This window comes from Sphaerochaeta globosa str. Buddy (genome assembly GCF_000190435.1).
In the GTDB taxonomy this organism is placed as follows: Bacteria; Spirochaetota; Spirochaetia; order Sphaerochaetales; family Sphaerochaetaceae; genus Sphaerochaeta; species Sphaerochaeta globosa.
The window spans coordinates 748289-863304 of record NC_015152.1 but is presented as its reverse complement, the minus strand read 5'-3'; the positions used below and the strand labels follow the sequence as shown (position 1 = coordinate 863304).

At 49.2% G+C, this 115016-nt stretch carries 112 protein-coding genes and 2 tRNA genes (2 of these 114 running past the window's edge); 51 read left to right on the top strand and 63 right to left on the bottom strand.

Annotated features, from left to right (window positions below; genetic code table 11):
* The 14 genes from SPIBUDDY_RS04085 to SPIBUDDY_RS04020 all read right to left on the bottom strand — a co-directional run.
* On the bottom strand, positions 1–391 hold the 5' portion of the coding sequence (locus SPIBUDDY_RS04085) for an MBL fold metallo-hydrolase (protein ID WP_013606494.1). The gene continues 383 nt to the left of window position 1, outside the view; 391 of the gene's 774 nt are visible here — the first part of the coding sequence; it begins with the start codon at positions 389–391; its stop codon lies beyond the left edge, outside the window.
* Positions 388–714 (bottom strand): hypothetical protein, encoded by a 327-nt coding sequence (locus tag SPIBUDDY_RS04080; protein ID WP_013606493.1) that lies wholly within the window; start codon positions 712–714, stop codon positions 388–390. The genes SPIBUDDY_RS04085 and SPIBUDDY_RS04080 overlap by 4 nt, the downstream gene beginning before the upstream one ends.
* Before the next feature lie 96 nt (positions 715–810).
* A complete protein-coding gene (locus SPIBUDDY_RS04075; protein WP_155816050.1) occupies positions 811–1446 on the bottom strand; it encodes a hypothetical protein in 636 nt (211 codons plus the stop codon).
* A gap of 54 nt (positions 1447–1500) precedes the next feature.
* Positions 1501–2121 carry a hypothetical protein gene (locus SPIBUDDY_RS04070; protein ID WP_013606491.1) on the bottom strand — a complete coding sequence of 207 codons (621 nt, stop codon included), beginning with the start codon at positions 2119–2121 and terminating at the stop codon, positions 1501–1503.
* A 102-nt stretch (positions 2122–2223) separates the two neighbouring features.
* Positions 2224–4131 (bottom strand): NAD(+) synthase, encoded by a 1908-nt coding sequence (locus SPIBUDDY_RS04065; RefSeq protein ID WP_013606490.1) that lies wholly within the window; start codon positions 4129–4131, stop codon positions 2224–2226.
* 2 nt (positions 4132–4133) lie between these two features.
* Positions 4134–5285, bottom strand: a complete 1152-nt coding sequence (locus tag SPIBUDDY_RS04060; RefSeq protein WP_013606489.1) for a class I SAM-dependent RNA methyltransferase — start codon at positions 5283–5285, stop codon at positions 4134–4136.
* Positions 5269–7014 (bottom strand): M3 family oligoendopeptidase, encoded by a 1746-nt coding sequence (locus SPIBUDDY_RS04055; protein ID WP_013606488.1) that lies wholly within the window; start codon positions 7012–7014, stop codon positions 5269–5271. The genes SPIBUDDY_RS04060 and SPIBUDDY_RS04055 overlap by 17 nt, the downstream gene beginning before the upstream one ends.
* A gap of 12 nt (positions 7015–7026) precedes the next feature.
* Entirely contained in the window at positions 7027–8382 is a 1356-nt protein-coding gene (locus tag SPIBUDDY_RS04050) for a sigma-54-dependent transcriptional regulator (RefSeq protein WP_013606487.1), read from the bottom strand.
* A complete protein-coding gene (locus tag SPIBUDDY_RS04045; protein WP_155816049.1) occupies positions 8379–9707 on the bottom strand; it encodes a sensor histidine kinase in 1329 nt (442 codons plus the stop codon). Before SPIBUDDY_RS04045 ends, SPIBUDDY_RS04050 begins: the two co-directional genes overlap by 4 nt.
* Before the next feature lie 20 nt (positions 9708–9727).
* The gene (locus tag SPIBUDDY_RS04040; RefSeq protein ID WP_013606485.1) at positions 9728–10909 is read right to left on the bottom strand and encodes an ABC transporter permease; all 1182 of its coding nucleotides are present in this window, start codon (positions 10907–10909) and stop codon (positions 9728–9730) included.
* Position 10910: 1 nt separating this feature from the next.
* Positions 10911–11585, bottom strand: a complete 675-nt coding sequence (locus tag SPIBUDDY_RS04035) for an ABC transporter ATP-binding protein (protein ID WP_013606484.1) — start codon at positions 11583–11585, stop codon at positions 10911–10913.
* Between the two features lies 1 nt (position 11586).
* Positions 11587–12708: an efflux RND transporter periplasmic adaptor subunit gene (locus SPIBUDDY_RS04030; protein WP_013606483.1), complete on the bottom strand. Its 1122-nt coding sequence runs from the start codon at positions 12706–12708 to the stop codon at positions 11587–11589.
* Positions 12709–12723: 15 nt separating this feature from the next.
* Entirely contained in the window at positions 12724–14142 is a 1419-nt protein-coding gene (locus SPIBUDDY_RS04025) for a hypothetical protein (protein ID WP_013606482.1), read from the bottom strand.
* A 93-nt stretch (positions 14143–14235) separates the two neighbouring features.
* Positions 14236–14961, bottom strand: coding sequence for an SDR family NAD(P)-dependent oxidoreductase (locus SPIBUDDY_RS04020; protein ID WP_013606481.1), 726 nt, complete (start codon positions 14959–14961; stop codon positions 14236–14238).
* Between the two features lie 100 nt (positions 14962–15061).
* On the opposite strand from SPIBUDDY_RS04020, the gene ftsH reads away from it, so the two are divergent.
* The 4 genes from ftsH (at position 15062) to SPIBUDDY_RS04000 (ending at position 20886) form a co-directional block, all read left to right on the top strand.
* On the top strand, positions 15062–17017 hold the full coding sequence (gene ftsH, locus SPIBUDDY_RS04015; protein WP_013606480.1) for an ATP-dependent zinc metalloprotease FtsH: 1956 nt from the start codon (positions 15062–15064) through the stop codon (positions 17015–17017).
* A gap of 11 nt (positions 17018–17028) precedes the next feature.
* Positions 17029–17973: an Hsp33 family molecular chaperone HslO gene (locus SPIBUDDY_RS04010; protein WP_013606479.1), complete on the top strand. Its 945-nt coding sequence runs from the start codon at positions 17029–17031 to the stop codon at positions 17971–17973.
* Complete coding sequence (gene rlmKL / locus SPIBUDDY_RS04005; RefSeq protein WP_013606478.1) at positions 17970–20201, top strand: bifunctional 23S rRNA (guanine(2069)-N(7))-methyltransferase RlmK/23S rRNA (guanine(2445)-N(2))-methyltransferase RlmL; 2232 nt, start codon at positions 17970–17972, stop codon at positions 20199–20201. The genes SPIBUDDY_RS04010 and rlmKL overlap by 4 nt, the downstream gene beginning before the upstream one ends.
* 61 nt (positions 20202–20262) lie before the next feature.
* The gene (locus tag SPIBUDDY_RS04000; protein WP_013606477.1) at positions 20263–20886 is read left to right on the top strand and encodes a CpXC domain-containing protein; all 624 of its coding nucleotides are present in this window, start codon (positions 20263–20265) and stop codon (positions 20884–20886) included.
* On the opposite strand, the gene SPIBUDDY_RS03995 is transcribed toward SPIBUDDY_RS04000, so the two are convergent.
* The 3 genes from SPIBUDDY_RS03995 to SPIBUDDY_RS03985 all read right to left on the bottom strand — a co-directional run bounded on the left by SPIBUDDY_RS03995 (position 20864) and on the right by SPIBUDDY_RS03985 (position 24072).
* Positions 20864–21889: a 2-hydroxyacid dehydrogenase gene (locus tag SPIBUDDY_RS03995; protein WP_013606476.1), complete on the bottom strand. Its 1026-nt coding sequence runs from the start codon at positions 21887–21889 to the stop codon at positions 20864–20866. The two genes, SPIBUDDY_RS04000 and SPIBUDDY_RS03995, sit on opposite strands and share 23 nt — an antisense overlap.
* A gap of 47 nt (positions 21890–21936) precedes the next feature.
* Positions 21937–22689: a Fic/DOC family protein gene (locus SPIBUDDY_RS03990; RefSeq protein WP_245523808.1), complete on the bottom strand. Its 753-nt coding sequence runs from the start codon at positions 22687–22689 to the stop codon at positions 21937–21939.
* A gap of 195 nt (positions 22690–22884) precedes the next feature.
* Positions 22885–24072 (bottom strand): hypothetical protein, encoded by a 1188-nt coding sequence (locus SPIBUDDY_RS03985; RefSeq protein WP_013606474.1) that lies wholly within the window; start codon positions 24070–24072, stop codon positions 22885–22887.
* A 171-nt stretch (positions 24073–24243) separates the two neighbouring features.
* Here SPIBUDDY_RS03985 and SPIBUDDY_RS03980 point away from each other — a divergent pair, with 171 nt between their 5' ends.
* The gene (locus SPIBUDDY_RS03980) at positions 24244–24825 is read left to right on the top strand and encodes an LOG family protein (RefSeq protein ID WP_013606473.1); all 582 of its coding nucleotides are present in this window, start codon (positions 24244–24246) and stop codon (positions 24823–24825) included.
* A gap of 39 nt (positions 24826–24864) precedes the next feature.
* Positions 24865–25794, top strand: coding sequence for a YitT family protein (locus SPIBUDDY_RS03975; RefSeq protein WP_013606472.1), 930 nt, complete (start codon positions 24865–24867; stop codon positions 25792–25794).
* On the opposite strand, the gene SPIBUDDY_RS03970 is transcribed toward SPIBUDDY_RS03975, so the two are convergent.
* A complete protein-coding gene (locus SPIBUDDY_RS03970; protein WP_013606471.1) occupies positions 25795–26703 on the bottom strand; it encodes a nucleotidyltransferase family protein in 909 nt (302 codons plus the stop codon).
* Between the two features lie 112 nt (positions 26704–26815).
* Between SPIBUDDY_RS03970 and SPIBUDDY_RS03965 the strand changes: the two genes are divergently transcribed.
* Positions 26816–27121, top strand: a complete 306-nt coding sequence (locus SPIBUDDY_RS03965; protein WP_155816048.1) for a hypothetical protein — start codon at positions 26816–26818, stop codon at positions 27119–27121.
* Here the strand turns inward: SPIBUDDY_RS03965 and SPIBUDDY_RS03960 are convergent.
* Positions 27118–27693, bottom strand: coding sequence for a hypothetical protein (locus SPIBUDDY_RS03960; RefSeq protein ID WP_013606469.1), 576 nt, complete (start codon positions 27691–27693; stop codon positions 27118–27120). The genes SPIBUDDY_RS03965 and SPIBUDDY_RS03960 overlap by 4 nt on opposite strands.
* A 215-nt stretch (positions 27694–27908) precedes the next feature.
* On the opposite strand from SPIBUDDY_RS03960, the gene SPIBUDDY_RS03955 reads away from it, so the two are divergent.
* Positions 27909–27982: transfer RNA gene (locus SPIBUDDY_RS03955), tRNA-Arg, on the top strand.
* Positions 27983–28004: 22 nt separating this feature from the next.
* Here the strand turns inward: SPIBUDDY_RS03955 and SPIBUDDY_RS03950 are convergent.
* A complete protein-coding gene (locus SPIBUDDY_RS03950) occupies positions 28005–30140 on the bottom strand; it encodes a beta-glucosidase (RefSeq protein ID WP_013606468.1) in 2136 nt (711 codons plus the stop codon).
* A 73-nt stretch (positions 30141–30213) separates the two neighbouring features.
* On the opposite strand from SPIBUDDY_RS03950, the gene SPIBUDDY_RS03945 reads away from it, so the two are divergent.
* Genes SPIBUDDY_RS03945 through rpoN form a run of 6 tightly spaced genes read left to right on the top strand, consistent with a single transcriptional unit; the run spans position 30214 to position 34766 of the window.
* Positions 30214–31014 (top strand): TIGR00282 family metallophosphoesterase, encoded by an 801-nt coding sequence (locus SPIBUDDY_RS03945; RefSeq protein WP_013606467.1) that lies wholly within the window; start codon positions 30214–30216, stop codon positions 31012–31014.
* Positions 31015–31016: 2 nt separating this feature from the next.
* Positions 31017–31433: a SoxR reducing system RseC family protein gene (locus SPIBUDDY_RS03940; RefSeq protein ID WP_013606466.1), complete on the top strand. Its 417-nt coding sequence runs from the start codon at positions 31017–31019 to the stop codon at positions 31431–31433.
* Positions 31434–31470: 37 nt separating this feature from the next.
* On the top strand, positions 31471–32007 hold the full coding sequence (gene lptC, locus SPIBUDDY_RS03935) for an LPS export ABC transporter periplasmic protein LptC (RefSeq protein WP_013606465.1): 537 nt from the start codon (positions 31471–31473) through the stop codon (positions 32005–32007).
* Positions 32004–32624 carry a hypothetical protein gene (locus SPIBUDDY_RS03930; RefSeq protein WP_013606464.1) on the top strand — a complete coding sequence of 207 codons (621 nt, stop codon included), beginning with the start codon at positions 32004–32006 and terminating at the stop codon, positions 32622–32624. The genes lptC and SPIBUDDY_RS03930 overlap by 4 nt, the downstream gene beginning before the upstream one ends.
* Positions 32617–33363: an LPS export ABC transporter ATP-binding protein gene (gene lptB / locus SPIBUDDY_RS03925; protein WP_013606463.1), complete on the top strand. Its 747-nt coding sequence runs from the start codon at positions 32617–32619 to the stop codon at positions 33361–33363. The genes SPIBUDDY_RS03930 and lptB overlap by 8 nt, the downstream gene beginning before the upstream one ends.
* Positions 33363–34766, top strand: a complete 1404-nt coding sequence (gene rpoN / locus SPIBUDDY_RS03920) for an RNA polymerase factor sigma-54 (RefSeq protein ID WP_013606462.1) — start codon at positions 33363–33365, stop codon at positions 34764–34766. Before lptB ends, rpoN begins: the two co-directional genes overlap by 1 nt.
* A gap of 53 nt (positions 34767–34819) precedes the next feature.
* Here rpoN and SPIBUDDY_RS03915 read toward each other — a convergent pair whose 3' ends face one another.
* Positions 34820–35140, bottom strand: a complete 321-nt coding sequence (locus SPIBUDDY_RS03915) for an HPF/RaiA family ribosome-associated protein (RefSeq protein WP_245523807.1) — start codon at positions 35138–35140, stop codon at positions 34820–34822.
* Between the two features lie 230 nt (positions 35141–35370).
* Between SPIBUDDY_RS03915 and hprK the strand changes: the two genes are divergently transcribed.
* Genes hprK through holA form a run of 4 tightly spaced genes read left to right on the top strand, consistent with a single transcriptional unit; the run spans position 35371 to position 38269 of the window.
* The gene (gene hprK, locus SPIBUDDY_RS03910; RefSeq protein WP_013606460.1) at positions 35371–36354 is read left to right on the top strand and encodes an HPr(Ser) kinase/phosphatase; all 984 of its coding nucleotides are present in this window, start codon (positions 35371–35373) and stop codon (positions 36352–36354) included.
* Positions 36354–36617 carry an HPr family phosphocarrier protein gene (locus tag SPIBUDDY_RS03905; protein WP_013606459.1) on the top strand — a complete coding sequence of 88 codons (264 nt, stop codon included), beginning with the start codon at positions 36354–36356 and terminating at the stop codon, positions 36615–36617. The genes hprK and SPIBUDDY_RS03905 overlap by 1 nt, the downstream gene beginning before the upstream one ends.
* A 3-nt stretch (positions 36618–36620) precedes the next feature.
* Positions 36621–37241 (top strand): transcriptional repressor LexA, encoded by a 621-nt coding sequence (lexA, locus tag SPIBUDDY_RS03900; RefSeq protein ID WP_013606458.1) that lies wholly within the window; start codon positions 36621–36623, stop codon positions 37239–37241.
* Complete coding sequence (gene holA / locus SPIBUDDY_RS03895) at positions 37238–38269, top strand: DNA polymerase III subunit delta (RefSeq protein WP_013606457.1); 1032 nt, start codon at positions 37238–37240, stop codon at positions 38267–38269. Before lexA ends, holA begins: the two co-directional genes overlap by 4 nt.
* Here the strand turns inward: holA and uvrC are convergent.
* Complete coding sequence (uvrC, locus tag SPIBUDDY_RS03890) at positions 38266–40119, bottom strand: excinuclease ABC subunit UvrC (RefSeq protein ID WP_013606456.1); 1854 nt, start codon at positions 40117–40119, stop codon at positions 38266–38268. The genes holA and uvrC overlap by 4 nt on opposite strands.
* A gap of 62 nt (positions 40120–40181) precedes the next feature.
* Here uvrC and SPIBUDDY_RS03885 point away from each other — a divergent pair, with 62 nt between their 5' ends.
* Complete coding sequence (locus tag SPIBUDDY_RS03885; protein ID WP_013606455.1) at positions 40182–41432, top strand: SPL family radical SAM protein; 1251 nt, start codon at positions 40182–40184, stop codon at positions 41430–41432.
* Positions 41433–41516: 84 nt separating this feature from the next.
* The gene (locus tag SPIBUDDY_RS03880; RefSeq protein WP_013606454.1) at positions 41517–42413 is read left to right on the top strand and encodes a 2-oxo acid dehydrogenase subunit E2; all 897 of its coding nucleotides are present in this window, start codon (positions 41517–41519) and stop codon (positions 42411–42413) included.
* Here SPIBUDDY_RS03880 and thyX read toward each other — a convergent pair.
* Complete coding sequence (thyX, locus tag SPIBUDDY_RS03875) at positions 42406–43227, bottom strand: FAD-dependent thymidylate synthase (protein ID WP_013606453.1); 822 nt, start codon at positions 43225–43227, stop codon at positions 42406–42408. The genes SPIBUDDY_RS03880 and thyX overlap by 8 nt on opposite strands.
* A 52-nt stretch (positions 43228–43279) precedes the next feature.
* Entirely contained in the window at positions 43280–43999 is a 720-nt protein-coding gene (locus SPIBUDDY_RS03870; protein WP_013606452.1) for an RsmE family RNA methyltransferase, read from the bottom strand.
* A gap of 47 nt (positions 44000–44046) precedes the next feature.
* Here SPIBUDDY_RS03870 and lplA point away from each other — a divergent pair, with 47 nt between their 5' ends.
* Positions 44047–45009: a lipoate--protein ligase gene (gene lplA / locus SPIBUDDY_RS03865; protein WP_013606451.1), complete on the top strand. Its 963-nt coding sequence runs from the start codon at positions 44047–44049 to the stop codon at positions 45007–45009.
* Here lplA and malQ read toward each other — a convergent pair.
* Positions 45006–46520 carry a 4-alpha-glucanotransferase gene (malQ, locus tag SPIBUDDY_RS03860; protein WP_013606450.1) on the bottom strand — a complete coding sequence of 505 codons (1515 nt, stop codon included), beginning with the start codon at positions 46518–46520 and terminating at the stop codon, positions 45006–45008. The genes lplA and malQ overlap by 4 nt on opposite strands.
* Positions 46521–46625: 105 nt before the next feature.
* Between malQ and SPIBUDDY_RS03855 the strand changes: the two genes are divergently transcribed.
* From SPIBUDDY_RS03855 to SPIBUDDY_RS03835, 5 genes are all read left to right on the top strand, one after another.
* Positions 46626–47129 (top strand): CarD family transcriptional regulator, encoded by a 504-nt coding sequence (locus tag SPIBUDDY_RS03855; RefSeq protein ID WP_013606449.1) that lies wholly within the window; start codon positions 46626–46628, stop codon positions 47127–47129.
* A gap of 1 nt (position 47130) precedes the next feature.
* Entirely contained in the window at positions 47131–47943 is an 813-nt protein-coding gene (locus SPIBUDDY_RS03850; RefSeq protein ID WP_013606448.1) for an IspD/TarI family cytidylyltransferase, read from the top strand.
* Complete coding sequence (gene ispF, locus SPIBUDDY_RS03845) at positions 47940–48419, top strand: 2-C-methyl-D-erythritol 2,4-cyclodiphosphate synthase (protein WP_013606447.1); 480 nt, start codon at positions 47940–47942, stop codon at positions 48417–48419. The genes SPIBUDDY_RS03850 and ispF overlap by 4 nt, the downstream gene beginning before the upstream one ends.
* Positions 48420–48454: 35 nt before the next feature.
* Positions 48455–48538, top strand: a tRNA-Leu gene (locus SPIBUDDY_RS03840).
* 492 nt (positions 48539–49030) lie between these two features.
* The gene (locus SPIBUDDY_RS03835) at positions 49031–50323 is read left to right on the top strand and encodes an ATP-binding protein (protein ID WP_013606445.1); all 1293 of its coding nucleotides are present in this window, start codon (positions 49031–49033) and stop codon (positions 50321–50323) included.
* A gap of 563 nt (positions 50324–50886) precedes the next feature.
* Here the strand turns inward: SPIBUDDY_RS03835 and SPIBUDDY_RS03830 are convergent.
* Together SPIBUDDY_RS03830 and SPIBUDDY_RS03825 are read right to left on the bottom strand one after the other, a co-directional pair.
* Positions 50887–51777, bottom strand: coding sequence for a Fic family protein (locus tag SPIBUDDY_RS03830; protein WP_013606444.1), 891 nt, complete (start codon positions 51775–51777; stop codon positions 50887–50889).
* A 269-nt stretch (positions 51778–52046) separates the two neighbouring features.
* The gene (locus SPIBUDDY_RS03825; RefSeq protein WP_013606443.1) at positions 52047–52937 is read right to left on the bottom strand and encodes a helix-turn-helix domain-containing protein; all 891 of its coding nucleotides are present in this window, start codon (positions 52935–52937) and stop codon (positions 52047–52049) included.
* Between the two features lie 108 nt (positions 52938–53045).
* On the opposite strand from SPIBUDDY_RS03825, the gene SPIBUDDY_RS03820 reads away from it, so the two are divergent.
* The 5 genes from SPIBUDDY_RS03820 to SPIBUDDY_RS03800 all read left to right on the top strand — a co-directional run bounded on the left by SPIBUDDY_RS03820 (position 53046) and on the right by SPIBUDDY_RS03800 (position 59270).
* Positions 53046–54395: an ABC transporter substrate-binding protein gene (locus SPIBUDDY_RS03820; RefSeq protein ID WP_013606442.1), complete on the top strand. Its 1350-nt coding sequence runs from the start codon at positions 53046–53048 to the stop codon at positions 54393–54395.
* Between the two features lie 56 nt (positions 54396–54451).
* On the top strand, positions 54452–55354 hold the full coding sequence (locus SPIBUDDY_RS03815) for a carbohydrate ABC transporter permease (RefSeq protein ID WP_013606441.1): 903 nt from the start codon (positions 54452–54454) through the stop codon (positions 55352–55354).
* The gene (locus tag SPIBUDDY_RS03810; protein WP_013606440.1) at positions 55351–56184 is read left to right on the top strand and encodes a carbohydrate ABC transporter permease; all 834 of its coding nucleotides are present in this window, start codon (positions 55351–55353) and stop codon (positions 56182–56184) included. The genes SPIBUDDY_RS03815 and SPIBUDDY_RS03810 overlap by 4 nt, the downstream gene beginning before the upstream one ends.
* Positions 56185–56211: 27 nt before the next feature.
* On the top strand, positions 56212–58125 hold the full coding sequence (locus SPIBUDDY_RS03805) for a glycoside hydrolase family 127 protein (RefSeq protein WP_172634183.1): 1914 nt from the start codon (positions 56212–56214) through the stop codon (positions 58123–58125).
* A gap of 161 nt (positions 58126–58286) precedes the next feature.
* Positions 58287–59270 carry an aldo/keto reductase gene (locus tag SPIBUDDY_RS03800; RefSeq protein WP_013606438.1) on the top strand — a complete coding sequence of 328 codons (984 nt, stop codon included), beginning with the start codon at positions 58287–58289 and terminating at the stop codon, positions 59268–59270.
* 85 nt (positions 59271–59355) lie between these two features.
* Here the strand turns inward: SPIBUDDY_RS03800 and SPIBUDDY_RS03795 are convergent, their stop codons facing one another.
* The 8 genes from SPIBUDDY_RS03795 to SPIBUDDY_RS03760 form a co-directional block, all read right to left on the bottom strand.
* Positions 59356–59823: a hypothetical protein gene (locus SPIBUDDY_RS03795; RefSeq protein ID WP_013606437.1), complete on the bottom strand. Its 468-nt coding sequence runs from the start codon at positions 59821–59823 to the stop codon at positions 59356–59358.
* 46 nt (positions 59824–59869) lie between these two features.
* The gene (locus SPIBUDDY_RS03790; RefSeq protein WP_013606436.1) at positions 59870–60580 is read right to left on the bottom strand and encodes a hypothetical protein; all 711 of its coding nucleotides are present in this window, start codon (positions 60578–60580) and stop codon (positions 59870–59872) included.
* A gap of 373 nt (positions 60581–60953) precedes the next feature.
* A complete protein-coding gene (locus tag SPIBUDDY_RS03785) occupies positions 60954–63242 on the bottom strand; it encodes a glycoside hydrolase family 31 protein (protein ID WP_013606435.1) in 2289 nt (762 codons plus the stop codon).
* A 38-nt stretch (positions 63243–63280) separates the two neighbouring features.
* Positions 63281–64114 (bottom strand): carbohydrate ABC transporter permease, encoded by an 834-nt coding sequence (locus SPIBUDDY_RS03780; protein ID WP_013606434.1) that lies wholly within the window; start codon positions 64112–64114, stop codon positions 63281–63283.
* The gene (locus tag SPIBUDDY_RS03775; RefSeq protein WP_041380560.1) at positions 64104–64997 is read right to left on the bottom strand and encodes a carbohydrate ABC transporter permease; all 894 of its coding nucleotides are present in this window, start codon (positions 64995–64997) and stop codon (positions 64104–64106) included. Before SPIBUDDY_RS03775 ends, SPIBUDDY_RS03780 begins: the two co-directional genes overlap by 11 nt.
* 73 nt (positions 64998–65070) lie before the next feature.
* On the bottom strand, positions 65071–66387 hold the full coding sequence (locus tag SPIBUDDY_RS03770) for an ABC transporter substrate-binding protein (protein WP_013606432.1): 1317 nt from the start codon (positions 66385–66387) through the stop codon (positions 65071–65073).
* 283 nt (positions 66388–66670) lie between these two features.
* Positions 66671–67675 (bottom strand): LacI family DNA-binding transcriptional regulator, encoded by a 1005-nt coding sequence (locus tag SPIBUDDY_RS03765; protein ID WP_013606431.1) that lies wholly within the window; start codon positions 67673–67675, stop codon positions 66671–66673.
* 123 nt (positions 67676–67798) lie between these two features.
* On the bottom strand, positions 67799–68434 hold the full coding sequence (locus SPIBUDDY_RS03760) for a LysE/ArgO family amino acid transporter (RefSeq protein ID WP_013606430.1): 636 nt from the start codon (positions 68432–68434) through the stop codon (positions 67799–67801).
* A gap of 158 nt (positions 68435–68592) precedes the next feature.
* On the opposite strand from SPIBUDDY_RS03760, the gene SPIBUDDY_RS03755 reads away from it, so the two are divergent.
* On the top strand, positions 68593–68982 hold the full coding sequence (locus SPIBUDDY_RS03755; protein ID WP_013606429.1) for a VOC family protein: 390 nt from the start codon (positions 68593–68595) through the stop codon (positions 68980–68982).
* On the opposite strand, the gene SPIBUDDY_RS03750 is transcribed toward SPIBUDDY_RS03755, so the two are convergent.
* From SPIBUDDY_RS03750 to SPIBUDDY_RS03740, 3 genes are all read right to left on the bottom strand, one after another.
* Complete coding sequence (locus tag SPIBUDDY_RS03750) at positions 68936–69688, bottom strand: alpha/beta hydrolase (protein WP_013606428.1); 753 nt, start codon at positions 69686–69688, stop codon at positions 68936–68938. The two genes, SPIBUDDY_RS03755 and SPIBUDDY_RS03750, sit on opposite strands and share 47 nt — an antisense overlap.
* A gap of 23 nt (positions 69689–69711) precedes the next feature.
* On the bottom strand, positions 69712–70344 hold the full coding sequence (locus SPIBUDDY_RS03745) for a GyrI-like domain-containing protein (protein ID WP_013606427.1): 633 nt from the start codon (positions 70342–70344) through the stop codon (positions 69712–69714).
* Between the two features lie 69 nt (positions 70345–70413).
* Positions 70414–71406, bottom strand: a complete 993-nt coding sequence (locus SPIBUDDY_RS03740; protein ID WP_049787857.1) for a helix-turn-helix transcriptional regulator — start codon at positions 71404–71406, stop codon at positions 70414–70416.
* Here SPIBUDDY_RS03740 and SPIBUDDY_RS03735 point away from each other — a divergent pair.
* Positions 71405–72160 carry a GNAT family N-acetyltransferase gene (locus SPIBUDDY_RS03735; protein WP_013606425.1) on the top strand — a complete coding sequence of 252 codons (756 nt, stop codon included), beginning with the start codon at positions 71405–71407 and terminating at the stop codon, positions 72158–72160. The two genes, SPIBUDDY_RS03740 and SPIBUDDY_RS03735, sit on opposite strands and share 2 nt — an antisense overlap.
* Positions 72161–72166: 6 nt before the next feature.
* On the opposite strand, the gene SPIBUDDY_RS03730 is transcribed toward SPIBUDDY_RS03735, so the two are convergent.
* Complete coding sequence (locus SPIBUDDY_RS03730) at positions 72167–72859, bottom strand: MBL fold metallo-hydrolase (RefSeq protein ID WP_013606424.1); 693 nt, start codon at positions 72857–72859, stop codon at positions 72167–72169.
* A 121-nt stretch (positions 72860–72980) separates the two neighbouring features.
* Between SPIBUDDY_RS03730 and SPIBUDDY_RS03725 the strand changes: the two genes are divergently transcribed.
* Positions 72981–73784 carry a hypothetical protein gene (locus SPIBUDDY_RS03725; protein ID WP_013606423.1) on the top strand — a complete coding sequence of 268 codons (804 nt, stop codon included), beginning with the start codon at positions 72981–72983 and terminating at the stop codon, positions 73782–73784.
* 7 nt (positions 73785–73791) lie between these two features.
* Here SPIBUDDY_RS03725 and SPIBUDDY_RS03720 read toward each other — a convergent pair whose 3' ends face one another.
* Positions 73792–74832 carry a PTS sugar transporter subunit IIC gene (locus tag SPIBUDDY_RS03720; RefSeq protein WP_013606422.1) on the bottom strand — a complete coding sequence of 347 codons (1041 nt, stop codon included), beginning with the start codon at positions 74830–74832 and terminating at the stop codon, positions 73792–73794.
* A gap of 228 nt (positions 74833–75060) precedes the next feature.
* Here SPIBUDDY_RS03720 and SPIBUDDY_RS03715 point away from each other — a divergent pair, with 228 nt between their 5' ends.
* On the top strand, positions 75061–76407 hold the full coding sequence (locus SPIBUDDY_RS03715; RefSeq protein WP_013606421.1) for a dicarboxylate/amino acid:cation symporter: 1347 nt from the start codon (positions 75061–75063) through the stop codon (positions 76405–76407).
* A gap of 22 nt (positions 76408–76429) precedes the next feature.
* Here the strand turns inward: SPIBUDDY_RS03715 and SPIBUDDY_RS03710 are convergent, their stop codons facing one another.
* Together SPIBUDDY_RS03710 and SPIBUDDY_RS03705 are read right to left on the bottom strand one after the other, a co-directional pair.
* On the bottom strand, positions 76430–76768 hold the full coding sequence (locus tag SPIBUDDY_RS03710; protein ID WP_215904726.1) for an MGMT family protein: 339 nt from the start codon (positions 76766–76768) through the stop codon (positions 76430–76432).
* Positions 76769–76802: 34 nt separating this feature from the next.
* On the bottom strand, positions 76803–77369 hold the full coding sequence (locus SPIBUDDY_RS03705; RefSeq protein ID WP_013606419.1) for a DUF4256 domain-containing protein: 567 nt from the start codon (positions 77367–77369) through the stop codon (positions 76803–76805).
* Between the two features lie 189 nt (positions 77370–77558).
* Here SPIBUDDY_RS03705 and arsB point away from each other — a divergent pair, with 189 nt between their 5' ends.
* Positions 77559–78608: an ACR3 family arsenite efflux transporter gene (gene arsB, locus SPIBUDDY_RS03700; protein ID WP_013606418.1), complete on the top strand. Its 1050-nt coding sequence runs from the start codon at positions 77559–77561 to the stop codon at positions 78606–78608.
* A 6-nt stretch (positions 78609–78614) separates the two neighbouring features.
* Here arsB and SPIBUDDY_RS03695 read toward each other — a convergent pair whose 3' ends face one another.
* From SPIBUDDY_RS03695 to SPIBUDDY_RS03605, 19 genes are all read right to left on the bottom strand, one after another.
* Positions 78615–79151: a DUF2179 domain-containing protein gene (locus SPIBUDDY_RS03695; RefSeq protein WP_013606417.1), complete on the bottom strand. Its 537-nt coding sequence runs from the start codon at positions 79149–79151 to the stop codon at positions 78615–78617.
* A gap of 121 nt (positions 79152–79272) precedes the next feature.
* Positions 79273–80289 (bottom strand): nitrogenase subunit NifH (ATPase)-like protein, encoded by a 1017-nt coding sequence (locus tag SPIBUDDY_RS03690; protein ID WP_013606416.1) that lies wholly within the window; start codon positions 80287–80289, stop codon positions 79273–79275.
* A gap of 8 nt (positions 80290–80297) precedes the next feature.
* Positions 80298–80729 carry a DUF3788 domain-containing protein gene (locus SPIBUDDY_RS03685; protein ID WP_013606415.1) on the bottom strand — a complete coding sequence of 144 codons (432 nt, stop codon included), beginning with the start codon at positions 80727–80729 and terminating at the stop codon, positions 80298–80300.
* Positions 80730–80830: 101 nt separating this feature from the next.
* Complete coding sequence (locus SPIBUDDY_RS03680) at positions 80831–81766, bottom strand: ArsR/SmtB family transcription factor (RefSeq protein WP_013606414.1); 936 nt, start codon at positions 81764–81766, stop codon at positions 80831–80833.
* A gap of 70 nt (positions 81767–81836) precedes the next feature.
* Complete coding sequence (arfA, locus tag SPIBUDDY_RS03675; RefSeq protein ID WP_013606413.1) at positions 81837–83333, bottom strand: arabinosylfuranosidase ArfA; 1497 nt, start codon at positions 83331–83333, stop codon at positions 81837–81839.
* A gap of 27 nt (positions 83334–83360) precedes the next feature.
* Entirely contained in the window at positions 83361–84209 is an 849-nt protein-coding gene (locus tag SPIBUDDY_RS03670; protein WP_013606412.1) for a carbohydrate ABC transporter permease, read from the bottom strand.
* Positions 84209–85081: a carbohydrate ABC transporter permease gene (locus tag SPIBUDDY_RS03665; RefSeq protein WP_245523832.1), complete on the bottom strand. Its 873-nt coding sequence runs from the start codon at positions 85079–85081 to the stop codon at positions 84209–84211. Before SPIBUDDY_RS03665 ends, SPIBUDDY_RS03670 begins: the two co-directional genes overlap by 1 nt.
* Before the next feature lie 86 nt (positions 85082–85167).
* A complete protein-coding gene (locus SPIBUDDY_RS03660) occupies positions 85168–86457 on the bottom strand; it encodes an ABC transporter substrate-binding protein (RefSeq protein WP_013606410.1) in 1290 nt (429 codons plus the stop codon).
* A 282-nt stretch (positions 86458–86739) separates the two neighbouring features.
* Positions 86740–87090 (bottom strand): hypothetical protein, encoded by a 351-nt coding sequence (locus SPIBUDDY_RS03655; protein WP_013606409.1) that lies wholly within the window; start codon positions 87088–87090, stop codon positions 86740–86742.
* On the bottom strand, positions 87087–87347 hold the full coding sequence (locus SPIBUDDY_RS03650) for a hypothetical protein (RefSeq protein WP_013606408.1): 261 nt from the start codon (positions 87345–87347) through the stop codon (positions 87087–87089). The genes SPIBUDDY_RS03655 and SPIBUDDY_RS03650 overlap by 4 nt, the downstream gene beginning before the upstream one ends.
* Positions 87348–87572: 225 nt before the next feature.
* On the bottom strand, positions 87573–88475 hold the full coding sequence (locus SPIBUDDY_RS03645) for a dihydrodipicolinate synthase family protein (protein WP_013606407.1): 903 nt from the start codon (positions 88473–88475) through the stop codon (positions 87573–87575).
* 2 nt (positions 88476–88477) lie between these two features.
* Positions 88478–89362, bottom strand: coding sequence for a 2-hydroxy-3-oxopropionate reductase (garR, locus tag SPIBUDDY_RS03640; RefSeq protein ID WP_013606406.1), 885 nt, complete (start codon positions 89360–89362; stop codon positions 88478–88480).
* Between the two features lie 23 nt (positions 89363–89385).
* Positions 89386–90096, bottom strand: a complete 711-nt coding sequence (locus tag SPIBUDDY_RS03635) for an RraA family protein (protein ID WP_013606405.1) — start codon at positions 90094–90096, stop codon at positions 89386–89388.
* Complete coding sequence (locus tag SPIBUDDY_RS03630; RefSeq protein WP_013606404.1) at positions 90093–91073, bottom strand: NAD(P)-dependent oxidoreductase; 981 nt, start codon at positions 91071–91073, stop codon at positions 90093–90095. Before SPIBUDDY_RS03630 ends, SPIBUDDY_RS03635 begins: the two co-directional genes overlap by 4 nt.
* An 11-nt stretch (positions 91074–91084) precedes the next feature.
* The gene (locus SPIBUDDY_RS03625; RefSeq protein WP_013606403.1) at positions 91085–91864 is read right to left on the bottom strand and encodes an HpcH/HpaI aldolase family protein; all 780 of its coding nucleotides are present in this window, start codon (positions 91862–91864) and stop codon (positions 91085–91087) included.
* Entirely contained in the window at positions 91861–93405 is a 1545-nt protein-coding gene (locus tag SPIBUDDY_RS03620) for a tripartite tricarboxylate transporter permease (RefSeq protein WP_013606402.1), read from the bottom strand. The genes SPIBUDDY_RS03625 and SPIBUDDY_RS03620 overlap by 4 nt, the downstream gene beginning before the upstream one ends.
* Positions 93406–93408: 3 nt before the next feature.
* On the bottom strand, positions 93409–93897 hold the full coding sequence (locus SPIBUDDY_RS03615) for a tripartite tricarboxylate transporter TctB family protein (protein ID WP_013606401.1): 489 nt from the start codon (positions 93895–93897) through the stop codon (positions 93409–93411).
* A 126-nt stretch (positions 93898–94023) separates the two neighbouring features.
* Complete coding sequence (locus tag SPIBUDDY_RS03610) at positions 94024–95010, bottom strand: tripartite tricarboxylate transporter substrate binding protein (protein WP_013606400.1); 987 nt, start codon at positions 95008–95010, stop codon at positions 94024–94026.
* Positions 95011–95304: 294 nt separating this feature from the next.
* Positions 95305–96009, bottom strand: a complete 705-nt coding sequence (locus SPIBUDDY_RS03605; RefSeq protein WP_081454608.1) for a FadR/GntR family transcriptional regulator — start codon at positions 96007–96009, stop codon at positions 95305–95307.
* A gap of 163 nt (positions 96010–96172) precedes the next feature.
* On the opposite strand from SPIBUDDY_RS03605, the gene SPIBUDDY_RS03600 reads away from it, so the two are divergent.
* The 8 genes from SPIBUDDY_RS03600 to SPIBUDDY_RS03565 all read left to right on the top strand — a co-directional run bounded on the left by SPIBUDDY_RS03600 (position 96173) and on the right by SPIBUDDY_RS03565 (position 104610).
* Positions 96173–97096: a sugar phosphate isomerase/epimerase family protein gene (locus SPIBUDDY_RS03600; protein WP_013606398.1), complete on the top strand. Its 924-nt coding sequence runs from the start codon at positions 96173–96175 to the stop codon at positions 97094–97096.
* A gap of 17 nt (positions 97097–97113) precedes the next feature.
* Positions 97114–97827 (top strand): GntR family transcriptional regulator, encoded by a 714-nt coding sequence (locus SPIBUDDY_RS03595; RefSeq protein ID WP_081454607.1) that lies wholly within the window; start codon positions 97114–97116, stop codon positions 97825–97827.
* Positions 97828–97996: 169 nt separating this feature from the next.
* Positions 97997–99004 carry a tripartite tricarboxylate transporter substrate binding protein gene (locus tag SPIBUDDY_RS03590; protein ID WP_013606396.1) on the top strand — a complete coding sequence of 336 codons (1008 nt, stop codon included), beginning with the start codon at positions 97997–97999 and terminating at the stop codon, positions 99002–99004.
* A 69-nt stretch (positions 99005–99073) separates the two neighbouring features.
* A complete protein-coding gene (locus SPIBUDDY_RS03585) occupies positions 99074–99535 on the top strand; it encodes a tripartite tricarboxylate transporter TctB family protein (RefSeq protein ID WP_013606395.1) in 462 nt (153 codons plus the stop codon).
* A 14-nt stretch (positions 99536–99549) separates the two neighbouring features.
* A complete protein-coding gene (locus tag SPIBUDDY_RS03580; protein WP_013606394.1) occupies positions 99550–101034 on the top strand; it encodes a tripartite tricarboxylate transporter permease in 1485 nt (494 codons plus the stop codon).
* Between the two features lie 14 nt (positions 101035–101048).
* Positions 101049–103373: a transketolase-like TK C-terminal-containing protein gene (locus SPIBUDDY_RS03575; RefSeq protein ID WP_013606393.1), complete on the top strand. Its 2325-nt coding sequence runs from the start codon at positions 101049–101051 to the stop codon at positions 103371–103373.
* Between the two features lie 18 nt (positions 103374–103391).
* The gene (locus SPIBUDDY_RS03570; RefSeq protein WP_013606392.1) at positions 103392–104147 is read left to right on the top strand and encodes an HpcH/HpaI aldolase family protein; all 756 of its coding nucleotides are present in this window, start codon (positions 103392–103394) and stop codon (positions 104145–104147) included.
* A 139-nt stretch (positions 104148–104286) separates the two neighbouring features.
* Positions 104287–104610, top strand: coding sequence for a P-II family nitrogen regulator (locus tag SPIBUDDY_RS03565; protein WP_013606391.1), 324 nt, complete (start codon positions 104287–104289; stop codon positions 104608–104610).
* Here SPIBUDDY_RS03565 and SPIBUDDY_RS03560 read toward each other — a convergent pair.
* The gene (locus tag SPIBUDDY_RS03560; RefSeq protein WP_013606390.1) at positions 104579–105853 is read right to left on the bottom strand and encodes an MFS transporter; all 1275 of its coding nucleotides are present in this window, start codon (positions 105851–105853) and stop codon (positions 104579–104581) included. The genes SPIBUDDY_RS03565 and SPIBUDDY_RS03560 overlap by 32 nt on opposite strands.
* A 55-nt stretch (positions 105854–105908) precedes the next feature.
* Positions 105909–106970 (bottom strand): LacI family DNA-binding transcriptional regulator, encoded by a 1062-nt coding sequence (locus tag SPIBUDDY_RS03555; protein ID WP_013606389.1) that lies wholly within the window; start codon positions 106968–106970, stop codon positions 105909–105911.
* Positions 106971–107222: 252 nt separating this feature from the next.
* Between SPIBUDDY_RS03555 and SPIBUDDY_RS03550 the strand changes: the two genes are divergently transcribed.
* The 7 genes from SPIBUDDY_RS03550 to SPIBUDDY_RS03520 form a co-directional block, all read left to right on the top strand.
* Positions 107223–108236 carry a C4-dicarboxylate TRAP transporter substrate-binding protein gene (locus SPIBUDDY_RS03550; RefSeq protein ID WP_013606388.1) on the top strand — a complete coding sequence of 338 codons (1014 nt, stop codon included), beginning with the start codon at positions 107223–107225 and terminating at the stop codon, positions 108234–108236.
* A 67-nt stretch (positions 108237–108303) separates the two neighbouring features.
* Positions 108304–108789: a TRAP transporter small permease gene (locus SPIBUDDY_RS03545; protein WP_013606387.1), complete on the top strand. Its 486-nt coding sequence runs from the start codon at positions 108304–108306 to the stop codon at positions 108787–108789.
* Positions 108786–110081: a TRAP transporter large permease gene (locus SPIBUDDY_RS03540; protein WP_013606386.1), complete on the top strand. Its 1296-nt coding sequence runs from the start codon at positions 108786–108788 to the stop codon at positions 110079–110081. Before SPIBUDDY_RS03545 ends, SPIBUDDY_RS03540 begins: the two co-directional genes overlap by 4 nt.
* A 12-nt stretch (positions 110082–110093) precedes the next feature.
* Positions 110094–110816 carry a glycerophosphodiester phosphodiesterase gene (locus SPIBUDDY_RS03535; RefSeq protein WP_013606385.1) on the top strand — a complete coding sequence of 241 codons (723 nt, stop codon included), beginning with the start codon at positions 110094–110096 and terminating at the stop codon, positions 110814–110816.
* Between the two features lie 158 nt (positions 110817–110974).
* Positions 110975–112165: a lysophospholipid acyltransferase family protein gene (locus SPIBUDDY_RS03530; RefSeq protein WP_013606384.1), complete on the top strand. Its 1191-nt coding sequence runs from the start codon at positions 110975–110977 to the stop codon at positions 112163–112165.
* Positions 112162–113580, top strand: a complete 1419-nt coding sequence (locus SPIBUDDY_RS03525) for a sodium/glutamate symporter family protein (protein ID WP_013606383.1) — start codon at positions 112162–112164, stop codon at positions 113578–113580. The genes SPIBUDDY_RS03530 and SPIBUDDY_RS03525 overlap by 4 nt, the downstream gene beginning before the upstream one ends.
* Positions 113581–113733: 153 nt before the next feature.
* Positions 113734–115016, top strand: partial view of a hypothetical protein gene (locus SPIBUDDY_RS03520; protein WP_013606382.1) — the 5' portion only. It continues 403 nt past the right edge of the window; the window shows 1283 of its 1686 coding nt (coding positions 1–1283); the start codon lies at positions 113734–113736; its stop codon lies beyond the right edge, outside the window.

Below are 115016 nucleotides of genomic sequence, written 5' to 3'. Positions count from 1 at the left end.
CCAAATGGGGGATTCCTCCGGCAATGTCTTCTCCATGGAGTACATAACTGAATCGGCTTTGGATAGCTTGGGCTACATCCTCCTTGCAGTATACCGGCAGGCATCGATCCTTGCAGAATACCCTGAGGTCATCGATGCCGTTGAAATGATCGGCGTGGTCATGGGTGTAAAGCACTGCATCCAGGCCCTTGATGCCGGCTCTCAAGGCCTGCAACCTAAACTCTGGCGAAGTGTCCACCAGAATGGTGCTTTCGTCCTGATGAAGCAAAATACTGGCACGGTAGCGTGAGTCGCGGGGATCGGTAGAGGTGCAAACCGGGCAGGAACAACCAATGACAGGGATGCCATGGCTGGTTCCGGTACCGAGAAAGGTAACTTCCAATTGGCTCATTTTGCCATATCCGCTACGTTCTTCACTGCATCCTCAAGAGACTGCTGTCCCTGTTTTGCTGCATCCTTGAGCCGCTGCTGCACTTCAGGACTGGAAAGAAGCGTCTGAAGCCTATCAAAGGCTTCCTGGGTAAACTCAGGATTAACCTTCACCGACTCCAAAGCCGTAAGGACCTGGGCGTTCACTGAACCTTTACGCAAAGCAAAACTCACCCCGAGAAATTGCATGCTCATACTGGGAATAAAGAAGTACATAATAAAAAACGAGAGTATTGCAACTGCAATGGATGACAGGAATGCATGAAAGAAACCTTTCTTGGCCATGTTCGACTCCTCTAGGCAAATGTACCATACTTGCGCAATGGCGAAAAGCAACTCAGGCCCGGATTTCTCCGGGCCTGAGGGAATTGTCATGAAAGTTTAGAAAAGGGAGAAGAGAAGTGATACACCAAACTTGCCGCCATTGGTATCGGACTTGAACAGCTTGTCCACTTCCTGATAGTTCTTGAAGGTATACTGGGTGTCGAGGGTGTAGTTCAAACCGAGCATGAGACTGCCAAGGTTGAAATCGACCGTTGCACGATAGGCAACCGGGGAGTTGATGAATGTTTCACCAAAATTTTCCCATGAAGTAACACCAGTACCGGTATCGTCAAGAATCTGGGCTTCCCCATTCTCGTCAATCAATACCTGATAGCGGGGTCCCATGCCAAAACCAAGGCGGGCAAAGCCGAGCAGATCCAAGGAGATGCCGGCAGTGGTCAAAGCGGAAATCTCGGTGTAGGTATCGCTGCCAACCACTCTTTCTCCAAAAGTCCCGACTACGTCCACTTCTGCAATGAGCAGCTTGACGCGTACATCGGCACCGATGGTGTAGTTTTTGAAATCCCCAAGCTTGTCACCCATTACGTCCGCATCAATGTCATCCTGAATTTCTCCGAGAGTCCTATTGTATTGGGCGGTAGCTCCAAGACTCAAATCAACAATTGCAGCACTCAGGGCTGCAGGTAGCAAAACACACACAACAAGTAACGTTACCAAGAATTTTCTCTTCATATTGTACCCCTTTTTTGCCAGTTTTCCTGTCATATTCGCGATTATGCTCTAAATCTAGAACATTTTTAATGCCAACGCAAGGGAGAGAGTCCCCTTTTCAATATCAAAAGCCCCCCACCATGCATCGTGGGTGAGCACAGAACCCAAGGTAGTCTTGCTTTCCATCAAGTACCTCAGTTTAATTCCAATAGGACCAATTTCGGTTCCCAATCCTGCTTGCAGGTATACGGGACTGTCCCATACAGCTTCACTAAACGTTTTATCCTCTGCATCAGCCATGTTCCCACCAGGGAGCGCATAGTAGGCTTTGGAGTCGGAATCGTTGGAAGGAATGTAGGTAACCCCCACTCCGCCACCCAACTCAAGAGCGATCAAGGAGCCAACAACCGGCAGGCTCAACGAGCCCATTCCAATCATTAAAACGCCCGTTTCACGTTCACCGCACTCAATCGGAAATATCATTGCCTGAGCCTGGAGAAACGCCAATCTGGCGCTGAGTTCTCCACCAAACAACCAATTGTCCGGATTCTGCATTCCCAAAGAAAACTCTGTTGTTTCATCGGGTGAATAGGCAGCTCCGAATCCAAGGCTTACATTCAACAAGCTCCTCGCGCCAACAGCGGCAGGCAGCAACAGACATAGGATGACCAGTAAGATCAGAGACTTGTTTCGCATGTAGTGTAATTACTCCTCATCTCTATAACAGCGCCGGGAGAGATGTTACTACAAATGAGGTGTAAATTTTTTGTTGAATTCTCGTACGACTTTGCTATGACTTCACAATAGATCAAGTTCTTGCTTCCAAAGAGCATATGAAGCATCGCTGGGCATACGCCAATCCCCTCGGGGAGAGAGGGAAAGAGAACCGATCTTTGGTCCGTCCGGCATGCACGAACGCTTGAACTGCTGATTGAAAAATCGTCTATAGAATGTTTTGAGCCAAACCAGAATAAAAGAGTCCTCATACTCCTCGGCAAAGGCAATACAGGCCAAGCGATAGACTTTAGACGGCCCAAAGCCCCATCGGACTATCTGGTAGAGGAAGAAATCATGCAACTCATAGGGTCCGACAATATCTTCGGTAACCTGCTTAATCGTTCCATCGCTGTTGGCTGGCAGCAATTCAGGGCTTACCGGAGTTGCAACAACATCGAGCAACACCTTCTTCAGGGTTTGCTCGCTTTTTGAAGCTACATGCTTGACGAGGTGGCGGACCAACGTTTTGGGAACGGAGGCGTTCACCCCGTACATTGACATGTGATCGCCATTATAGGTCGCCCATCCCAAGGCAAGCTCGGAAAGGTCGCCGGTTCCCACCACCAAGGCATTGAGCTTGTTGGCTAAGTCCATCAATACTTGGGTCCGCTCTCGTGCTTGACTGTTTTCATAGGTGACATCCAACACAGCTGAATCATGGCCGATGTCCTTGAAGTGTTGCCCGACCGCCTTGGCAATCGAGATGGTTCGCAGTGCAACACCCAGTGCATTGGCAAGCTTGACCGCATTGCCTTTGGTACGTTTGGTTGTTCCGAACCCGGGCATGGTCACGGCTGTAATGTTTGAGCGATCCAAACCCAACAGGTCGAAAGCCCTGACACAGACCAATAAAGCCAAGGTCGAATCAAGACCACCGGAAAGCCCCACCACTACCGATTGAATATGGGTCTGTTCCAACCGCTGTTTCAGGCCGAGGGCCTGCAGCATGAGAATCTTCTCACAGCGCTCGCTGCGATTTGCTTCATCAGAGGGAACAAAGGGAGCCTTGTCGATAGGACGGGTCAGATCACAAGCGGCTACCTTCCACGAGAAGGAAATCGTTTGGTAAGCCTTTCGATCCGGTTTGAAGGTCTGCATCCTGATGCGTTCCAAGGCAAGCTTTTGCACATCGATTTCCGTACTTACAAGCGTATCGGAAATACCAAACGCAGAAGCAAGCGGCAAGCCGTTCTCATAGATAAGGTTGTGAGGGGTGAACACCAAATCCGTTGAGGATTCTCCTTGACCTGCATCGCTGTATACATACGCACATACAAGTTTCGCACTCTGCATGGCAATCAGATTGCGGCGATACTCCTCTTTGCCTACCAGCTCATCGCTTGCCGAGCAGTTGGTAATGACCGTAGCACCGGCTAGTGCATGCCCAATACTGGGCGAATTGGGAACCCACAAATCCTCACAAATTTCGCAAGCCAAAATAAATTCACGGATTTCTTTGTTTTGGAAAAGCAAACGGGTACCAAACCACGTAGACTGCCCAAGAAGGGTAATTTCGCGATTTGCATCCTCTGGTGTGCAGAACCACCGCTTCTCATAGAATTCCTGATAATTGGGCAGATGTTGCTTGGGTACAATCCCCAGAATTACACCGCTGTGAACAACGACTGCGCAGTTGTAGAGATTTCCCTCCACAACCAAAAGAGAACCGAATACCAAGAGGACATCCAACTTTTTACTCTCGTTGACAATTGCCTCTATTGCTTCAAGACAGCCCTCTTGCAAGGTTTTCTGCAGGAATAGGTCTGCACAAGTATAAGCGCTGGTAACCAATTCGGGAAGAACAAGCAGGCGCACCTGCTTCTGCTGTGCCTGGTGCATGAGCTGTATCACCGATTGGGTATTGAAATGGCAATCGGCAATTTTGACACGAGCGGAGGCAACAGCACACTTGATAAACCCGTCTTTCATTCTCAGTTCTCCCTGCGGTCGAGGACTACCACCACCTCATGGTGGAAGGTTTGGGGGTAGAGGTCAAACATCTTGACCGTAGTGGTAGTGTAGCCCTCAGAGGCAAACCGTTGCAAGTCTCGAGCCAGCGTAACACTGTTGCAGGACACATAGATGACCCGTTTCGGAGCCCAGGACGCAATCAGGGACGGGACTGTTTCTTCCAATCCGGTACGAGGAGGATCCACAACAACGGTATCCACCGCAATGGCCTGTCGCTTTGCCCACAATTCTACTGCATCGGTGAAAAACTCACACCCCGTAAGGTGTTTCTTTGCCAGTGCAATGCACTGTTTCTGCTTTTCTACTGCAATGAGGCGTCTGAGCGGCTGTGCAAGAAAAGCGCTGAACGTTCCCACTCCGCTATACAGATCCATGACAGTCTGACCTATGGCTTGGCTTGCTACATAGTCACCGAGGGAGGCTGTGAGAAAGTGATTCGACTGGAAGAACACCTCACTGGTCACAAAGAAACGCTTGCTTCCCACCGTGATGGATATTTCCTTGTCCAAGAGGGAAATCTCGTCCTCGGAGGCGAAGGCAGGAACTTCCAGGTAATCGGTTTTGCCCCCGTGGTTTGCAAACATCAGCCTTCGAGCTGCTTCAAACAAGGGTTTGGGATCTGAAAGCAAGGCATTGAGCCGCCCGGTAAGGATGGGACAGCTTTCGATGCGCACCAGATCTGAGGACTTTCGACGTAGAAACCCAACGGTTTTATGAGTCAGATCCACATGAAAGCGTACCCGGTTTCGGTAGTTCCAAGCGGGTCCGGTCACACTAGGTTCAACGGAAAAGGCATCCCTTTGCAGACCGCCCAATCGACTCAGATTGTCCAAAACGATTGCTTCCTTGCAAGCAGCCTGATAGGGGGCATCGGCATATTGGAAGTCACAGCCGCCGCAGACACCCCAGTATGGACAAGGTGGCTGGATGCGATGCTCGCTTGCCTTAAGCAGTGAATCGACAGTGGCAATATTGTAACCGCCCTTCTTCTGGACAATGGAGGCCTCGACCTCTTCTCCCGGCAGCGTCTCAGCGACAAAAACCTTCTTGCCATCATCCCCGATGGCAAGACCTTCTCCACCGCTGATTAGTTTTTCAATGCACAGGTGCATCACACAACTCTCCAATATAGGAAGCGATTACGTCCATTCCTTGCTGCCAGAATTTCCGGTCGGCAAGGTCGATATCCATCAAGGAGGCTACTTCCCGTGCGCTAAGGCTGCCGGTGGCCGAGAGCAGTGTCTTGTACTGTTCAGGGAACGAGGAGCCGGCATGCCTGCTCTTTTCGTATAAACCCAAGGCAAAAAGCTGTCCAAAAGCATACGGATAGTTGTAGAAGGAGAAATCGGATGAGTAGTAGTGGCCTTTTGCAGCCCACATGTACGGATGGTACTCGACCAAGCCGTCGCCGTAGGTCTTCTTCTGTGCCTCTTCCATGATCGAGCAGAGCTCACCGGCAGACAAGTCACCCTCATTGCGTCTGGTAAAAACCTCAGATTCAAAATAATATCGGCTCAGGATATCGACGCAAACCTGTGTTGCATCTTGCACAAACTGTTCCACCAGTGCCAATCTCTGGTCTGCCGTACTGTTCGCAAGGGCACCCTGGAACACGAGGAATTCACTGAAAATGGAAGCTGTCTCGGCCAAGGTCATGGGATAGGTTCTCAGCAAATTGCTTTTCGGCAATACGATTGAGTCATGCCATGCATGGCCGAGTTCATGAGCAAGCGTCGAGACTCCGCTATAGGTATAGTCAAAGTTTGAGAGTATCCGACTTTGCTTGGCCAAGGGGAACGAAGTATCGTACGCTCCCCCAACCTTCCCATTTCTGCTTTCGGCGTCTATCCAACGCGCCTTGAAGGCATGGTCGGCAAAATCTCCCATTTCTTTTGAGAACACGGAGAATTGTTTGACGATGAACTCTTGTGCCTCTTCATACGTAAAGTGACTACCCTTTTTTCCCACCGGAGCAAACAAGTCATAAAACGCACAGCCGGTAAGACCAAGCAATTCTGCTTTCTTTTTCAGGTACTTGCGAAAGAGAGGAAGACTAGCCTCCAACGTGGCGATCAAGGCATCGAGTATAGGCCTGTCTATGCGTGACTGGAATAAGGAACGATCGAGAGGGGAAGTAAAAAGACGCATCTTATCCAGCGTCAATGTCGTTCCTTTCACCCCGTTCAGCGCTGCTGCAAACGGCACTTCATAGGCCTTCCATAGTGCCAGTTCCTTTTCAAAGGCCCGTTTCCGGATTGAGCGGTCGGCATTGGTAGCCTCACTACGGAGTTGGACCACAGTCTTAATCGTCTTTTCATCCCATTGGGTATGGATACTCGAACCCATGGCTTCCTGCTGCCGGGAGAACGCATCTGTTCCCGAGCGAGCAAGGTCGCTGGCCAAATCTTCGAGTTCAGGGGGCATTTGGTGCTTTTGATCTTCCAAGAGCTCATGCAAAGGAAAGCGGTAGGCTTCAAGGTCTCCACCTTCACGCGTTCGCAGCTCAACTTCTTCCCGTTTCTTGGCTAAGTAATTGAGAAAGAGCACCTCCAAATGCTGAACAACCAGGGAGACCTCTTCCACTTGGCTCATTGCCTTGAGATACAATGGATTGGATGTATCGGTGGTCAGACAGGCAGAACTGTAGGCATGCAGGTTTTCCATATAATCGAGCACGAGCTCGTAGTGCTGGATGCATTGCTTCAGGTCGCTTCCAACAACTTGCAGGTTAACTTCCAAGGCTTTTGACTCGGTTGCAACGGTTTCAAGGTCACACGAAAACTCCTTGCTGTCACAGCTAGGATAAATGGGAGTCAGGTCCCATGCAGGTAACGTTGTCATTCCATGCTCCTTCTAGAGATTCAGATCATATTCAGCGATTTTGTTGATGAGGGTACGCCGACTGATGCCCAATTCCTCGGCAGCCCGGGTACGGTTTCCCTCCCAACGGTGCAGGGCCCGGATGATGGCATCAATCTCCACATCTTTCAAGCTCTTTGCCTCGGCATCGGAAATCTTCGGCTCATCCTTTGACAGGGTATGCAACGAGACGGACCCGCGCAAATCGAGGTCATCGCTTTGAATTTCATCACCACTGGTGAAAATAACCGCCCGTTCCAAAATATTCTCAAGTTCCCGTACGTTGCCGTAGAACTCATGACTGCATAGCAGGGCCAAGGCGTCTGCTGAGAATCCGGTAACCTTGTGTCCCATCTGTCGATTGAACCGCTTAAGGATTCCGGCAGCCAACAAAGGAATATCTTCCCTGCGTTCACGCAGCGGGGGAATGACGATGCGTACCACATTGAGGCGGTAGAACAGGTCCTCACGGAAAATTCCTTCGCGCACGCGCTGTTCCAAATCCTTGTTCGTTGCAGCAATGATGCGGGCATTGATCGGCATGGCTGCCGTACCGCCGAGTCTGGTAATTTTTCGATCCTGCAGCACGCGTAGGATCTTCACCTGCAACGAAAGCGGCATATCGCCAATCTCATCGAGAAAAAGAGTTCCTCCGCTGGCCAGCTCAAACATACCGGTTTTGCGTGAGACCGCCCCCGTAAAAGCCCCTTTCTCATAGCCAAAGAGCTCACTTTCGAGCAGGTTCTCAGGAACCCCGCCAATATTGATGGCAACAAAAGGACCTTCCTTCACGGGACTTGAGGCATGGATCTCACGAGCTACCACCTCTTTTCCGGTTCCACTTTCCCCGGTGATGAGAACGGTGGAATTGGTATCGGAAATCTTGTTGATAACATCCTTGATACGCTTGATCGAAGCACTCTCACCGACAAAAATCTGCTTGTCTTCTTCGCTGTTGTTCCGTGTTTCACTCTCCACCAAGTTACGCAGGTGCTGGGCCTCCACCAGTTTCTTAAGACGGATGACCAACTCCTCAGGATCGAAAGGCTTCACAATGTAATCTTGTGCACCCTCTTTCAGAGCAGAGACTGCATCGCTGATCTCTCCATGGGCGCTGATCATAATAATCGGCATGCGAAAGCCTTCGCTGCGAACCCAGCTGATCAGTGAAAGACCATCCATGCCGGGCATTTTCAAATCAACAAGGCATGCATCGTAAGCAACCTCTGAGAGCATACGCTGAGCGGACAGGCCATTCTCGGCACAGTCGCTGTCAATGCCGTCCAGACTCAGATAGCGATGCATAAGGTCGCGGATATTTGGTTCATCATCGACGATCAGTATCTTCATTTCTCTTCCTCTTCGACCAATTTCACCGGATGGATGGACTGTGGAAGAATTACCTCAGCCACCGTCCCTCCTCCTTCACGAGCATACAAACGAATATTGCCGCCCCGGGCTTTTACAAATTGACGGCTTATGGAAAGGCCAATGCCCGAACCATGAATTTTCGTTGTAAAGAAGGGATCAAAAATCTTCTTTGCATCGCCGAGACGGATACCCTCCCCCCTGTCCATGACAAAAACATGCACAAAGTTTTTCTTATCGGTAGTGATTCGTACTTCCACCTCGGGATCCCGCTCTGTGCTGCTCTCCACAGCATTCTTGAGCAAGTTTTCAAAAATGGAACGAGCACGGTCTCCATCTATCACAATCTGTACGCGTTGCGTGCTGATAAAACGAATCGGTTTGTCAAAGCACTTGATCAGAGCGGTAAACAACTCCGTAAGGTCTACCGCTACCGGGGTTCCCAGCGGATTGCGCAAAAAATCACTGACCTTGTTGGTGAGCTGCGTGAGGCGATTCACTTCCTGTTCGATAAGCACCAGGTCACTGGTATACTGCTTGGGAAGGGTCTTCTTCAGCAAGGCAAGCTGGATGGTGATGGCACTGAGTGGATTCTTGATCTCATGTGTCAACGTTCTGGCAGCCTGCCCCAGGTTGACCAGACTTTCCTGCTTGGCCAAGGCTTCCCGGTACCTGCGGTTGTTTCGATAGATGCTGAGCACCAGCAGAAACAAGCTGATGAGGGTGAAGGTGGAAATAATGCCGATGACCAGTATCACCACGAGCCGATGGTGATACCGCTGTCCATCGAAATGAAGGTACAATACATCAGGAAAATCTATGGGGGTGGGCAAGAGTCCGCTTTCAGTAAGCGTTAATTCACCGGTGTCGAGCAGGATTGTCAAACGACTGAAACGAATATACTCGATCATCCCGGTTTCACGATTGTAGGTTGCAATGCCTGTATTGGGATTGCTCTTGGTCAGGGCATCGAGTGACGTTGAGAAACGGTCGAGGGGTATGGTCATCGGGACATTGCCTAGGCTGAGAACCTTGCGGCCCATTGAGCTGTAGACGCCGATGCCTGAAATATTCTCATCCTGCATGGTTTTAAGCGCTTTGGTGGTACTATCCTGCAACGCAAGAAATACTGAATTGAAGGCGCGTTCAGCCTCGCTCTGCATTCTCAGCTGCTCGCGCTCCAGAATGGCAGTGGTCAAGAAAATTACGAGTGCAATAAGTACGATAAAAGCGAATGCAAGACTGGTTATGACGATGAAAGGTTCCTTTGCATCGCCGATCATCCATCGAGTTCGTTTAGCGTTCAACCGAATATCCCCCGCGCATCCTATTCATAATTGAGGGCATCGATCGGGTCAAGCCGGGAGGCTTTCATCGCTGGATACCACCCGAAAAAGACACCGACAAACATAGAAAAGCCCATTGCAAGTATGAACGAGGCGTAGGATAAATGCAACGACCAATCCATGAGGTTGGTAACCGCAAAGCTGAGCAGCGAGCCCAATGCAACACCAAGCAAACCACCGAGAATGGTCAAGGTAAGCGCTTCAACAATAAACTGGCCCCGAATAACATTCGGACTGGCTCCCATAGCCTTGCGGATGCCGATTTCCTTGGTGCGTTCCGCCACGGAGACAAGCATGATATTCATAATACCGATACCTCCAACCAAGAGGCTGATCGCGGCAATGGCAGCCAGGAATGCACTGAAGGTTCCCGTAATCTGATTGGCCATTTCAGCAAGCGAGGCCGGACTGAAGAGGTTGTACCCATCGGTTCCGACTATATCGTCCAGATATGCCGTAACCCTGTCGGAAACCTCGATGGTGTCATAGCCATCCGTTACCTTGATTACATACGCTCCTACCCCGCTGGTTCGCGAGAATCGCTGACCATAGGTGTTGTAGGGAATGAATACAGTATTGTCATACGAGAGATTGAAGGTTGCATCCTTGGCTTCAAGCACCCCGACAACCAAATAACTTTTAGCCTGGTTTCGGAATAGACTCACATACTGGCCTACAGCCGCTTGATCGGGAAACAGCGTTTCTGCCACTGTCGATCCCAATACCACAACCTGACGGCGGTTGATGTTATCCAAAGCACTGAAGAACGAGCCGTCGGCGTATTCGAGTTTCAGTACCGTTCCATAGTCGGAAAGAACACCGGCAACCGAAGCACTCATGGACTCCTGCCCATAACGGACTTGTGCATTGCTATTGTTCTGGGGCAGGACAGTCTGAATTCCCTCAATATCCCGAATGAGCATATCAGAAAACTCTTCGGTGAAGGTGCCGGTAGTACGTTGACCATAGGAGGGATAGACGGTAATCATGTCCAAACCACCGACGGCAATACTTTCGGTAATACTCTGGGAGGCACTTTGACCGATGGTAAGGATGGCAACCACCGAGGCGACACCTATGACAATGCCCAACAAGGAGAGAGCGGTGCGCATCTTGCTTCCGCGCATTGCACTAAAGGCTAGTTTTATGTTTTCAAACAGCATATCACTCCTCCAACTTTCCGTCTCTGATACGGATCTGTCGATGGCAGCGCATGCCTAGTTCACGATCGTGGGTGACAAATATGACGGTCCGGCCCTCGCTGTTCAGTTCCTCAAAAAGTTCCATAATCTGGTTTCCTGTCTTACTGTCCAAAGCACCGGTCGGTTCATCAGCCAAAAGGATGGTAGGGTCATTCACCAAAGCCCGGGCAATGGCAACCCGCTGTTTCTGGCCACCGGAGAGTTCATTCGGCCGATGGTACAGCCGGTCAGTCAAGCCAACCCGCTCCAGGGCCTGTATAGCCTTTGCTTTGCGTTCATGTACTGAAAGCCCTGCATAGAGCAACGGTACAATGACATTATCCAACGCGGTGAGTTTTCCCAATAAATTGAATTGCTGGAAAATAAACCCAACCTTTCGATTCCTGATGTAGGCAAGCTCGGTTTCGTTAAGTCCAGCGGTGTTTTCTCCATCGATGTCGATCAAACCACTGGTGGGGGTGTCCAGACATCCGATGAGATTCATCATCGTCGATTTGCCGCTTCCCGAAGGACCCATGATCGAGGTGAACTCCCCCCGCTTGATGTCAACAGTCACGCCATCGAGAGCTTTGACTACAAAATCCCCCATGACATAGTACCGTCTGACATCCGCCAGCCGTATTACACTCTCAGCCATATTAGAATACCCTCATGCCGGGACCACCGCCGGCACCACCACTCATGGCAGCGAAGGCACCTGCAGTAGTGTCGGTACGTCTGATGACAACGGTATCACCTACCTTCAAGTCCCCACTGAGCAGCTGGCTGATGCCTTCACCCAAATATTTGACGGCCACGGTAACTTTGACAGTGCTTCCATCTGCAAGCTTCTTTGTTACCGAACTGCTGCCTCGGGAAGTAGTCACCGCACTTTGGGGAAGCAGAACCAGCTTTGTCTCACCTTCGCTGGTGATCGAGCCTTCGAATGTATACCCTGGGGCGATGGAGGTGGGGGGATCGGAGATGGTAAGCTCTACATCCATGACCCCGATGCCTTGGTTGGTGTAACGGCCGAGCATGGGAATATACGTTAACTCCCCTTCCAGGGAGGAGTCGGGATAAGAGTCGAAATACAAGGTGGCTTTCTGCCCGAGCTTGACATATTGCATGTCGATCTCATCGATTTCCACGGTTGCCTTCAGCCTGGAGCGGTCGATGATTGTCATTGCGGAGGAACCTGCGTCAAAGTAATCGCCCACACTCACATTCACCTCAGCGACCACTCCGTCGAAGTTGGCAATAGCTTTGGTGTAGTCGAGACGGTTCATCGCCGACTTAAGCCGAAGCTCAGTCAATTCCAGCTCTCGTTCACTACCGGTAAGTTGGATGCGTTCCAATTCAGCCTGCAAATTGGCAACTTCATACAGCTGGCTGGTGTTGTCCAGAGCAATAAGCACATCACCTTTCTTAACTTGATCGCCTTCCTTCACGAAGACGTCAGTCACAGCCCCGGCTGCACGGAGGATGACCTTCTGGATTTCGATCGGTTCCACATACCCTGACAAGTCGATGGTTGTGGAAAATACATTTTCATATACTTTGGCTTCCACTTCCTTCACAGAGGATACCTGCTCTTTCACTTCGGCCCAAGGGAATCGGTTGTTCTCCTTGTAGAAGGTATACACATAGAGACCGAACACGATGAGAGCAAGAATAACAAAGGTGGTAATGAGGCGCTTGGTGCGCTGACGGCGAAGCTTTTTGCGTAGTTGGTTTCTTACTTGGTGTTCGGTGTTGAGTTCGTTCGGAATATCGTTCATGGAATCAATTCTCCCTTAGATTTGCAATGCGCGGATTTGGTTTTGAAGCTTCAGTCCATCCAGCAAGGTAGTCGATAGCGTATAGGTATCGATTTCAACAGCAAATGCTGCGTCATCGACGTCCGCCTTGGTAGCAAGTCCCTTTTCAAACAGGGTTTGCTGTTGTTTCAACAGTGCCAGATTATACTCCATCGACTGGCTCTGCAAGGCATAGGTCATGTTCCATCCTGCAATATTGCTCTCCAATGTTGCAGCACTCTGCAAATAGTCATTCAATGCTGTTTGGTAGGCAAGCTCGGCAATGAGGACTTCATTTTCCAATTTCTGCAACGTCAAGGAATCGGTGGCGAGCGTAGTATTGTTGTTCCAGGAGCCGGAGAGTGACAAGGAAGGGGAAAAGCCATTGGTTGAATAGTTGTAGGTTCCCTGCAATCCTGCCTTTGCTGAGAAATTATTTGCCTTGAGGGTAGCCGAAGCGGAGGCTGTAAGCTTTTCTGCCGCAGTCGACGAGTTCTGGGTGGATATTCCACCATTCAACACTACTTGCTTATTGGTAAATTCAGCCTTCTTCAGGGCAAGATCTTCCTTTGCCAAATCCAAATCAAGGGCTTTCAGTGAAACATTGCTGTTTCCCATGGGGTTGGAAGCAAAGGTGAGATCGGGTTCCCCGATTTCCTCAACACCCTCCCAAGCCAAGCCCGAAAGCAGGGTGAATTGCTTCTTTAGCAGCTCCCTGGTCGACTGAAGGTTGTTCAGGGTTGCCTCTTTCAACGTAATCGCCTGCTCCTGTGCCTGATAGACAAGACTCTCCTGACGAATCAACTTCAACGAAAGATTCTGCTCCAAACTTGTTTTCAAATCGGCCAAATCTTTCTCAGTCTGCTTGATCGACTTCTCATTCTCCAACAAGGAATCGATCTGAGTGTACAGATTTGTCGTAAAGGTCAACTTGTTTGATTCATAGGAGCTGAGAGCCAACACCTCGGTCTGCCGATTGAGCAGACTCTTCCTGTTGTCGGCAGTATAGCCATAGGTAAGGGTATGACTGGCAGATACCGATGGAGAAATTGAGTAATACGAATACGGTGCATCAATGCCGATAGCTCCCGATGAGACATTGATGGTTGTATTGCCGTCATTAGGGAGCGAAAATGCAGCATTCAAGCCTGTTGTATTGAAGATATAGGAACTCGTGGCATCACTATACGTGGCGGTTACTTCCCCACTGCTTAGTGCAATTCCCAGCTCATCCTCGACTTGGTTGAGCCCTACGGTAAGCAAGGCCTTCTGCTTGGAGTATTCCAAGTTCTGCATGCTGGTGCTCTTTGCCAAAGCTTGCGCCAGTAAGTCCTCAAGAGGAAGAGCCATTAAAGGTATAGTTGTGGACAGCACCAAGCAAAGGACTGCCAAACGTCTATGATTGTGCATATGCATCTCGATACGCTCCTCAAAATATCCGAATAACTACCCTACTATCGTATATTAGGATGGCAAACGGCAACGCTTGCAGGGCCAACTACACATAAACTACAAAAGTCTTTGTCCGCCGTCGACACAAAGCTCCATGCCAGTAACAAATGAGGCTTCAAGAAGATACGAAACAGCCTGACAAATATCGAGTGCACTACCCGTTTTCTTGAGCGCAATCTGCTGGCCCACCTTGGCAAAATAGGCATCGTCCCCATTACTGAGTACCAGACCTGGTGAGACAGCGTTGACACGAAGCGTGGGACCAAGTGCCACCGCAAGGGCTTTTGTTTGGTAGGCAAGCGAACCCTTGGCACAGTAATAGGCTGGTCGGGAGGCTGTGGGAGAGGAGAGTTTGGTATCCAGCATGTTGATCACCGACCCCTTCGCCGACCGAGCTTTCAAATGTTGATACAACTCTTTAGCCAGAAAGAATGGTGCTGTGCTATGCACCGCCATCACCTGCTCAAACAAGGCAAAATCAGTCTCATCCATGGTTTTGGAAGGGAACAGGGAGGCGTTGTTGATCAAATGGTCAACTTGACCGAAGGCTTGCAAAGCCTGAGAAAACAATTGCGGGATATGTTCTGTTTTACAGAGGTCACCTTGGATGGAAAACGCTTCACAGCCTTGTGCGGCAAGCTCCTCGACAAGAATCTCTGCTTGTTCCGTGCTCTGGTTGCAATGCACAATAATCCTGTATCCGGACATAGCCAAATACTGAGCAATCTCTCTGCCAAGGCGCTTGGCCCCTCCGGTGATAAGCACCACCTCTTTGGTATTCATAGGTCTATTACTATACCGACCTTGTTGCCGATTGACAATTCCAAGAGTATATTCAGTCCATTGGAGCCATACGAGAGGCTCCCTACAAGGAACCATACGCATGAGCAAAGACAATAAGAATGAAAAAGATTGGAAAGAGACTTTCAAGAAAAAGTTCAATATAGAACCTGGGGTACACCTGAATGAATCGGGAGGTAAGGATAAGAAAAAGTTTACCTTCTCCTTCTGGTATTTCTTCATCATCCTCCTGCTTTTTCTTGCCCTGAACACGTTTATGGTGACCAGGCAGTCGAACGTATACTCGGTTGACTACACCCAATTCAAAACGCTTATCGAGAACGGGACCATCAAGCGGGTCGCCATCGAGGAGGGGCGTTACATCGGGTACCCCTTTGCAAAGGATCAGGTATTCACCGACCTTCGCTCAATAACCAGTGACTCCAATGCTGCAAGTCTGCTGCAGTCTTTCAGCACCTACAAGGTGGAGGACCCGACCTTCATCCCCTTCCTTGAGGAGCAGGGCATCGAGTTTTATGCAGTACCTCCTGCAAAGCCAAGCATTTTATCCACCTTGCTCAGCTATGCACTTCCCTTTGTCTTCATTATGCTCATCTGGCGTTTCCTTTTCTCAAAGATGGGAGGACAAGGCGGTCAAGGGGTGCTCTCCTTCAACCAAAATAAGGCAAAGATTGTCGCAGAAGGCGATACCGGAGTACGTTTTGACGACGTAGCCGGTGCCGATGAAAGTAAATATGAGCTTGAGGAAGTTGTCGACTTTCTCAAACATCCTGACAAGTATACGGAAATCGGGGGCAAGATTCCCAAGGGCGTCCTGCTGGTCGGTCCCCCGGGAACAGGAAAAACCCTTCTGGCAAAAGCTGTTGCAGGCGAAGCCGGGGTTCCTTTCTTCAAAATGAGCGGTGCCGACTTCGTCGAGATGTTCGTTGGTGTTGGTGCTGCTCGTGTGAGAGACCTCTTCCGCCAGGCTCGCGAGAACTCGCCGTGTATCATTTTCATCGACGAAATCGATGCCATCGGACGGTCGAGGGTTTCGGCAGGAATGGGCGGCAACGATGAACGCGAACAAACGCTGAACCAACTGTTGGTAGAGATGGATGGGTTTGATTCCCGTACCGGTGTCATTATTCTGGCTGCAACCAACCGACCTGAAATTCTTGACCCTGCCCTGCTCAGACCCGGTCGTTTCGACCGTCAGGTCCTGATCGACAAACCTGATTTGGAAGGTAGATTCGCCATTCTTAAAATCCATACCCGCAACATCAAGCTCGGCGACGATATCGATCTTCGTAAAATTGCCCAAAGTGCTGCAGGCTTGGCAGGTGCAGACCTTGCCAATATTGCCAACGAAGCAGCCCTGATGGCCGTCAGGCAGAACCGCAAGCAGGTAATCCAAGCCGATTTTGAGGAAGCGATTGAGAAATCAGTGGCAGGTCTTGAACGCAAGAGCAGGCTGCTCAACGCAAAAGAACGCGAACGGGTCGCCTACCACGAGACAGGCCATGCCCTTACCGCCTTCATGACCGAGGGGGCAGAACCGGTAAGCAAAATATCCATCATTCCCCGAGGCCTCGGGGCACTGGGGTATACGTTGCAATACCCGACTGAGGACCGGTTCCTGCTCAGCCAAAGCGAGCTCTTGGGCAATATCGACACCCTCCTTGGTGGACGTGCCGCCGAGGAAGTCATATTCCAAGAGATTTCCACCGGAGCGGGCAACGATATTTCCCGAGCCAGTGACTTGGTCCGCCGCATGATTACCGAATTCGGCATGAGCGAACGGTATCGGAATATCACCCTGCCCACCACCCAAAGCGGATTTGCTGGAGTTGCGGGTGCTCGTGAATACTCTGAGAAGGCTCAGGAATACATCGATGATGAAACGGCACGGATTGTAAACGAGCGCTACCAGATTGTACGGACCAACCTTGAGAAAAACCGCAAGGCTCTTGAGGTAATCACAGCAAAATTGCTGGAGAATGAAGTAATTAATGGAACCGAGTTCCAAGCTCTTGCAAAAAGTGAGGTCATTGTCTAATCTGCTCTCGTATGATAAAGAAAAAGATAGAAGATAGAGACTTACAAGAACACCTGGCCGCCCTGCCTGACGATGGGCGCGAGGTGTTTCTTTTGCATAACGACCAAATACGCGTTACTGCAATTTCGGCAACAAAACTCATCAATCAAATGCGAGTGAATCATGAGCTGGGTTTGCTGGAAACGTACGTATTAGGGCAGGCTTACCTTGCCGGGGGCCTTCTCAGCGCCACCGTGAAAGGAAATGACCGCATCCAGCTGAGCATTGATTGCGGAGGCCCCATCGGAGGGGTGTTCGTAGAATCCTGGGCGGTGGGAGCTGTGCGTGGATACCTCAAGCACAATCCCATCCCGCTGAAGGAGAGCCTGAAAAGCCTCGACCTCAATGAATTGTATGGACCGGGCTTCATTTCCGTGTCAAAAATCCTGGAAGGGCATAAGAGCCCGTTCACCGGCCAGACCATGATGGCCTACGGGGACCTCGCAAAAGACTTGGCCTTGCACTATCAGCAGTCCGAACAGACTCCCTCGATGTTCATGCTTTCCCTGAATTTCAATAAAAGTGGGCAAGTAAGTGGAAGTGGTGCCCTCTTTTTGCAAGCAATGCCGGGTTGCGATGAGGGAGTGTTGGAAGAATTGGAGAACCTTTCTACCAAGCTGCCGTCCATCGGTGCCTATCTGGCAGAAGGAAAGACCATCCGATCGTATGTCGAAAAGCAGTTTGAAACCTATCAGGTTCGCCATTTAGCCAGCCAGTTCATGGCTTTCTCCTGTCCTTGCTCACGCGAGCAGTACACCCGGTATTTACAGCATTTGAACAAGGAGGAACAGAAGGACATTCTTGTGAACGGTCCCTTCCCCTTGGAGTTGGTTTGCGTAAACTGCAACACCCACTACCATTACGAACGTTTCGAGTTGGAACACCTGTTATCAGAGGCAGGAGGAGATACTGTATGATTTTTTTCGCCACATCCGCCCTCTACATGAACGACATCATCGAGGAAGAAGCAAAAGCAGCAGGGGCTACCGACATCAAGACAATCAGCGGGGGGGTTGAATTTTCAGCCGACCTGGCCAGCGCCTACCGTTTTTGTCTCTGGTCGCGGACTGCGACCAGAGTCCTGCTCGGTCTCTTCGAGGACGAAGACATCCTCGATGCCGACGAACTGTATGAAGCATCCAAGCAGATCCCTTGGGAGGATTGGGTCAACCCGGATATCACCTTCTCGGTAACCGAGACAGTGAAGAATTGTCCGTACATGAAGAATTCCCACTTCGCAGCCATCCGTCTCAAGGATGCCATCGTCGACCGTATTCGTGAGAAATTTGAAGGGGAAAGACCTTTGGTGGATACCGAGAACAGCGACGTGGTCTTTCATTTGCACATTGACGGGGACAAAGTCGCCTGGTATGTGGATTTCTCCGGTCGCGGGCTTCACCGCAGGGGCTACCGCGTAGCGCAGACTGATGCCGTGCTCAGTGAGTACCTTACCTGTTCGGTAATCTACCGCAGTGAATGGCGCAAAGAGCTGGAAAAGGGTGAAGAAGTGCCGATGTTGCTCGATCCCTTCTGTGGTTCGGGAACCATTCCCATTGAAGCAGCCCTCTGGGCAGCCGATAGGGCACCGGGGTTGGTGACCGCAAGGCGCTTCAACTTCTTCAATCTGCCCATCCACGACCCTGACATCTATGAGGAAATAGTGGACGAGGCAACGGAGCGAGCAGAGAAGGCAAAATCCCGCAAGATTGTCATCCATGCATGGGACAGCGACCCAAAAGCGGTAGCCATCAGCAAAAGGCATGCTGAACTCGCCCAGGTCGACCACCTTATCGATTTCCAAATCAAGGACTTCAGGACCATCAAGAAAGAAGATGTTCCCCAGGGTATCGGGTATATCATCACCGACCCCCCGTATGGTCTGAGAATGGAGAGCGATACCGATTTGGAAGTGCTCTATCGCCAAATGGGAAACAAGATCAGTACGCTGTTCGGAGGCTGGAATGTCGCCATTCTTTGCGGCCGGCAGGAACTGCTCAGCCACGTCGACATGAAGCCCGACCGTACCAATACCGTCAACAATGGTGGAGTGACCTGTCAGATCGCACACTATTACGTCTTCACGGATGAGCAACGAGCACAAATGATCGAGCGAGCCATAGAACGCAAGAAGGAACGTCTTGCCCTGCCGCTCAGCGACGGAGCCCAGATGGCGTATAATCGTCTGGTCAAGAACTTGGCAAACCTCAAACCGATCATGGAAAAGCAAGGCGTTACTTGCTATCGCATTTACGATGCGGACATGCCTGAGTACAGTGCTGCAATCGACCTGTATGAAAATCGATATATCAGCCTGCAGGAGTATGCACCACCTGAGACCATCGATCCCGAAGACGCTCTGAGGCGCCTGGGTGAACTTATCGATGCAACGGAGCGGGCAACCGGCCTCGACCGTGAACAGATTTACGTCAGACAGCGCACCCAGCAGAAGGGTGAGAAGCAGTACGAGAAAATGGCCAGTACCGACAAGTTCTACATCATCAATGAGAACGGGGTGAAGTATCTGGTTAACTTTACCGACTACATCGACACCGGCATTTTCCTCGACCACCGGCCCATCCGCAATCAGATTGCCTCGATGGCTGAAGGCAAGCGCTTCCTCAACCTCTTCTGTTACACGGGAACTGCCACCGTACAGGCGGCGAAAGGTGGGGCGTTGAGCACCGTAAGTGTTGATGCCTCTTCAACCTATCTCGATTGGGCGGTCAAGAACATGCAGCTCAACGGCTACACTGACATGAATCATTTCTTCTATCGCAGTGATTGTCTTGAGTTCCTTTTCGACACCTACGACCGCTACGATTTGATTTTCTGCGATCCCCCAACCTTCTCCAACGGCAAGGGACGGCAGAACTTCGATGTGGACCGGGACCAGATGCGCCTGATCAAGGCATGCATGATGCACCTCGATCCGAAGGGTACGTTGATCTTCAGCAACAATTTCCGCAAATTCCGTCTCGATGAACGGTTGCTCGATGAGTATGATGTCCAGGACATCACCGCCAGCACCATCGCCGAAGATTTTGCGAGAGACCAGAAGATTCACTACACCTTCTTGATCAAGCATAGGACCGTAGTTACGGCCAAGGACGCAAAGCCTGTCATTCGGGCGGTACGTAAGAAATAACAAAGAGAAGCTCCCGCGAGGGAGCTTCCTTTTCATTGTCCACCTATGATAGAGTCTCGCTATGCAAGAAGCAAAGCTGACCTGCCCTCATTGCCATCAGGAACTGAAGCACACGTTGCATCCGTTTGTAGACTTGGCCAAGCAACCAAAACAGAAATTGGCCATTCTCACCGATTCACTTTTTTCGGTGACCTGCCCATCGTGCGCCAAACAGTTCACCGTGCTGCATGAGTTGCTGGTTGTCGATGAGAAGCAACAGATTGCACTGCTGCTCGCCCCTCAGTCGGAAGTGCGCGAACTCGATGGATCTGTTACCGGCAAGCAGGGACTTGAATCCTACACACTGCGTCTGGTCACGACTGCAGCCGGTTTGAAAGAAAAAATCCTTCTGCTCGATAGCAATCTGGACGACCGGACCATCGAGCTGTGCAAACTCTACTTGACCATGTATCTGGAAAAACCAGCATGCCAGCTCTATTTTGCTGAGCATCAGGAACATGCGAACAAGCTCCTCTTCACGGTTATCAACGATGAAGGGGCTTTGGAAGGATCGATTGAGTGTGAGGATGCATTGTATGAGCAGCTTTGCGAGACGACAGATCAGTTCCTCCTCAAACAGGGGTTCTTCACTGCCGTCGACCAAATCTGGGCGTATGAGCGAATCAAAAACAACGCTGACCAATAACCTTCTTACACGTATCGCACTGATAACAAATCTCGTGCTCCATTACCTGTCCTGAAACAAAGGAATCGATGCTTCCAAGGGTGGTCTGGGCGATATTATGGAGAGCTTCCTTGGTCAGGAATGCTTGGTGACTGGTTACCAGAACATTGGGCATGGAGATGAGCAGCATCAGCACATCATCATCGAGTATGGTAGTACTTCTATCCTCATAAAAGACTTCCGCTTCCTCTTCATAGACATCCAAAGCGGCAGCCCCAATCTTTTTGCTCTTGATGCCGTCCAACAAAGCCTGGCTTTCCACCAATGCACCGCGCGAGGTATTGATCAAGACAACCTGGTCCTTCATAAGGGCTATGGACGTACGATTGATCAGGTGGAATGTCTGTTCGGTAAGCGGGCAATGCAGGCTGATAATATCCGACTGCCGGCAAAGTTCCTCGAAGGTGCAATAGGTCACGCTGAGGTTCGGATCCGGATAGGGATCATAGGCAAGCACTTTCATGCCAAACCCTTTGCAGATGTCGATGAAAACCTTGCCTATCTTGCCTGTGCCCACCACTCCGATGGTTTTACCATGGAGGTCAAACCCTACCAATCCGTTGAGACTGAAATTGAATTCACGGGTTCTTACGTAGCTGTGATGGGTTTGTCGTACCACGCTCAAAAGCAGGGCCATGGCATGCTCCGCCACTGCATAGGGCGAGTAGGCAGGAACTCGTACGATATGAATCTTAGCGAAGGCTGCCTTGAAGTCGATGTTGTTGTACCCGGCACAACGCATGGCCAACAGGCGTACTCCCCCATCGTACAATTCGTCGATGACGGCCTTTGTAATGGTATCGTTGACAAATGCACATACGACTTCATACCCTTTGGCCAAAGCCGCAGTGCGTTCGTTCAATTTCGATTCAAAATAGGTAATTTGAACTGTATGGTCACCAGACAACTGGTCAAACCAAACCTTGTCATAGGGTTTGGTATCGAAAAATGCAATTCTTGTCATGTACAGTACTCCTTGCAGAAAAGCGAAGGCGGCACTGCCGCCTTTCACTAAATGACGACTTCTTCCAAGACGTCGATCAGAAGTTGATAATCTCCGTCAATGGCGCTGATGTCAGCTTCCAGCAGACGGTCGGCATCAATGAGAGACCAATCGATGTCGTAGCCTGCATTCATTGAGAGTTGATAGAAAAATAGTCGGGCAGCCCTTCCGTTCCCATCCCTGAAGGGATGCAACGCCTCAACTTCACCCATATAGAAAGCAAGGTCGTTGATGAAGGTCTCGCGGTCGAGGTTGGCTAGGTACCGGTCTTTTCTCAGTCGGGTGAAAATGTCCTCTGCTGCACTATCGATATATTCAGGACTGCAGAATACCGTGCGTTTGGCGGCAACGGTGGTACGGATCATTCCCGCAGAGGGATATACATCACCAAACATTCTTTCATGAATGGACTTGAGATATTCGAAATCATAGGTATTTTGTACCGTTTCGGTCAGTATTTCGGCTGAACGGATGTTTGCCATAAAAGCTTCCACTCTTCTGAGCTTCGAGCGTTCCTTGATCGAAAAGTAATTGACCAAGGAGGAAGTGTGGGGATAGAAGGAAAATTCGTCAGCTGGAGGTACATACTCTATTGAGAGTGCATGGCTGTCAATATACGATTGAATCAACTCGTCGGCGTTCTCATCGCCTTCGAGGACGCCTCGTATCGATTGCTCCTCCTCCTGGGGAAATTCGAAACCTTCTGCTTCATGATTGAACTTGATATAGTCGATGCATGCTTGCACTCGGCCTGCTTTCATAAAAACGCTAACCATCCTTTTACCTAGTACAGGCAAGTGATACAGGTGAACAATACATACTCACACCTGCAACGAGGAAGAAACCTTTACACTATCTTGTTCTATGATAGCCATACCAAAGAAGTGAGGTCAAGGCACTGTGTGAAAAAAAGAGCCCATTGCTGGGCTCTTTTCTATAATGAATGGGCAACCTTGTTACAAGGAGAAGCCCATGTAGACCGTTCCTTCAGCAAATTGTGGCATCGGAGTACCTTCGCTGAGAATAAATCCATACTTGCCTGCAACACCCATGCTGAAGACCTTGTTGAATTTGTACTCGAACGCTGCCTTGGCAAAAGCACCGTAGAGCATCTTGTCGGCAGTCACGGACGGACCGTAGGTGAAGAAGCCACCGACACCAAGGTCGAAGGCAACCTTGCCGAACTCCATGTTCAACATCGGAGCAATCGAGAGAGTAACTGCATGATCAAGATTGCTGAATGCTGTAGCAAAATCAAACTTGAAGACATCCCCTACAGCGGCAGGCCAACCATACGTGGATACTTTATACGGGGAGTACATCAGCTCAATATCAACACCCAAGCCAAGATTATCATTGAAGGTCATCAGGTTATTCATTTGAAGACCAACACCTGCTTGCAGATTCAAAGTTCCATACCCTGTCAAGGCCGGACTCTGGAAGTTTGCCGTTCCACCCAAGGTGAGGGTGGTGTACTTTCTGCTTTCAGCTTTTTCCTTGGTCGGCTCAACAGGAGCAGCAACAGGCTCAGCGGCAACGACAGGCTCAACTGCAGGTTCGGGTTCTACTGCAATGAATTCTACAGGGGCAGCAACTTCCTCTGCTACGACCACCGGCTCTTCAGCAACAGGAGCTACTTCCTCAGCTACCACTACTTCCTCAGCAACCGGGACGATTTCTTCTGCAACAACCACTTCCTCGGCAACAGGAACAACCTCTTCTACAGCAATTACCTCGGCTTCTTCAGCTGCCGCAACTACCGGCATCTCTTCAGCTACGGGGGCAATCACTTCGGGTTCAGCAACAACAGCCGGTTCTTCGGCAATGACCGGCAACTCTTCAACCACCGGGAACATCGGCTCAGCTACAGAGATTGCACTGCCGCTGAAATTGACGCCATCATAGGACTGTTGCAAGTAAAGGGTGTGTGCCAGAGCCCCATCCAAACCACGTTCGGTATAGCTTGTGACAGAAGAATCAACGACGTTCCATTTGTCGTCAGCCTCTCCATCAACCTGATACCGGAAAGTTGTGACCATCGGATCTTCAAGCAGCCACTCCCAGGTCACAACGACCGGGACAGCAAACAATACGGCTGGTAACAAGACCAGGGCTGTCAATAAAGCGATGAATTTCGTTCTCATAGTGCATAACTCCTATTCATAACCCCTAACGGGGTCAACGACGTTTTCAAGCCTGCGTTCGTTACACCCATCATACACATCTCACCTCATTATAACAAGCAAATGAGCGTAATGTAACCCCACTTTACCGCCCTGTTGTCATACCTTTTATATAGCAGTACGCTAGCTACCATGAATACGATAAAAACATTAGCCGTTTTTTGTGGAAGCAGCGAGGGAGCCAATCCACTCTACAAAGAAACAGCCCAGGAACTGGGAAAACAGATGCATCACCAGCATGTTACGCTGGTGTATGGGGGTGGAAACCGTGGACTCATGGGCATTGTAGCAGAAAGCCTGTATTCACTGGGAGGAAGAGTGATCGGAGTATTGCCCCAAGCTCTCAACCGAAGTGATGTCCGTCTGCATCAGGTTGAAGAACGCTTGATAGTCGTACCTACCATGCATGAACGCAAGGCGACCATGTATGAACTTGCCGATGCTTTTGTGGCACTGCCCGGAGGCATCGGTACATTCGAGGAGATATTGGAAGTCTACACCTGGTTGCAGCTGGGCTACCATACCAAACCGGTAGCCTTGCTCAATATTGCCGGCTTCTACGACTCCCTGTTGGCTTTTCTTGAGCACAGCGTACAAGAAGGCTTTCTCAAAGCCGATCATTTTGCAGCACTCATTGTTGAATCGGACATCGGGAAACTGTTTGAGCATCTGCAGTGCTGGGAAGGCAAACTCAGTGACAAGCTTGGTCGCTGAACAGTAGAAAAATCAGAACACAAGGACTATGCTAAGAGCATGACCAAACGCCATTATCATCTGTTGGAACTCTTCTATATTACGACAGGGTCGTTCCTTACCGCCCTCGGCATCGCCCTTTTCTCTTCACCGGCCAAAATTGCCAGCGGAGGGGTGAGCGGTATTGCCATCATCATGTACCATACCTTCAAACTGGATACCGGCTTGTCCATTTTCATTCTCTCAGTACCTCTCTTTCTGCTCGGAGTTGCAATCTTCGGCAAGCAATACGGCATCAAATCCTTGGCGGGGACGGTGTTGCTTTCCCTCTTCACTTCACTCATCAATGCTTTGGCAGGGTACAACGGGGTTCTTGATTACACAAATCCGCTCTCCATTCTGCTTTCGGCGATTTCAGGCGGAGTCTTGATGGGACTGGGAGTGGGACTTGTACTTCGCAGCGGGGCAAACACCGGGGGGACTGACATCCTTGCCCAGATTCTGGCGCGGTATACTCCGCTCTCCACCGGGACGGCCCTCTTCCTGGTAGACGCCGTCATCATTGCTGCAAGTGCCTTTATTTTTTCATTGGAAATGGCATTGTACGCCACCATCACCGTGTATATCGTGGGTGTTACCATCGACAAGGTTGTACTCTCTTTTGGTACCAGATCGGCAAAAACAGTGTTCATCATCAGCGAAAAACGTAAGGAGATCGAACAGGAAATCCTCAAGGAACTGGGACACGGGGGCACTATTCTCTACGGCAGCGGCATGTACACCGGCTTTGATCGTCCTGTCATCATGACCGTGGTTTCCAACAACAAACTCGGAGCACTTACCAATATTGTCCATCGCCACGACACATTTGCATTCATGGTTGTGCAAGAGGCATACAAAGTCCTCGGTGAGGGATTCACCCCCATCGAGGAAGCTGCTTGGGCCGGACTATCGGATGTAACGCAAAAACAACAAAAGAAACATCCCTAATTAGTACTTCCAGAGCTTTTCAGGATAATAGCCGCTTCTGACTTTCTTGGCTAACTGCTCCTTAACATTCTCCCTGTCTTCGCTGTAGGTCATACCGAACCAGCTCTCTTGGGTGTTGTAGAACCGAATCTTGCCTTCATGGTTCGTAACGATTCGGCTTGCACCGTTCGGTAGATAACATTCAGCTTTTTCGTGGGTACTATTCTTCTGGATGAACTCACCCCAATAGGATGAGAAACTCTCGAAAGCAGAGGGTGCAAACCCAAAGAAATTCATGGAAACCCATTCCTTACCGGTCAATTGGAGATCCCCGGTCTCTCGATGGCTCACCACATTCTCACCTGCAAACCCGATTTTCGTGTGCTCTTCCATGTCGACCAAGTACCCATCCTGTACATTGCAGATGGCCCGACTCACCGTACCGCTACGGCTCATGGTGTGATCCAGCACATAGCCTACCATTGCATGCTCGGTACTGCCTCTCTCCAAGGAACCTAGATGTTCTGCCAAAATGGAGAATGATTCCCGTCCGTAATAGTCATCGGCGTTTATGACGGCAAAGGGTTCCTTGATGGTATCCTTGGCACAGAGAACTGCATGAATGGTGCCCCAAGGCTTTTTGCGGTTGCCCGCAAGTTGCTTCTGCTCTTCAGAAAGCAGTGAATCCTGACTCTGGAAGAGATAGGAAGCATCCATATTCTTTGCAATGCGGTCGAACAGCCGCTCACGAAAATCCTTTTCAATATCCTTGCGAATCATGAAGATTACTTTTTCAAAACCGCTTTTCTGAGCGTCATAAACACCAAAGTCGAGCAATGTCTCCCCATGATCTCCAACGCTGTCAATCTGCTTGATCCCGCCATAGCGGCTTCCCATCCCGGCGGCTAATACCAAAAGTGTCGGTTTCATCTACTACTCCTCTTCTAGCTCTACAGACATTCTAATCCCCGGTGGTAGGCTAGTCAAACAACAACGCACGAAGAGAGTGGAAAAAGAGCGGGGCATGGAGTATGCTACGCTCATGAATAATCAAGAATGGTATTCCCAGGTTATGCATTTCTGTCAATTGTCAGCACATTGCCGTCAGTGTCCCTTCTTCCTCTTGAACGGGATGGCCGAGCCCTTCGGCTCTTCGGAGCGTTCCTGTTTTGCAAGCAAGGAAGCCCTGGTTGCCTTGGAAACCTGGCTTGCACAAAGCCACGAGGAAGAAAGCCACGAAGAAATTGAACAGGATGACGACCATCAATGGTTGCGGGACTTATTGAAAGTGCAGTTTCATGAGGATGACGACGAAGACGAATTCTTTACTGATGAGCAGTTTATCTAGAGGACTTCAATACTGAGTTGGATGGCCGCAGAATACCATCCTGTTGCGTAGAGGTCGGGATCGAAATCGGGAATCTCGGCGAGAATCTCACCGGTTTCGTAGAGGATCGTCTCATTATTGGCATAGACACCACGCACTCCAAGGTCCTTTTGCATAGACTGGCTGCCTGAAATACTCACAGCCCTGGAAATATCACTGGTTACCCGTACGCTGAAGGGTATTACTGAAAGCTGGCCGTCCAGCAACGGTTCATTCTGATCCAGCATAAAAGCAAACTGATCCTGGTCGCCAAACTCGCCCGGACGGATGGCCATCCTGAATTGCGAAATGGCATTGTTGGAAACCAAGGTGTATGATCCTACCTGGACGATACTGTTCCGGCTATCTGCAAGGTTGAAATTCAAAGCGTTTTGGTTCTGCTCTACCCGAAAAATCTCTTGGACAGGCATCTGACCCCTGACTTCGATGTTGGTCAACGATAAGGGAGAAGCGAACAGGGTGGACACACCAAAGGAAAGTAACCCAAAAAGGAGCAATGCTCGCTGTCCTACTTTCTTCACTGTGTGTTTCATGGTAATCATTCCCTTATAGTTGAGAGTGTAATTAGAGAAGAAACAAGTGTCAAGAGTTGTCTATATTGATTTTCAATAGAGGACTATATCAATCAATAAAATGTTTATATATATTTATATTATATCATGTTATAAACTTTCTTTCTCCTGTCATAGGATTTCCCACATGTCCCCTTGACACGGCCAAGCCCTCTGCCGTACGATGACAGAGCTTTGGGCCCGTAGCTCAGCTGGATAGAGCGTCTCCCTCCGGAGGAGAAGGTCGTGAGTTCGAACCCCGCCGGGCTCAATTGAATAGGAAGTCATGGTTTTCATGGCTTCCTGTTTTTATATTCCACTACTGCCGTAAGCCGGATATCCCTGCTGCTCGACCCAAGCCGAAGTTCGTACTGCCCCTCGTCGGAAACAAACTTCCACGCATTCAAATCCCAACGCTCAAAAGCCTTTGCATCCACCATGAATTGTACTTCTTTCTCAGCATTTGGTTCCAGAAACACTTTTTGGTATCCCTTCAGTTCCTGGAAAGGACGGAAAATAACAGGCTCCAGAGCATGAACATAGAGCTGTACCACCTCAGAAGCAGGGAAACTGCCGGTATTGGTAACCGTCAACGAGAGTTGCCACTTACCTGGTGATAGCTCATCCACCATAAGATGCCCATAGCAGAAGGTACTATAGCTCAGCCCATGCCCGAAACAATACAAGGGTTCGGTGACTTCGGTATCAAATTGGCGATAGCCTACCATCAGAGCCTCGGTGTAGCACAGCTTCTCTACAGCTCGTACTGCCGGATCACCCTGCCCCTTCTTGAGTCTTGCAACGGTAACGGCCTCAAAATCCTTGGGGTAGGCACGCATCGAACGGTAGTCATGCACATGGCGGGCCTGGGTATAGGGCAGCTTCCCACTAGGACTCACCTCGCCCAGTAAAAGAGACTGGAGGGCTTGGGCAGTGCAGGAGCCAAGGAACGAAGTGGCAAGCATTGCCGCTACCCCATCCTGCCAACTCTCCATCTCCAACGCACAGCCGCTTTGCACCACCACTATCGTTCGCTTGTTCAGTTTAACAGCCATATCGATGGCTTTTCTGTCACTTTCACCGAGCGTCCAAGGTCGGTCGTACGCCTCACTCTCCTCGATATGGTCAAACCCCACCACCAGCACCACGGCATCACATGCACGTACTCGCTGTTTCTCCTTGGCATGGGCGTACCAACGTGCAGGAAGCAGCGTTGCCCCGCTGCCTTGCATTCTGTAAGCGAAAGTCTCCGGCTCTGATTCATGCTGAATCATCGAAGAACCACCACCTTGGGCTACCCTGAAGGCATTGCTCCCCCCAATGCAGAGCTTCATCGAGGCAGAGAGAGGAAGAGCCTGCCGTTCATTCTTCAGAAGCACCGGTGCCGCCAAGGCCGCCTTCAAAGCGATGGTTCGGCTCTCTGGGGACCCTACCTTGCAGCAAGGGTCCGCCATCGGTGCAGTAAACAATCCCGCCTTCTCATAGGAAGTAAGCAGATGAAGAACCTTTGCATCAAGGTCCTCTTCGACAACAACATTTCGTCTGAGGGCATCGAGCACCCGTTCTTTGGTAAAATATTTGGCTTGGGGCATTTCCAAGTCCACTCCGTGTTTCAATGCCCCATCGGTGCTGTACAACGAATTCCAGTCACTGACCACCAAACCATCGAAGCCCCACTCCCCCCTCAGAATACCCTCGATCAAATAGGGGTGTTCGCTGGTATAGGAGCCATTGACCTGATTGTAGCTGGTCATAATGCCCAGCGAGCCAGCTTCAATGGCTCGTTTGAATGCCGGCAGGTAGAGTTCCCTGAGACTTCGCTCATCCACTTCCGAATTGGACTTGTGCCGGTCATACTCACTGTTGTTGCACGCAAAGTGCTTGACGGTTGTAATCACCGGATACTGTTTCACACCAGCGATATAGTGCACAGCCATCTCGGAAGCAAGGTAGGGGTCTTCTCCGAAATACTCGAAGTTTCTCCCATTCACCGGAACCCGGGCAATATTCACTCCCGGTCCAAGAAGCACACCCACACCAAGGGCCCTGCACTCATACCCCATTACACTGCCCACCTGCTTGAGCAGCTCATTGTCAAAAGTGGCGGCAAGTGCAACGGAGGCAGGAAAATCGGTTACCGTTGCCTTCCACCCCCGTAAGCCGAGTGTGGCGTCACTGGTCCACACTGGTTTCAATCCAAGACGTTCAACACCGGGAATACAGAATTCTTCAAAGCCCGACAGCAGGGAGATTTTTTCCTCGAGGGTCATCTCTGCAACAAGGCGCTTCGCCACCGAACGCTCATCGCTTTCGCTCAAGAGCAAATGCATCGGTTCATGGTTCAAGGTATAGGACCTGCTTGCCAGCATTTCCACCATGCGTTTCTGGATAATCCGCTTGAAGGCTCTCTGAAACCAACGTACTGCCACTGCTTTCCCCCTAGGGATAATTGTAGCACGACAAGCCTTGCCTTCCCATGGAAAAACTCGGTACTGTAGGAACATGAGCATACGAGTACTCTTTTTAGGTGAAATTGTCGGCAGGGCGGGCATCAAGACAGTCAAGGATGCGCTTCGGCCCCTGCGACAGGAACGCGAGATAGATTTGGTAATCGCCAACGGTGAGGGGGCAACCAGCGGGTTCGGCTTGGGCCGGGCGCACAGCATGCAGCTGCTCAAACTGGGCATTGATGTAATCACCGGTGGTGAGAAAATGTATTATAAGTTGGACATGGTGGAGTTTATCACCAAGAACCCATCCATTCTGAGACCTGCAAACTATCCACAGCAGAATCCTGGACGGGGGGTTCGCTATCTGACGGTCAAGGACCAGAAAGTCTGTGTCATCAACATTCTGGGAAATGCCGATTTCCCCAGGACCCACCTCTCCAATGCCTTCAGCCTTGCCCAGATTTTGGTAGACAAGGCAAAAGAAGACCAAGCCATATCTTTGGTTCAGTTCCATGCTTCCCCGACTGCTGAAAAGCTGTCGATGGGCTTTATGCTCGATGGAAAAGCGAGTGCGGTAATCGGCACACACACCAAAGTCCTCAGCGCCGATGCGGCTATCCTAAAGGGTGGCACTGCCTATATCTCGGACAATGGCCGATGCGGAAGCCAGCTCAGCGTCGGAGGGTTTGATAGCAAAGTGGAAATAGAGAAGTACATCACCCAGATTCCCACCCGCAGTCAAGAGTGCTGGGATGACTTGGCTTTGGTCGGCGTTCTGGTGGATATAGCCGATGACGGCAAAGCCACTGCAATCGAAACCATACGAATCCCGGTAGAGGGTAAGGAGGAATAAGCATGTATGAGATTGTAACCGTAACTAAAATTCTTTCACCAGATATACTGGAAGTCTCCTGTACCAGTTCAGCCTGCAATGGCTGCAAGGGAGAAGCTTTCTGCAATACCAAGGGCAAGCGATTTGAAGCATGGAACAAAAATGAGCTGTCTGTACAGTCAGGCCAATCAATCCAGATTTATCTCAAACCCTCAAGAACCATTATCGGGACGCTCATCACACTCATAGCTCCCCTCGCCCTGTTTCCTATCGGGTACTACCTTGCCCAGATGCTGAATTTCTCGGAAGGAAGTTCTTTCCTTTTGGCACTGTCTTTCATAGGTCTGGGATTTGTCGGTGTCTGGCTGTATTTCAGACGTTCACAAAAGCAATACCTGCCGGTAGTGGAACGAATCCTCTCAGAAGAGAGCCAAGATTGAGATTGCCCAAAGCCGATAGCGCTTGTATACTCACTGTATGAGCAAAAAGCTTCTTGGCATGGTTCTTGCATCCTTATTCTTTGTTGCCTGTTCACTCTCCCCCGAGCAGGCCGCATTGGTGCGCTCGGTGGAACTGCCGGACCTTGTCTTGACCAACGCAACCTACGTTCTTGACAGAGGAGAAGATACTCCCCTCACGGTCGTTGCGGGCCAGATTGCCCTCTACGACCAGTCCCATACAGGGGTTGTCTCCGACCTGACATTTTCTCAGAAGGATGCTCAAGGAACTCTTGTGTTGCAAGGCTCTGCCGATGCAGCAACCGTTGACTTGCAGAGCTACGATGCACAGTTGCAAGGAGCGGTGAGCGTCGAGAAAATCGACCAGAACTTCCTCATCGAGGCTGAACATCTGCGATGGCTCCACGACTCAGAAATGCTGGTCAGTGAAGAGCAAACAGAAGTCACGGTCACCTACGAGGGAAACAAACGCGTGCGGGGCATCGGGCTTAGGGCGGATCTTGCTACTTCCATCGTTACCTTCGAGCAGGTACTTGAGGGGGTGGTGCTCCTATGAAGCGACTATGCCTTTTGATGTGCGTCCTATCGGTGTGTTCCCTGCTTTTTGCGAATGAGATCAGCTTTTCCGGCGGGAGCACCCGCATGAGCATGCAACAGGGTTTCCAAACCATCACACTCGGCGGCGGTGCCCAGATCAAAAGCGGCTCGATCGAACTCAAAGCCGACCAAATCGTTCTCTCAGGCAGCGACTTTCGCTATGTCACCTGCACCAAGGCTGTCAGACTCATCGACAACGAGCGTGGCATTCAGGTTTTGGCTCAGAATCTGTTCTATGACAGGGAGGAGGAGTTAATCCTCATTGATGGCTTTGTGGAGTTGGATGACAGCATCAACCAGGTCCATGCCACGGCTTTCGTCCTGCAGTTCGCCCTACAGAAGGGGGAAGTACTCCTGCAGGTGGAAGTCCGTCTCTTTAAACATACCGACAGCGGGGCCATGGTCTGCAAATCCGATGCACTGCGCTTTGACCGCGTCGGGCAGGAACTTGAACTCAAAGGCAAGGCAACCATCGACTGGTCCGGTGACCGATATGAAGCAGAACGCATCACGGTGGACCTCGAGACTGAGGAGATTTCCATGGATGGCGCCATTAAGGGGGTCATTAATGGCTGAACTCTTCACCAGCGTCCTGGAAGTACGAAACCTTGCTAAAGCCTATGGGAAAAAGGAAGTTGTCAAGGATGTTTCCTTCTCAATGCAATCCGGCCAAATCATCGGCCTTCTCGGTCCCAATGGAGCAGGAAAAACGACAACCTTCTATATGATTGTTGGATTTTTGAAGGCAAAGATGGGAACCATCCTCCTTAATGGGGAGGATATTACCGAATTGCCGATGTATCAGCGATCCAAGCGGGGGCTCTCCTACCTGCCGCAAGAACCTTCGATATTCCGCAAGCTCAGCGTGGAGGACAACATCCGTCTGGTTGCCCAAACTCGACGAGATCTTTCCCATGCGCAACAGGAAGATCGTGTCAATGAACTGCTTAGTGAATTCGGTATCGATCAAGTGCGAAAACAAAAGGGATACACCCTAAGCGGGGGGGAGCGTCGGAGAACTGAAATCGCCCGTGCATTGGCTTCCAATCCCCAGTTCCTCCTGCTGGACGAACCCTTTGCCGGTATCGATCCGAAAGCAGTGTATGAGATCAAGGCCATCATCAGAATTCTTGCAGCTCGGGGCATCGGGGTACTGCTTACCGACCACAATGTACGCGATACCCTTTCAATAACCAGCTGCAGCTATATTATCAACGCTGGCACCATTCTTGTGTCGGGAGGCCGTGAAGAATTGCTTTCCAACCAAATCGCACGAGATATCTACTTTGGACAAGAATTTGGGGAGGAATCTTGATGGAACTTTCACCAAACCTTTCGCTCTCCCAGAAACAGCAACTCAAACTCAGCCCCCAACTGCTCCAATCATTCGAGCTGATGGCCCTACCCTTGGCTGAACTGCAACAGAAAATCAAGAGCGAAATAGAATCGAACCCAGCACTCGAGTTGCCTTCCAGCTGGGAAGTCTCATATGAACGCTTTGCGCAGCAAAAGCAGAAAAAGGAGTCCAGCGGCAGCGACGACACCTATTCCGACTCTTCCAGCTACGGCAGCGATTATGGCGGATACGACAATGAAGCAAGTGATCGCCAGCAGATGTTCATGGAAAATGCCCTCTCTGAAGAGGAAACCTTGCAGGAACACCTACTCAGTCAATTGGGCTGTGAATCACTCACCGATGAGGAGTACACCGTAGGCGAAATCCTGATCACCAATATTGATTCCAACGGATTCTTCATTGAAGACCCATCGGATTTTTTAACCTCAGCGCAAGCGGTACATCTGCAAAAGCTTTTGAAAATCATTCATCAGTTTGAGCCGGCAGGCGTTGGAGTGAAGGATTGGAGACAATCGCTCATTCTGCAAGCTACGCTCAAAGGGCTGAAGGATGCAGATATGGAGCATTTCAAGGCATTGGTCAATGACAACCTTGAATTGATGCGTGCGAACAAGCAGAGTCAAGTGGCGAAGAATTTGGGTATCGATGAAGAAGAGCTCGATGCCCTGTACTCTTTCCTAAAAACCCTAACACCGTTTCCCGGCCAAGGGTTTGCCAGTGGACCGCAGCAGTTTGTAATCCCCGACCTCAGCATCAAGGCTGAGGATGGGGAACTGGTGCTGAGCATGAACAACTCATCACTTCCCGACCTCAGGGTCAATACGGAGTTTGAGTCATTGGCAGAGGATTTGGGCAACACCGATGAGGCAAAAAAAGCACAGCAATACATTCAAAACCAACTCAAGAGCGCCAATTCTCTGATTTTTCAAATTCAGGTTCGCAACCAGACATTATATCGTTTGGCCCAAGTGTTGCTGACTTGGCAGCAGGATTTCTTCCTCTTCGGTCCTCAATATATAAAGCCGTTGACGCAAAAAGAAGTTGCTGCACAGATTGGAGTGCACGAGACGACGGTAAGCAGAATTTCTACCGCTAAATGGATTGATACCGACTGGGGCATCATCCCCGTCAAGAAACTGTTCAGCAACGCGGTAGGGGAAGAAGGTGCGGAGCTGTCCAAACAGGCAGCAAAGGAAACCATCCGCCAAATACTTGAGGAGCATCAGGGAGAAAAGGCTCTTTCAGACCAGAAGATCTCGGACATTCTCAAGGAACGGGGCATTTCGGTGGCACGTCGGACCGTTGCCAAGTATCGCAATGAACTGAATATCGATCCCTCGTTCATCAGAGGGACCAACTAAGACTGAAGGGGCGCTTTCGCGCCCCTTCCCTATTCAATGATTGATACATCGTTCTAATGTTCCTTGATTTTGCTTTTCTCCTTTCGAGCTGTGGCCTCGATCTTGTCTGTCAACAATTCGATTCCCTCATACAGCTCGTAGCAATCATAGCTGACCATCTTGATGGTACCCCAAGAGAAATGGAGCTTTGCGTCCAAATGGAACCCTTGACCTTCTGTTTCTCGTGTCATCACGATGTCCAGATCATGCAGGTACCCTTCGGCAAATAGCAGCTTTTGGAGTTTCTTGTCCAAAAACGCACGGGTCTCATCACTTGGGTTGTAACGGATGCCTCTGACAGTCAAATTCATAAGCCCTCCTTTGACTATGGTCATACTCTAAGGATAAGGCTTGGCAGACCAATCGTCAATGGACAAATGTAACGAACAAAGCTACTCTTGAATTACCAAATTTTATCTATATTTATTATAAGTAGTTAATTATTTCTGGAAGAGCTATTTAAATCCTAGTATATTACTACCTCCCTCCTTTTGCACTTGCGAAAGAGCATCAACAATTGTATAGTAAATGCGTACTTGTACAAGGTACGGATGAGGAGTACGGCATGCCTGATTTTACCGTTCTGGACCTATTGGATCTGGACTTGAAAGAACATAACCACCTACGGCTCAGCTGCATGGCTGGCAGGACCGGCCTTTCCAAGAAAATCACCACAAGTAAGATAAGCCGGCCCGGTCTGCCTCTTTCAGGATTCTTTGAGGAGTTCAGCAACAACTCCATCCAAGTATTCGGCCGAGGAGAACAGGTATATTTGGAAAAACTGGAGAGTGAGTTGCACTTTGAGAGTGTGGAAAAGCTTTTCAGCTATGATATTCCCTGCTGCGTATTTTGTGATGACGGACATCCCAGCGCCAAAATCATCGAACTTGCAGAAGAGACCGGTACGGCAATCCTGAAGACAAATCTCATCTCATCAGACTTTTCAAGACGCCTGTACCAGACCCTCGACGAGGTTTTTGCCCCGACCCAAACCATTCACGGGGTGTTTGTTGAGGTCTACGGCATAGGGGTCCTCATTACCGGTGAAAGCGGAGTCGGCAAAAGCGAGACCGCCTTGGAACTTATTGAACGTGGACACCGACTCATCAGCGATGATACGGTAAAACTGCGAAACATCAGTGACAACTACCTCATCGGTATGGGAGAGAATCCTCTGCTCGCCCACCATATGGAAATACGGGGACTGGGTATCATCAATCTTGCCAATCTCTATGGTGTCGGGGCAATCCGCGACCGCAAGCAGGTCCAGCTAGCCATTCACCTTGAACCATGGGATGCAAAGAAGAACTACGACCGGGTCGGAGAGGCTACGCTTGAGGATACCTATCTGGGAATTTCCATTCCCAAGGTGGAAATTCCTGTGAAGCCGGGAAGAAACATTCCGGTCATTATTGAAACTGCAGCACGAAACGAGCGACTGAAAAAGCTCGGGTATTACTCTGCCAAGGAATTCGACCAAAGTGTTCTCAAATGGCTGGAGAGTGAATCAGCACGCAAGATGTATTATATCAATGAGGAGACATTTTGATGGTCACCAGGGAACTAAAGGTCTTCAACAGGGCAGGCATCCATGCCAGGCCCGCTGCATCGATTGTCAAGTTGGCAAATAAATATGCTAGCGAGCTTTACCTGGAGAAGGAAAATATGAAAATCAATGGGAAGTCCATCATGGGCATCATCACCCTGGGGGCAACTCATCAGAGTACCATCGTCATGACCTGTGAAGGTCCGGATGAACAGCAAATGGCCGATGCCATACAGACGCTGTTCGAGAACAGGTTTGAGGAGTAAGAGATGCGCGAGCTAACCGAACGGCAGAAGGATGTTGCTACATTCATCAGCACATTCATCAAACAGAATAATTACGCCCCGTCCGTCAGGGATATCGCCGACCACTTCAAATTCTCGGTCAAGGCAGCCCACGACCATCTGAAGGCTCTTGAGGCTAAACAAGTCATCAAGACCACCGGTGGGATTTCCCGCTCGATCGAGGTCATCGGTCAGGAGTTCTTTCCCCGGGAGGAGATGATTCAAGTTCCCCTCATCGGCTCCATTGCAGCCGGAAAGCCGCTGATGAGCGAGGAGAATACCGAGTATGTGCTCAGCTTGCCTGCAACCATGCTCAGGAACACCCGCAATACCTATTTTGCCTTGAAAGTCCGCGGCGAGAGCATGATAGATGAAGGTATTTTCGATGGTGATATAGCCATTATCAAGAAGTGCGAAGTTGCCGAAACGGGAGAAATCATTGCTGCAACGGTAGGAGAGGACGAACCGGGCATTACGCTCAAGGGCTACTATCCTTCAAACGGCTATATTGAGTTGCGGCCGGCCAATGCATCCATGGGGCCGATCATCACCCGCTCCTGCAAGATTCACGGCAAGCTTCACTTGTTGATCCGTACGTACGCATGAGTGAACGGGCTTACCTACTCCTCGGCCCTGAGGCCGGGGCAAAAGAACAAGAACTGAAGGATATCCGCACCCGCCTCAGAACCGAGTACGGCAATGAAATCGAGCTCTCCCGCTTCTACCCTTTCGAGACGGAGAATGGGGAGATTTTTACCGTCCTGAACAACAACTCGCTGTTCAGTGACTATCGCTTAGTCATGCTCAGCCAAGCCGACAGTATGAGTTCTTCCCTTGTCCAGGCTCTTGCTGACTATTTGGCACATCCGGTTGATACAGCTACCTTGGTCATTCTCTCCAGCGAACTATCGGTATCGCAAAAAATCATGAAATTGGTGCCAAAGCAGAACACCAAAATTTTCTACGACCTCCTGGAAACCCAGAAAGCGGATTGGATTCGCAATCATTTCCGACGTATGGGGCTTTCGATCACCGCTGACGCAGTAGACTTGTTGATGGACATGACCGAAGACAATACCCAGGAATTGAGGACCATATGCAATCAGCTGGGACTCTTTTGGCAGATCGGGGAGAAAGGTCGTCCAATTAGTGACGAGGATGTACAGACGTATATCCATCACAGCCGCCAGGAGGATGCTTTCACTCTTTTCCCCCTCATTGCCCGTTGCGACTTGAAACAGAGCCTGAAATCTCTCTCGGCCATGCTAGGAAGCGGGGACAGCCAAACACCGATACTTCTCGTCAGTGGCTTGCTTTGGCAATTCAGGCGCCTGCTTTCCATCGCAGAGGAGCTAAGCCTCGGCAGCTCTGAGTCAGAGGCCTTTTCCAAGGCGAATGTACAGGGCAAAGTATCCGCCATTCGCAAGCCCAAGGATAGAACCACCTACCATGACGCCACCTTGGCCTACGACCTTGCCTCGATCCGCCTGATCATCACAGCCTTGGCCGAGGCAGATATCCAAGTCAAGGAAGCAAGCAGTGAGCTCACTCCCTTGGTTCTGGAACGGCTGCTCTATCGCATTATCAAGGGTAAGGGGAAAGCACTCAGCCAGGCGACGTTTGCCTCGTTTTAGAGCGTAAGCTGCTTGAGTAGCCGCTGGGCAACCGGCAGGGGAAGCGAGGTTTCCTTTGCCAGTTCCTCGGCAGTCTTTGCAAGCAAAGCCTCCAAGCTTCCGTACTGTTTCATCAGCTGCTCGCTGCGCTTCTTCCCGATGCCCTGTACCGATTCCAGGACGCGGAAGGAGGCTTCCTTGCTGCGTGCGGCCTGATTGGCACTGGTGGCAAATCGGTGACATTCATCCCGCACTGCCATTACCAGGCGCAGGGCCTCATGGTCCTCGGGAAGCTGCAGATCCTTTCGCTCGTCATCGAACACGATGGTCTCATTTTCTTTGGCAAGACCGATGATGGGAATTTCAAACATTCCCAAATCGTCCAAGACCTGACGTGCCGCATTGACCTGCCCCAAACCGCCATCGATGATCAGAAGGTCGGGACGCTCCAAATTCTCATTGAGAATCTTGGTGTATCTGCGGGCAACCGCCTCCCTGATGGATTCGTAATCGTCAATCTTCCCTTCCAGGCTCTTGATGTTGTACCTGCGATAGTTCGGCTTGTCAGGATTGCCATCGCGGAAGGATATGAGGGAGGCGACGGTATACTTGCCCGCAAGTTGAGCAATGTCAAAGCCTTCGATCAATGAGGGAGGGGATGTCAATCCCAAGACCTCGGCCAGATCATCCAAGGCTTTGGTATTATCCCTGCTCTTCAGGCGTTTCTCTACATCCCTGATGGCATTCTCCCTGGCCATTCTCAAAATACGGAAGTGCTTTCCATCCAAAGGAAGAGAAACTTCCAGCCTTCCGCCCAGTTGTTCAAAAAAGTATCGCCTGATGAGATTCACATCAATCTCGTGGGAGACATACAGGAACTGCGGCAATTTCAGGCCATCGGCATAATATTGCACCAAGAAGTTGAGCAGCGTCTCTGTCTCATCACCGAAGGTTTCGGCACGGTACAATGCCCGTCCGATCAGCTGGCCGCTGCGCATCTGCATGAGACTGATCGTGCACAACGGATATCGCATCTCAATTGCAGCATAATCGCGGCTCTCTTGGGAGAAGTCTTGGACCTGCTGGCCTGACTCAATCGCCTTGATGGCAGCAATCTGATCACGCTTTATCACTGCCTCCTCGAAATTCAGGGCCTTGCTCGCATGTTGCATCTCTTCTTCCAAGCGTGCAATGAGGGCATCGGTTTTCCCTTCCAACAGGTTCTTAACTGCGGTAATGGATTTGTTGTACTCTTCCACGGTTACCAAGCCTGCACAAGGGCCCAGACACAAACCGATATGGTAATACAGGCAAGGCTTGTCCCTCTTTTTCAGCGGAGTCCCGCAGCGTCTGAGGGGAAAGAGCTTGGCGATCAGGTCAAGGTAGAGCTCGAGTTTGCCTGCATCGGGATACGGCCCGTAGTAGGTTGATCCATCGTCGATGAATCGTCTGGTTTTGAATACCTTGGGAAACGGTTCGTTGGTGATGCGGATGATCGGATAGCTTTTACCATCCTTGAGCGAGATATTGTACCGCGGGGAGTACTTCTTGATCAGGTTGTTTTCGAGAACCAGGGCCTCGTACTCGTTTCCTGTAATAATATGGTCGATACGTGCAATTTTCGAAACCAATGCAGCTGTCTTGGGACTTCTATTGGCAAGGAAGTAGCTGGTGACACGCTTACGCAGGTCTTTGGCTTTGCCTACATAAATGATGGTGTCCTTGCTATCCTTCATCAGATAGACACCGCTTTGGTGTGGCAGTTCCTTGGCCTGCTTGGAGGGTTCCAGCCCCTCGGCAACAATACTTCCGAAATTCTCAATTTCGGACTCACTGTGGTAGACTGTCTGCTCTTCTGGTTTCTTCTTCATACGAGTATGAGCATAGCCAGCTCCCCTTGTTTTGGCAATCCACACCCGCTACAATACCTGCCATGAATCATCCCCTTTTTGCCACGCTTCCATTATCCGAGCAACACTACCTTTCAGACCTACAAAGCCGGTATCATTTCACCTTCCAGCAGCAACGCCAGCTAGTTGAAAACTGCGCCGACTTGGCCATGTGGAAGCTTGGGCCGCTGGAGCGTTGGATCGATGAGGGAGCTTGCGATCATCTCAGTGACAAGCAACGCACAAATGCCTTGCTCGCAAACCATCAAAACAGGATGCAGACAGAGCGGGCAAAGCCCACGTCCTACCAGGATTTCTTCCCCCTACAACGGTTGCCGGACAAATACAAAAGCCTCTTTGTCTCCTCAAGCACCCTGATGGGCCGCTGTCCCTGTCCGGTAGAGGGAGAGAAAACTCGTTGCTGCAACCTCAAGACCCTCGATGTCGTACAGCAATGTGCATACGGCTGCAGCTACTGCTCCATCCAATCGTTCTACAACAGCCACGAGATCAAGGTAGTTCAAAACCTGAAGCAGAGGTTGGGCGAGTTGGTTTTGGATGAGGATTGCTGGCATATAGGGACCGGGCAGAGCAGCGATTCACTTCTTTGGGGAAACGACTACGGCACACTCGAAGCGTTGGCAATCCTTGCCAGGCGCTATCCCTCCTTGATCATCGAGCTGAAGACCAAGAGCCACCGCAGCGACTATTTACAGCTCGAGATACCAAGCAATATCATCTCGACTTGGTCGCTCAATGCTGTGACCATCATCGAGAAGGAGGAACACCTCACCTCTACACTAAAGCAACGCCTGGAGGCTGCAAAGCGTGCACGCGACAAGGGAAGGATCATCGGCTTCCACCTGCATCCAATGGTTTACTTTGAAGGCTGGCAGGAAGAGTATGGCGCTTTGATCGAGCAAGTGGTCGCTTCCTTCCGGCCCGAAGAGCTGATGATGTTCTCCCTGGGTACGCTTACCTTTACCAAGGCTGTACTGCGCAGTCTGCGCACCGGCTTGCTTGAGACACGGGTGACTGACATGGACCTTACCTTGAGTGCCGGCAAGTACTCCTATCCGTTGGAGATCAAACAACAGATGTTCAGCTTCGCCTATAATCAGTTCCCCGACTCATGGAAGCAAGGCTCTCCCTTTTTCTATCTGTGTATGGAAGACCCTAGCTTGTGGGAGCCGACGTTCGGCTTCAGTCATGCAAATGACAAAACATTTGAGCTTGCCATGAAGGCTTCCTACCAACATTGCCTGACTCAGCATGCCATCCATGCAAATGTCTGATAGGATTTGCATTTGTCCTTGAGCCTACAGCATAAGGGTAGTACACTCAAACCCGACAAATAACCCAATTTGTTGGAGATGGTAATGAATAAACGCAACGATGCCGTGCGGGTGCATGATGTGCCCGCCTATAAACAACTGTTCCCTTTCATCATGCCCAAGCGCTCAGAGGCGTTGGTCTATCAGAATATGGTGCTCGACTTGACTCAGACGGTGCAGTTCGTCAAGCAAAACAAAGCAAGCGATGGTCGCTCATACCGGATTTTTGAGGTGTTTCTTGCAGCAATCCTTCGCACCATCGCTCTGAGGCCTGAACTCAATCGGTTTGTGGCCAATTATCGGTATTGGCAACGCAACGAGCTTTCGCTGAACTTTGTGGTGAAGGAGTCGTATAGCGATGAGGCTCCCGAGCACAGCATGCCCTTAACCTTTCGCGCCGATATGACCCTTGATGAGATTGCAGCCATCATCAACAACGCAATCATTGAGCAACGGGAAATTGCTTCAACAAACTTCACCGATAAAGCCATCCTGTTTTTCCTCAAGTTCCCCCGCCCTATTATCCGCCTTTTGGTATCGACGGCACGGCGACTCGACATCCACGGCAAAGCACCAAAAGCCTTGCGAGAAGCCGACGGCCTGCATACCAGCCTGTTTGTCAGCAATATGGGTAGTATCGGGCTTGGCGGAGGAAGTCCTCACCACCATCTCTACGAGTGGGGAACAACCAGCATTTTTGTGACTATGGGAGTTTTGAAGCGAGTCAGACATACAGAAAATGGCAGGACCGTAAGCCGTGATACCATGGAGGTGGGGTTCACCGTCGATGAACGGGTCACCGACGGTTTTTATTTCACCAAGTCGATCAAGCTATTCCAGGAATTGCTTTCCGACCCTTCCCAGCTGATGCAAAAGCCTGCACTTCCTCCACCTCCCCTCAGCAAGGCAGAGTACAAGCAAAAATTGAAAGCTCTTAGCTGAGTTTCTGCTCAAAGAGCTCAAGGGCCCGTCCCTTCAGGGGATTATCCTCACCCTTGAGCATGCTTTTCATCGCATCCAGTTCGCTCTGGCTGAACGTTTTTGCCCCCAACTTGTGCTCTTCGAAGGCTTCGGTTGCCATGGGGCATACCAAACGCACCATATCCAGGATTGTCTGGGCATAGACTCTGATTTCATACTGGGCGTGGCTGTCGAGCCTGAGTTGGAGGAAGTGGAAAAGGTTGTGCAGGTCCATCTGCCAGTACCACTCGGTATACAGGCTCAGCGGCAGATCAACCCGTGCAAGCTCGCGGGCGATGCCGAGGTCGAGCAACTTCTGGTAGGTCTCGTAGCTTCGCTTCTGATCTTCACTGAGCAAGGCAAGCACTTCAGCGGCCAATGCATCAGAGACTGCCTCATCGGTACGTCCCTGCTTGTTGTCCTCACTTTGGAAGTTGATGTGCTCCTTGTCCGGCAGATAACACTCGTCGCTCATGACGCTGTAGCGGCCGCTGATCTCATTCACCCTTCCGGTTCGGTGACGGATCCACTGCCGAGCTACAAAAATGGGCATTTTCACATGAAAGGTGAAGTTTACCTGTTCAAAGGGAGAGGTATGGTCGTTGCGTAGAAGGTAGCTGATAAGACCTTTGTCCTGGCGGTAGGTTTTTGTTCCACTGCCATAGGAGACGCGTGCACTTTGCACGATTCGTTCATCACTTCCCAAATAGTCGACAAGTCGGACAAATCCATGGTCGAGAACGGGAAACTCCTTGTCCAGAATCTCTTCAGCTGCTGCTACGATGCAATGCGCCATGTCACTCTCTCCTTAACTATGCAAGTTTGTGTATTATGCCTGCTCATTCCATCTAGAGCAAGCCCATCCGACCAAGCAGGACGGCAAGGCCGGCACTACAGGCAGTTTCGGTGCGGAGGATTCTGCTCCCAAGGCTGGCAAATGAGAAGCCGTTCAAGTCGAACAGGGTGCGCTCGTTATCTGTGAAACCCCGCTCGCCGCCGATGGCTAGTACAACCGAGGAGGCGTGTAGTGCATACCGGGCAAGGCTGGTGCTCTCACGTACATTATCCAGGACAATGCGCTGGCTGTCCTGTTCAAGCAAATGCATGGCCGATGCAACCGAAGGTGCAAATTGCACCGCGCTTACTCCACACTTTCCACTCTGCATAGCTCCGTCCAGCAAAATGGAATGATATTCTCCGCTTGTGTAGAGAGTTGCCTGGGCGTAAGATTTTTCCCCGGTTTCCGTCGTACAGAGGATGATCCTTTCCACCCCAAGACTTACCGATTCTCGCAAAATCCTGCGCATGCAGATGGGCCTCACCTGGGAGACCAGCAGGGTCACCGGATACAGCTTTGCACTCTCGGTTTCTTCCAACACGAACCTGAAGGTAATGCGTTCCTTCTCAAGAGCGGTAAGCGTCGCCGTTCCCTTGCCTACGTTGATGATGCCGGCTTGGAAGCTTTCACCTTCCTTGAGCCTGAGGATTTTGCAGATATGTTGAGCCCGAGGATCCTGCATGGGAAGTTCATTCTGTGCAGAAAGGGCCTCAAAAAGGATAATATTCATGTAAGTAAGTATAGCATAGTGGTTGGTTTCGAAGGTAGAGTAAGGATATGAAGAATGCAATATACCTTGCTACATCGCACGACTGTGCAGCAAATCTGGCAGGGGAAGCATATCTGCTTACCCTTGCATTCGACCACATCCTCTTTTTGTGGGTGAACGATCCTTGCATCGTCATCGGGAGGTATCAGAATCCATTTGCCGAATGCAACCTGAAGAACATGGAACACATGCAGGTTCAGCTGGTTCGCCGACAAAGCGGCGGGGGGGCTGTATATCACGACCAAGGGAATCTCTGCTTCACCCTCATCGGGAACAAGGAGACTGCCACCAAGGAAGAAAATTTCTCCTTGGTGCTCAAAGCCCTCGCATCCCTCGGCCTTAGCTGCGAACTTTCGGGACGCAACGACATACTGCTTGATGGGAAAAAAATCTCGGGCAATGCGTTCCAGACCACCCCTACAAAGTTCTGTCACCATGGGACACTTCTGGTCAGCAGCGATCTGTCGGTAATGAGCAACTATCTTACTCCCAGTTCGACCAAGCTCGCCTCCAAAGCGGTAAAATCCGTCTCCTCGAGGGTGGGAAACCTGAAGGAAGGACGAGAGGACATTACCAATGAGATGGTCCAGCAGGCCCTTATCGATGCCTTCATTGCCGAGTACGGCCAGACTGAGGTTACACCGATAGACTGTGTCACCCTCGCTGAAGCGCAGGCAAACTATAGACGATTTGGGGATTTGTCGGTCATTTTGGAAAAAACTCCTCAGTTCACCCACTCTTTCACGCATCGGTTCGAATGGGGTGAGGCAACCTTGCATCTGCAGGTGGAGAAAGGAGTCATCAGTGAGGTGAGAATGTTCACTGATGCTTTGGATACCTCAATCGTTGGTAGGGCGACTCAGGTATTGACCGGCTTACCCTATGACCACAATGCATTGACGGAACTTGCCCGAAAAAGCGAGCAGGCCGATCTTGCCAGCCTGCTCATGCATGTAGTCACCCTGCTCTAACGTCCGCTGAGTTCAATCAACGAGCGCAGGCGGTCGATTCGCCAAGGCTCTACATTCAGGCTCCTGGCTCTCCAGCTCCAGTTGCTCTGGCCGCAGGTCGAGGGGATGTTCATTCTCCCTTCGGCTCCGAGTTCAAGCCAGTCCTGCATCGGCAGGATAGCATCCTTTGAGCAACTGAGCAGCATTTGCCTGATCAGTTGCCAAACCACCTGCTCATCGGGACATTCGAGGTACCGTCGGAGTACGTCCTTGCTTGCACCATCCAAGGCTTCATACCAGCCGCGGGTGGTGTTGTTGTCATGCGTTCCGGTGTAGATGACGCTGTTGTATATACAGTTGTGAGGAAGGTATGCGTTTGATGCATCCAATGTTCCGTCTTTCACATTGAAGGCAAACTGGAGAATTTTCATGCCCGGGAAGTTGTTGGAATCCCTAAGCTCCTCCACATCCTCGGTTATTACCCCCAAATCCTCTGCAATGATGGGAAGTTGCGCCCCCAGTTTTTGGGTCAGTGCTTCAAACAGCTGCTTTCCCGGTGCTTCAACCCAGCTGCCGTTCATTGCAGTCTTCTCTCCCTGCGGGACTTCCCAGTAGGCGGCAAAGCCACGGAAGTGGTCGATACGTACGATGTCACAAGCTTCCAAGGTTTTCTGAATTCTCTTGATCCACCAGGCAAAGCCTTCCTTTTGGTGGGCTTTCCAGTCATAGACTGGATTACCCCACAGTTGGCCGTCATCCGAGAAGGCATCGGGTGGCACACCGCTGGAAACGGTTTGCCTACCATTTTCGTCCATTTTCAATAGGTGTCTGTTCGCCCAAGCATCGACACTGTCTGGTGCAACGAATATGGGAATGTCCCCGATGATTTGGATGCCATGGGTGTTGGCGTATGTTTTTACTTTTTGCCACTGGGTGAAGAAAAAGTATTGTTGAACCATAATTAGCTCAATTTGGGAATGGAACTCTTTTTGAGCCTTCTTCAAGGCTGCAGTTTTTCTAAGTCGGAGTTCCTCAGGCCAGATTTCAAACCAGCGGGAGTCGTTATAGTGCTTACAGAGCACCTGATAGAGGGCATAGTCATCCAACCACCAGGCATTCTCAGCAACAAAGCTCTGATAAGCTGCCTGTTCATCGGGTTCTGCATCCTTGAGAAACTGTTGAGCTGCTTTTTCAAGCAGGGGTTCCTTGTAGAAACGCACCATGCCGTAATCGACTCGATCGGAAGGGAACGCAGGGGTGAAGAGTACATCCTCGACATCCAGATATCCGTCATAGGCAAGGCTCTTAAGATCGATAAGCAGTTCATTGCCTGCAAAGGAAGAGCGGGCTGCGTAGGGGCTGTCACCGTAGCCGGTAGGCCCCAAGGGAAGGATTTGCCATAGGCGTACCGATGTTTTTTTTAAGAGGTCAAGAAATTGGAAAGCTTCATCGCCAAGCGAGCCGATTCCGTGTTTTGAGGGTAATGAGGTGGGGTGCATAAGCACTCCGCAACGTCGTATGTTGTATTTCATGCTTCAACTATACTGCATTTTGCCCCGAGCTGACTATCTAAAGGCAACAAGACTTTCCCTTCAGGTCGCCTTGTTGAAAGCCAAAAAATCGGATATACTTGTGCTATGAATTTACCGCAGGAAAAAGTACAATTTGCCGTTGGGGAACACGTAGTGTATCCTCTTCAAGGTGTAGGCGTCATTAAACGCATCGAAGAGCGAACGTTCCGAGGTGCAGTGACGATGTATTACGTCATCTACCTTGATATCTCAGACATGACGGTTATGATTCCTGTGGAAAAATCAAAAGAGATGGGCATTCGGCCCATAGTAGAGCAAAAAGAAGCGCAATCGGCAATCGATTCCATCTCCAGCAAGTATGAACCTATGCCGGTGGACTGGAAGGCTCGCTATCAGATGAATGTGGACTTGCTCAAGCAGGGTTCCATTGCATCCATTGCCAAGGTTGTCCAGGCTCTGTATCACCGTAGCAAGATCAAGGAGCTGCCGGTTCAGGAGCGCAAACTCTATGACAATGCACTGCGACTTTTGATCGATGAGACTGCATTCTCTTTGAAGAAAGACAAGAAGGAGATCGAGTTGCTCGTATTCTCCCGATTGGAGAAATAACATGGCTTTTCCCAAACACGCGGTTATAGTAACCGCTGCAGGCAGCAGCGAACGGTTCAATGCAAGCAAGGAGCTTGGAGTCAAGAAGGAGTACCTTTCCATCGATGGGCATACGGTACTGTACCGCTCGATCGCTCCATTTTTGCAAGTCCCAAACTGTGTTGCTATTTTGGTCACCTATCCTGAAGGGATGGAGGACCAGTGTGCAGTTGCCTTGGAAGATTTGCTGCATCAGAACTTTGTTCCACTCATTCTCGTCAAGGGTGGGAAGAATCGTCAGGAATCTGTCTATGAAGCTTTGAAGTTTCTCTCTACGATGGCCCTCGATACTGAATTTGTGGCCATTCACGACGGAGCCCGTTGCTTTGTCAGTCCTGAGTTGATAATCCGAACCTTGGCCACTGCCAAGGTATTCAAGGGTGCCGCCCCTGCCCTCCCGGCTACCGATGCACTGAAGATCATCGATGACAATGGGATGCTTACCCATCATATAGAGCGCACCCATGCAGTGGGTGTGCAGACTCCCCAAATTTTCAAGTATCCCGAGATCTGGGAGGCTCACCAACAGGCACACAGCAGTGAATCGGCCTATAGTGATGATACCCAAATCTTTACTGACTTCGGACTGCCTGTTGGAATTTGCGAGGGAGAACGGGAGAACCAAAAGATTACCTATCTTGAGGACATACCCGATGCCGAAACTCAGATTGCACAGTATTTGAAGAATCTGGAAGAGGGAAAACGCAGCGCCAAGGCAGCCAAGTTGTTGCATCAGGCTATGGATGAGGCAAAAAGGGAGCAGGAAGGGATATGAGAGTTGGAACCGGATGGGACTTGCACCGATTGGGTCCAGGAAGAAAGCTCATCCTCGGTGGTATTGTAATTCCCAGTGAAACAGGTGAAATTGCCCATAGTGATGGGGATGTCCTGGTTCATGCAATTATCGATGCCCTACTCGGCTCTCTTGCCAAAGGGGACATTGGTTCCCACTTCCCCGACTCTGATCCCAGATACAAGGATGTGAGCAGTACAAGCTTGCTTACACAGATTCTTGAGCATGACCTCCCTCCCTACCGGATTGAAAACCTCGATACGACTATCATTCTTCAAAAGCCCAAGCTCAGGGAGCATATCGATGCTATTAGGGCAAACCTTGCAGAAGTGCTGCACATTGAAATTGAGAGAGTCTCGGTTAAGGCAAAGACTGCCGAGGGGATACTCGGGGAATTGGGTACCGGGGATGCAGTTATTGCCCAAGCCAGTGTCCTAATTTCTGAAATACTGTGTTGACACAATCCAAATAAATACTTTATAGTTGTGCCTGCGCCCAGATGGCGGAATTGGTAGACGCACTAGGTTCAGGTCCTAGCGGGGTCACACTCGTGGAAGTTCGAGTCTTCTTCTGGGCACTATAGGCAAACCTTTTATTATGAAGGGTTTGCCTTTTTTTGTCGTAGTGAAGGCTCTCATCTAGGTCCATCATGATGAAGATGGAGTTGTTACTATCGGGCTTTTGGATTTTCTGCAGAACTCAACAAGCCTTGATTTCTCAGTAAACAAAACTGGTAAGTTTACCACTTTTGTATCATGAAGCAATTCATATCCAATACAGGATCAAGGGTGTGCCTTGAGAGTACCGATACAAACGCTTTCTTGTAGACTGCATCAGTCGTTGCCAAAAGCTCACGCACCAGTGCAGAGACTTTTTTGTGTAATCTAAGGGAATTGTATGCCTTTACCAAACTCACAATTGTATTCCTGCGTTACTTATCGTCTTTCATACTACCTTCTTTCCCATAAAAACTTCGTGGTAATATCCTTGCATTATCAAGTATTGCCCTATACTATTTATTTAGAAGTAACTCGATAAAACAAGCTACTTCTAAATAAGGAAGTACAATATGATAATCAAGCGTGACTATTACCTTCAAAAACTAATACGGAGAAGGGAAAACGGAATGGTGAAAGTCATCATTGGTTTGAGAAGAAGTGGCAAGAGCTTTCTCTTGTTCAATCTTTATCATGATTACCTTATCTCTACTGGAGTGAAAGAAGAACAAATTATTGGCATAGCCTTGGACGATATCCACTACACACAGTACCGTGACGTCTCCAAGCTTAATACTTTCATCAGAGCAAAATTGGAAAACTCCAGTCAAATGTACTATGTCTTCATTGATGAAGTTCAGTATGCACTCAAACGGAATGAAATGGATAATACTGTTACGACAGAGCTTTACGATATGCTCAACGGACTTATGAGATTGAAAAATACAGACATCTATGTTACCGGGAGCAATTCAAGAATGCTCAGCAATGATGTCTTGACATCATTCCGTGGCCGTGGAGATACGGTTGAAATTTGGCCACTTTCTTTCAAGGAGTTTTACGACTTTACAGGTGGAGATAAAGAGGATGCATACGAGCAATACGCATTGTTCGGAGGGCTTCCAGGAGTTCTGCGTTACTCAGAACCGGAAGATAAAGTGGGATATTTACAAAATCTTTTCACTGAGATTTACTTCAAGGATATCATCGAAAGATATAGGATCGCATTACCTGATGTATTGGAACAGATTACTGATGCGCTTAGCTCTTCCATTGGATCACTGACTAATGCCAATCGTCTTGCAAATGCACTGTCGTCGGCAAGGCAGACGAACGTGAACTCAAATACAGTATCCTCTTATCTTGGTTACCTTTGTGATTCATTTTTATTCAGCTGTGTAAAGCGGTATGATGTCAAGGGAAAAAGGTATTTTTCATATCCTTCAAAATACTACTGCGTGGATTTAGGACTCAGGAATGCTCGATTGAACTTCCGGCAGCAAGAGGAGTCCCATATGATGGAAAACATCATTTTTAACAACCTTATCAGCCGGGGCTTCGCTGTTGATGTAGGTGTTGTAACTGCAAATGTAAAAGGAGATGACCAGAAAGTACGTCAGAGCAATCTGGAAATTGATTTCATCATTAATAAAGGGATGAAAAAGTATTACATCCAGTCTACCCTGAGAATGGACTCTCCGGATAAGCAACAGCAGGAGCAACGGCCTTTACTTGAAGTGGATGATTTTTTCCGTAAGATCATCATATCAAAAACAAAGATGAAACCATGGGTGAATGAGAAAGGCGTGATTACCATTGGATTGATGGATTTTCTCCTTGATGAATCCGCGCTTGATGCACTCTGACCCCCTGGGTCATGTGTATCGAAACAAGCGTTTAGAAGTAGGTCTACTAATCGAGTAACTTCTAAATACTTGTATACTGAAATTGAATACATCGAATTGAGAAGTATAAGTTCCAAATACGACTTCCCCGCATTCTCGTTTGGGCATGAGCTTAAAGTCATTCTTCTGCAAGTGCCTCTACTGTTTACGTGATAGTATATCCTATGTAATCTCTTGGGACATGTGTTCTCCTTTACTTGGCAGATTTGGTCATCCACCAGTATAGGTCCTCATGTCCCATTTCTGTTTTGGTTCTTTTCTATTGTCTTGTATGTTGTTTCCGCCCGACGCCAACAGCGTGAGGAATCGGATAAAAAAGGGGAATATAGTATCCTGTGAAAGATGTTAACAAACTAGTATCCGGTAATGCTAGTAGGACTATCTGAAAGCAGGTAACATCCAAAGATTCGAGTCCTAGCTCTTTCACACTCGTGGAAGTTCGAGTCTTCTTCTGGGCACGTAAGGCAAACCTTTTTAGCTAAAGGGTTTGCCATTATTCACCTCTGCAAAGTACGATATAACAATCAGTAAGCAATTCTGAAATAGTCCAGGTATTCCTTGAAAGTATCCTGAGCAGAGAGACAAGTGTCTCTCAGATAGCCTTTTTCGCTGTTCCACTCATCAAGGCCTCGATAATAGAACATCTTCATAGCATCATCAATGATGAACGGCACGATGCCGTTTCTTAGGCATTCTTTGAACATAATCAGTCGACCAACACGACCGTTTCCGTCCTGAAACGGATGAATGGACTCGAAGCGTACATGAAAATCAATAATTTCATCCAGAGTCTTACCCTGGACTGCATTATATGTTGCCAGCAGCTCACGCATCTCAGAGGGTACTTTTTCCGGTAACGTGGTTTCTTTGCCGCCAACCTCATTGGGCAAACGCTTGTAGTCGCCCACTGCAAACCAGCCGCGACGCCAGTCGCTGGTGCCGCTTTTCAGCGTACGGTGAAGTTCCTTGATAAAACTCTCAGATAATGCAAACTTTGACCGCGCTATGATCATATCGATGCACTTGAAATGGTTGGCAGTCTCTATGATGTCGTCTACATTCATGGATTCTGTGGGAAAACCGATGGTGTTCGTTTCGAAGATATAGCGGGTCTGGTCGTGAGTAAGGCGGCTGCCTTCGATATGGTTTGAGTTATAGGTAAGGTCAATCTGCACCTTGTGGTAGATACCACCCGAGGTTTTTGCATCGTGCTCAACCTTGAGAATCTCCAGTAGCGTTTGTGGTGTGGCTGCATGAGTATTAATCCTACCCGGCTTCATGGCATTCTTTGGGATGTTCCATGTTTTGCCGGTAAGGAATGCTTCAGGAATCTTTCCATTTGCACAGTAATTACGCACAGTACGCTCTGACATATTCCATTTCTTTGCAGTGTCAGCTACCGATAGATAGTTCATGATAATCTCTTGCCTCAGTTTTATTATAGTATTCTATCGGCAAGAAATCAATCATACATTATAAAATACTATCATATTCTTGCCGATATAGGCATAAAATAGCAAGCATTCCTGAACTGCCTAGATAACGCGCTGAACTGGAATCCAAGCTGAGGCTTATTGGCTATTATGAAGGGATCAAAATCAAGCGTGTTGGAGAGGAAAAAATCTTCATGTGCGCAAACACCTGTCCGGTAGGCTGACATCCCCGTAACGTATATTTTCCATCACTAATTATTTGTGATATGGATCATCCTATGATAGTTTCTGTAATTGGAGGGGGTCATATCTTTTCTGAGTTTGAACTGATGAATAAAGTCCCTGTATGATGAGAACCCGGAATCTTCAGCGATGGTTGAAATTGTTTTATCGCTGTCGATCAAAGCGACAAGCGAATGTTCAATTCTCTTATCAATGATGTATTCTATAAGGGACCGTTTCATCAACGATTTGAAATGTCTATTCAAATAGTCCGGATTGTAGCACAGACTATCAGCAAGCGTTTTAACCGAGAAATCGGGACTTGTAAGATTCTCATATACCAACTGGATTATTTTGTTTACCAGACTCTTATTGTCTTCATTCTTCTGTGAGTTGTTGATTATATCAATCACCATCTCATTGAGAGAAATAAGCATAAGCTTCACGGTAGCCTGATATTTCTCTTTGGTGAAGGAACTGTTCTCCTGTTCATAGAGAAGTGCATGGAATTGCTCTCGGATCATATTGGTATTGATCATATTCATATATCTGGGCAACAACAACGCATCACTCAACCTTGACTTGGCAATTTCTTTGTTGTTGATGATGGTCAACGCTTCTTTTTCCGAAATGAATTGAGGTATCCCTATTGTCTTGAAATGTATCCAATAATAGCGCGCCTTCTCTTTTATCTGTTCGGTTCCCCAATGGTTTCTTCCTTCAGAAAGCAAACAAAAGGACGATGGCTTGATGCAGAAAACTTCTGATTCTTCTTGAATTTCAACTTTCCCCTGGTGACCCAGGATGAATACCGAAGTACTGATGTTGCGCTTTCTATGAATCCACCCTGGACTGAGAATAGCAATGCCACAGTTTTCAGCTTGAAGTTCTGAAAGATTAGGAATGAATACAAACTCCATATCTCGCTCCAAAAAAGGTCGGATTATTGCATATAATAACATGATTCTATATCTGTTGGTATTTAATTTGTAATGCTTAAATTAATTAGTATCCAAAAGGAGGCTTTCATGAAAAGCAAGTTTTTTGTATTCATCTGCATTTTCGTTCTCATAAGTTCTGGATTTTGTTTTGCAAACGGACAAAAGGAAACTTCAGCTGACCAGGTTACTTTGAAGTATATCTACTGGGGCAGCCCGGCTGAAGATGCTGCAGTCAAGCAAGCATTGTCTGATTTTGAAGCAGCAAATCCAACCATCAAGGTTGAACCCATGTATCTGCCTGGTGATTTGGATGGGTCAACATACAATGCCAAAATGAAGGCATTGGCTGTTTCCAACACGCTCCCGGACGTAGGGTATTTCCGACCGGAAGAATTTGGCAATTACGCTGAAAACGATTATTTCCTTAAGTTGGATGATTTGATGGCTCGTGACGGTATGGGAGAATCATACTTGTCTCAGACATGGCTCAAGATCAAGGGAAATACGTATGGAGCCTATACAGCAGCAGAGTGCCAGGTCATGTGGTACAACAAGAAAGTCCTGGAGGAAGCTGGAATCCCAATTCCCCCAACTGACTACAAGAATGCCTGGACGTGGGACGAATTTGTTTCAGTTTTGAAAAAGATCACGGTCGACAGCAAAGGAAAGCACCCCGGCGATGCTACCTTCAATGCCAAGGACATCGTACGGTATGGCGTCAGCTATGATTTATGGTCAGCAATGTACTATCCAAGTGTATGGAGCAATGGCGGAGACATAATTGGGGCCGATGGCAAGACCGTCTACATTGATAAGCCAGAGACCATTGAAGCGTTTCAGAACTTGGCCGATTTGATGAATGTACACCATGTAATGCCCCGCATGAGCGGTGGAACCAACATCTCCCCGTTGACTATGCTGGCCAACAATCAATTGGGTTTCTATGTCACCGGTCAATGGACATTGCTTGACTTGGGAGGAATGAAGGATTTTGATTACGGGGTTGCAGCTCTTCCGATTATGAAAAAACCCGCCCAAATCTATGTCAGTGGTGTTAATGTAGTGTTCAAAGCAACCAAGCATCCAGAAGAAGCTTGGGCATTGCAAAAATGGATGATGGATCCCTCCAAGACGCTTGATCTGTATACTTCAGGTCTTTGGATGCCCACAAAGAAGTCGTATTATACCGATGAAAAAGATTTGGCCAAATGGCTTAACAACGATGTACATCCACAGGGTTTCAAGGAAGCTGTCGTTGACTCCATGGCAGTAGCGATCAATGAACCGATCAAGATCAGGAACATCAACCAAATCTGGGGTGATTATCTGAACGCTGCCGTTGAAAGCATTTGGATTGGTGAGAAAACTGCAAAAGAAGCATTGACGGAAGTTGCTGAAAAAGTCAGGAAATCTGGTTTGCTTCAAGGTAGCTATTGAGTTGTAGGGAGCTGCTCCTGGCAAGGAACAGCTCCCTGTTCAGATGGAGGTTTCTGATGGCGCATTCCAAGTTAGGATTCAACGAAAAAAGGCAAACCTTTTGGGGTTGGATACTTATCTCACCACTTTGTCTTGGACTGACCCTCTGGGTGGCTTTCCCAATGGGGCTCAGTTTTTTCACGAGTCTGGCAAAATGGGATATGCTGAGCAAAGCCCAATTCGTCGGCTTCAAGAATTATATATCGATATTCACAGAAGATGAGTTATTTCTAAAATCCATCAGAAACACCCTGTACTTTACGTTTCTCAGTGTTCCTCTGCAGATGATTACTGCATTGGCAGGTGCCCTCCTCCTGAATTCGCAAGTAAAGGGAAAAAGAGTCTTCCGTACGATCTTCTATCTGCCTTCTCTGATTCCTCTTGTAGTTTCATCAGTCATGTGGCTATGGCTATTCAATAATCAGTATGGGTTGATCAACTACTTTTTACATTCTTTTGGCATCAACCGAATTCAATGGATCGACAGCAAGGAAATGGTAATTCCGAGTCTCACCATCATGAATGTGTGGAACATCGGCAATGTTATCATCATCTTCCTTGCAGGATTGCAAGGAATTCCCAATGATTTGATGGAAGCAGTAGACATCGACGGGGGAACCTATTGGCATAAATTCCGTTATGTAATGCTCCCACTGCTCAGTCCGATCATTCTCTACAATATGATTGTCAATATGATCAAGTGCCTGCAGCTTTTTGTCGAGCCATACATTATGACTAACGGAGGGCCTGTCAATTCCTCCCTAAGCTTTGTACTCCATATCTACAACAATGCATTCAAATACGGAAAAATGGGAACAGCAAATGCCATGGCATGGGTTTTGTTCATCCTTACCATGGGTATCTCCCTGCTCATTTTCAAAACATCCACCTTGTGGACGTATTATGAGGGAGACAAATGATGAGGTCGAGAAAAACCAGCCTAACCATTATCATTTACTTGTTGTTGAGCACGGGAGCCATAAGCTGCCTTATCCCTCTAGTATGGTTGCTTCGTAGTTCATTGATGTCTACAGAAGACATGTTCAAATTACCATTGATTATTTTTCCAAGAAACCTCAGGTTTCAGAATTATGTGGAAGTTTTTACCATGGTTCCCTTTGCCAAGTTTTACCTAAACACAGTAATCGTGGTGATTGCAAACATAGTTGGAGCTTTAATTTCGAACCTGATGATAGCATATGGCCTTACAAGAATAGAATTCAAAGGGAGAAAGCTTATGTTCTCCTTAAGCATCGGAACCCTTATGCTCCCTGCATATGTCCAATTGATACCTCTTTTCCTTGAATGGAATTGGTTCGGCCAAATCAATACATTCCTTCCGCTGATCGTACCAGCCTTTTTCGGAAATGCTTTCTTCATTTTCATGCTTTGCCAGTTTCTGCGAACCATCCCCAGGGATTTCGATGAAGCAGCCTTCATGGATGGTGCAAACTATCCATTGATCATTGCAAAAATCATTTTTCCTTTGGCAAAACCGGCAATGGCTGTTGTCGCCATATTCCAATTCATGTTTACCTGGAATGATTTCATGACTCCCCTTCTGTTCCTCAATGACATGGAAAAATATACCCTTGCCATCGGAATCAGGACTTTCATTTCTACGTATTACACACCATGGGGTGTGCTCATGGCAGCTGCAACCCTTACCATTTTGCCTCTCATAGTGTTGTTCTTTAGTGCTCAAAAATACTTTATATCAGGTTTAACTCTTGGTGGAATTAAAGGATAGCTAACAATGTACCATACTATAAACGATATGAACCCCAAAGAAATCACTTTGCTTGAAGGGTTCTGGAGGAATAGGAATCAGCTTCTTGCTGATGTGATTATCCCCTATCAGTGGGATACTCTGAACAATCGTACCGAGGGTGTTCCCTTAAGCCATGCAGTAGAAAACTTTCGTATAGCTGCGAAAGAGCTGCAAGGGATCCCGGGAGGAACGATTTTTCAGGACAGCGACGTAGCAAAATGGATTGAGGCTGCTTCCTACTCATTGATGTTCCAACCAAACCATGCATTGGAAACAAGCATCGATGAATTGGTTAGGCTGATCGAAAAGAGCCAGCACTCCAACGGCTACGTTAATACCTTTTTCACTGCCAAAGGGATCGAGCAGCGATGGTCGGACCTTGAAATGGGCCATGAGCTCTATTGTGCCGGACATCTCATTGAAGCTTCCATTGCATATTATCAGGCCACCGGAAAACGGGTGTTGATGGATGTGATGATTCGGTATGCAAATCTGATAGCTGAAGAATTCGGACCGGAAGAAGGAAAGCTCCATGCGTACGATGGACATCCAGAAATTGAAATTGCTCTCTATCGTTTGGCAGATGCCAGTGACGATAATCGATATAGGAACCTCGCTGATTACTTCATGAACATACGTGGAACAGTAAGAAACAAGAATGGAAGCATCAATGCCGATGGTGCAAGAAAGCCAAAATCACGATGGTTCGAGTCTGATTATTTCTTAGCAGATAAACCCATACGATCGATGACTGAAGTGAACGGACATGCTGTTCGTGCGATGTATTTGTATGCTGGCATGGCAGACCAATATCGACGTACCGGTGAACCGGAACTTTGGGAAAAGCTTACTGCTCTCTGGAATAATCTTGTACAAAAACGTGTATATATCACCGGCGGCATTGGCTCCCAAAGTCATGGCGAGCGGTTTACGGTAGATTACGACCTTCCTCCAGATCGAGGATATACGGAAACATGCGCATCGATTGGATTGGTTTTCTGGGCCTGGAGAATGTCGTGTATCGATGTGGATAGCAGGTATGCCGATATGATCGAGAAAGAGATGTACAATGGTGCATTAAGCGGCATTTCCTTGGATGGAAAAGCTTACTTCTATGTAAATCCTCTGGAAATCACCCCAAGAATAGCAACCTTCAGGCAGGATATGGAACATGTGCTGCCACACCGAGCCGGCTGGTTCGATTGCGCCTGTTGTCCTACGAATATTGCACGGCTGATAGGCTCTATAGGAAAATACATCTATAGCTTTACTGATACGCATATTTTTATCCACCAATACATTTCTTCTGAGACCGAGGTACCGCTTGGAGGTCAGAACATCACAATTCTGCAAGAGACCAACTATCCTTGGAATGGAGAAATTCGGCTGGGCTTACAGATGCAGCGAGAAACACAAGCTACTCTCTCATTGCGCAAGCCTGCCTGGTGCGACGCTTGGACTCTCTTGATAAATGGCACTGATTGGAATGCTTGGTATTTGGAAAAAGGTTACATTACCATCGACCGGAAGTGGGTCCCTTCTGATACTGTTGTCTTCAGATTGGAGATGCCTGTCAAGTGTATACAAGCTGATAGCCGAATACAGGGCTATGGAGGAAAAGCAGCCTTGATGCGGGGACCCTTGGTCTATTGTTTGGAAGAAATTGACAATGGGCCACAGTTACAGGAGCTGCTCATCGATTCAAAAGGGAATAACAAAGTTGAAGAAGGCTTGATTCAATCATTTCCTTCAACAACAATACTCCTTGATGGATATAGGGAAACAGTGCGAGTCGACAATCTTTATGAACCTATGAAGCAGAACGAAAGGAAACAAGTACAAGTCAAAGCAATCCCCTACTTTCAGTGGGGAAACAGAGCAAAGGACCAGGAAATGCGAGTCTGGTTCAGGATAGTGTAGGGCTGCATAAGAATCCGTATTACACATTTTTATCTAGGGTTAGCAGTACTATTCCTTATTTGCTTAGAGAACCATACAGAGACTAAGGATCATTCCATTTGCATTATTGTTGCCGTGCGTATAGGCTTATAGATACTACGAAACGTCAAGGAGCACAGGCTATGAACACACGACCATTTGGACCGGATAGGAGACAAGTCTCGGAAGTTGGACTAGGAACCTGGCAAATTGGAGGTTCCTGGGGGTCGGTTGACGAAAAAACCGCTAGGGAAATTCTTACTACGGCAACCGAAGAAGGCATTACGTTTTTCGATACCGCCGACGTCTACGGTAACGGAAGAAGCGAGCAATTCATCGGAGAATTCCTTCGCACCCATGCCAAAGATGTATTTGTAGCAACGAAGTTGGGCCGTGGTTCCGATCCCGGGTGGCCGGAAAACTTTACAGCAAAGAACATTATCAAACATACCGAAGCCTCATTGAAACGATTGGGACTGGAACGTCTGAATCTGACGCAGCTGCACTGCATTCCGCGAGAGGTCATGGCTGAAGGTTCGGTATTCGATACGCTTCGGGACCTCAAGAGGCAAGGCAAAATTGAACATTTTGGTGCAAGCGTGGAAACTGTTGAGGAAGGACTGCTCTGTCTCGAGCAGGAAGGGCTTGCATCACTGCAGGTAATCTTCAACATCTTTCGGCAGAAACCCATCAGCAAGCTCTTTGCAAAAGCCAAAGAAAAAAATGTATCCATCATTGCCCGCGTCCCGCTAGCCAGCGGACTGCTCACCGGCAAAATGCGTGCAACAACAACCTTCGATGAGAGTGACCACCGCAACTTCAACCGTGATGGAGCCTCCTTCAATGTAGGAGAAACATTTGCCGGAGTACCCTTTGAAAAGGGAGTTGAACTTTCTCAAAAGCTGTCCACCATGAAACCTGAAGGAATGACATTGGCCCAGATGGCATTGCGATGGATTCTGGATTTCGATGCGGTAACGGTAGTGATTCCTGGCGCAAGCCGACCCTCTCAGGTGCTGGCAAATGCATCCATCTCAAAGCTTCCTCCGTTACCCAAGGATCTTCATTCCAAGATTCAAGACTTCTATACAGACGAAGTAGCACAGCACATACGCGGACCTTATTAAGTGCACTGGGACTCTGAATTGAATACTATCGATAGTAGGAAGAACTGCCATCGATAGCTTGCTCTCTTGCCATCCCGTTGTATTCCTAAAACTCCTCAATATAACCCTCATAGGCATTTGCCATGGCAATCAAACGCCCCGTAACTCCCATGGTAAAAGCAATATTGCTGCTTCGAATTGCAAGCAGTCTATCGTTGATAGAAAGCCCCAACCCATGAAGAAGTTCAGAAGATACATGCAGAATTCCATCTTTGGATATCGTTACCCAGCAATACTGTCTGCCTTTAAACCTCACCAGCTCCCCCTCGGGCAGCAGATACTTACACAAGGCAGGAGTGTCGTCAAGAATATTCCGGATCTGTGAAGTAAGGAGGAGACTTTTCTTGGTAACACAAAAACCACCTGTCGAATTGCTTCCAGAAAAGAGATACACTTTACCTTCCGAGGTGATTGCATATTCATCAACTGCCATAGACGGCAGCTGTATTGAAAGACTTTCTGTGATCCTGGACCACCCAAAAATAAATTTACCACCTTTTGCTAATTGCGGCATAGATTGAGATTACTCGACCCTCCATTGGTGAACCAATCGCTTACTCTTACCCGACAGTTTCCTTTTGCTTCCCTGAAATGATAGCTTGTTTCCCACCCTTGTAAGCCAGACAGCCTAGCGCAACAGCAATGAGATCCACTGCAGTCCTTAGTATTAAATCCGGCATATCTGCATCGAATACCAGTGGTATAAAGAAATTGAACAGTACCAAATTGGTACCGAATAGTATCAACCCTACCTTGATAGCATTGTTCACCCTTCCCCTATTCGGAAGCGTGACCATAAACCACGTGAGAACACAAGCGATGACAAGGCCTGTGAGAACACTCCAAGCGATGGTTTGGCCCGGTTTTTCTGTAAAGGAAGAATAAATCTGAAAAAAGTAGTACTGGATAAGACGGCCGATCACAAAAAAGACAGCAAGTACACCACCTGAAATACTGAGACTTTTGCTCATTGTGGTGGTATTCGTCTTCTTTACATCTCTGCCCAACAAAGCTCCAGCGAGCAAGCCTAAGACAAGCAGGGCAAACCCATCGGCAATCGGATAGGTTATTCGATCGATAGCATCTGCATGCGGCAGCGGCTCAAGCAAATACACTATCCAAATGAGAGTGAATGCCGTCCCAAATTTCAGTCCTTGAGTCAACTTCTTCCCCGGTATATAGGGGGCTAGAAGCAGGAACAATGCAGCTATCAAAGAGAATGCAAAGGTTCCATAGAGGGTAAATACCAATGGCAGAGTTCCGTTGGTCACAAAGATGCTCGGCTGCAAAACCGTTTGGATTCCAGAAGGAATGAGAAGTTGCCCAACGACTCTGACAATTGTGGTTAGGAATCCAATCAGAAGAACGGTAAAAAACTCTTTGCTTGTGGTACTAATGGCGGGACCCCCAGAATAAGGTGAGGAGATACAAATCCACAAAAAGTATAGCGAGAAACGTACCTCTTACCTAGAGGTTCCTCATACATTCAGGTATTGCTGTCAATACAGGATCACACAACACTAGGGAATCCATACTGCATGCACACAATGAAGTATCACGTTCGGCTTCTTACAAAAATTCCGATATGATATGCTTGATACCATACCTATATCGGAATTTTTTAAAAGAATTAATTGTAGTACCTTACTTTTCATCAAATTGAATCAGAGAGCCCAATAGTGAGTTCTGGAATCCTGTATACGTCTCATCAAATCGTAGTTCCTGTATTTTTTGCATCTCCATCTGGCCGGTATGCTGAACAAGTTCAGGATAGATGGGAATTACAGAATCCTTTTTTACAAACACCGGCAATAAAGCCAGTGAATTCGAAACATGCTTCAGCCATACTCCTCCGGAAAGCACTTCCCCAGTCCAGAAATCGACCCACTGCCCACTAGGAAGATAGACATCGCGAAGCCCAAAGCTGTTCATTACTGGAGCGACCAAAAAGGCATCTCCGCAATAGAACTGGTCATCGATGGACCAGCACACAGGATCGTCCTGATGATGGAAAATCAAGGCACGTACCACAGGGTATCCGCTTTGAGTCGCCTTTCTTCCCTCTGCTGCGAGATAGGGAATCAGCGCATACCGAAGATTCAGCCACGCTCGTGCAAGGTCTGCAACCTCAGCATATTCGTACGGTTCCCTTGCCGTGGTCCCGTGATACCTCAGGTGGGAAGTGAACACACCCATTTGGGTCCATCGGATATACAAATCATTGCTCGGCCGGCTGTTCATGAAACTGGGAATGCCCTGGAAACCGGGCACATCATGACTCCAGAACGCAAAGCCCGAGAGTCCCAGATGCAACCCACCCCTCAGCGAACCCGCCATACCATCCCAGGAACAGGCACAGTCACCGCTCCAATGCAAAGGATACCGCTGACATCCAATCCAACCCGCCCTCGCCCAAATCATAGCCTCACCTGGTCCCTGAATCTGCTCACTAATTTCATAAGCAGCTTTCTGATACAGCAAGCAATACAGGTTGTGCAACGTTCGGTACGGCATGCCGTAGTATGCAGCATGTTCCTCGATCACCTCGCCAAAGTCGGTCTTTATTACCGAAACACCGAGCTTCAACAGTTGTGCAAGCAGGTTTTGGTACCAACGGACGGCATCAGGATTGGTAAAGTCGATGTTCCCGTCAAATTCAACTTCACTAAAATTCGAACCCAGAGCAACTTGCTCACTTCTTGGTGCAACATATCGATTCTTCTGAGCAGTAGCATAGTGTTTGGTATCCTTTGCAATGCAAGGAAGCTGCCACAGACTAATCTTGATACCCTGCTCCTCCATCTCTTTCAGGTAGGCTTCAGGGTATGGAAATCGAGTACTGCTGAATTCCCACTCACATTTCCAATCCTTCTCAAACCAGCCGGTGTCGATGTGGATTACATCACAGGGAAAGCCTCCCTCACGCATCTTCCTAACCACAAGCCGGGTTTCATCTGCTGAAAAATAGCTCATCCGGCTCATCCAGGTCCCATAGGACCAGAACGGAACATCTCGGGGGAATCCCGTTATGCTTCGATAGTTGTACACAATCCGCTCAAGCGTTTTCCCTCCGATGAAGAACAAATCCAAGTCATCATCCTCAACCACCGCTTGGGCTGCACGGGTCGATACATCAGATAGGGAAAGACGAACATGAGCCGAGGTCATGATCAACAGACCATACCCTTCGCTGGAGAGATAGAACGGCACATTCTTGTATGCCCGTCGGCTATTCACCCCAAGCCCGTCGGTATTTTCCAATACATAGGTTTTGCCGGCCAGGTTCATTGCAGAAAACCGCTCTCCGGTTCCGACGAACTTCTCATTCGATTTGGCGTGCAGGGAATATACCCATCGGTTGACAGCACCATCCCGCTCAACGAACCCCAGACTGAATGATTCTGACTGTGTAGGGAAGAAATCGTCGTAGGCCATGAAAGGAACTGAGGTTTCACCATCAGGATACACCACGGCATCGAAGGTCTGAGGAGGTTCCGGCTGCAACGTGCTCCAGATTTCCCTGCTTTCATCCTTGGTATTGATGCGCATCCGGATCTTGCCCCGTGAATCGAGAAACTCCCATCCCTCATTCGTCTGAGTCGAATGAAGCGCCTCTTGCTTCAGTGTTGGATCCCATTCAAACATAGGATTATCCGCATCAGAGGCAACACTGACGCCACCATGCAGCGTCAGGCGCACAATGGATGGTCCATACGTGCGTACAAGCATTTCAGATTTCTTTAATTCTTCCGGTTTGGCAGGATGAAGAAACAGGTTCTTCATCTCCTGTTTGATAAACGGAATATCGATCACACAAGATAGCGCTTGTTCATGCACCGATACAGGCCGTCCTGCACGGTAAATCGATTCTCTTTGTGCATCAGGGGCATCCTGATCCAACATATCAAATATAAAACGATTTCTTTGTTTCATAGAGTTTCTTTGCCTTTACTGAGAATGGAGGGAACTACTCATCCCTTGACCGCACCACTGTAGGAACCCATGGTGATTTGCCGTTGGAAAAACACAAACAAAAGCAGGGGGACCAGAGAAGCAGACACTATGGAAGCACACAATACCGTATCGTCAAGCCCGTATTGACCCTGCAGCATACCAAGCCCCTGCGTAATGGTCCTAAGGTGCTCGGTCTGCAGCAACAAGAGAGAGAATGGGAGCTCATTCCACATGGATTGGGTGCCTATGATCACGATAATGATAATCATCGGTTTTGCGATGGGGACCATGATGTAATACAACATCCGGTAGATCCCGGTCCCGTCGAGCCTTGCCGACTCGACAATTTCCATAGGGACAGTCGCATAATAGGTTGTCATGATATAGGTGCCGAAGGGGCCAAAGTATGCAACCCATACGAGTATCAACCCTAGATAATTATTGATCAGATGCAATTTCCGGCAGACCTGGAAAATCTGGATCGAAAGCAACATCTGGGGAAAAATCATGAGAAACAAAACAGCAAGGAACAAGGGAAAGCGGAGGCGGAAACGCAAGCGGCCGAATGCAAAGCCGGCAGTGATGCACACAAAGAGATACAACACCAAGGCGGAGGGAATCAAAAGGCAGCTATTGAGAAAATACTTAAGCATGTTTCCCTTTACCCAAACATGAAAGTAGTTGCCCAATGTAACGTCTTGGGGCATGAGCAACTTGTTGTTCACATACTCCAAAGGAGCTTTCAGGCTGGTAATAAGCACGAAAAACAGGGGGTAGAGAGCCATTAAGGCAAACACCACCAAGACACCATACATGATTCCTTTCACGGTTCTCTCATAGCTATTGGACATCTGAATTCTTCCTCATGAGGGCAACCTGAAAGCATGCAATCACTGCGCAAACCACGAACAGAACGCTTGCCCAGGTACTTGCATAGCCCATGTTGAAAGCAACAAAACCTTCATTATAAATACCATATTCCAAGGTGAAGGTGGCAAAGCCCGGACCTCCCCGTGAGAACGTGTAAATGAAGGGGAAAGCCCTTGCCAGGATTTCTATGAACGATAAGACTATCCAGAACTCAATCGAAAAGCGGATGGAGGGAATGGTGACATTCCAAAACGTACGCCACCAGAGAGCACCATCGATTTTTGCCGCATCGTACAACGACTCATCGATACTGCTCATCGCAGCGAGAAAGAAGATACAGCCGAAACCCAACCGCAACCAGACACCGTACACCAAGCCGAGCGTGTTGAGAGCCAGCTTGGGCTTGCTCAGCCAATCGAGGGCAAATGAGTCAAGACCCAGCTGTATCAGAACATTGTTCAGCGGCCCCAGCTTACGGAACATAATGCTGGAGATCATTCCCATAATTACGTAACCAAGAATGTTTGGGAGATAGATAATCGCCCTAAAAAGAGACCACCCCTTGAGCCCTTCCCGAAGGAGTGCGGAAATGAGAAGGGGAAGGATGACCCCCAAGGGAATATAGAGCAGCAAGACCAAGGTATTCTTGATGGAAATCCAGAACGTCTCATCCTTGAACATGGTTCGATAATTCGACAAACCGATGAATGTCGCCTTACCCATGCCTTTCCACTTGAAAAAGCTCAGATACACATTGGCAACCACTGGATAGAGTATGAATACAAGTAAGAGCAGAAGCAACGGTGCAATAAGCAGATAGGGTTCCATAGCTTCGCTCTTCACAATGGATGAATGGTTTTTCAAGTGTAGCCCCCATGCAAAAGTATGGGTTGTCCGATTGCCTTTTGCAATTGCAGACAACCCAATGTACGCCTAGTTATTTTGCATTCCGAACGTTGTCCAGCATGCCTTGTGCAGATGCGATGAACTTGTCGATGCTGATCTCGTTGGAGACGAATGCTTGTGCGCAATATCGGTCGAAATTGCCGTTGGCATCTTCGTTCAGCAAGAGAGTGTTGAAATCCAAAACAAACGGTTTCTCAAGAATTTTTGCAACGAGTGGATAACCCAAGCTCTTGATATCGACATTCTTATTCGGAGAGAGAGCACCGGTCATGCCCATCCATATGGCATTCCCCTCACCTCGTGCATAGCCCTCAACAACCTTCATGGCAGCTTCAGGATTCTTTGACCACTTCATGACACTGTAGCCGATACCGGCAGGCTGACCGACCTGTTGGTCCTTGTACGGTGCCTGGGGGAAATTGATGGTCGGGAAATACCCGACACCGTCGGTGCCCAGTGCATCACCGAATACTTTCCAATGGCAGACATCCGAGAGCAGTCCAACAAACATTGCACCTTTTCCTGCAGCAAAATTGTTGGCTGCATCCATGAAATAGGGCGTTGAAGTACCGGCAGGGTCGATGTAACCCTTTTTGAACATTTCCTGTACTATCTCGGCGGCTCGCTTGAAGGCGGCATTTCCCGCAAAGTTTTGCTTTCCAGTCCCCAGGTCTTTCACATCAGAGCCATAGATGTTTGCAACGAAGCACCTGAAAAGGAAATCGATGGTATAGGGGCTGCCCTGCAGTCCAGCAACCATGGGAACAATACCGGCTTTCTTGAGCTTCTCGCAGGCTGCCATGAAAGCGTCGAGGTCGGACGGAGCCTTTTCAGGATCGAGGCCGGCCTGCTTGAACAGGGCCTTGTTGTAATAGATACCGAAGCCTTGGGTAGTCAGGGGAGCCATATGAACCGGCTTTGAGCCGTCTCCACCCTCGGAGCAATAAGCCCAGCTGAATTCGGAAATCTCAGGTCTCCATGACTTGATATACGTATCCATGGCGATTGTATAATCATCAAACTCATACGCTTGGACACCACCGTGGAACATGACGATATCCGGTCCCTCTCCAGCCTGGACGGCCGCACGGACCAGCTGATAATAGTTGTCGTTCGGCTGTCCGACATGCTTGATGGTAAGCCCGGGATTTTTCTGCATGATCAAATCGTCGATTTTCTTCATTGCAGGTTGGACACCTTGGACATCACCATATTTGAAATCCCAAATAGTGATCACGGCAGAACCGTCGGCCTTAGCTGAAGCTTCTTCCTTGGTCCCGGCTGACCAGAGCATCATGGACGGTATCAACAAGAGAAGCAGACATACGACCTTACTACGAATTTTCATACGTTCCTCCTATTACAAATCAACTCTACAGTTGAATGCTTTCTACATCCCAAAAGGCTTCCAAGGTTCATTCATCGCCGCTGCTAGAAAATTTGTGCCCAGACATACAGCTAAACGCTAAACATATAATTAACTTATTTTTAATTTAATCGCTTAAACTACTATACTGATACTTTTTCTTTTCTGTCAAGAAAAACTTTCATACTTTCTTGAGTAGGGAGCTGTTGCATAGTCTGCACCCATCGCAAATTCCTAGGTAATGAAGTGAAGCATAATCAGAAAATCAACTGCTCTCCCGCTCGACAAGGCGAGTTTGGATAATCTCATGGGAAGGCTGAATCCGCCTTTTTTCAATTACATCAACCAGGAGTTCTGCAGCCTTCGATCCTATCTCATAGGCTCCCATATCAAGACTGGTTATGGCAGGAGCATGAATTCTGGTGATCATCGTATTGCCTGCACTCACAACCGCAACCCTGGAAGGAACATGGAGGTTGCTCTCCTTCAAGGCTCGCAAAACACCCACCGCTATGGTATCGTTGAAGGTGACAACGGCAGTGAAATCAGGAATTCTCTGTATAGTCTGCATGAAAACACGATAGCCTTGCTCCTCGAGCATGGGAACATTGATGATCCAATCCTTGGAGAAACTCAACCCGTTATCCCGATACGCCATACTGTACCCAATCTGACGCTTTTCACTCTGGGTATACTCCACATTACCGTTTACAAGAATAATTTTCCTATGCCCTTTCTTTATCAGATAATTGACTATAGCATAATAACCTGCCGTTACATCAGCATCAACATAAAAAGAATCACTACGCTCATCAGGAGTTCCGATGACCACATACGGAATATTTCTTTGCTTGAGGTGGTTGATATACACATCATTGATTCTTGGATTCATAATCAGCGCACCATCAATAGGCTGGGTCAGGTTCAGATCGGGGTGGTTCTTGTTGTTTTCATGTAAGTAGTCTGCATACAAATGGATCTGGTATTTCTTGACATGCAACACATCAAGCACTCCTGCAAGGATGTTGTTGAAAAAGTAGTCCTCTCGAATATTTTGGGTAGGAGACGCATACAACCCCACCGTCCAAGTCTTATTACTCGCAAGGTTGCGTGCCGTAATGCTGGGCCTGTAGTCCAATTCCTCAACAGCTTTCAGAATCCTTTCTGTCACTTCCTGACTGATCTTCCTTTTACCCGAAAGAGCATATGAGACAGTTGCTGCAGAAACACCAACCTTTTGTGCAACAGTTTCAATGGTTACTTTTTTCATACATTCCTTTCAATGTTGTGTTAAACGCTTAAATGAGTTTACGGTGAATAAACCAATTCGTCAACCTGCGGAATCAACAAGTATTGCGGGGAGTTTTTGTTTAAATGTAATTGAACACTTTCTTCATAGCCGTTGAAAAACTTGTGCTATCCCGGTATAAGCCAACAGCCTAAAGGCGATGCTCCACATCACCAGGAAAATGGCAATGTTAAGGATACGCCAAGTTAATGCTTTTTTGAACAAGGGGGCAAGGAGAGCCGAACCATAGGCCAAGGTGAAAAACCAGAGAAAGGACATGGTGAGTGCACCCGCGCCGAAGAGGTACCGTCCACTCCCCTCAAAGGTTGCACTTATGCCACCTAAGAGAACCACCGTATCCAGATATACATGCGGATTCAACAAGGTAATCGCCAATGTGGTAAGAATGACCTGCTTGCGACTGACGGCCTTGACCTCGGCTTGTACCAACCCTTGTGCTGTCTGGAAAGCAGAGAAGAGACTCTTCAAGCCATAGACGAAAAGAAACAAGGCTCCCATACCGGCGGCAAAGCCCAGCAGTCTCGGAGATTGTTCAATAAACGTTCCCATGCCTGCAACACCGCAGCCTATGAGCAAGGCATCACAGAGCGAGCAGATTAGAGCAACGAGAAAACGATGTTGCTTGCGAATTCCTTGGGTAAGTACAAAGGCATTCTGTGCTCCAATTGCAATGATCAGGCCGGCACCGGTTGCCATGCCGGTAAAGAAAGGTAGTTCCATGCCCCACAGCGTAGAGAAAACCTTGATGTTTTGCAAAGCATGCAGGGAGCAAAAGAAGAAAAAACAGAGGGATTTGCAGAAATTCTGGAAGTACTCGTATGTATCATGGGATGCATTTGTGACAGGAGGGGACTATACTTCGCTTTGGAGGGTAGTCTATGCCACAATTGCAGGATTTGGTTCTTGGTCTCCAACACATCGGTATCCCGACGGATGACATACAAGCAACCATTGAGTTCTATCAGAGCCTTGGATTCTCGGTCATGCATACCAATGAGCATAATCACCACAAGGTTGCATTTCTCTCATTGGGGAATGTAGTCATTGAAACGTATGAGAATGACCAGGTGGCGGCAAAATGTGGAGCCATCGACCATATAGCGCTGAACGTAAGCGATATCAAAGCAACCCACACCGTGGTCCGAGCCCTTGGGTACCAGGAACTTGAGGACGGCATCCAAACACTGCCTTTCTTCAGCAATGGAGTAAGCTACTTTACCATTAAGGGGCCGAATGCAGAAAAGGTAGAGTTCTCCCAGTACCTGTAAGGGGCTTCAGCTGTTTTTCCAACCAAAACGTAAAACGACTAAGCTGTTCAGGGGTATGCAAATAATGGGGACACGCTTGTACAACTTCCAAGGAAGCAGAGAAGCGTGAACAGAACGCATCGATGGTTGCCCGCTCACTCACCTCATCCAGCTCTCCATACAGGATTGCAGTAGGATTCGCCCATGTTGTTATGGGATGTTCCTTTACGTACGAGTAATAGTCCCAATACAGCGTCATCCCAATCGGTGTTTCGATTTCCTGTTCAGTGCGTAATCGGTCCTCGGTAATCTGAAATGCCGACATCACGTTGCTGATCAGGTAGTGCATATCCACAACCGGGCTGAGAAACAGTACCTGTTTAAAGACTGCTTCAGAAAAAGCTACCAGACTAAAATAGGCTCCCATGCTGTTTGCAAACAAAGACAGCGTTGTCCAGCGGGATTTTACATACGAGAGAATGATCTTCAATTCCCCAACACACTGATCAACCTTGCAGGGAATCGTTTCATGGCTTCGCTCACCATGCTGGGGAAGGTCGAAACTCAGCACCTGATACCCTCTCTTGCCTGCTTGTTCAGCAAGTAAGCGAATGGGTGTGTCGGCTTTGTTGGATTTATTCCCATGTATTGCCAAAATAAGTACGTCAGAGGTTTTCCCCCAGAGCAACGCAGGGATGCCCTCAATGGTAAGTTTTTGTGTTTCCATATGCAGCGTTATACAGCAAGCATCTACCGTTTTGCAATCGGATGGCGGATGACAGTCTTTTGGCTCTCAGGTGCAACTTTCCGTGGATCGGAAAGATATATCTCATGGTGGAGACGACACTCGGAAAAATCCAAGGCATAGTGTTGGGATGCAAGATATGCATGCATAGCTGCAACCGTCCCGGGTTCTGTGTCGAAAGGTCCGATATGAAGAACCTGTACACACAAACCCTCGTCCAGACACAAAAATTCCACCGAGCTGCAGTCAAGGCCTTTCTTTCTCTTCACTTCAGCAAGAGCCCAAAGGACATCCTGCTGCTGTACGAAAGTAGGAATGCGGAGCAAGGACGTAAAGTGCAGCAAATCCTTTCTCGAGTAATCCATACCACGAATCCCTTCCTGGTACCACAGACCCTCCAAGGGAGGTACGACATAGTCGAAGTATCCATCCATATGATGGTCCCCGTTCTTGCTCATTTTCAGCGTATAGGCTACTGCATAGAGGTTTTCCACACTTCTCTGGTACTCCCCATCCTCTTGATTGGGATCACCCTTTCCCCGTACCGCAAGGTACTGCATCAGTGGGATGCTGATAATTTCCGGTTTCTGTGAAGGCTGATAGAAAGCCTTCTCCTCTTTCTTGAAATCAAAAGCCATAGGGCCTCCTATCGAAATTCATGTTGATTCATAGGGAAAAGTTTACTGTATAAAAGTTGACACGGTATGTCAGCTTTTATACAAGTCGCCGATTCTTCTAGCTTGTTCAAGAAGTGCCTGACGCAACTGAGCTGGTTCGATAACGGTCACCTCCGAACCAAAGGAGAGAACATAGCCAACCACCCAGTTGTCCAAGGGAAGACTTACAGAAACTAAAAGACTGCCTTCTGGTTCTTTGCATACGTACTTGCTGTCAAATTCATCGTACACCCGGTACGCCATTGATCGGGTAAAACGCAGGATTATATCGGTATACGATACAGATTGTTTGCTCTCACTTGCAGGATAGCTTTTCTTCTCAAACTGTCGGCCCAAACTCTTGGCACTGAGGATTCTGGTGAGTTTGAAGAGCCGAAAACCTTCGTTGGTACGACAGTACGCCTTTACATACCACGCCTTTGCTTTATACAGCAATTGCAACGGTTCAATGGTACGCGTATCCTCTTCGCCCTTGCTGTTGCAATAGGCAATTTGGAGGACCCAGCATTTGATGACGGCTTCCTTAATGAGTTCAAACTTCTTGTTGTCCAGTTCAGAAGGACCCCATCCAGAAAAGTCGATTTCCAGCCAGTCCTCCTCCATGGGGCCAAAAAGGGAATTGAGTTTTTGTAGCGTAGCCTCATGTCCAGGTTCACCGGTAACATCCAGACTTCTCAAGGAGGAAAGAATCGTTCTTCTTTCATCGTGGGAAAGCAACACCTTATCCAACGTAAAGCCTTCTACCAAGGCTAGGCCTCCCTGTCTCCCTGCAATGGAATAGACAGGTATACCTGCTTCACTGAGCCGTTCAATGTCGCGATAGATGGTTCGGGTCGAAACCTCAAGTTTCTCCGCCAAATGACCTGCTGTGACCGTTTGGTTTGCAATAAGGTAGTAGAGTATTTGAAACATTCGGGATGTTTGCACGCTTCCTCCAATAATTCTTAAAACTTGACAAGCCTTGTCAACATTATCCGATACACTGGCCCTATGCAAGGTTACCGTTGCAGGAGGAAGAAGCATGGCAACAGATTACCAAAATCTCTTTTTTGATACCGTGGATCAGGAGCACCTGTGCTGTGCCATTGCCGATGTAAAGCACCAAAGGGGTGTACAGCAGAAGAAGCAATGGCTCAAAAAGCGAATTTCAGAGGGACATGTTTTCAGGAAGTTGGATGCAAGGGGGAAGGTATTCATTGAATACGCTCCCCTGGAAACTGCATGGGTTCCCATCCTTGGAGAGAAGTACCTGTACATCTACTGTTTCTGGGTTTCAGGATCGTATGCAGGGCAAGGTCATGGATCTGCATTGCTTGACTATTGCATAAAGGATGCAAGGCAGAGAGGCAAAGCAGGGATCTGCGTCCTCAGTTCCAAAACCAAGAAACCATTTCTCAGCGAAAAGACTTTTCTCCTCAAATATGGCTTTCAGGTCGTGGACCAAGTCGCCGGCGGCTACGAATTACTCGCCCTCTCCTTCGACGGCAGCACCCCGCGCTTCAGTGAAAGTGTGAGGCAGATGCACGTTGAATCCTCGATACTGACCATCTACTACAGTGTGCAATGCCCGTATATAGCAGCCTGTATCGATGAAATACAGCAGTATTGCCAAGAAGCAAGCATCCCTCTTCGCCTGATACAGGTTGAAAACCTACAGCAAGCCAAAGCACTACCCTGTGTATTCAACAACTTTGCTGTCTTTTACAATCATCGATTCCAGACGGTGCAGCTGCTCAATGAGAACAGCTTGAAAAAGTTGCTTCAGAAGTGCACATAAGGCCAATCAGCTCAGAAAGATTCCTCCATGGTAGCAGTAGTAGGTCATTGCCTTCAGCGACAAGAGCTTTTCCATCGACTGGTCCGCAAGCTGCATGTCCAGCGTAAATTGAGGATTTGCCAGAACAGGCAGATTGTCTTCCAAAGCAAAAGCATCGCCGACGATGACAGCACACGCTGATGGTACGAACAACGAGATATGGCCGGGGGTATGGCCTGCAGTCAGAAGTACCTGAGTGCCCCCACACCAAGGAAGGAGTTGTGCTTCGGACAGCAGAACATCCACTTCTACCGGCTCAATTCTTCGGAGCATGGAGCAGAACATCTCACCGAAAGCCTGTTGCTCGATAGGCAGTGTTTCCTGCAACTTCTCGGCTTGCACCAATCGCTGAGGTTTCTCCTTTGCAGAGATGTAGACGGCCTCCATGGATGAAGCATAGACCAACATCCTAGGGTTTGCCCGCTTCAAAGCCGCTGCAGTTCCCATGTGATCGTGGTCGTGGTGCGTAAGGACAAGGCCGGTGAGTTGATCGAAGGTGATTCCATGCCGCTTCAGTTCTGCTTCAAGCAAGCCAAGACATCCTACATAGCCGCAGTCGACGAGGATGAGGTTCTCAGCATCCTGCAGAACAATGGGATGGATAAACGTTTCGCTGAATCCTGATGACATTGGCAGGGTTAGCTGGATGATGTGTTGCATGCATCTGGTCCTTATAAGAAAATTTCTGCCAACTACTATACCACAGCAAAGTCTTTTCTTTACATTTTCATGCTTCCGATTACACTGGCAATGTATACCATGTCTTATAAGGAAGCAGAGAATGGAAAAGGATACTCGAACCTTATTGGTCCTCAAAATTGGACAAGGAGCTTTCAGGGCGAAGGACTTGGCCAATGAAGCCATTGTTTCAGTAAAGAGTCCACAAGCATACGATATTGCTGAATGCGACACTGTTACCTTTGAGGTGACCAAACAGTGGCAATTCAAGAAGACCATCTATCTTTCTGGTCCCTTGCTTGAACACCATTTCGATTTAGGCTCTCTCGATATTGACGGCCATGAATTCATGGAAGTGGAGCTGGTTTCTGCAACCGAATGGTATGCGCCGAATGAATTGAAGGGTTTCATCGCCGAATGCCTCAGAGGGGGCAAGAGAATGTCCTATGCTTTTGAAGACTACACAGGCTATGGCTTCTACCAAAAAGACTGTGATCCCGTCACAGAAGCAAACGAGAGCGATACGATTGATCAGAAATACGATAAACATGCCAAGCTCTGGGAGGACTACCCCCAGTGCATTGATGCCCTCGTTCATATGGGATATGTGAATTTCCAATACTCAAGGTCCTTGAGGAACGCAGAGAACTGCCTCCGCTCAGCAATCCATATTGCCGAGAAGCATTTCATGCCAAATCTTGACGGTATCTTTCTCTGGTCCGAACTGAACAACCGCCCCTACCTGCGTGCCCTTCATGGGTTGTGTCTCGTAGAGTGGAGAAAGGACAACTTCGGTGAAGCTGAGCAAATCGCCCGAAAGATGCTCAGGCTGAATCCTCCGGACAACCAAGGAGCACGATTTCTGATCGAAATGATACAAAAACGTGAACCTTGGAGGGAAGAATAGGAATGTACTATTTCTGCAGCAGCATGTCCCCGTCTTTGATCCAGCCTTTCTTGCGCATGAAGAAAGAAAAGAGTAGAGACAGAAGTGCCGGCAGCAAAAAGTGCATCAACACTATCTGCGGCCAGGCATCCAAACCCATTATTGCAACTGCATTGAATTGGCCTACCAACCCGCTGGTTCCCATACCGGCCCCTGCACTGTTGTTTTCCATTTTGAATACCATGGTGCTGACAGGTCCAAGAATGGCCGCTGTCAGGGTTGGGGGTATCCAGATCAAAGGATTGTTCCAGATGTTGGGAATCTGCAGCATGCTGGTTCCCAGTCCTTGGCTGATAAGCCCACCTAGTTTGTTCTCCTTGTAGGAACTGACTGCAAAACCGATCATTTGACAACTACAGCCGACTACAGCCGCTCCTGCAGCAAGCCCGTCGATCCCAAGGCTGATGCATATGGCAGCGCTGCTGATCGGAAGAGTGAGAACAATACCTACCACCGTTGAGACGAGAATGCCCATGGGCAGGGGGTAGAGCGTAGTCAAGGAGTTGATGAACGAACCAAGGGAAGTCATAAGGGCCGCAATCGGGGGTGCTATGAAGTGGCCGACCAAACCTCCTCCCAAAATCGTTGCTAGGGGGACTACCATGATGTCCACACTGGTTTTTCCTGCAACTTTCTTGGAAATCTCTGCGGCTGCCAATGCAGAGAGCATTGCCCCGAAGGGTTCGCCCAATGCCACCTTCACCAAGGCAGTCCCTTCCCCCATTACGAAGGTACCGGCTCCAACTGCGCCTACTACAGCACTGCAGAGCACACCCAAAACTGGGGCTTTTACCGCTAAAGCGACCCCCACTCCGATGGCGGGTCCGGTGAGGTACTGTGCGACCTGGCCTATCTGCTCCAAGAGCAGCCAACCACTGTAGTGTCCGATTTGCTTGATGATGAGACCGATGATCAAAGAGGCAAACAAGCCCTGAGCCATACCGCTCAGAACCCGGGTGATGTAACCACCCACCTGCTTGCCATGGAGAGAAGTGTTGCCTTCTGCCATAGAGAGCTCCCATAGAATTGGATTTGGTGGATGACTTGTCAAGTGCAGCAACCGTAGCGTTGCACCAGGCCTCCGAATGAGCCGACTATACCAAGTGAGGGAAATTTAGTAAAGGTCAGGCCGTATGCATAGAATTCCACCTTCTGCGGACCAGTACTTGACACAGCATCTTTCTTATATCATAGTACATCTATTGTTTTTATAGTGTATTAAAAAAAGGGGGCATATATGCGTATAGTTCTTTGGCTGGGGGTATTCACATTTCTTCTCATCGCATTGACGGTAATGGGAAAACGTTTCAAAACTCCGTTCTCAGTACGAGTATTCGTCTCATTGCTTCTTGGAACCCTGTTTGGACTCTCCCTTTTCTTTTTTGCTGAGTCCTCGGTTTCCCAGGAAGTCCGTCGGTGGACAGCATTGGTCGGTAATGGATATGTCGACCTCTTGCGCATGCTGATAATCCCCTTGGTCCCGACAAGCATTATTGCAGGCTTGCTCAGGCTGAGCGATACCGGTGAGCTGAAAAAACTTGGACTGAGAACAATCGGTCTCTTTCTCTTTACCGCCACCCTGGCCGGCATCATCGGCCTTGTGGTTGGAAGCCTATTCTCCGTAGGAAGCGGAATGGTTATAGGAGAGCTTGCGAAGCGGGATAGCAACACCATTACCAACCTCTTTGCCCAGTTCAGGGCTTTCATTCCTTCCAACCCTGTACGGTCGGCTGCTGAAATGCAGATGATTCCCCTTGTTGTATTTTCCGTATTGCTTGGAGTTGCCGCCATTGCAGTAAAAACAAAACAGCCGGATAAAATCAAGCCGATTGAAACGCTGCTGGAAGGGTTCTTGGCAATTGTAATGCAACTTACCTCGATGGTGCTGAGCCTTACTCCCTATGGAGTGCTTGGCCTTACCTCCTACTGGCTGTCGAGTACCGGCCTTGCGGCACTGGTTCAACTTGGACTTTTTGTCGTTGCCATGATCGTCGCCTGCTTGCTTCACATGGCCTTGGTGTATGGCGGCTTGGTAGCCTCTACGGCAAAGATCAATCCGCTTAGATTCTTTCGAGCCTCAAGCCCCGCCCTTCTTCTTGCCTTTTCCAGTCGCTCCAGTTTAGGGGCCCTGACCATGACCATCAGTACAATGACAAAACGACTCAAAGTAAGCGATCGGGTGGCAAATTTCGTAGGACCGTTGGGCGCTGTGATGAACATGGATGCGTGTGGAGGAATTTTTCCGGCCATGGTAGCAATCTTTGCTGCAAACGCTTTTGGCATCGACCTGACCGTTTCGCAGTATGTCCTGATCGTGGTGGTCTCGATATTCGCAAGCCTTGGCAGTGCCGCCGTCCCGATGGGAGCCACCGCGTTCACCATCATCACCCTCACTACCGTAGGGCTACCGGTAGAAGCCGTTGGATTGGTGGCCGGTGTCGACTTTTTGGTCGATATGTTCCGTACCATGACCAATGTCGCCGGTGATTTGACGACTTCAGTGGTTGTAGCGAACTCACTGGGAGAATTTGATAAGAAGGCTTTCGATGAGCAGGACTTGAAAACAGAAATGGCGTTTGCCTAAGGAAACGCCGTCGGAAGGGAGACTATAGGTCTCCTTTCCATACGTATTGTTCCATGTCGATGTTGCCGTTGTCCAGAAAGATAATTCCTTCCTGTTCCAGCATGGCCTTTTGCAGTTCTGCAAAGCCTGCATTGGGCAGCGAGCCATCAGCTTTGACCATACGATGCCAAGGCAGTTCTTCGGGACAACCACGCATGGCCCATCCTACGATCCGGGCTTTTCTGGGATCACCCAGCATGCTGGCTATCTGGCCGTAGGAAGCAACCTTTGCAAAGGGAATTCGTGAGACTAGGTCTCGAACCTGGGTAAAGAATGAGTTCATCAGGGCTACCTCGATTGTCGCAGATAGTTCATTGTACACCAAAGCCCTGCCTGCATTACAATTTTCCTACTCCCTACACCCTCAACAAACCCCTAAACCCACGTGATGCATAGTAGGAATCTGCCCCGTTGTGATAGATGAAGACCCTGTCATAGCGGCTGTCCCCAAAGAGAGCCCCACTAAGAAGCCTCATCGAGTCCGGGGTACGAATCCAGCTTGAGGACTTTACATCGAACACACCGAATTGTTGGAGATTGCGATACTGTTCCTCATCCAGAAGTTCAATTCCCATTTCTTGGGCAAGGCCGCCGGCACTACCAATCGGAGGGTTCTTTTTCCTATTCTCCAATGCACCTTGGTCATAGCAGAGACTTCTACGCCCGAGGGGGCTTTCAGTAGAACAATCGACAAACAGGTAGGCATCCGAGGCTTTATCATACCCGATTACATCGGGTTCTCCTGCGGTGTTCTCCATCTGTAAAAGAGACCAAAGTTTTTGAGGTTGCTGCTGCAACCGCTCTTGTAGGGGATTCCAGGAAAGTCCCTCGTGACGGTTCATATGCTTGAGAAACCGCTCCTTGAGAGCTGCAAGGAGTGCTGCCTGTTGCTCTATGGTCAACGTATGAATAGCTTGCTTCATATACCATCTCCTTATACCAGTATATCTGGTAACAAGCATAATTGTACCTATATCTTAGTATTTTACTCAAGATACTCACCAAAGCTTGTTTTTCCACATACTCCATGAACCAAGGGCAATCCGGTATTGACAATAATCCATGTACAACGGGTATAATCATATTGATACATATCTATTTGTGAGGTTCCTATGAAACAATCAGGAATTGGATTTTTTGAACGATATCTTACCCTTTGGGTACTACTTTGCATGGTTCTCGGAATCGTAATCGGAGTCTACCTCCCCCAGATTCCCCACTTCCTTGCAAAGTTTGAATATGCCAATGTTTCAATCCCGGTGGCTATTCTCATTTGGCTCATGATCTATCCCATGATGCTTAAGGTCGACTTTCACAGCATCAAGGAAGTCGGACAGAACCCCAAAGGCTTGGTGATAACCTGGGTGACCAACTGGCTTATCAAGCCCTTTACCATGTATCTCATCGCCCTGTTCTTCTTTTTTATAGTGTATAAGGCAATTCTGCCGCAAGAGACCGCACGACAATACCTTGCCGGGGCGGTACTGCTTGGGGCAGCTCCCTGTACGGCAATGGTCTTTGTATGGAGTCACCTGACCAAAGGCAATCCAGCCTACACCCTGGTACAGGTTGCCACCAATGATCTGATTATCCTGGCAGCCTTTGTCCCCATCGTCGGCCTGCTGTTGGGCATCAGCGGCATAACCATCCCGTGGATGACACTTTTTCTCTCAGTCATACTCTTTGTTGTCATCCCCCTGGGAGCCGGCTGGCTTTCCCGTGTCCTGATCACCAAGAAACGGGGCCTTCAGTACTTCGAGCAGACCTTCATTCCAAAGTTCAGCAATGTCACCATAACCGGGCTTCTGTTGACGCTGATCATCATATTCTCATTTCAAGGCAAAACTATTGTAGGAAATCCTCTGCACATCCTTCTGATCGCCGTCCCGCTCATCCTGCAGACTTTTCTGATTTTCTTCATCGCCTATCTCTGGGCAAAAGCTTGGAAACTTCCCCACGATGTTGCAGCCCCGGCTGGAATGATCGGCGCTTCAAACTTCTTTGAGTTGGCAGTAGCGGTGGCAATCTCGGTTTTTGGTTTGCAGTCGGGAGCTACGATTGCCACCGTAGTCGGCGTGTTGGTAGAGGTACCGGTCATGTTGACGTTGGTGCGCATTGCAAACAACACCAAGAAATGGTTTAAAACCCCTGCATTGCAGTAAGATTCATCATTTCCTGGATATATACCCACCACTGATAATCTTGGAGTCGTTCACGACAACAACGGCTCCAGGAAGCATGGTGTTGATAAGAGTCACAGCCTCTGCGATTCGTTTGCGTTTAAGATGCAACAGAAGGATGTCTCGGTTTCCATTACGTCCGGTTCCCTTAATTACCGTCACGGCAAAGTTGTCCTTTCGCAAGGAGTCTGCCAACGCAACGCTTTCGGGGTCTTCAGGAACGATGACTTGAACCGAGCTAAGGCCGAATGCCAGCTTGTCCTCAAACCACGACCCCATGTAATTGCCCACTGCGAATGCGAAAGCGAAAACCACCATCCGAAGAGGATCCTCTTGGAAGCCCTCCAACACCGTACCGGTAATCAACAACCACAGGATACTATCGAAAAAGGCAACCATCGTCCCTTTGACCCGTTCTCCTCTATTGATGAGAACCATACGGATGGTAGATACCGTTACTTCCAGAATTTTCCCAAAAAAGATTATGAAGTAAATCCAAATACCCAGATTATCCAAGAAATCCATACTCACTCCTTAGCGTTGTGCAAGTATAGACGAGTCTGATTGAATTTGAATCAAATTGGAAGAGGACAGGAGGGCCTCGTATACAGACATCACGAAATTTTCATGGTTGCATACACCAAGGCTAATGTTGGCTGGCAGAGTATCCTTTGACTAATCTCAGGCTGCGTAAGGTGATCCACTTGTTCTCCTCGCCCTTGCTTCCCATCGGAATCAGGAGGCGGTCGCTGGCATAGGTGTTTCCCAAAAGCCATCGACCCTTATCGTTCTGTTTTTCCAGCACAAGTTGGAAGGCATCTTCCATCCTTTCATCATGCATCCCTTCACGTACAAGGATGTCCAGAATCTCCAAAACATCAGTCTGGTACATCAAAGGAAAAGCAAAGTGAAGCCAGCCCGGCTTTGCTTTCTTCTTCAAATTATGACTGCTCTTGTAAATATGGTGAATCAACAGAAACTCGGCTAAACGTTCAATGGTTGCCTGTTGTTTCTCTGTTCTTAGTTCTCGGTTGACACAAGTCAGTGCCTTGAGTGTCTTCACCACCCCCATGAAGCATGTATGGGAGCCCCAACACATTTCAAACCTATCATAGGGGACGACTTGGCTCTCGATCAGCTCTCCATCATTGAGGACGAGAAACTCAACCAGATGGTTCAAAGCCTTCTGTAATCGCTCATCCTTTAGAAACCCGAAATGGATCAAAACCCAAACCAGGTTGCCTGTCAGACACGGGATGACCTCCGACTTCCTTCCCCCTCCTGTTTTTTGGGCAGTGTTCATGGAGAATCCGCCATCTTCCGGTTCCTGGGAGTTCACTAAGAGGTATTCGCACATTTCCCGAATCTGGTCATCAGCCTCTGCACCAAGTTCTGCGAGGGTGATCAGCGACCAGACAAGCCCTTTGTACTTATAGGTGTAAAACCGCGAGTATGTCTCCCTGTATGAAGGCTGAGCCATCACAGAGAGCATTTGCGGTACAAGGCCGGTTTTCGCAATTGCTGCTTTGGCTTCCTGTACGAGAGGGTCATCTTGCGGTTTATCCAAGAGGTCTGTCAGCGTGAAGTACCGCACTGAAGGATTGTTCTCTTCCAACAACCAGGTGAGAGTCTGCTCGGTTGCATAGGTGTGCCAATCGATCATAGACGGCCTCAGGAAGCAAGGCGGATGCTGATGAGGTGCTTGATATCCTCAAGTACATCGTCATCCACTGCTTCGATCATGAGCCAACGGCCCATGGACATCGGTTTAGCCTTGGCAAAAGTATTACTCACTGAAGAGCTAAACAACCCGGCTTCCATTTCAAATGCTACTTGTTCATCGTTTTTAGGACCCACGACCACCAACGCAATGAACGAGTCCTTTAGAGGATACAGCGTACAGAGTGATTTGCCGCCCTTGCGATACTTCACATTCCAGCCCGGTTGGGCGCTGCAACTGCTGTATTCGATGCTTGGCGTGACATGGTAGGTACCCTGCAAGTATTCGTTCAGGTGATCCCAACGCTTACGCTCAGAGCCGACAAACTCGCTCATCTGATTAAGACTTGGAGCCTGGTCCTCCGAAAACATCAAATGCCACATCCTGCACCTCCTCAATGTCTGTTTCATACATCTTGGTACAGTATCAAGAGGCGGTCAATGTTCCAGCTTTTGCTTTTCTTGTGTTTTCTCAGGATAGTATTCTAATACATGTCGTAATCGAGTTTAAGGACGATATTCTGAGGATAATCTCCGAAGTGCTCACCAAAAAGGCTTACCCCTCCGACAAAACGGGCATCTTCCTTGATTCCAATCTTTACGCTGATGAAGCAGTCTTCCTTGATTCCCAAGGCATCGATGGTCAAGTCGGCAATCCGCTCATTGTTGAGGAACGTCCCATGGGAGTTGACCCTCCAGCTGGTGAGCAGGCCATACTGGTTCAACGACTCAGGCCACCACGAGGGGTTGAACTTCCCTTTCCGACCGCCCAAGTCTCCGGGGCTCGTCCAGGTCCCTATTTCAATGTCATTGACCCAAACGGTAATATCACTCGGCCAGTCATTACGATAGAAAGGGGCCTCGGAACATGCCTCGAAGGAGAGGTCGAATTGCTTGGGAATTCCTCCGTTGACGATGGTATTAGGGAACCTATACTCTACAAATCCCTTATAGAACCAAAGTAGTTGGGCACCAGTTCGATCAGGATAGTAGAAACTGCAGGGCTGGTCAAAAATACCTATGGCACTCTTGTCACTGACCAAACCGCACGTCGGGTGGATTTCACAGTTGACAAAGTTTCCGATGGGCATACTCAACACCACCGAGTTCTCTTTGTTCTCATGCATCTGATCGAGCAGAAGCCTGAATACTACCCTATCACAAACACGGCTGCTTACCTTCATACTGCCCCGAATCCCAGGTTGGGACTCGGTAAAGAGAAGCCCGGCATTCTCAAGAATGCGGACATTCAGAGCCGCAGTTGAAGTTGGCAGCTCCAATTGTTCGGCAATTTCATTCACACTCAGACTTTTCTCATTGAGGAGTTCAAGGATGTTGATTCTCGCCTCATTGGCGATAGCCTTGGCAACGACCAGCAATTTCTGCTTATCGGAATAATCAAGATTAATCTCTTTCAACATCCTCTCGTACCTTCTCTTTCAATCGATACCCTATCCTAACACATCGCAAGGTTGCAAATACATACCCCACCTATCTATGAAATCGCAGAAGATTCCAACTAAGGGGAGCAACTTGCAAGGCCGAGGTATTTTTATCCGTAAAAGCAACAACGCTCGGTTTGACCTCATCCGGATTATCCTTGTCATTCACAGCATACAAATCCGCATGCTGTAATACTACCTGTTCAAATACGTGATAATCAGGTCCAAATCCTGTAAGATCCAAATTCAGAGCCAGGCTTTCACTCTGATGGCGGTTCACCACAAACAAATCAATCTCACCGGTTTCTGGATGGTGCACCATCAGGGTATCGGCATACGGGATGGTCCCATACTGTTTGTTCTCATAGGATGCAACTTCGACACGGCATTCCAAAATCTCTCCCCTGCCATACTTGGAAGCATAATTGAGCGGCCAGTAAATGGTCTGCTTCCATGCATCTCCACCGGTTTCCGTCATTATGGGGGCAATGGTGTTTACCAACTGAGCTATGCAGGCAATTTTGACACGGTCGCAGTGCCTGAGCAAGCTGTTCAGCAGGCATCCCACCACCAAGGCATCCTCGAAGGTGTATACATCCTCAAGCAAGGAGGGACCGACTATCCACGGAGTCTGCTGCTTGTCCTTGTCGTGGGAGTGGAACCAGACATTCCACTCATCAAAACAAAGATACATAGTCTTTTTCGACCGCTTTTTGGCCTTTACGTAGTCACACACATGAACAACCGTCTCAATAAACGCATCCATGCTTGCAGAGCAGGCCAGGAAGGTGGCTATATCTTTCTCGTCATTGCGGAAATACATATGCAGGGAAAGGTAATCGACAACCTCGTACGTATGATCGAGTACTGTTTCCTCCCACTTGGGAAAGGTGGGCATATTCGAATTGGAACTACCGCAGGCAACCAGTTCAAGGGAGGGATCGAACAACTTGATGGCCTTGCCTACTTCCGAAGCCAGGCGCCCATACTCTTCGGCAGTCTTGTGACCGACTTGCCAAGGGCCGTCCATCTCATTTCCCAAGCCCCAAAGCTTGATATCAAAAGGGTCTTCCGATCCATGGCTCTTTCTGAGATCACTCAGATAGGAACCACCGGGGTGATTGCAATACTCAACCAGTTCCTTGGCCTCAGCAAGACCGCGGGTGCCCAGGTTGAACACCATCATCGGCTCGGTTCCCACTTTCTTTGCCCAGTGCATGAATTCCTGTAAGCCGAATTGGTTCGGATCGAGGGCTTTCCAAGCAAGATCAAGCCGGGTTGGACGGTTTTCCTTGGGTCCTATCGAATCTTCCCAGTTAAAATTGGATACATAGTTTCCTCCAGGGAAACGTACTACCGGTACATCAAGCTGGCGAACAAGGTCCATGACATCAGTTCGAAAGCCTTCCTCGTCCGATGCAGGATGGTCCACCTCGTAGACACCCCCATAGACCGCTCGACCAAGTTGTTCAACGAACGAACCAAACAGCCTGGGATCGACCGTCCCACGGACAAATTGCTTATTGGCATGAATCGTACACTTCACGTTGCTGCTCCTCTCTGATTTGTATGCTTAGCCTTTGACTCCGCCTGACGTCAATCCGGCGATGAAATATCGTTGGAAGAAAATGAAGACCACAATAATCGGCAGCGTAGCTGCCAGCGATCCCATGATCAACAAATCGTAGTTGTTCCCATACGGGGTGAGCAGGGTGTTCAATCCTATGGGAAGGGTGAACTTGTTCCCACTTCTGAGGACGATCAACGGCCACAGAAAGTTGTTCCAGCTCTGCATGGACATGAAAATCGCCATTGCGGAGAAGGCTGGAGGCATGATTGGAACAATGATCCTAAAGAAAATGGAATACTCATTCAAACCATCCACACGGCCGGCATCGATCAAGTCATGGGGCAGGCCCTCGATGTATTGCTTGAAGAAGAAAATTGCAAACGGTGAAACAATCATTGGTAGAAATACACCAAGAAAGTGATCCATCAGCTTGACGGTGATCATCAGCTTGTACAACGGGAGAATCAAAATCTGCATGGGCACCAGCATGAGAAAAATTACCAGGGTAGTTACGAATTTTCTCCCTTTGAACCGATAGACCGAAAGTCCGTATGCCACGAAGGAACTAAAAAAGAGAGCTAGCATCGTTTGGATAAGCATGATAAAAAGGCTGTTGCCATACCAGGTGAAGTAGATACCGTCACGGATGTTGAACAGGCCCTTGAAGTTCTCCAGGTTCAAGTCGGTAGGGATGAGCGTCTGCAGGGTAATACCGTAGCGAAGCAAGTCGCGACCTGGGCGGAACGAAGCCAACGCCAACGAATAGAGGGGTACCAGGTATATGAGGCAGAGTGCTATCAAGAGCACATGCTTTGCGATGGTTTTTGCTTGTGTATGCGGCTTTCTATTCATTATCGCTTACCCTCCTCGGCAAAGAAGCTAAAGATTTTCAACAGCGATACGCTGAGGGTGAAAACGATGATCAGCAAGACGATACCGATTGCACTGGCCATGCCCATTTCTCCCTCTTGGAAGCCTTTATTGTAGAGATGTCCGACGATGGTCAAGCCAACATTGTTCGGAGACGGCTTGCCCGCCCAGAGGATGAAACTCTCCTCGAACATGGCAAACCCACCAAAAATACTGATGGTGGTAACAAAAATTGTGGTTCTCTTCAACAGAGGAATGGTAATACGCCAGAGCTTTTGTAGACCCGATGCACCATCGATGTCTGCTGCCTCATAGAGCTCTTCAGGTATGTTCTGCAATCCTGAGAGGAAGTAGATGATATTCACTCCCACCCAGCGCCAAAGGGCGAGAATGAGAAGCAGCAGCATAGCCTGCGTCGGACCGCCGAGCAGCCACTGCCTCGGTTCGGCTCCGAATACTGCAGCGATAGTATTCACAATACTTTTCGAGCTTGAAGCAAGGAGCAAGCGCATAATCGTTCCGGCGACTACGATGGAGACCAAACTGGGTACATAGAGGATGGACCGATACAGTGAATTGAGTTTCCGATTCCCTATGTTGAGAAGCACCGCCAGTAAAAGAGGAATCGGAATCAACAGTGCAATGGTATATACAGTATAACGAGCACTGTTTTGCAAAGCAACCTTGAATTCAGGGTTGTTGAGCTTTCCATAGTTGGTCCAGCCAATGAATTCAACCTGACCGGGATATACCTGCTGGAAGCTCATTACAAAGGTACTAAGAATCGGATACAAATAGAAAATGAGGAAGGACAGGATAAACGGCAGTATGAAAACATACGGAGCCACCCTCATTGAATTATAATTTGGTTTATGTAACATCATCCCCCCTCTTTCGACATGATACGCCGGAGGAAGCCCCGGCGTATCAAAATTTTTAGTTAGCGAGAAAGATCGGCAGCTTCTTTCAAAGCTTGTGCAGGAGTTCTGTTCTGCTGTTGCAGAGCCTGAATCATTACCGAAGATTTCACTCTATCGATGACTGCAGGAAGCTTCTCCTTGATGTTTACGCCCAGAATCTCGTCCTTGATTTCCAACAACATGCCGAAGATATCTTCATTGAGATAGAAATCAGTAAATTTGTTGGGTTGGTTCATGGTCGGATCATCCCATACGTCCCAGCGGGGAGGATCAAAGCCAAGGTCGGTCCAAATCAGGAGGTTGCCTTCCTTGGAGCCCTTTGCGAACATAAGGAAATCCTTGGCAAGCTTGAGATCACGAGCCTGCAACGTTACAGACGTGCCGGTTCCACCCATACCTGCAGACCGTGTTCCGGTGCTGAACTTCGGCATCGGCAGGATCAACATTTTCCCCTTTAGGTCAGGCATATAGTCGGTGAAACGATTCATGTACCACATCGGCATCCACAGAGAAGCAGCGCCGCTGTCATTCATGAAACCGTAATACTCCTCAGCGTGATGGAATCCGCCGGGTGCTGCAATCGCAATACCGCTGTTCAGCATATCCTTGAGCATCTGCAGAGTCTTGACGTTGGTATCGTTGTCAAGAATCACATTGCCATCCTTGTCCAGGAAATCAGAACCTTGCTGAGCGATCAGTGGCCAGAAAGACCATTGCTCGGTCACTTCCAACGTAGTCATGGGCTTGCCGGTCTTTTCCTTGACCTGCTTGCCGGCAACCATATAGTCGTCCCAAGTTTTGATTTTGTAAGGATCGACACCAGCGGCCTTGAGGATTTCCATATTGTAATAAATGACCATTGCACCAACATGGAACGGAAGTCCATAGTTTTTGCCATCCTTGCTGTAGATATCAAGCCGGGAAGTAACAAATTTCTCCCTTACCGGATCGATGACATCATTGAGCGGAGCCAACTGGATGTTGCCTTTCAGGAAGTTGGGATACTTGGCAATCTCGATATCAACGATATCAGGAGCACCGGTCCCTGCCTGAAGGGAAACGAGCAACTTGGTGTGCATGTCTTCATACGGAAGTACTTCTCCGACGAAGTTGATCTGACGATCGGGATTCTGCTCATTCCAAAGTTTCGCCATCTTTTCATAGAATGCAAGATGGAGATCCTGGAAGGTCCAGAAACTCACATCGGATACACCGGCGGCCGCAGGTTTTGCACTCTCTGCTGCTCCAGCACCGAATACCAGTCCAACCAAACTGACCAAAAGAATGGTTACCAGAATGATTCTCTTCATAATACTCTCCTTTTTTTGAACAAGTTATTTGTTCTTTTCTAGAATTCTAACCTCTTTACAACAAAATTCTTGTACCTTTTACCTGTAGTATAAATGGGTTCTTGCAGTTGTCAACTGTTTAATGGTAGAGAATTAGCAATTTTTTCCTCGTATAAAACCAAACATTCACAGAGAGAACAAGTGGCAAACAAGCCGCACAACCATCTATTTATTACAATTTTTTTGTTTTGTATACTCCCGATGAAAAATGGGCTGTTTCTGCTCCTTTGAACGGAAAACCGACTAGGAGTCTTCCAGTAACAACGCTACCCATGACACTCTTTCAATCGGCTTTCCATCGCTGATCCTGCTGATACCATTGAACCATGCCTCTGTACATTTCAGGAGAAATTCTGGATCGTGGATCGGAAAACCGGAGGCACTGCCGAGCAGACAATCGATGCCGCACATCGGGCATCTCAGGGTCTTATCCCGTGGAGGACGCTCCTCAATCCAATAGAGTTTTTTCTCTGTTTGTGGGTTGAAAGTGTGACCGCAGTAGAAGCACGTGCAGCTATCACTAGCAAGAATCCGCCTCTCGTTTGCGAAGGTTGCCCGGTGGGCCTCTTTGATAGTGGCATCACTATAGTTCATGTACTTACCTTCCAGCCCGCTTCCAACAAGGCATCCAGTGTCTCATAGGAACCTTCCAAGGCATCAGTCTTGTAATTGAACACACGATACCTAGAGGCAAGTGCATCGTTTAGGGTTATATAGCCGAACCTGCCATCCAGATGATCCAGATAGCAACCTTTGTTCGGCTCTATCAACGAAAAACTGAATGCAACGATATCGACGCGACTGATAATGTCCCTGGTTACCTCTTGTTGATCTTTTCTCCATGTTTTCATGGCAACTCCTTTTGGCACACCCTAAGCATACCCGTAGGGCTGTGTCAGCACGTGACACAGTCTCTCACCAAGAAGGAATTGTTTGTTAGCAACATAAAGGTACTGAGACGGCAAGGAAAAAACAAGCTTTCGTTCTTTCTTGTATGAAGAAAGCAATGAAGGCTGCCCTTTTCGGACAGCCTTCACGTTGGTTGTAGAGAATTGGGATGCCTGTGGCAGTGCGTATCAGCCGGAGACGAAACCGCCGTCGACCAGTTGCTTCCTCAGGTTCTCCTGCTGCTTGGCGGGGGACGGAAGGTTCGGCAAAAACGGGCTTCCCACCTGCATACCCACCAGGTTCGCCAGGTCCTTGGTCGCCACCGGGAAGCTGGAAGCGTCGGTCGCAAGCCTGACGGGGTTCAGCTGCCACTGCGCCTCAAGCGACCCCCTCAGGTCCCCAGCCACGTACTTGTCGTAGATGGAGCAGACAAGGGCGGGCAGGTAGTTGGCCGTCGAGCACACAGCACCCACGGCCCCCACGCACAGCCCCGAGTAGATCAGCGTGTCCTTGCCGCACATCACCTTGAAGCCCACGTCGGCGTTGCGCCGGATGAACTCCATGGTCTGCGTCAGGTCCCCGCTGGAGTCCTTCATGCCCACCAGGTTGGGGATGCTGTGCGCAAGCTCCTGTACCAGGTCCTGGCTCATCGCGTAGCCGCAGCGCCCCGGGTTGTTGTACAGCAGCACCGCAGTATCGCCCACCGAAGCGGCTATGCTCCTGATGTGCCCCTTCAGCTCCTGTTCGGTCGGCTTGATGAACATCGGCTGCAGGATCGAGATTCCCTTCGCCCCCAGCCTCACGCCCATTTGGGCGAGGCGGATGCACTTGCTGGTGCGGATGCTGCCCACGCCCATGTACACCGGCACCCGGCCCGCCGTCTGGTCCATGATGACCGACAGGGCCCTTTCCATCTCGTCCTCCTCCATCATGTAGAACTCCCCGTTGGAGCCGAAGGCCAGGACGCCGGAGCATCCGCCCTCTATGACGAAGTCGATGAGGTTGCGCAGCGCCTGCTCGTCCAGGCTCTCGTCTTCTGTGATGGGTGTCACGATCGGGGGGATGATCCCCTTGATGAAGGAGGTATCCATACTCACTCCCCGATCTTCGTGCCGGACAGCTTGGCGTAGTAGCGGGCAAGGGCGCTGTGGTCGTCGCCTCCGAACCCGTCGCTGTGCAGCGTCTCCATCATCTCGCGCGCAAGTGAGGTCAGCGGGAGCGGGGATCCCACCCCGTGGCCGGTGTCCAATGCATTGGCAAGGTCCTTGATGTGCAGGTCGATCTTGAAGCCCGGCTTGAAGTTCGAGTCCATCATCATCGGGGCCTTGGCGTTCATCACCGTGCTTCCGGCAAGCCCGCCCTTGATCGCATCGAACACAAGGTGCGGGTCCACCCCGGCCTTGCGCACCAGCGTGAAGGCCTCCGCCACCGCCGCTATGTTCAGCGCCACGATGATCTGGTTGGCCAGCTTGGTCGTGTTGCCCGCCCCGATCGGCCCGCAGTGCACCGCAGTCGCACCCATGACCAAGAGGATGCCCCTCACTTCCTCGAAGAGGCCCTTCTCCCCCCCGACCATGATCGCAAGGCTGCCGTCGATGGCCTTCGGCTCGCCGCCGCTTACCGGGGCGTCGAGCATGCGCACCTTCTTCTGTGCACAGGCCTTCTCGACCTCCTGGCTCGCAAGGGGGGCGATGGAGGACATGTCGATGAGGATCAGGCCCTCTCTTGCCCCCTCGAGCACCCCGCCCTCTCCCATGACCACGCTCTTTACGTGCGGGCTGTTGGGCAGCATCGTGATCAGAAGGGGGACCTGGGCCGCCACGTCGGCAGAACTCCTGCCCGCTGTCGCTCCGGCTGCTACCACGTCGGCCACGTTGGCCGCATTCACATCATAACAAACAATACTATGACCTGCCTTCAGCAGGTTCTTCGCCATGGGCTTGCCCATGATGCCAAGTCCGATGAATCCAATTTTCATAGGTATATCCTCCGTGTTTCGAATTATTCCTTGCTGCGTATTTTGGCCATCTCTGCTCTCCAAAGACGCAAATCAGCAATATCCAGTTTTCCATCTTGTGTTGCCTTGCATCCATTCAGAACAGGAAGCTCGGCTTGTTGCATTTGACGGCAGGCATCTGCTACCTGGTCGGCAACTTCGTTGGGGATCAGGACGGCACCATGCTTGTCGGCATGTATGAGATCTCCGGGACGTACGATCAAACCGCCGATTTGCACCGGAGTCCCGGTTGCTTCCATATGAATATAGGCATGGGAGACCAGCGTGCAGGAGGCGAGATACGTGAAACCAAGTGAATATGCTTCATCGAGGTCGCGCACCCCCCCGTTGGTTATCACACCCATACAGCCCAGGGCCTTATGGACGGTGGTCTGCACCTCGCCCCAGAAGGAGCCGATGGGCTCTTCATCGATGTCCTGAATCACTGAAATCGGTGTAGAGGGACAGTCAAGAAGCGACTGGTAGTACGCATACAAGGTCTCCTCGTTCTCCTTGGTCCCGGGATAGCGGGCGCTGACCTTGGCGGTGCAGGCATACCCGACGATCGGCTTTCTATCATAATAGAGTGCCTTGATGGAAGGTGAGGTATATCCCTCGGTTTTGCTTCTGAGTTTGAATTTCTCGATGGCGTTGCATACCGTCGGGGTATCAAACTGTCTGAGTTCTTCCAATTGTGCTTCTGTCAAATACTTCATAGAGCCTCCATGTGTGCTCGGCTTACGGGTGGTTTGTTCACCGGCCAGGAAGGAACCTTGCCGGTCAATACTTCATCAATTCCCTGGGCGGCAAACAGTGCCATGCGAATTTTTGCGTCACTGGTAAGTGCTGCATTGTGCGGTGTGAGCAACAACGATTCCAAACCAAGCAATGGATTGTAAGCCTTCGGTGGTTCATCGTCCATCACATCCAGTGCAGCTCCTGCTATCAGCCCACAGTTGAGCGCCTCAAGCAAGTCAGCCTCCACCAAGAGCTCGCCGCGGGCGAGATTCATGAAATAGGCTGAGGTTTTCATCAAGCCAAACTGCTTGATCGTAATGGTCTTGTTGTTCTGCTCACTTGCAGGATAGTGGGCTGAGACATAGTCGCCGATACGAAAAGCATCATCAAAGTGTTCCAGTTTTTGAACATAGTCAGGTTTGTCCAACTGATCCATCAATGGGTCGTAGGCGCAAACCTTCATACCCAAGCCATAGTAGGCCTTGTGGGCAACAAGCTTGCCGATCTTCCCATACCCCAGAAGGGCCAAGGTTTTGCCTTCCAAGTCCATGCCTGCCTTGCGGTTGCGAAAGCCATAATCGGCAGCATGGGCAGCCTTGTTGCTTTCCAGCAAATTTCTTCCCAAGGCAATAATGAAGCCGATAGTCATTTCTGCCACCGAGTTGGAATTCGAAGTGGCCCCATTGGTCACCCAAATACCCAGCTCTTGGGCATACGCAAGGTCTACCTTGTCCACACCGACACCATGGCGGGCCATGACCTTGACGTTTTTTGCTGCGTCAAGGACATCCCGGTCATAGGCTTCGTTGCGAAACAGTACGGCATCGACATCGGCAATGTCTGCAATAAGGGAAGCTTTGTCGGTTCCCCTACCCATGCGTATGGCATAGCCGCGTTCGCGCAGGTATGCCTTTCCTACCTCAGCGATATCCTCGGGGATAAGAACAGTCTTCATACACACTCCTGTTATGAATAGAGCTCCTGATGCTTCTGTACATTCGCACGGGCAAGAGCTCCCAAGGAGAGCGTATCACTCATGCAAGTCACAATGTGCGCTCCCTTGGCAAACTTTGCCTTGGCAGCTTCCCAGTCGGAACCGAGTGCCATCAGGTATTTATCTGAAGCAAGAACTTTACTCTCAACTTCTTCCAGGGCCGCCTTTGCCTCAGGCGCCTGGGCATTGCCCAGATACCCCAGGTTGGTTGCCAAGTCCACCGGGCCCACCATAATTCCCTCATACCCTTGCAGCTTGAGAATCTCATCCAGATTCTGCATGCCCTTAGGCGATTCAATCATGAGAAAAAGCATGACCAAATCGTTTGCTTTGGTGAAGTACGAAAGCGGGTTGTTGCCATAGTGAGCCGCCCTGGTGCTTCCGGCTACGCCCCTGATTCCATCCAAAGGATACCGCACTGCCGCTATGGCTGCCTTTGCTTCCTCGACGGTCTCAATATTGGGTACTATGATTCCATACGCACCTGCATCCAGAACACGCTTGATGGCAACAAAATCATTCCAAGGAACCCTGACAAAAGGAACAGCCGGGTATCCATTCATCGCCTGAAACTGCGTCACCAAGGTAGGTAGCTCAACCGGGGAGTGTTCCATATCGATGATAATGGCTTCCATGCCTGCATCAGCAAGCACTTCCGTGGTGATGTTGCTGGCAGCCTGAGCCCAGGCCGCCAACACATTTCCACCGTTTTGCAGTTTCTCTTTTACTGCATTATGGTTCTTGGCAATCATTTCTGTTTCACCTGCTCTTCGCTCTTCTTCTCCAAAACCTCTGCCCGCCTATTGGCACGAGGAAGAAGAATTGCAAATGCCACAGTGAGCAACAGGAAGAACAAACTGTCAAAGTGAGTAATGAAAATGAGAGGATTTCCACTGCTGATCGTCATGGTGGTGCGCAAATACTGTTCAGCCAAAGGCCCAAGAATAACCGCCAAAATGAACGGTACGTTCGGATAGCCCTGACGCTTGAAGAAGTACATGACAACGCCGATTACCAAAGCCAAGCCCATCTGGAATGCAGAATAGGTTGCAGCAAAGACACCCAGGATTGCAATGAGTGCAATACTGCTATAGAGAACCAAGCGGTTGATGCGAACAATCTTCAGATAGTAAGGACCGAAGAGGAACAGGCTGAGCGGCAGCAACACCGCTGCACTGATCAGAAGTGCCATATACATGGGAGCCATGACGTGCATCTGCTTGACCAACAGATCGGGTCCGGGTACGACACCGTAGACCATCAAGACACCAAGAATAATGGCTGTGGTTCCGTCGCCGGGAATACCCAGGGAGAGCATCGGCACCATGGCACCGCCGCACATTGCATTGTTTGCCGTCTCGGCAGCAACAAGACCGTCAACTGCACCGTGCTCGAAGCGCTCAGGATGCTTACTCACACGCTTTGCCTCAACATACGAGACGAAGGCAGCCATGGAAGCTCCTGCACCGGGAAGTACTCCAATCATATACCCAATCAACGAACTCTTGATGTAAGTTTTCCAACCCACTTCCTTCATTTCCTTGAAGGTGGGGAAGAACTCTTTACGCTTGAACTTCACACTGTTTGCAGCTGACGTCAATTTCTTGTATTCAGCATTGTTGACCATTGCTTGGTCGAACAACTCGCTTATTGCGAAAGCTCCAATAATGAGGGTGGTCAGATCAATACCTTCAATAAGATTTGGTATGCCAAACGTAAAACGAGACACCGACTTCAGCGGGTCCATGCCCACCGTTGCCAGCATAATGCCGAATGCCATGGTAAGAATGGCCTTCATACGTTTCTTCTCAACAATGACGATGACCACCAAAGCAAACAGAATCAGGGAGAACTTGCCGGGGGTCCTGATTTTCAGTGCAAGGCTTACTGCCAAGGGAGAGACGAAAATCAACAGCAAGGCACCGATTGATCCACCAATGGCAGAACCGATCGTGGCATGGCCGATGGCTTTAGCGCCAAGGCCCTTGCGCATCATCGGATAGCCTTCCAAACAGGTCATCAATGCAGAAGGAGCTCCTGGGATATTGATGGTAACAGCCGTTATGCTACCTGAATAAATGCCGGACATGTAGACACCCATGCACATAATCAGGGCATAGGTCATCGGCATGGTATAGGTCATCGGAAGCAGGAGAACTATGGCCAGCATTGAAGTCAGGCCGGGAAGCGCTCCGAAGATGATTCCGATGAAAAATCCTATAGAGAGATACATAAGGGACAAAGGTTGGAATACAACGGATGTACCCGCTAAAATTTGCAGTATTTGGTCCATGACTTACCTCCAGAGCTCAGGGAATCTGATGTCGAAACCGATGACATACATTACGTACACAACAACCCCGATCAAGAGAGCATAGATAATTTTCCGTACGATATCCTGGGGCTTGTCATCATAGATCAACATGAAGAAAAACACATATAAAGGAGCAAGGATGGTGAATCCAAGGATGTCAAACAGCAGAATAAACACCGCCATGATGAGAACGATCAAAGCAGGCTTGATACTCTTCTTTTTCTTTTCAACAACCACTGAGCCGTTTTCAGCAATTTCCTTCTTTACGGCTTTCAAACCATCAAGAAAAAGCTTTATCGCTGCCGGTGTTGCAATCAAGAAAATAAAGAAGGGAAACGATGACTCGCTAAGCAGGCCATCAACGATGGGAGGGGCCAACCGCAAAGCACTGATTACGTAGATGATAAGGGCAATCTGCATGAAAAAGGGAATGGTTACCTTTGCTTGCAGATACGGCTTAAGAGTTTTCATAGAATGTTCTTCTCCATTCACAAGTAAGGCTCAAGGCTCATCCTTGTGCAATGTTTTCAAGACCTACCGCATGGCTAGGCCATGCGGTAGTAGTAATTTCCAATAAGATCAGAAGCAAAATCGCTCTTACTTCAGAACACCTGCATCCTTGAGTGCCTGCAGTGCCTTGGTCTCACCGGAAATCTTGGCATCCAGGAAGGTCTTCAATTCTGCGCCCTTCTTGAAGTCAGGAGTAACACCGACAGTGGCGGACCAGTCAGCAAATTCCTTGCTGGTGGCGGCCTTCTCAAAGGCGGTCTCCAACTTGGCAATCACGTCGTCGGGGGTTCCAGCGGGAGCAGCAAGAGTCAGGAAAGAACCGGAGAGGAGACTGTCGGAGAGACCAAGCTCCTTGCTGGTGGGAACGGTGGGATAGCCGGCATTGCGGACAGAGCTGAACTCAATAACACCAAGAGCATCACCACTGTTGAGGATGGGAGCAAAGTCACCAAGGCTGGTGATTGCAGCATCGACCTCACCATTGAGGATTGCTTCTCTCTGGGGAGCGGAACCCTGGTAGGAAATCATGTTGAATTTCACACCATAGAGGTCCTGGATCTTCAGAGCGAGCAAGTTAACGCGGCTTCCGATGCCCTGGTCTGCAACACGGATTTTGCCCGGGTTGGCTTTTGCAGCAGCAATAAGAGCGTCGAAGGTCTTATAGGGTGAGTTCTTTCCAACCATCAAGGCATCGGGCTCCTGGGTGATCAGTGCGAAGAAGCGAACCTTTGACAGTTCATAGCCTTTGATAAGGCCGGTGAACGGAGCATTGATGATCGAACCATAGTTGAGGTTACCGATGGTATAGCCATCATTCTTTGCACCCATCAACAGGTTCGGACCGACTGCGTCGTCAGCACCGGGCTTATTCACGAAGTAGATTGCTGCACCAAGATCTTTTTCAGCAAGCTGAGAAACTTTACGAGCGATAGCATCAGTACCACCACCGGCACCCGAGCTGACAATGAATTCGATGTCTTTGCTGGGATATGCCTCAGGGGCACCCTGTGCAAACAAGGCGACAGACGCCACTACCAACAATGCAAGAAGAACAAGTACTCTTTTCCCACGCATAAAAAACCTCCAAGCAACTTTCGTTCTCCCCCACGGAAAGAGGAAAGCTACCAGCGTATTGCACCCTATCAGAAGGGTGGAATCTGCTAATCACTGATTATCAGATTCTAATATCAGTATACAACGCATATTCGACTTGTCAATAAAAATCTACAACTCAATTATACGGATTTCAGCACAGGCCATAATATTTACAGTGCAATTATAAAAACATGCAGAGCGATTATAATTTCTATAGTGTTTTTATATTTAATGTGTTTTTTATCGCTTATAGTAAAGATTCTACGTGTCAAATCAATAATTCTTCACCAAGAGGAGCTTCCTCCTATTGCTGTGTTGCTCAGCAATATCGCCGGCCTTCAGGGCATCCTGATCACGTAGTGCCTCATATAAAGCACGATGGTCCTTCCTCGATTGAGGAAATTCGGAAACAAAATCCTTATAGGAGAGCCTGCTCTGGCGGAGCATGGAATGAATGACCTGCATCAAGGAGAAAAAGAGTGGGTTTCTGGTGCTGCTTGCCAATTTCTCATGGAATAATTCATCGAGGCGCACCATTTCAGCATGCTCGGTAGCAGTCTCCATGGCATCGAGCAACCTCTTCAGTTCAGCAAGATCTTCAATCGTACGAATGACGGCAACCCGCTTGGCAATTCCCCGCTCCAAGGTGGTCTTGAGCTCATAGAGGTCAATCAAGGGAGGCTGCACATTCATGTACATTGCCTCAAACAACAAGGTAAAGGGACCGATGATGCCGGAAAGGGTGACATCAGCCAAATAGCACCCGGAACGGGGAACTATCTTAAGCACACCCATTGCGGCTGCACGCAGACACCCCGATCGTACCTGACTCTGAGAAACACCAAGCTCGGTGGCGAAGGTACGGATGGAAGGAAGCTTATCACCCGGTTTCATCCCTTTCTCACGGATGTACCGAACCAGAGTGAGCACCATCCTATCCTCTTCATCCCTACACAGGCTGTCTAACACTTGGTCCATACCATTCCCCTTTCTCGCTGATAATCACTGATTATTAGATTCCCTCTCTTTTGGTCTGCTGTCAAGGATTTCCTGTGTTTCCCTCCCCTGCCGCACTCTTTTATTGACAGATGGGAATAACACCTCTACAATATATCTGATATATCATTAAGAGGAGTACACCATGCAAGAATCCTTATCCAGCTATATGAAAGTCGGTCTCATCCATTTCATGGCCTATCCGGTCGCAAGTGGGGAAGGTCCCATTGTTGAAACATTCAAGAAAATCGCCGCCGATCCCTTTTTTGAAGCTGTTGAAGTCACTTGGATTCGTGATAGTGAGGCAAGAAAGCAGGTTCGATTCATGAAGGAAACTGCCGCCCTTACCCTTGCCTATGGAGCTCAACCCAGACTTCTCTCCACCAAAATGAACATCAACGATCTGGATGAGAAAAAGCGCTTACAGGCAGTAGCAAACCTGAAGGAAGGCATCGATGAAGCCTATGAGTTGGGTGCCAGCGCCTTTGCTTTCTTGAGCGGCAAGTATGAAGAAGCAAACTTGGAGACAGCCTATCAGGCTTTGGTGGCTTCCACCAAGGAAATCTGTGCATATGCTGCATCCAAAGGCACAATGAAAATTGCCCTGGAGGTCTTCGACTACGATATTGACAAGAAGAGCCTCATCGGACCGGCTTCCTTGGCAAAGCGATATGCCAAGGAGATCCGAAAGGACTATCCCGAATTTGGCCTTCTGGTCGACCTCAGCCACATTCCCTTGCTTCATGAGACAATTGAGGAATCATTGTTACCGGTCAAGGAATATATCACCCATGCCCATATGGGAAACTGTGTCGTCAAGGACCCTTCCCTTCCCGGGTACGGTGATTTGCATCCCCGCTTCGGCTTCCCCGGAAGTGAGAACAACGTAAAGGAATTGACTGCTTACTTGCAATTCTTGCTATCCATCGGGTTCTTGAACACAGAGAAGCGTCCTGTGGTCAGTTTTGAAGTGAAGCCGTTTGGCAATGAGGATCCCGATCTGGTGGTTGCCAATGCAAAACGGACACTGCTGCTTGCATGGGACAAGGTTAAACCGATAAAAGACTAGCGAAAAAAGAGTTTGGCATGTATTATGCATCAAAAGGTGGAGGGTATCGAATGCAATCGGTAACGCAGAATGGCGCAGTTTTTCAGACAGCTGCTGAAAAAGCGTATGAGATCATCAGCAAGAAAATCATGAAGGGCGAGTATGAGCCTGGTATGAGATTGGTTCGCCGCCAGCTCGCACAGGAGCTTGGTGTCAGTCCCATTCCCATCCTTGAGGCTATGAAGCGCCTGGAACAGGACGGCTTGATCGAATACAAGGCGCACTGGGGTTCCATCGTTACCATTCCCACCGTAGAGCGAGTCATGGACATGTTTGCCTTCCGTGAAGCCATAGAATGCCAGGTGGCAAGAATTCTTGCCACCAAAGCAACCGAAGAACAGAAAAAGGCGCTTCACGCTCTTGCCGAGGAGTTGGACATTCTCCGCTTTGAAGGCAGTGAAACAGAGAAGATAACCCAATTGCATATACGCTTCCATGTCATGATGGCCGAGTGTACCGGGTTCTCCTCCCTCATCGCAGGGCTGCAGAAGATCAATTTCACGTGGCTGCTCTTCAATGCAGTCCAATCCAGGCGTGCCAGACCTGCCATCCAGCGCTACTGGCATGTCACCCTGATCGATAACATCCTCGACCAGGATCCTGAAAAGGCGGAAAAAGTGATGCGCGACCATATCTATGACTCCTACTACCCCTTCATCGAAGATTTGAAGAACTCGTCGATCAAGTACTAGAAAAGATATAAAAATCGCAAGAAGTACACTATAAGCTTCACTAATTGGTTATTGTATAATCAGTACCAGCAAGGAAAATAGTATTTGACAGCTGGTAATATACATGATATATCATTTATATCTGTTGTTTTCTATCAAGGGAAATCACAAAACCACGAAAGGAGCATCTATGAAACAGACCCATCTACGCTTTGTTGTTATCGTCACTGTCCTGGCACTACTTGCAAGCTTTGGCTTGTTTGCGGCAGGAACCAAGGAAAGTGCTGCTACCCAAGCTGATCCGGCAGCCAACTATCCGGCAAAACCGATTCAGATCATCGTCCCGGTTGGAGCCGGCGGGGATACCGACCTCAACGCCCGCCTCTTTTCCAAGTATCTCGAAAAGGAACTTGGCCAGAGCCTTGCCGTTGTTAACGTCACCGGTGGTGGCGGCACGATCGGTATGCAGCGCGTCCTGGACTCCGATGCCGACGGCTACACTGCCCTTTTCTTCCATGGCGAAGCAATGATTCCCAAGATTGCAGGACTTGTCGACTACGGCATCGAAGCCTTCGACATGGTTGGTATCGGCCTGTTGGACGACACCACGGTATTGGCAACCCACCCCGGCATGCCCTTCAAGAACCTGACCGAGTTCATCACCTACGCCAAGGCAAATCCCGGCAAGGTGGAGTTCGGTATGATGACCGGTGGCTACCCCCACCTGGTAGGTATCGTACTTGAAGCTGAAGCCGGTATCGATTTGAATCTGGTTGACGTCGGCGGCAATGCTGCAAAGACTGTTGCCCTGAAGGGACGCAAGACCCAGGTCATCAACACCCAGTACGGCCTGACCCTCGACTACTTCAAGAGCGGCGACTTCGTAGTGCTCGGACTGACCTCAAAACAGCGCAATCCCCTGTTCGCCGAGGTTCCCACTACTGCTGAACAGGGCCTCGACCTTGAGTTCAACAAGTTCTTCTTCGTCGGCATGCCCAAAGGAGCCCCCAAGAGCATAGTTGACAAGTTCAGCGCCGCAATGAAGCGCGTTGTTGAGAATCCCGAATATCAGGCGGAAGCTGCCAAGTACTTTGTCACTCCGACTTACATGGGACCTGAGCAGGCAACCAAGCATGCACAGCAGGTCTATGAATACTTCGCCCAATATCAGGACCTCTTCAGAGGAACTACGAAGTAGCAATTGAGAATCTTTTCTGGTGCAGGGCCCTGAAAGGGGCCTTGCACATGTCAAGTAAGGGTATTCAGTATGAACAAAAAAACAATCGGTTTGGGATTCTTCAGCATTGCCTTGGGAATTGCCATCCTTATCATGAGCAACGATATCAGGGACTTCGCGGCGGTAGGAGTCGGAGCAAAGTTCTTCCCCCGCATCGCAGCCGTAGGATTCATGATTCTCGGATCATTGCTCGTGTATCAAAACCGCACGATTCTCTTCGTGCGCGCTCATGCACAGACATCCCAAAAGAGCCCCTCCCTCTCGCCATATCTGACGCTGGCTCTTCTCATTGTCTATCTTGCCCTCATTCCTTTGGCAGGATACATCATTGCTTCCTCTCTCTATATATTTGGTCAAATTCTCGTTCTGAACCGGGGGAGCAAGCAACATTGCCTGCGCTATGCCCTACTTTCAATCATCAGCGCGGTAGTTACCTATCTGTTGTTTGTAAAAGTGTTCAGCGTCATGATTCCCGCGGGAATCCTCGGGTAAAGGAGTAGCTCACCATGATTTTGGAAGGTATTCTCGCCGTTTTTACGATAAAAACTCTATTGCTCATCTTTGGTGGAACTGTCCTGGGGATTCTCTTCGGGTCAATCCCCGGTATTACTGTAACCATGGGTGTGGCACTTTTCCTCCCCATCACCTTCAGCATGAGTCCCGTGGAAGGCCTCTCTCTTCTGATGGGCCTGTATATCGGAGGGACCAGCGGAGGACTCATCTCTGCCATCCTGCTCAACATTCCAGGCACACCTGCTTCTGTCTGCACCTGTTTTGATGGTTCCCCCATGGCCAAGCAGGGACAGGCCGGTAAAGCCTTGGGCATCGGTATCGTATTCTCTTTCCTCGGCGGCATATTCAGCCTGTTGGTTCTCTATTTCATCTCCCCATTGGTAGCTGAAGTAGCTTTGAACTTCGCCTCGTTTGAATATTTTTCCATAGGAATCTTCAGCCTTACCCTCGTTTCCACCATGTCCGGCAAATCCTTGGTCAAGGGCTTATTCAGTGCTTTGTTGGGCTTCGCGTTTACCTTTATCGGCATGGCCCCGATCACCGCATTTCCCCGCTTCACTTTCGGTATAAAGGAGCTGAACGGTGGGATCAGCCTGCTGCCGGCTCTCATCGGCTTGTTTGCAGTCGCCCAGCTGTTTGAGGAATCCGAGCAAGGAGTTGGTGAAAAAGTAAAACCAGTAGAGTATGCCATCAAGGGATTCGGCTTTTCCATGAAAGAGTTTCTCTCCCAGAAAGTCAACTTCTTACGATCTGCCGTAATCGGAACCGGTATCGGCATCCTTCCCGGTTTAGGGGGAGCCATCTGCAGTGTGGTCTCCTATGGTATTGCAAAGAACCAGTCAAAGACTCCCGAACTTTTCGGTAAGGGCTCCATTGAAGGACTAGTCGCCAGTGAGACCTCCAACAATGCCTCCACCGGTGGGGCTTTGGTTCCTCTGATGACTCTGGGCATTCCCGGGGACAACACCACGGCCATCCTGTTAGCTGGTTTTATGATTCACGGCATTACCCCCGGACCACTGTTGTTTGAGAACAACGGAGTACTCGTGTATGCCATTTTTACTGCTCTGCTGGTATCGAACATTTTCATGCTCGTCAGTGAATTCGGCGGTATGCGTCTGTTCGTCAAGATTCTTGCCGTACCCAAGCATATCCTGCTTCCCATCGTGCTTACCCTGTGCGTCATCGGCTCCTACGGCCTGAACAACCGCATGTTCGATGTATGGACCATGCTCTTTTTCGGTATCCTTGGATTTGCCATGAAGAAGTTCGATGTTCCTGCAACACCCCTGTTGCTGGGCTTCATTTTGGGACCCATCATCGAGACCGAGCTGCGCCGGGGTCTGATGAGAAGCCAGGGAAGCTTCCTTCCCTTCTTCACCGAGCCGATCAGCGGGGTCATTCTCACCCTTACCATTCTCATTGTTGTTTTTTCGGTCTATAAGACTATTCGGAGAAAGAAATCCAATCAGCACTAGGAGGTGCCTACATCATGAAACGTACGATAGCTTGCAACACCTCGGATCTCGCATTCTGGGAAAAGACAGCCGATCTTGTTGATCAATTCATCGACATACCACTCAACTACCGCCAAAGCGGCCACCCCGGAGGATCACGCTCAAAAGTCCACATGCTACTCTCTTTAATGCTCAGTGGAGCAATGGTCTGGGATATCAGGGATAGCGACAAACCCTTCGGGGACAAGTTTGTTCTTGGTTGCGGTCATACCATTCCTCTTGTCTATGCGACCTTGGCCGTCCTCAACGAAGCATTGCGCTTTGCCTACCAACAAACCGGTGATAAAAAATATCTCATCAAGGATGAGAAAAATCGCGCACTCTACTGGGAAGACCTGCTGGGATTCAGACATCGGGGAGGCCTTTCCGGTCATGCCGAAGCGAATGGCAAGACCTCGTTCTTGAAAGCCAACACCGGCCCCTCCGGTCACGGAACCCCTGCTGCGGCAGGCCTTGCATTCGCCCTCAAGCGAGCCGGTGCAACCGATGTGCAGGTCTTCATCATGGAAGGTGAAGGCGGCCTTACTCCCGGGGCGACTCATGAAACGCTGAATACCGCCTGGGGCATGGCACTGGACAATCTTCACTTCCTCGTAGACTGGAACGACTATGGCATTGACGGGCACAAAACCAGTGATGTACTTCCGGGAACACCCGAGGATTGGTTTGCCCCCCATGGGTGGAGAGTCTGTGGTACCGAAAACGGTTCCGATTTTTCCTCCCTTACCGTGGAATTGAAGAATCTGGTACATGAGGGTGACCAACAAAGACGACCATCGATGCTCTGGTTCAAAACCCGCAAAGGCAGAGGGTATCTCAAGTACGACGCCCCCAGCCATGGTTCTCCCCATGCCAAGAACAGTGAGCCGTATTGGAACCTTCGAAAGGAGTTTGCCACCAAATACGGTGCCAAGTTTGTGAACGTCGATGCAAAGGGTCCCGCCGATGAGGCAGAGTTTCGAGCAAATCTTGAGGCTGTAGTGCAAGTCATGCACGCAGACCGCAACCTTTGTATGTACCTTGCAAACCGTTTAGTAGAGCTCGGGGACGCGGTTCCCCAAAGCCTTGCGACCTATAAACTGAACAGCAAAGGAAATCCCTTCACCGACCCTGTATTCTGGGACAGCAAGAACTACCCCGATCAGATGTGGGGAAAAGTTGGCCAGAAGTTGGCAAACAGAGCCGGTATGGGCGCCTGGGGTTCCTATATCAACTACCTTGGGAAAACCAAGTACAACCGTCCTTTGTTCCTGGCAGCCTCTGCCGACCTGAGCGCATCGACCAATCTCTGGGGGTTCGCCAATGGTTGGGAAAAAGAGAGTGGGTATGGCTGGTATGAACGGGTGGGTACGCAAGATGGTGTCATGGCTCCTACTGAAATCACCGAGTTCTCCAATGCCGGGATTATGAGCTCGGTAGCCACGCTGAACTTCAGTGACAAGCCCAAAGAGGAGTTTGACGGTTTTTACACCGCTGTCTCCACCTATGCCTCATTCTCCTATCTTAAATATGGCTCGATGAGGCTCTTCAGCCAGTTCTGCCAGGATGCCGACAACAAGGTGGGAAAAGTCCTCTGGGTTGGGGCTCATACGGGACCCGAGACAGCCGACGACAGCCGAACCCACTTCGGCATTTTCTCTGTCGGAGTGCACCAGCTCTTCCCGAAGGGACACATCATCAACCTGTTCCCTTGGGAGTACAACGAGGTACCAGTGCTTCTGGCAGAAGCTTTCAAGAGCAGCATCCCACTCATTGCCTTGCATGTCACCAGGCCGGAGATGGAAATTCCCGACCGGGAAAAGCTGGGCATCCCCTCCCACTTTGAGGCAGCCAAGGGAGCCTATGTACTCAGGCCGTATGCAGAGGGAAAACCGAAGGGCGGAACCATCTTCGTACAAGGAACCAGTGTAGTCTACAGCATACTTTCATTGCTTGAGACGCTTGAACAGGAAAACTTGAACGTAAGAATTGTCTGCGTGACCAGTACCGAGCTCTTTGCAATGCAGAGTGAAACGTACAAGAACCAGGTGCTCACCGATGCAGACCGTGCCGATTCCACCTTCTTTACTACCCAAGCAAGGAGAATGATGAGTGCATGGGCGTTCAACAGCATCAGTGAAGAGTACTGCCTCTCTAGCGACCATGACGATCGATGGAGAACAGGGGGAACACTTGAAGAGGTCCTCGACGAGGCCCACATGAGCCCGACGTGGGTTTTACAAGCTATCAGACGGTTTGCCGATGACAGAACGCTGAGACTTGCAAAGCTTTCACAACAACTTGCATCAGCAAACCAATAATAAGATAAGGATATTCACATGTCAGTAAAAGATTTGAAACGTGGAAAAGCAGCAGTTGGCACTATGGTGAGAATGGTACGGAACCCGGCGATCGTCCTGGTGGCGGCCAACGCCGGACTTGACTTTGTCATGTTCGATATGGAGCATGGGGCCTTCTCATTTGAAACCATCGCTGATGCTTCCTCCTTGGCACGCGCTCGGGGGATTGAGTGCTTCGTACGGGTACCCGAATTATCCAAAGGCAATGTCTCAAGGGCACTCGATTGTGGAGTGACCGGGGTCATGGTGCCGATGGTTAGAAACGGCGAGGATGCCAGAAAATTTGCCGATTGGGCAAAGTTTGCTCCTATCGGACAACGCGGACTGGGGGGAAACGGGGCTCATAGTGAGTACTACGATGCGGCAAAGGATCCCGAGGCTTTCATGCGCAAAGCGAACGAGGAAGTGCTTACCATAGCCCAGATTGAACTCTCCGAGGCGATCGACAATATCGATGCCATCGCCTCTACCGAAGGTATCGATGCCCTTTTGATCGGACCAGCAGACCTTTCCAACTCCTTGGGAGTCAGCGGTCAATTCAACCATCCCAAAATGGATGAAGCAATCACCAAGGTTGCACTGGCTGCCAAGAAGTATCACAAAATCTTTGGTTTCCATGCAGCCGAGGAGCTTACCCGCAAATGGATGCCCCATGGACTTACCCTACGCATGAGCCTGATGGATATCGGCCTGTTGGCCAAAGGCATGGCCGCCATCACCTCCTTACGCGATTAAGGTAGTAATCTCTTTGTATAGAACAACCTCCCACGTATCAGGTGGGGGGTTGTTCTTTTCCATGCCCCTCTTTCCTAGAATGCAAATTTCGGCAATACTAACGTATAGTGCCTTACGGCCTACGATTAGGAGGTACCACATGCATACACCCCACACCCTCATCACCTGCATTGTCAACAAAGGCATGGCTGAAGCAGTCATGGAGGCAGCGAGGAAGGCAGGAGCCTCAGGAGGGACCATCCTTTCCGCACGAGGAACGGGAAAAGAAGAGGATGTAACATTCTTTGGCTACTCCCTTGTTCCCGAAAAAGAAATGCTCCTTGTCCTGGTAGGGGCCGGCCAAACCGGTAAGGTATTGGAAGCCATTAAGGAAGTACCCTCCCTTGTTGAACCTGGGGCGGGCATCGCTTTCTGTGTTGATGTGGAACGCTTTATGGCTTTCGGTGAGCCTGAGACGCTGTAGCAGACTCAAGCGGCAGTTGCAAGACAAGCCCCAATAGCAAACAGAGCAGTGAGACCAGCAATATTCCCATACCAACACCGAAAAGGCTGCTGAGCCAGCCGAGCAGCAAGGCAATACCGGCCGCGAATAAGGACTCTGCCTGCGACTCCACCGAGAGTCCCGAGGCCAATGAAGTCTGGTCCATACGCTCACTTACGTAGGCTATTCCCATCGGTTTGCGCAGATTCTCCAGAATGTAAATCCCCAAGTAAAGCACCACAGCGAGAACCACATAGGAGAGATGCAGCAACAGGCCGCTGACCAACCCAAGGGAGAGTCCCACCAGCAACGTGATGTTCAGAGGCTTTGCAAGGCCGTTGAAATGAGAGGCGAATGCTCCGGATTTGCTCGAAGCAAAGGCGGTTGTGGCATACAGTATTGAATAGACAATACCTATTACCAAGGCAGTACGCTTCTGGTCCTCCAAAGCAAGAAATAGTGGCAGACTCAGGGCAAGTGTCTGCAAGAGCGGCTGCAGGTAATCCTTGAAGGCTTTGTAGTAGCCGCTGTACAAGGCTTGGCTGGAGATGGTGCGAAGCATGGAAAAACTCTTCAGGGTTGTCACCAGCGAGCGCAGAACATCCATAAACTCGTCTCGTATACGCTTGTCACTGGTATGCCGTTTCCCATCGAGATTCTTGGGGTAGGAAAGAATAAGGAACAAGTTGAGCACATAAGGGATGATGGTAAACAGGAATATCGGTGCATAGGAACCTTGATAGAGGACCAACAGGGCAGCAATTATTGCCGAGAGAGCAGCCCCGCGCTGTGACCAAGCACGGGTGTGGCCATAGTAATAGGTTTTCTGGTCCTCCCACCCGTTGAATCGGAGATAGTCGAAAATCATCGCCTTGTGGGTCCCGGTACGAAAGGCATCGCCGAATGCATAGGCAACCATCGCAAGCAAGAGAATCTCGAAACGGTCGGCAACATAGAAGGTGAGAAAGGCCAGAATATAAGCAAGGAAGGAGAATACCATCGTCATTCTCCTCCCTACACTGTCGGCAAAAATTCCTGAAGGGACCTCGGTGATGTTGATCAACACCTCGCGCGTTGCGTAAAGGGTTCCGATCTGCAGATAACTCAGGCCTTTATCCAAAAAGACAAGCAGCATGAACGGTTCATAAAACCGCAGGTCCTTGAGAAATCCATAGGCGCAGAATTTTGCGTACTGAAGGTTCTTGGTGAAGGTTTGTTTCGGCATAGTTGCGACCTTGCATGCTGTGTACCACTGAAACACAAAGAAGTCAAACGATTCCTTACTTGGCTGGGGGCTCTCCCGTGGAGCTGCGGATGATCAATCGGTTTTGGTACTCCACGCGCGTTACCGCACCCTGTTCAAGCGTCCGTGGTTGCTGCCGTTCCATTTTCTCACAGAGAAGACGTACGGCACTCTTCCCCCCTTGGATGATGTAGTGCTCGACGGTGGTCAAAGCTACCCCGGCAAAGGAGGAAGGATAGATATTGTCGAATCCACAGACACTGTAATCGTCGGGAATTGAATACCCACTATCCTTGATGGCATCGATGACTCCATATGCCACCATATCGTTGATGGCGACCATGGCCGTAACATCAGGAGTCTCCTTCATGCAGCGCTTTGCCAAGGCATATCCGGTCTGATGTTCGATGTCGATGGTGTTCAATTCGGTAAGGGAAGGAACTTCTGCAGCGTAGAGATTGAGTTTGGCAGGGAGTCCAAACTGCTTGATTGTAGCCTTAAGCCCGTCAAAACGTCTGACGCGTGCGCTGTGTTCGCTGTTCAGGCTGGTTGAGAGATAGGCAATTTTGCGATGTCCGAGTGCGAGCAGATGTTTTGCGACCAACGTACCTGCATTGAAGTTGTTTACGTCCACGGTATCAAGTCCGATATCGTTTTGCTTGTCGCCTACAGCAACTACCGGAACCGTTTTGTTCAATTCCCGAACAAGCTCCGGTTGTTGGGGGATCATGGCAAAAATCACCCCGCCTACGCTCGGATCCTTGGCAAATTCACAAATGCGCTTTTCCTTCTCAATATCCCAGTACGTAGTGAAGAGCATGGTACCCAGGCCCCGTACATTCGCTTCCTGCTCCATTCCCTGGATGATGGTGGCAAAATAGGGGTTTATCACCGATGGGCAGACGATAATGACAACCTTTCGGTCTTCCTTGGAATGCTTTGACTCATACCCGAGCTCCCGACTGGCTGTGTACACCGCATTGATAGTCTCATCAGAAAAGCGATTCAGACTCTTGGAGGCAAGGATCATGGATACACTGGCCGATGAAATGCCAACAGTGTTTGCTATGTCTTGCAGGGTGACCTTTTTCTTTCGCATCGTACTACCTCATGAATTTCTGCTGATTAAATATTAAGCATTGTTAAACATTAATTGCAAGAAAAAAAGTAATTTATTTTAGAAAATTCGCGATCAAGAACAAATAAATTCTCTCACAAGAAGAAAATTCTTTTTGACTTTTTAGGAATCGTCCCCTACACTGCAAAAAAAGGCTGTTGTAGAGTAGATGAAAGCTTAGGTTAATTTTGCTGAACATTTATCGCTACAATTACCCAAAATCTGGAGGAAAGAATGAAAAAAGGATTGCTCATGGCATTGGTCCTGGTATTGGCACTTATGCCGATCATGGCACAGGGAAGTAAGGAAGCCGCAACCGGGGATGATTACAAGCTCGTATTGAAAATGAGCCATGTATTTGCCCCCAATGAACAGTTGACCAAGTCACTGGACATCGTAATCAAGAATATCTACGACCGCACCAACGGTGCCATTGAGATTCAGCACTATCCGCAGAGCCAACTGGCTGTGTACAAGGACGGCGTAGAACAGGTTGCTCGTGGAGCACAGTTCATTTCCGTTGAGGATCCCTCATACCTGGGCGACTATGTTGCCGACTTCAATGCACTGGTGGGACCGCTGATGTACACCAGCTACGATGAGTACGAATATATGATTCAGACCGATCTGGTGAAGGGTATGATCAAGCAGCTTGAAGAGAAACATCGGATTAAAGTCCTTGCCCTGGATTACATCTTCGGTTTCCGCAGTATGAAGACCAACAAGGTAATCAAGACTCCCGCCGACCTCAAAGGTATGAAGATTCGTACTCCAGGAAGTCAGCTCTTCATCGACACCATCAACGCCATGGGTGCAATTGCCACTCCGATGGGCTTCGCCGAAACCCTCTCTGCCGTGCAGCAGGGCGTCGTTGACGGCTTGGAAGGAACCATGGATGCGTATGGATCCAATGGTAGCTCAGAAGTTGCCAAGAACATGGCCCTCACCCAGCACTTCCTGGGAACCTGCGGTGTGTACATCAATGCTGATGTGTTCAACGCAATTCCCGCCGAATACCAGAAGATTATTCAGGAAGAATATTCTGCCGGCGCAAAGCAGATGATCAGTGAGATCACCAACAACTATGAGAAGACCAAGGCAAGATTGGAAGCTCAGGGAAACAAGTTCAACGAAGTCGATTCCGCCGCCTTTGCAAAAACCGTTGAAAGTGTCTACGCCAACATGAAGGGTGTTACCCCCAATATTTTCCAAATTATGCAGAACGAACTCGCCAAAATGCCCAAATAAATCTGGGTATCAGATACAGGCCGGAGGATTCCTTCGGCCTGTTTTCTCTTGTAAGGAGATCGCTATCATGTCTCAGACATTCAAGAAAGTACTGACCAACCTTGAACTGATTATCGCAAGTGCTTGTATCATTGTTACTACGAGTCTTGTCCTTCTCAATGTCGTCATGCGCTACTTTTTCAAAACCGGCATCTATTGGTCTGAAGAAGTTGCAACCGCCTGCTTTGTCTGGTCGGTTTTCATCGGTGCAGCTGCCGGGTATAAACACAAGGCACACGTCGGTGTTGATATGCTCATCAACCTTTGTAATCCGACTTGGAAAAAGCTGCTTACCATTGCCGTTGATGCCATTCTGTTGTTGATCAATGGCTATATCACCTATATTGCCGTTATTTACCTCTCGCTTTCCTATAAGAAACCAACTCCCGTCCTGGGAATATCCACTGCATATATAAGCTCCTCCATCTTGGTCAGTTTTAGTTTGATGACCATTTATTCCATCTACTTTCTCGTAAAGGATATCAGAAAGAGCAACAAAGGAGGTGCCGTATGATTGCCTATCTTCCCATCCTGTTGGTATTTATACTCTATTTTTCCAGCATACCCATCGCCTATGCCCTCTTTGGCTCTTCCTTGTTCTATTTTGCCATCATCGATACAAGTTCTCCTGTCGATTTGATCCTGCAAAAGTTTGTAACGAGTACGCAATCCTTCCCGCTTTTGGCCATTCCTTTCTTTGTCATGGCGGGATCGATCATGAACTATGCAGGAATCAGCAAGAAGCTGATGCAGTTTGCCGATGTCCTTACCGGTCATATGACCGGTGGTTTGGCACAGGTCAATGTACTGTTGAGCATGCTCATGGGCGGCGTCTCCGGTTCCGCAAACGCCGATGCAGCGATGCAGAGCAAAATGTTGGTTCCCGAGATGGAGAAACGAGGGTACGACAAGGCCTTCTCCACTGCAATCACGGCGGCTTCATCGGCCGTTACCCCCGTTATTCCTCCGGGCATCAACCTCATAATTTATGCATTGATCGCCAATGTCTCGGTCGGAAGGACCTTTATGGCAGGGTATCTTCCCGGCTTTCTAATGACTGCATGTCTCATGGTAGCGGTAGCCATCATCAGCAAGAAACGAGGGTACGTACCAGTTCGGGATAAGAAAGCAAGCGCTAAGGAAATCCTGGTGCAGAGCATTGACTCAATTTGGGCCCTTCTCTTTCCATTCGGTATCATCCTGGGTTTGAGAATTGGTATGTTCACTCCTTCCGAAGCAGGTGCCGTAGCGGTTTTCTATACGATTATTGTTGGTAAGTTCATCTATAAGGAACTGGGTAAGCAGCATATCATCCCCATCTTGAAGGAGACCATTTTCGGAACCAGCGGTGTAGTGTTGATCATCGTCTCCGCTTCGGTATTCGGATACTACCTCAACTGGGAGCGTATTCCCCAAGCGCTTACCGGGCTCCTCTTGAATTTGACCCAGAACAAATACTTGATGCTCATGATCATCAACGTGCTCTTCCTGGTGCTCGGCATGTTCCTGGAAGGCGGAGCCGCAATGATTATCCTTGCTCCCCTATTGGTGCCGGTGGTAGTACGTTTGGGTGTCGATCCCATCCATTTCGGTCTGATCACCATCGTAAACATCATGATTGGAGGCCTTACTCCTCCATTCGGGTCAATGATGTTCACCTGTTGCAGCATTACCGGTTGCAAGCTGCAGGATTTTGTGAGGGAAGTCATTCCTTTCATCATCGCCCTCTTGATTGCCTTACTGCTGGTAACCTATATTCCTGCTATCAGCCTCATTCTTCCCAATCTCTTGTATGGAACACTCTAGGAGTCGATGAACATGAAAGTATTTGCACACAGGGGCTATAGCGGCTTGTATCCTGAAAACACCATGTTGGCCTTTCAGAAAGCCTTTGAAGCAGGATGCGATGGTATTGAGCTTGACGTACAATTGAGCAAGGATGGTGAGGTAGTTATACTTCATGACGAAACGCTCGACCGTACTACTGACAAGACCGGCAGGGTCTGCGACTACACGCTCGCAGAATTGAAACAATGCAATGCCGGTGTCCACGCCCAAAACAATATTTTTGTCAGCATCCCATCGTTTGAGGAGTATTGTGCCTGGGTTGCCACTACCAACCTCATTACCAACATTGAGCTGAAAACCAGTATCATCTACTATCCTGAGATTGAAAAGAAGACTTGGGAGCTGATCAAGCGGTACCACTTGGAGAAGAAAGTACTGTTCTCCTCATTCAACCATTTGTCCCTGATGGCGATCAAGGCTCTCGACTCATCCATTCCTTGTGGAGCGTTGGTTCCGGAATCCGGCTTGGTCAACGCAGGGTATTGTGCAAAACAGTTTGGTTTGGAGTGTTATCATCCGGCATATTGCACGATGAGCAAGCAAGCAGTGGATGAATGCCATGAACACGGTATCAAAGTGAATGTCTGGACGGTCAACGACATGCATGCATTGGAGACGTGCTTGGCTTGGGGCTGTGATGGTATTTTCACCAACTATCCTGCAGTCTGTACGGCCTACATCGCATCGAAATAAGAGAGTTTCAGTAACCATCACCCCCGTGCAGTGGAGAATTCCAACCACGGGGGTTTTCTTTAGGTCAGCAAAGCTATGCCCGTTTCACCAACTTTTAACAGCTTTCAGACAGTTGTTCATAGACAACCGTGGTGGGAGCGAGTATTATTTAGACATACATGAGAGTAGTGTCGAAAAAGCCATTGTTTATCCGGATTGCTCAACCTACCTATGGTGCATATCTTCTCAAACACAACCGTGTTGAATCGTTTGGTATGGAACAGCTTTCCACACTCAAGCCACCGTTCTTGGTGATCGGCAATCACGCCCACACCATGGATTCCCTCATTGTCAGCTCAGCCAGTCCAGTGCATATCCGTTGGGTTGCCGGAGCATACCTCTTCAAGCTTTTCGGCCTCAGGCCCATGCTCGAACGCTGGATAGGGGCAATCTCCAAGCAGCAAGGGCGCAGCGACCTCTTTACCATCCGCGCAATCGGCGATGCCCTCAAACAGGGTGACATTGTTGGCCTGTTTCCAGAGGGGACTCGGACTTGGGATGGAGAGCCTGTTGGATTCGACCAGGCTATTGCCAAGCTGGTGCGCATTTTCAAGGTTCCCATCGTAGTATTCCATCTCGAGGGATTCTACGGCCTCAAGCCGCGCTGGGCGGACAAGAAACGAAAAGGCAAGGTGTACCTTCGGGTGTTTCCTCCCATCATGCCCGATCATATCAGTCAGATGTCGGTACAAGAACTCTATGCACATTTACTATCCAAAATTGGATTCTCCTATCGTGATTGGCAAGAGAAAAATCATCTTCCGTACATTTCCAAACATTCGGCCGAAGGTGCTGAACAGGTACTTTACCTCTGCCCACAATGCAAGCAGGCCAGTACAATCGTCAGCAAGGGTATCACCCTTACGTGTTCGCATTGCTCCTATTCTGCTTCATTGGATCCCTACGACAAGCTTCACACCTCAGTAGGAGAACATCACTTCGATGACATCGCCTACTGGCATGCCTGGGAGAGAGAGTACATTGCTTCAGATGAGGGCTCTTCATTGGTATTCCCCCCGGACAAGGGGGTGCTGCTGCAAACCGGTGATACAACCAAACTCATCACCTTGGAAAGAACCTTTACCCTGCAGATGGAACAGGCGGGAATGAGAATCAAATCCCCGATGGGGCGTGACCAGTTTTTTGCCTTCACCGATATCCAGTCGATGATCATCAACGCAAAGAATACGGTGGAACTCTACCACAACAATACGCTCTATCGTATCCGAATTTTCAAACGAGGATGCATCATCAAGTATGTGGAGATGTATCAAACGAAACGACAGAGTACCGAGGGAGACCAAGCATGAACTGGAACTTTTTTTACCACATCGGCATCATCTCGTTCTCATTGTTGCTTGCAGCCCTCTTGCGAGCACGCATTCGATTCTTCCAAAGATTCCTGATACCCGCCCCTATCATTTCCGGAATATTTCTGTTGGTTTTCTATAACTTTATTGCTCCCCGCTGGGGCTTGAAAAACGACTTCCTGGGTGAGATCGTCTATCACCTGCTCAATATCTCCTTCATATCCATGTTGCTCAGGGTGACCGGTAAGCAAAAAACCGATAGGAAAGCCAAACGTACCTTGGCAGCCAATGTTACCGCAGTAATGGGCCAGTACGGTCTGCAATGTTTCTTTGGACTGGTCATGACAGCCATCATGATCGCAACGTTCAAGCCGGACCTGTTTCCAGCATTCGGCTTTACCCTACCCTTGGGCTTCGAATTAGGACCCGGTCAGGCCTACTCGATTGGCATCGGCTGGGAAAAGATGGGGTTCAGGGGTGCTTCCTCGGTCGGACTGACCATGGCAGCCATCGGATTTCTGATTGGGAGCTTCGGCGGCGTGGTCCTGATAAACCAGGGGCTCAAGCGGGGCTGGATCGGCAAGGAACATGCACAACGCATCAACAACAAGAGTGTACGGACCGGGTTCTTCAGCCGTCTCGATACGGAACGGCCGGTTGGTTCGTATCTCTCAACCGATGGCGAGTCGTTGGACTCACTTAGCTACCACATTGCTTTGGTGATGGCCACCTACTTGATCAGCTGGGGCTTTCTTACCGGCTTGACAGCTCTGCTTAATCTCATCGGTCCCTTGGGGTCCGACCTTGCAGAGAGCCTTTGGGGGATCAACTTCATATTCAGTGCCTTCTGCGCCTTGGGCGTGAAAATGATCATGCGCTTCTTCAAGGTGGAAACCACCATAGATAATGCAACCTGCAATCGTATCAGCGGTCTCTCTGTTGATATGACGGTAGCCTCAAGCCTGGGGGCCATCTCCTTGGTTACCGTCCAAGGGTATTGGCTTCCTATTCTCATTCTTACCCTGACCGGTATGTTCATAACCCTGGTAATTCTTCCTTGGTACTGCTCGCGTATCTACGACGACCACCAATTCTTCAGAATGTTGGTCATCTACGGAACAGGAACCGGCACCCTTCCCACCGGCTTGGCCCTGCTTCGTGTGGTCGACCAAGAGTTCGAAACCCCGGTAGCCACCGACTACCTGTACTCGGTAGGAATTGTCTTTATTCTGGCCATTCCCATTATTCTGAGCATCAACCTGCCGGCCTTCAGCGTCACCAGGAACAATCCGATGCTGTTCACCTTGGCGATTATCATCAGCGGAATCTATATGCTTGCTTCCTTTATTTCCTACTTGCTCATCGCCAAGAAACGTGCTTTTGCCAAGGCGGGAGACCTGTTCTATACCGAGTAGGGAATGGGGCTAATCTGAATTCTCAAGAACGGGGAGGCCTAATGAAGGCCTCTCTTTTATATCACACAGAACCTTTGAAAAGCAGAAAACCTTTTCATTTTGCCTTTCATGTTCTACAGTACACACAAGCACACCTGAACAAAGGATTCGAAGATGAAGGTTCGTTATTGTTCCCTACTCATAGTGTTCATAACAGCAAGCCTGCTGTTTGGCTCCTACTCACCCGAGCAAATCCCCCTCGACTCTCCTCTCTACGAGGAGGTCGACCTCCTGTACCGCCTGCATGGCATCCCCCTTCCCTCCGCCTCTCGTCCTTGGAATACCAATGAGGCTGTTCAAATATTGAACATGCTTCCCCAACAGACACAATACAAGGCATTGCTAGAGCAAGCATGGCAGAGAATCAAAACAAACAAAACCGACAACTTCTCCGCCAAAGTGACTCCAACCATCGCCCTGGAAGCCTATACCCACACCAACAGCGCAGACTTCACCACGTTCGAAGACTGGATGTACAGCTATGATGAGAGAGACCCTCTCTTTGATTTGACCATCTCCCTGCAATTCAGCCCATCATTCCTCTTTGAGACTTCCCTGCAGGCTGGGGTGGGTGGCTATACTGAACGAGACGAAACAAAAAATGTGCCAACCTATTATGGTATTGGGGCAATACTTCCCTATATTAGTAACAATGACTTACGCCCAATCGGTCCTCAGCTCGTGGAATCCTCCTACCTCTATAAACGCCTCTTTACCACCAACCTTCCCACATCAGGCAAAGAACTTGAAGCCGACTTCCCCAGGCATAGCCAACTCACCTTTGCAGGGCCGTATTACGCACTCAGTCTTGGGAAAGGACCGGTATCCTGGGGCCAGGGGAGCAGTGGCAACTTAGTCATTGGGGATCATATCTCCAACCACACCAGCCTTTCAGCTTCCTTCTTCAGCCAGAACACCAAGGTGCAGTTTCTCTATCTCTTCTTCCCCGATCTCAGCGAATCGAATGCAGGAAACCGGATTTTCCTTGGTCACCGCATAGAATTCAGGCCATTAGCTTGGGCACGCTTTTCCATCTCAGAGAACATTATGGCAAATGCCGACAACCTTTCCCCCCAGTACCTCGATCCCACCTATATCTATCACAACATCTTCGATGCTGCCAACGTCAACTCGATAGCCAGCATCGAAGCCGACCTATCCCCAGCTAAAGGCTTGTCACTGCATGGCCAGTTCGCCCTCGACCAACTACAGCTCTCCAGCGAGAAGGCAAATACAGCAAATGCCATGGCATACCTGGGTGGAATTACCTACTCTTGGAGTCATAATCAGGGGTATTGGACAACCCAAGCAGAGTACGCCTCTCTAGACCCTGCGTTTTATCGAAGACAGAACGTCGATTTCCTCGTAGCCAGGGACCTGATGAAGCACCAAGCGCA

Bases quoted from the DNA above. Each gene is read 5' to 3' on its own strand.
- SPIBUDDY_RS04025 (WP_013606482.1), bottom strand. From the start codon at position 14,142: ATGCATATGCACAATCATAGACGTTTGGCAGTCCTTTGCTTGGTGCTG.
- SPIBUDDY_RS04060 (WP_013606489.1), bottom strand. From the start codon at position 5,285: ATGCACCTGTGCATTGAAAAACTAATCAGCGGTGGAGAAGGTCTTGCC.
- lptB (WP_013606463.1), top strand. From the start codon at position 32,617: ATGGCTGAACTCTTCACCAGCGTCCTGGAAGTACGAAACCTTGCTAAA.
- SPIBUDDY_RS03745 (WP_013606427.1), bottom strand. From the start codon at position 70,344: ATGGCTTTTGATTTCAAGAAAGAGGAGAAGGCTTTCTATCAGCCTTCA.
- SPIBUDDY_RS04065 (WP_013606490.1), bottom strand. From the start codon at position 4,131: ATGAAAGACGGGTTTATCAAGTGTGCTGTTGCCTCCGCTCGTGTCAAA.
- SPIBUDDY_RS03645 (WP_013606407.1), bottom strand. From the start codon at position 88,475: ATGGATACCTCCTTCATCAAGGGGATCATCCCCCCGATCGTGACACCC.
- SPIBUDDY_RS03885 (WP_013606455.1), top strand. From the start codon at position 40,182: ATGAATCATCCCCTTTTTGCCACGCTTCCATTATCCGAGCAACACTAC.
- thyX (WP_013606453.1), bottom strand. From the start codon at position 43,227: ATGGCGCATTGCATCGTAGCAGCAGCTGAAGAGATTCTGGACAAGGAG.
- SPIBUDDY_RS03785 (WP_013606435.1), bottom strand. From the start codon at position 63,242: ATGAAACAAAGAAATCGTTTTATATTTGATATGTTGGATCAGGATGCC.
- SPIBUDDY_RS03825 (WP_013606443.1), bottom strand. From the start codon at position 52,937: ATGGAGTTTGTATTCATTCCTAATCTTTCAGAACTTCAAGCTGAAAAC.
- malQ (WP_013606450.1), bottom strand. From the start codon at position 46,520: ATGAAATACAACATACGACGTTGCGGAGTGCTTATGCACCCCACCTCA.
- SPIBUDDY_RS04040 (WP_013606485.1), bottom strand. From the start codon at position 10,909: ATGCTGTTTGAAAACATAAAACTAGCCTTTAGTGCAATGCGCGGAAGC.
- SPIBUDDY_RS03965 (WP_155816048.1), top strand. From the start codon at position 26,816: ATGAATAATCAAGAATGGTATTCCCAGGTTATGCATTTCTGTCAATTG.
- SPIBUDDY_RS03630 (WP_013606404.1), bottom strand. From the start codon at position 91,073: ATGAAGACTGTTCTTATCCCCGAGGATATCGCTGAGGTAGGAAAGGCA.
- SPIBUDDY_RS03620 (WP_013606402.1), bottom strand. From the start codon at position 93,405: ATGGACCAAATACTGCAAATTTTAGCGGGTACATCCGTTGTATTCCAA.
- arsB (WP_013606418.1), top strand. From the start codon at position 77,559: ATGAAACAATCAGGAATTGGATTTTTTGAACGATATCTTACCCTTTGG.
- SPIBUDDY_RS03715 (WP_013606421.1), top strand. From the start codon at position 75,061: ATGCGTATAGTTCTTTGGCTGGGGGTATTCACATTTCTTCTCATCGCA.
- SPIBUDDY_RS03830 (WP_013606444.1), bottom strand. From the start codon at position 51,777: ATGAACTATCTATCGGTAGCTGACACTGCAAAGAAATGGAATATGTCA.
- SPIBUDDY_RS03850 (WP_013606448.1), top strand. From the start codon at position 47,131: ATGGCTTTTCCCAAACACGCGGTTATAGTAACCGCTGCAGGCAGCAGC.
- SPIBUDDY_RS03590 (WP_013606396.1), top strand. From the start codon at position 97,997: ATGAAACAGACCCATCTACGCTTTGTTGTTATCGTCACTGTCCTGGCA.
- SPIBUDDY_RS04075 (WP_155816050.1), bottom strand. From the start codon at position 1,446: ATGAAGAGAAAATTCTTGGTAACGTTACTTGTTGTGTGTGTTTTGCTA.
- SPIBUDDY_RS03610 (WP_013606400.1), bottom strand. From the start codon at position 95,010: ATGCGTGGGAAAAGAGTACTTGTTCTTCTTGCATTGTTGGTAGTGGCG.
- SPIBUDDY_RS03735 (WP_013606425.1), top strand. From the start codon at position 71,405: ATGGCAACAGATTACCAAAATCTCTTTTTTGATACCGTGGATCAGGAG.
- SPIBUDDY_RS03770 (WP_013606432.1), bottom strand. From the start codon at position 66,387: ATGAAAATTCGTAGTAAGGTCGTATGTCTGCTTCTCTTGTTGATACCG.
- SPIBUDDY_RS03660 (WP_013606410.1), bottom strand. From the start codon at position 86,457: ATGAAGAGAATCATTCTGGTAACCATTCTTTTGGTCAGTTTGGTTGGA.
- SPIBUDDY_RS03990 (WP_245523808.1), bottom strand. From the start codon at position 22,689: ATGAAAGCAGGCCGAGTGCAAGCATGCATCGACTATATCAAGTTCAAT.
- SPIBUDDY_RS04000 (WP_013606477.1), top strand. From the start codon at position 20,263: ATGCAAGAAGCAAAGCTGACCTGCCCTCATTGCCATCAGGAACTGAAG.
- SPIBUDDY_RS04035 (WP_013606484.1), bottom strand. From the start codon at position 11,585: ATGGCTGAGAGTGTAATACGGCTGGCGGATGTCAGACGGTACTATGTC.
- SPIBUDDY_RS03725 (WP_013606423.1), top strand. From the start codon at position 72,981: ATGGAAAAGGATACTCGAACCTTATTGGTCCTCAAAATTGGACAAGGA.
- SPIBUDDY_RS04020 (WP_013606481.1), bottom strand. From the start codon at position 14,961: ATGAATACCAAAGAGGTGGTGCTTATCACCGGAGGGGCCAAGCGCCTT.
- SPIBUDDY_RS03765 (WP_013606431.1), bottom strand. From the start codon at position 67,675: ATGAAAAAAGTAACCATTGAAACTGTTGCACAAAAGGTTGGTGTTTCT.
- SPIBUDDY_RS03880 (WP_013606454.1), top strand. From the start codon at position 41,517: ATGAATAAACGCAACGATGCCGTGCGGGTGCATGATGTGCCCGCCTAT.
- SPIBUDDY_RS03535 (WP_013606385.1), top strand. From the start codon at position 110,094: ATGAAAGTATTTGCACACAGGGGCTATAGCGGCTTGTATCCTGAAAAC.
- SPIBUDDY_RS03575 (WP_013606393.1), top strand. From the start codon at position 101,049: ATGAAACGTACGATAGCTTGCAACACCTCGGATCTCGCATTCTGGGAA.
- ispF (WP_013606447.1), top strand. From the start codon at position 47,940: ATGAGAGTTGGAACCGGATGGGACTTGCACCGATTGGGTCCAGGAAGA.
- SPIBUDDY_RS03555 (WP_013606389.1), bottom strand. From the start codon at position 106,970: ATGCGAAAGAAAAAGGTCACCCTGCAAGACATAGCAAACACTGTTGGC.
- SPIBUDDY_RS03810 (WP_013606440.1), top strand. From the start codon at position 55,351: ATGATGAGGTCGAGAAAAACCAGCCTAACCATTATCATTTACTTGTTG.
- SPIBUDDY_RS03940 (WP_013606466.1), top strand. From the start codon at position 31,017: ATGTATGAGATTGTAACCGTAACTAAAATTCTTTCACCAGATATACTG.
- SPIBUDDY_RS04070 (WP_013606491.1), bottom strand. From the start codon at position 2,121: ATGCGAAACAAGTCTCTGATCTTACTGGTCATCCTATGTCTGTTGCTG.
- SPIBUDDY_RS03930 (WP_013606464.1), top strand. From the start codon at position 32,004: ATGAAGCGACTATGCCTTTTGATGTGCGTCCTATCGGTGTGTTCCCTG.
- SPIBUDDY_RS03585 (WP_013606395.1), top strand. From the start codon at position 99,074: ATGAACAAAAAAACAATCGGTTTGGGATTCTTCAGCATTGCCTTGGGA.
- SPIBUDDY_RS03595 (WP_081454607.1), top strand. From the start codon at position 97,114: ATGTATTATGCATCAAAAGGTGGAGGGTATCGAATGCAATCGGTAACG.
- SPIBUDDY_RS03805 (WP_172634183.1), top strand. From the start codon at position 56,212: ATGAACCCCAAAGAAATCACTTTGCTTGAAGGGTTCTGGAGGAATAGG.
- SPIBUDDY_RS03565 (WP_013606391.1), top strand. From the start codon at position 104,287: ATGCATACACCCCACACCCTCATCACCTGCATTGTCAACAAAGGCATG.
- SPIBUDDY_RS03615 (WP_013606401.1), bottom strand. From the start codon at position 93,897: ATGAAAACTCTTAAGCCGTATCTGCAAGCAAAGGTAACCATTCCCTTT.
- SPIBUDDY_RS03530 (WP_013606384.1), top strand. From the start codon at position 110,975: ATGAGAGTAGTGTCGAAAAAGCCATTGTTTATCCGGATTGCTCAACCT.
- SPIBUDDY_RS03730 (WP_013606424.1), bottom strand. From the start codon at position 72,859: ATGCAACACATCATCCAGCTAACCCTGCCAATGTCATCAGGATTCAGC.
- garR (WP_013606406.1), bottom strand. From the start codon at position 89,362: ATGAAAATTGGATTCATCGGACTTGGCATCATGGGCAAGCCCATGGCG.
- SPIBUDDY_RS03720 (WP_013606422.1), bottom strand. From the start codon at position 74,832: ATGGCAGAAGGCAACACTTCTCTCCATGGCAAGCAGGTGGGTGGTTAC.
- SPIBUDDY_RS03870 (WP_013606452.1), bottom strand. From the start codon at position 43,999: ATGAATATTATCCTTTTTGAGGCCCTTTCTGCACAGAATGAACTTCCC.
- SPIBUDDY_RS04010 (WP_013606479.1), top strand. From the start codon at position 17,029: ATGATAAAGAAAAAGATAGAAGATAGAGACTTACAAGAACACCTGGCC.
- SPIBUDDY_RS03545 (WP_013606387.1), top strand. From the start codon at position 108,304: ATGTCTCAGACATTCAAGAAAGTACTGACCAACCTTGAACTGATTATC.
- SPIBUDDY_RS03655 (WP_013606409.1), bottom strand. From the start codon at position 87,090: ATGAACTATAGTGATGCCACTATCAAAGAGGCCCACCGGGCAACCTTC.
- SPIBUDDY_RS03600 (WP_013606398.1), top strand. From the start codon at position 96,173: ATGCAAGAATCCTTATCCAGCTATATGAAAGTCGGTCTCATCCATTTC.
- SPIBUDDY_RS04030 (WP_013606483.1), bottom strand. From the start codon at position 12,708: ATGAACGATATTCCGAACGAACTCAACACCGAACACCAAGTAAGAAAC.
- rpoN (WP_013606462.1), top strand. From the start codon at position 33,363: ATGGAACTTTCACCAAACCTTTCGCTCTCCCAGAAACAGCAACTCAAA.
- SPIBUDDY_RS03980 (WP_013606473.1), top strand. From the start codon at position 24,244: ATGAATACGATAAAAACATTAGCCGTTTTTTGTGGAAGCAGCGAGGGA.
- SPIBUDDY_RS03835 (WP_013606445.1), top strand. From the start codon at position 49,031: ATGATAATCAAGCGTGACTATTACCTTCAAAAACTAATACGGAGAAGG.
- SPIBUDDY_RS03780 (WP_013606434.1), bottom strand. From the start codon at position 64,114: ATGTCCAATAGCTATGAGAGAACCGTGAAAGGAATCATGTATGGTGTC.
- SPIBUDDY_RS03690 (WP_013606416.1), bottom strand. From the start codon at position 80,289: ATGATCGATTGGCACACCTATGCAACCGAGCAGACTCTCACCTGGTTG.
- SPIBUDDY_RS03695 (WP_013606417.1), bottom strand. From the start codon at position 79,151: ATGGATTTCTTGGATAATCTGGGTATTTGGATTTACTTCATAATCTTT.
- SPIBUDDY_RS04050 (WP_013606487.1), bottom strand. From the start codon at position 8,382: ATGAAGATACTGATCGTCGATGATGAACCAAATATCCGCGACCTTATG.
- SPIBUDDY_RS03905 (WP_013606459.1), top strand. From the start codon at position 36,354: ATGGTCACCAGGGAACTAAAGGTCTTCAACAGGGCAGGCATCCATGCC.
- rlmKL (WP_013606478.1), top strand. From the start codon at position 17,970: ATGATTTTTTTCGCCACATCCGCCCTCTACATGAACGACATCATCGAG.
- SPIBUDDY_RS03755 (WP_013606429.1), top strand. From the start codon at position 68,593: ATGCCACAATTGCAGGATTTGGTTCTTGGTCTCCAACACATCGGTATC.
- SPIBUDDY_RS03605 (WP_081454608.1), bottom strand. From the start codon at position 96,009: ATGGACCAAGTGTTAGACAGCCTGTGTAGGGATGAAGAGGATAGGATG.
- SPIBUDDY_RS04055 (WP_013606488.1), bottom strand. From the start codon at position 7,014: ATGACAACGTTACCTGCATGGGACCTGACTCCCATTTATCCTAGCTGT.
- lptC (WP_013606465.1), top strand. From the start codon at position 31,471: ATGAGCAAAAAGCTTCTTGGCATGGTTCTTGCATCCTTATTCTTTGTT.
- SPIBUDDY_RS03985 (WP_013606474.1), bottom strand. From the start codon at position 24,072: ATGAGAACGAAATTCATCGCTTTATTGACAGCCCTGGTCTTGTTACCA.
- SPIBUDDY_RS03945 (WP_013606467.1), top strand. From the start codon at position 30,214: ATGAGCATACGAGTACTCTTTTTAGGTGAAATTGTCGGCAGGGCGGGC.
- lexA (WP_013606458.1), top strand. From the start codon at position 36,621: ATGCGCGAGCTAACCGAACGGCAGAAGGATGTTGCTACATTCATCAGC.
- SPIBUDDY_RS03960 (WP_013606469.1), bottom strand. From the start codon at position 27,693: ATGAAACACACAGTGAAGAAAGTAGGACAGCGAGCATTGCTCCTTTTT.
- SPIBUDDY_RS04080 (WP_013606493.1), bottom strand. From the start codon at position 714: ATGGCCAAGAAAGGTTTCTTTCATGCATTCCTGTCATCCATTGCAGTT.
- SPIBUDDY_RS03760 (WP_013606430.1), bottom strand. From the start codon at position 68,434: ATGGAACTACCTTTCTTTACCGGCATGGCAACCGGTGCCGGCCTGATC.
- SPIBUDDY_RS03680 (WP_013606414.1), bottom strand. From the start codon at position 81,766: ATGTTGAAAGAGATTAATCTTGATTATTCCGATAAGCAGAAATTGCTG.
- SPIBUDDY_RS03635 (WP_013606405.1), bottom strand. From the start codon at position 90,096: ATGAAGTATTTGACAGAAGCACAATTGGAAGAACTCAGACAGTTTGAT.
- uvrC (WP_013606456.1), bottom strand. From the start codon at position 40,119: ATGAAGAAGAAACCAGAAGAGCAGACAGTCTACCACAGTGAGTCCGAA.
- SPIBUDDY_RS03855 (WP_013606449.1), top strand. From the start codon at position 46,626: ATGAATTTACCGCAGGAAAAAGTACAATTTGCCGTTGGGGAACACGTA.
- ftsH (WP_013606480.1), top strand. From the start codon at position 15,062: ATGAGCAAAGACAATAAGAATGAAAAAGATTGGAAAGAGACTTTCAAG.
- SPIBUDDY_RS03570 (WP_013606392.1), top strand. From the start codon at position 103,392: ATGTCAGTAAAAGATTTGAAACGTGGAAAAGCAGCAGTTGGCACTATG.
- holA (WP_013606457.1), top strand. From the start codon at position 37,238: ATGAGTGAACGGGCTTACCTACTCCTCGGCCCTGAGGCCGGGGCAAAA.
- SPIBUDDY_RS03580 (WP_013606394.1), top strand. From the start codon at position 99,550: ATGATTTTGGAAGGTATTCTCGCCGTTTTTACGATAAAAACTCTATTG.
- SPIBUDDY_RS03740 (WP_049787857.1), bottom strand. From the start codon at position 71,406: ATGCTTCTTCCTCCTGCAACGGTAACCTTGCATAGGGCCAGTGTATCG.
- lplA (WP_013606451.1), top strand. From the start codon at position 44,047: ATGAAGAATGCAATATACCTTGCTACATCGCACGACTGTGCAGCAAAT.
- SPIBUDDY_RS03750 (WP_013606428.1), bottom strand. From the start codon at position 69,688: ATGGAAACACAAAAACTTACCATTGAGGGCATCCCTGCGTTGCTCTGG.
- hprK (WP_013606460.1), top strand. From the start codon at position 35,371: ATGCCTGATTTTACCGTTCTGGACCTATTGGATCTGGACTTGAAAGAA.
- SPIBUDDY_RS03995 (WP_013606476.1), bottom strand. From the start codon at position 21,889: ATGACAAGAATTGCATTTTTCGATACCAAACCCTATGACAAGGTTTGG.
- SPIBUDDY_RS03625 (WP_013606403.1), bottom strand. From the start codon at position 91,864: ATGATTGCCAAGAACCATAATGCAGTAAAAGAGAAACTGCAAAACGGT.
- SPIBUDDY_RS03705 (WP_013606419.1), bottom strand. From the start codon at position 77,369: ATGAAGCAAGCTATTCATACGTTGACCATAGAGCAACAGGCAGCACTC.
- SPIBUDDY_RS03815 (WP_013606441.1), top strand. From the start codon at position 54,452: ATGGCGCATTCCAAGTTAGGATTCAACGAAAAAAGGCAAACCTTTTGG.
- SPIBUDDY_RS03540 (WP_013606386.1), top strand. From the start codon at position 108,786: ATGATTGCCTATCTTCCCATCCTGTTGGTATTTATACTCTATTTTTCC.
- SPIBUDDY_RS03560 (WP_013606390.1), bottom strand. From the start codon at position 105,853: ATGCCGAAACAAACCTTCACCAAGAACCTTCAGTACGCAAAATTCTGC.
- SPIBUDDY_RS03800 (WP_013606438.1), top strand. From the start codon at position 58,287: ATGAACACACGACCATTTGGACCGGATAGGAGACAAGTCTCGGAAGTT.
- SPIBUDDY_RS03970 (WP_013606471.1), bottom strand. From the start codon at position 26,703: ATGAAACCGACACTTTTGGTATTAGCCGCCGGGATGGGAAGCCGCTAT.
- SPIBUDDY_RS03685 (WP_013606415.1), bottom strand. From the start codon at position 80,729: ATGTGGCATTTGATGTTTTCGGAGGACCAGGCTCCAAGTCTTAATCAG.
- SPIBUDDY_RS03820 (WP_013606442.1), top strand. From the start codon at position 53,046: ATGAAAAGCAAGTTTTTTGTATTCATCTGCATTTTCGTTCTCATAAGT.
- SPIBUDDY_RS03795 (WP_013606437.1), bottom strand. From the start codon at position 59,823: ATGCCGCAATTAGCAAAAGGTGGTAAATTTATTTTTGGGTGGTCCAGG.
- SPIBUDDY_RS03550 (WP_013606388.1), top strand. From the start codon at position 107,223: ATGAAAAAAGGATTGCTCATGGCATTGGTCCTGGTATTGGCACTTATG.
- SPIBUDDY_RS03525 (WP_013606383.1), top strand. From the start codon at position 112,162: ATGAACTGGAACTTTTTTTACCACATCGGCATCATCTCGTTCTCATTG.
- SPIBUDDY_RS03975 (WP_013606472.1), top strand. From the start codon at position 24,865: ATGACCAAACGCCATTATCATCTGTTGGAACTCTTCTATATTACGACA.
- SPIBUDDY_RS03665 (WP_245523832.1), bottom strand. From the start codon at position 85,081: ATGAGGGTGGCTCCGTATGTTTTCATACTGCCGTTTATCCTGTCCTTC.
- SPIBUDDY_RS03650 (WP_013606408.1), bottom strand. From the start codon at position 87,347: ATGAAAACATGGAGAAAAGATCAACAAGAGGTAACCAGGGACATTATC.
- SPIBUDDY_RS03915 (WP_245523807.1), bottom strand. From the start codon at position 35,140: ATGACCATAGTCAAAGGAGGGCTTATGAATTTGACTGTCAGAGGCATC.
- SPIBUDDY_RS03670 (WP_013606412.1), bottom strand. From the start codon at position 84,209: ATGAATAGAAAGCCGCATACACAAGCAAAAACCATCGCAAAGCATGTG.